Origin of the sequence: Franconibacter sp. IITDAS19 (assembly GCF_023079515.1) — a bacterium.
Taxonomy (GTDB): Bacteria; Pseudomonadota; Gammaproteobacteria; order Enterobacterales; family Enterobacteriaceae; genus Franconibacter; species Franconibacter pulveris.
Map to the genome: position 1 here is coordinate 1 of NZ_JALJCP010000010.1, position 112,012 is coordinate 112,012.

The window sequence follows — 112,012 nt, forward strand, 5'->3', positions numbered from 1 at the left end:
TTCATCAGCGGTCAGTTTGTCGGCAAGCGTTTTCGCCACTACGCCAGTAATACCAGCCTTGACCCCGATTTCCAGCAACTGCTCTGCAACCTTCGTCCGGCACGGCGCTGCAACCGCGCAACCTCTGGCAACCAGAGACAGCGAGTTATTCTCAACCGCATTTTTCCCTGCCTGCGCACCGGTTAACACACCGGCGCTGCTGTCTCCGGCAATGCCGCCAGCAAGCCCTGCCGCAAGCGTTGAGAAAGCGCTGATGGTCTGCTTCTCTTCTTCGGTCAGGTCCGCTGCGCTTTTGCCGGGAACATCTGCGCCAGCAAGATGTGAGCTGCCTGTTCCCCTGCCACCGCACCGGCAGCGCCTGCCAGAGCATTGCGTCCCTGAAGCTCCGCCACGACGGCTCCGGCGATGGCATGGGCAATCGCTTTACTGCCCTCGTCCAGGTTCAGCTTATGGCCGATAACATCCGCCAGGTACGGCGCTGCGCCACCTGCCAGCGCCGACTGAACGTCCCCGCCCGCCAGGCCCGCTGGTTCGGTGATGGCGCCATCCTACTGCAGACTGCGTCGTGCCTTCGGCGTGGCTGCTGCCGCGCAACTGGAGCGTCGCAACACATCACCCGCTGCGAGTACTACAGCCGGGCCGTGCATAACGCGATATTTTTACGCGTCGAGTGGATAATGCACGCGGGATTTACTGACGGGATGCCGGTTAAGATACGGGTGATGTCGGACTGCATCGTTATCACCACCCGGAACAGCCGCGAGCTGTACGGCTACGCCGAGGAGCTGAGCGTGACGTACGTCAACAGGCCAAAGATGCTCCAGTGGTTTAAGACCTTCCCCGGCGCGCTTAATGACACCGGTAATGTGCCGGTGATTAAGCGCGGGGATGGGCATTGCGGGTAAGATCTTTTACAGTTAAAGGAAGTCTGGATCTATCCGGCCTTCTGCTTTCAGGATTTCAATAAAACGCCTGTAAGTTTCTGGATCACCCTCAACCAGATCATCCAGTATTCCTTCTGCAATGAGAGGGTTAAAAAAGATACCATCTTCAAAAAAAATAAAATCACCTGACATTGTAGGATCTATAATTTCTACTTTATCCGCGTTAAATACAGACAACCCATACTCTTTGACTAGGCCATAAAAATAGGTTTTCCCCTTCATCCAGTAAATGGCGTAAACATCTATAAGTGTCCCATCATTTTCTTTTATTTTCATTTAATAACATCCTTAATAGAATCAATCACCTTAGCTGGATCAGCAACATTTCTTTGAGGTGTGGTAATTTTCATATCATAAGCCTTACCAGTATATGAGTTACATTGATAATGCACTGTTATTGTTGAACCATCAGATAGCTTTTGCTTCGCTTCCATTTTCTGGAATCCCGCAGAAGTTGGGAAACGAGGAGCTTTGTTCATTCCTTTTAGTGGTTCTCCAGCAGAAGCTGGATTTGCCCGAACTTGATTCCACACGATTTTTTCGTTCAGATCACGCGGGAATGGATTCTGTATCCCCTGGCTGTTGTTATATATTCCGCGTTCCTGATTAACTGCTGCTGTTCCTTTGTCAGACGCGATATGGGATTGTTTGCTGCCGGTTTCTCTACTGTTAGCCCAAAAATAAGTCCGGCGAGTATCGCCTTATTCAGGTTAGTTTTGTGCAGCTCTGTATTATTCGCCACCGGTTCCAGTTCAGAGATTGAGTAAGCAACCAGTTGCTGGCATTGCGTGTTACAGTCCGGCGACGCTTGCAGTACTTTCAGTTTTTCCAGTTCTGCTTTCTGCTCGTTAACAGGAATTGCAGTAGCAAGGGCTTGTTTCTGCTTCTCTGTATCCAACTTTTTCAGGTCAGACTGAAGCTGTTCTCTCTCGGCCTCAGTCTTCGCATTCGCATACTTTTCGGTGAAGGTCGTGATGTCCTTATCACTCAGATAGTTATTCTCAACCGCATTTTTCCCTGCCTGCGCGCCGCCAAGCGTCAGGCGCTCTGAGCCATACAGGCGGTCGGGCGACTACTGGCCGTAGGCGCTGGCGATAAAGGCGCAGCTACCGCAGTACAGATCTGGCCTGCAGCAAATAATAAAATTAAAAAACGAGAAAACATTCCCTGGATCCTGTCCATGATCAAATTAAATAATAACGCGCAGAAATTAAATGGCGTTAAATTTAAGGAAGAGAGTTTTCCGATAGAATATCAATTTTTTCTGTGACAGCAATATAGACAGGAAAGATATATCTTTCTGACAGGTGGGCGGTATTGATTTAATTTAAAGGCAATGCATTTACCGACTTAAATTAAATTGGCGTAATGAATGCCTGTAAATAACAGGAAGATTAATTTAAAAAGAAAGAAAAAATCATAAATTAAGCGGTAATTTTATTTCATCTCTACTGCGCAAGATCACATTCCAGGATGACCAGGTCATTTCTGCGCAAAATAATAAAGGAGGCAATCGCCTCCTTTATTTCATTGCCTGGCTTATGCCGCCACCGCCGGTCTTACCCCAAGCGTATGGCAGATGGCGTAGCTCATCTCCGCGCGGTTGAGCGTATAGAAGTGGAAGTCCTTCACCCCTTCGCGGCTTAAGATTTTCACCATGTCCATGGCGATATTGGCGCCCACCAGCTTGCGGGTTTCAGCGTCGTCATCAAGGCCTGCGAACATTTGCGACATCCAGGAAGGGATGCGCACATTGGTCATATCGGCAAACTTTTTCGCCTGTTTGAAGTTGGAGACAGGCAGAATGCCCGGGATTATCTCCACATCAATGCCCGTCGCCGCGCAGCGGTCGCGAAAGCGCAGGTAGCTTTCCACATCAAAGAAGAACTGGGTGATGGCGCGGTTAGCGCCCGCGTCGATTTTGCGCTTGAGGTTAAGCAGGTCCGCCTGCGCGCTTTTTGCTTCCGGGTGGACTTCCGGGTAAGCGGCGACGGAGATATCAAAATCCGCCACCTCTTTGAGCAGCGCCACCAGATCGCTTGCGTACATGTCCGGCTTGCCGCTGCCCGGCGGCAGGTCGCCGCGAAGCGCCACGATATGACGGATGCCGTTATCCCAGTAATCACGTGCAATGGCGCGCAGTTCGTCGCGGGTGGCGTCGATGCAGGTGAGGTGCGGCGCAGCCTCAAGCCCGGTGCGCTCTTTAATGCCCTTGATAATGCTGTGCGTGCGGTCGCGCTCGCCGGAGTTTGCGCCGTAGGTCACCGAAACGAATTTCGGCTTCAGGCTGCTTAAACGGTCGATGGAGGTCCACAGGGTTTGCTCCATTTCACTGGTGCGCGGCGGGAAAAATTCAAAAGAGACGTTAATCTGGCCCTGCACTTCGGCCAGGCTCTGATTCAGGGCTTCCCGCTGGTTGGCGTGAAAAAAGCTCATACCTTACCTCATCAATCGCTACATAATCGTTGTTGTGTTGTGAACTTCTATACGTTTAGACGTCCAGATGTAAAAATGACGGAAAAGCGAGGGGCCGTCAACAGAAAAATAGTTATCTTGCGTGACGAATATTCAGCCAACATGAAAAACGTTCATGTTAAGGCAAGGGGAGCAGAGGTGAGCTTAAGGCAGGTAACGTATGGCGGGTGGCGCCACCACGCTGACTCGCCCGGGGGTTATCGCCTGCGGCGTTTGCGCTTCGCCCCTCACCCCGACAGGGTGAGGGGAAAGGTCATGGCGATAAGCGTCGCCTGCCAGTAACTTGCTGCATAAAAAAAGGAGCCATTGGCTCCCTTTTCATTACCTGCCTTTATTAGAGCAGCTGCGCCAGCCGGTTGAGGTCTGACTGGATCGCGCCGGCGGTAACGTCGCGCCCGGCGCCCGGCCCGCGGATCACCAGCGGGTTATCGCGATACCAGCGGCTCTCAATCGCAAACACGTTATCGCACGGCAGCAGCGAGGCCAGCGGGTGCTCGGCTCGCACCGCCTCCACCCCCACGCGCGCTTTGCCGCTGGCGTCGAAACGCGCTACATAGCGCAGCACCAGGCCCATTTCGCGCGCCGCTTCCAGCCGCTGCACCATCTGCTCGTTCAGTTCATCGCCGTTTTCGAAGAAATGGTCCACCGAGCCCGCTTCGCAGCCCGCCGGCACCAGCGATTCCACGCGCACCTGTTCCGGCTCGATGTCATAGCCCGCTTCACGCGCCAGGATCACCAGCTTGCGCATCACGTCTTTACCGGAAAGGTCCACGCGCGGGTCCGGCTCCGTCAGCCCCTGCTGCCAGGCCTGGTCGACGAGATCGGTAAACGGCACCGTGCCGTCGAACTGCAGGAACAGCCAGGAAAGCGTGCCGGAGAAAATGCCGCTGATAGCCAGAATGTTATCGCCGCTGTCGCGCAGGTCGCGCACCGTGTGGTTAACCGGCAGCCCGGCGCCGACGGTGGCGTTGTAGAGCCAGTGACGGCCCGTCTTGGCGAACGCGTCGCGGATCTGGCGGAATTTGTTGCTGGTGCTTGCCCCGGCCAGCTTGTTGGCGCTGATGACATGGAAGCCGTGGCTGGCGAAATCAAGATACTGGTCCGCCAGCTCCTGGCTTGCGGTCACGTCGAGCACCACCAGGTCGTCGTAAGGGTGGGCGCGCATCCACAGGAACAGCGACTCTTCGTCATGCTCCACCGCTTCATCATTAAAGAAGGCGAGTGCGCGGCTGGCGTCCAGCCCATTGTAATTAAGCAGGCTGCGGCGGCTATCCACCACGCCCGCCAGCACAAACTCAAACCCGGTGCGGGCGGAGAAGGTCTCCTGCTCACGGGCGAACAGCTCCAGCCAGCGCGAACCAATGTTGCCCTTGCCGAACAGCATCAGGCCGATGCGTTTCTCGGCGCGGAACAGCGACTGGTGCAGCCCCTGGATCAGGTGTTCGGTCGGCCCGACGCGCAGCACCGCCACGAGGCTGATGCCGTCGTCCGACTGCCAGATAAACTCCACCGGCTGGTCTTTCAATTGCTGCCAGAAGCGGTGGCTGTGCAGCGGATTGCGGCATACGCCCGCGCCAACCAGCGCCACCAGCGCCAGCCCTTCGCGAAGACGCAGCTCGCCTGGCAGCCCCGCGTCTTCCAGGATCTGCAACGCGCTGCCCACCACCTCTGAGGTGTAGCAGAGCTGCAGCAGGCTGCGGTCCGGGTGGACGCCCACGGAAAGCGGGCGCACCTGCGCGCGCTTGAGCAGCGCATCCACCTCTTTATGCGCCAGTTTGAAATCCTGGTGCGAGGCCACTTCGAATTCAATCAGGCAGACATCGTCGTGGCTGGTGACGATGCGCGCGCCGGTGCCGGAAGCCAGTACACGCTCAATGCGCGTGGAACCCTGCTCCGGGTTGTAGCTGCAGCGCAGCTGAAGGTCGATATCGCTGCCGGATACCGGCTGTAAAGTCCGGGCATGCAGCACGGGCGCGGCCAGGCGCGCCAGCTCGCTCGCTTCGTCCAGGCGCAGCAGCGGCAGCAGGCAGGCGTCTTTCACTTTGCGCGGGTCGGCGCTGTAAACGCCCGCCACGTCGCTCCAGATGGTGACGCGAGAAACCCCGGCCAGCGCGCCGATTTGGGTGGCGGAGTAGTCGGAGCCGTTGCGGCCCAGCAGCACGGTTTCGCCCGCGTCGTTACGGCAGATAAAGCCGGTCACGACCACGCGTTTGCCAGGATGCTGAACCAGCAGTTGTTGCAACAGAGGGTAAGAGAGCCCTTCATTAACCTGCGGCTGCGCCGCGCGTTCAGCGCGCAGGAAATCGCGCGCATCCAGCCAGGCAGCTTCCAGCCCTTGCTGGTTTAGCACCGCCGCCATCAGCCGTGCGGACCAGACCTCGCCGTGCCCTACCACCTCAGCGTAAACCGCATCGGTAATGGTGCCGTCGAGCAGCCCCGCCAGGCGTTCAAGATCGTGGATGAATTCGCTAATCAGTCCATCAGCGACATCCGGCGGCAGCAGGCCGCTAATCAGTTCGCTCTGATAGCGACGCAGCGCCTGCTGCACCTGGTGGGCGGAGAGACGGTCGCTCTGGCTAAGCTTCAGCCAGCTTATCAACTGGTTGGTGGTGCTGCCCGCCGCCGACACCACCATCATGTCGCCAGGCAGGGAGTAGTCGGCCATGATGCCCGCCACCCGCAGGTAACACTTCACATCGGCGAGACTGCTGCCACCAAATTTATGCAGTTGACGACCCTTCGTCCCTGCAGGCGCTGTAACACTCATGCTTACCCCTTACTCGCCGCCCGGAAGCCATTTTCCAGGTCGGCAATCAAATCTTCGCTATCTTCAATACCTGTCGAGATGCGCAACAGCGTCTCGGAAATGCCGGCTGCGGCGCGCGCTTCCGGCGCCATGCCCGCGTGCGTCATGGTCGCCGCGTGGGAAATCAGGCTCTCGACGCCGCCAAGCGACTCCGCCAGCGTAAACAGCGATAACCCCCCCAGGAAACGGCGCAGTGTCTGTTCGTCGCCGTCCAGCTCAAAACTCAGCATCGCGCCGAACCCTTTTTGCTGGCGCGCGGCAATCTCATGCCCCGCGTTATCCGGCAGAGAGGGATGATACAACTTTTTCACCAGCGGCTGAGTCTTCAGGAAGTCGACAATCGCCTGGGCGTTACGCTGCGCCACCTCCATGCGCGGGCTTAACGTGCGCAGGCCGCGCAGCAGCAGGTAGCTGTCGAATGCGCTGCCGGTTACGCCGATATTATTGGCCCACCATGCCAGTTCGGTGACGATGTCCGGATCCTTTGCAATGACCACTCCCGCCACGACATCGGAGTGGCCGTTGAGGTATTTGGTGCAGGAATGGAGCACCAGATCCGCCCCCAGCGCCAGCGGGTTTTGCAGCGCCGGGCTCAGGAAGGTGTTATCCACCACGCTTATGGCTCCGGCTTCGCGAGAAAGTTCGCAGATTTTCGCAATATCCACCACGCGCAGGAGCGGGTTGCTCGGGCTTTCCACCAGCACCAGCTTCGGTTTTTCCGCCAGCGCCGCGTTTAACGCCGCCTCATCGCCCTGATCGACGAATTTAACGCGATAGCAGCCGCGTTTCGCCAGGCTGTCGAACAGACGGTAGCTGCCGCCGTAGCAGTCGTGCGGCGCCACCAGCAGATCGCCAGGCTTAAGGAAGACGGTAGTGACCAGATGTATGGCCGACATGCCGGTATTGGTCAACACCGCGCCCGCGCCCCCTTCCAGCTCCGCCAGCGCGCGCTGCACGACGTCACGCGTCGGGTTGCCGCGACGGGAGTAATCGTGAGCGCGGGGCTCGTTGAAGCCAGTGAAATTGTAGGTGCTGGAGAGATGAATAGGCGGGACAACGCAGCCGTACTGCTCGTCGTCGTTTAATCCGCTGCGAACTGCGATGGTGGCCTGTTTACGCGTCATGGTGAGTCGTTTCCTGGCTTATCGGATAAAAGTCAGGCCACAGAGTAAACACTGAGGCAATAGACGTCAATACATCTGGACATCTAAACTTCTTTGCGTATAGATTGAGCAAAAGCGTAATAACCGTTAAAATTGGGGTTTTAGAGCAGTGCAGCAGCGCGAGCGCCGTCATCACGGTATATTCTACGCTGTACACTAAAAGACGTTATGGTTAAGACCGTGAGATTCGTCAGGTTTTGACCCTGGACCAATGACTGAGAGGATTAAAGGTATCTCATGGCTGAATGGAGCGGCGAATATATCAGCCCCTACGCTGAGCACGGCAAGAAGAGTGAACAAGTTAAAAAAATTACGGTTTCCATTCCTCTGAAAGTGTTAAAAATCCTCACCGATGAACGCACGCGTCGTCAGGTGAACAACCTGCGTCACGCCACTAACAGTGAGCTGCTGTGCGAAGCGTTCCTGCACGCGTTTACCGGCCAGCCCCTGCCGAACGATGAAGACCTGCGTAAAGACCGCAGCGACGAGATCCCGGAAGAGGCGAAGGTTATTATGCGTGAGCTGGGCATCGACCCGGATACCTGGGAATACTGATTCGCAGAAACAAAAAAGGCGCCTTTCGGCGCCTTTTCTTTGGGTAGCTTATTTGCTGCCCGGGATGCTGAAGCGTTTGTTGAAACGCTCAACACGACCACCGGTATCAACAACACGCTGCTTACCAGTGAAGAACGGGTGGCATTTGCCGCACACGTCCAGGTTCAGGTCGTGACCCACGGTAGAGCGGGTTTTGATAACATTACCGCAAGAGCAAGTTGCAGTAATTTCTACATAATTCGGGTGAATACCTTTTTTCATGGGAAAACCTCGGTTAAGGCCGCGTCGCTCTTCCGGCCCTGACGCCAGACACCACGCGATGTTGATAGTAAGGTTTGATGGCGGAACTGCACATCAAAGGCGGCGAATCATACAGAAAATAACCACCCAATGCAAATCTGTCTGCAATCTTCCGCGCCGGCAACGCCGGACAGCCCAGCAGAGAGTGCGCCATTTTACGGACACACAGTGTACACTATGGCGTCGTATTTATCAGCCGGATGATTTTCATGCCTGTTGCTCATGTTGCCTTGCCCGTTCCTTTAGCCCGCACTTTTGACTACCTGCTGCCTGACGAGATGACGGCGGCCGCAGGCTGCCGCGTGCGCGTGCCTTTTGGCAAGCAGCAGCGCGTCGGCATTGTGGTCTCCGTGAGCGAGCAGAGCGAACTGCCGCGTGATGAGCTAAAAAGCGTGGTGGAAACGCTCGACGCAGAGACGCTCTTTCCGCCCGCGCTGTGGCGGATACTGCTGTGGGCGGCAGATTATTATCATCACCCGCTTGGCGACGTGCTGTTTCACGCCCTGCCGGTGCTGTTGCGCCAGGGTAAACCCGCAAGCCCGGCGCCTTTATGGTACTGGTTCGCCACCGACGAAGGACGCAGCATCGACCTGCAAAGCCTTAAGCGCGCGCCGAAGCAGCAGCAGGCGCTTGCCGCGCTGCGCCAGCGCAATATCTGGCGCCATGAAGTCAATGAGCTCGGCTTTACCGACGCCGCTTTCCAGGCGCTGCGGGAAAAGGCGCTAAGCGATTTGCGCAGCGAATCGCCTGCCGTTACCGACTGGCGCGCCGCGTTCCACGTTTCCGGCGATCGTCTGCGGCTTAATACCGAACAGGCGACTGCGGTAGGCGCCATTCACAGCGCGGCGGACAGCTTTTCCGCCTGGCTGCTGGCGGGCGTAACCGGCTCCGGCAAAACGGAGGTTTACCTCAGCGTGCTGGAGAATGTGCTTGCCCAGGGCCGCCAGGCGCTGGTGCTGGTGCCGGAAATCGGCCTGACGCCGCAGACCATCGCCCGCTTTCGCGAACGCTTTAACGCGCCGGTGGAAGTTTTACACTCCGGGCTTAACGACAGCGAGCGGCTGAGCGCCTGGCTTAAGGCGAAAAGCGGCGAAGCGGCCATCGTTATCGGCACCCGCTCCGCGCTCTTCACGCCGTTTAAAAATCTGGGCGTCATCGTTATCGACGAGGAGCACGACAGCTCCTACAAGCAGCAGGAAGGGTTCCGCTACCACGCCCGGGATCTCGCGGTTTACCGCGCCCATACCGAGCAGATCCCTATTATCCTTGGCTCCGCCACGCCTGCGCTGGAAACGCTGCACAACGTGCGCCAGCGTAAATACCGCATGCTGAAGCTGACCCGTCGCGCCGGCAACGCGCGCCCGGCTCTGCAGCACGTTCTGGACTTAAAAGGCCAGCCGCTGCAGGCGGGGCTTGCGCCCGCGCTTATCGCCAGCATGCGCCAGCATTTGCAGGCCAATAACCAGGTCATCCTGTTTCTTAACCGCCGCGGCTTCGCCCCTGCGCTGCTGTGCCATGACTGCGGCTGGATTGCCGAATGCCCGCGCTGCGACCATTACTACACGCTGCATCAGGCGACGCATCAGTTGCGCTGCCATCACTGCGACAGCCAGCGCCCGGTGCCGCGCCAGTGCCCGCAGTGCGGCTCCACGCATACCGTGCCGGTGGGGCTGGGCACAGAGCAGCTGGAGCAGACGCTCGCGCCGCTTTTCCCCGACGTGCCGATTTCCCGCATCGACCGCGACACCACCAGCCGCAAGGGGGCGCTGGAGCAATACCTGGCGGAAGTGCATCGCGGCGGCGCGCGTATTCTTATCGGCACCCAGATGCTGGCGAAGGGGCATCACTTTCCTGACGTCACGCTGGTGGCGCTGCTGGATGTCGACGGCGCGCTGTTTTCCGCCGATTTCCGCTCCGCCGAACGTTTCGCACAGCTTTATACCCAGGTGGCGGGCCGCGCTGGCCGCGCCGGCAAACAGGGCGAAGTGATCCTACAGACCCACCACCCGGAGCATCCTTTATTACAGACGCTCTTAAGCCAGGGGTATGACGCCTTCGCCGATCAGGCGCTGGCGGAGCGCGTCGGCGTATCACTGCCGCCGTTCAGCAGCCATGTGCTGATTCGCGCTGAAGATCATAACAACCAGGAAGCGCCGCAGTTCTTGCATCAGATGCATAACCTGCTGCGCTCCAGCCCGCTGGCGGACGACCATTTATGGATCCTCGGCCCGGTGCCCGCGCTGCAACCCAAACGCGGCGGCCGCTACCGCTGGCAACTGCTTTTACAGCATCCCTCCCGGCAACATTTACAGCGCTTGCTTGGCAACAGCCTGGCGCTCGTCAACACCCTGCCCGCCGCGCGTAAAGTGAAGTGGGTGCTGGATGTGGACCCGATCGAAAGTTAACCAACCCGGCGATTTCTGCGAAACATATCGAAAAAAATAAAATCTCCATCACATTACTGATGTAATTTTTGTAAGTCGGTGCTTTAAATAGCTGATATGAATGTGATGTAGGTCAGATACAGGATGTATCTGCGTCCGCCGTGGCGCAGGTGAGGAGAAGAAGTTGAAGCCCAAGAAGCAGGTTGCCGCCGCAACCATGAAAGATGTCGCCGCCAAAGCTCGCGTTTCGACGGCCACGGTATCGCGCGCCTTAATGAACCCGGAAAAGGTATCGCAGACCACCCGCCACCGCGTTGAACAGGCGGCTATCGACGTGGGCTACCTGCCCAACTCGCTCAGCCGCAGCCTCAAGCGCAACGAATCCCGCACTATCCTCGTTATCGTACCGGATATTTGCGACCCTTTTTTCAGCGAAATTATTCGCGGCATTGAAGTCACGGCGGCGGAGCAAGGCTATCTGGTATTGATTGGCGACTGCGCCCACCAGAACCAGCAGGAAAAAACATTCATCGACCTGATTATTACCAAGCAAATCGACGGCATGCTGCTGCTCGGCTCCCGCCTGCCTTTCGACGCCAGCAAAGAGGAGCAGCGCAACCTGCCGCCGATGGTGATGGCGAATGAATTCGCGCCGGAGCTGGAACTGCCGACGGTGCATATTGATAACCTCACCGCCGCTTTTAACGCGGTCAATTACCTGCATGAGTTGGGCCACGAGCGTATCGCCTGCATCGCCGGGCCGGAAGAGATGCCGCTGTGCCATTATCGCCTGCAGGGTTACATACAGGCGCTGCGCCGCTGCGGCATTACCGTCGACCCGCACTATATCGCCCGGGGCGATTTTACCTACGAGGCGGGCGCCAACGCGCTTTCTCAACTGCTCGACCTGCCTAAGCCTCCCACCGCCGTTTTTTGTCACAGCGACGTAATGGCCCTTGGGGCGCTCTCGCTCGCTAAACGCCGCGGCTATAAGGTGCCGGACGATATCTCGCTGATAGGCTTCGATAATATTTCGCTTTCCGCCTTCTGCGACCCGCCGCTGACCACCGTCGCGCAGCCGCGTTTTGATATCGGCCGCGAAGCGATGCTGCTGCTGCTCGATCAACTTCACGGGCAGACGGTCAACAGCGGTTCGCGCCTGCTCGATTGCGAGCTGGTGGTTCGCGGCTCAAGCAGCGCGCCGAAGCCGCGAAAATAAGCGGCTTTAAGACGCCCCCGACTGGTCAAAGGGCCGCCCCTTAAGTAACATGGCGGGCTGATAACGAACGAATACAGCGAAACGATAGTGGCACAAAGAGATTATGTACGCCGCGGACAGCCGGCTCCCGCGCGGCGCAAAAAGAGTCCTACCCGCAAAAAGCAACGTAACCTGCCTGCTGTTTCCCCGGCTATGGTCGCCATCGCGGCCGCTGTGGTGGTCGCTTTTATCGGCGCCCTGTACTTTATTACCCATCACAAGAAAGAAGAGGCGGAGACGCTGCCGGGCCATAAAGTGGCGGGCAACGGGCTGCCGCCGAAGCCGGAAGAGCGCTGGCGTTATATTAAAGAGCTGGAAAGCCGCCAGCCTGGCGTTGTGAAACCCACCGAGCCTACGGCAGGCGGGGAAATCATGAACCAGGAGCAACTGACCAACGAACAGCGCCAGCTGCTTGATCAGATGCAGGCGGATATGCGCCAGCAGCCGACGCAACTAAGCGAAGTGCCGTGGAATGAGCAGACGCCGGAGCAGCGCCAGCAAACGCTGCAGCGCCAGCGGCTTATTCAGCAGCAACAGCTGAACGCGGCGGCGCAGCAGCAGCGTAACCCGCAGCGTGTCGCCGAGCAGCAGCAGCCATACCAGCCGCAGCAGACTCGTCAGCCGCAGGCATATCAGCAGCAAACGCGTCAGGCGCAGAGCTATCAGCAACAGCCTGTGCGCACCGAGGCGTATCAGCAGCCGCAAGTGAAAACCGCGCAGCCGGTTCGCAGCAACGCGCAACAGCAGCCTTATCAGGATCTGCTGCAAACGCCGCCGCATAACACCGCGACGCGTACGCAGCCGAAAACCGAGCAGAGCGCGCCGGTCACCCGCGAGACGGAAACGGCGAAACAGCCTGCCGCGAAAAAAGACGAGCGCCGCTGGATGGTGCAGTGCGGCTCGTTTAAAGGCGCGGAACAGGCGGAAACCGTACGCGCGCAGCTGGCCTTCGAGGGCTTTGATTCACGCATTACCGCCAACAACGGCTGGAACCGCGTGGTTATCGGCCCGATGAAAGGCAAAGAGAACGCCGACGGCACCCTCACCCGCCTGAAGCTTGCGGGCCATTCAAACTGCATTCGTCTCGCCGCCGGGGGTTGAAAGCCCCGAAACGCCCCCCATCTATAATTGCATTCTGCCCCGTACACCGTGCGGGGCCCTTCTTTAGCCTATGCAATAAGGGGATTGCTCGTGACAACAATAGTAAGTGTGCGCCGCAACGGCCAGGTCGTGATTGGTGGTGACGGACAGGCCACCCTGGGCAATACCGTGATGAAAGGCAACGTGAAAAAAGTGCGTCGCCTGTATAACGACAAAGTTATCGCCGGTTTTGCAGGCGGCACCGCAGACGCCTTCACGCTGTTTGAACTGTTTGAACGCAAGCTGGAAATGCACCAGGGCCATCTGGTCAAAGCCGCCGTTGAGCTGGCGAAAGACTGGCGCACCGACCGTATGCTGCGCCGCCTCGAAGCGCTGCTGGCGGTGGCGGATGAAAACGCCTCGCTTATCATCACCGGCAACGGCGACGTGGTGCAGCCGGAAAACGACCTGATCGCCATCGGTTCCGGCGGGCCTTACGCGCAGGCCGCGGCGCGCGCGCTGCTGGAAAACACCGAGCTTGGCGCTCGTGAAATCGTAGAGAAGTCGCTGGGGATTGCGGGTGATATCTGCATCTACACCAACCACTTCCTCACCATCGAAGAATTACCTTCTAAAGCGTAAGGATCTCCCATGTCTGAAATGACTCCTCGCGAAATTGTCAGCGAACTCGACAAACACATTATCGGTCAGGACGCGGCGAAGCGTTCTGTCGCTATCGCGCTGCGTAACCGCTGGCGCCGTATGCAGCTTAACGAAGAGCTGCGCCATGAAGTGACGCCGAAAAATATTCTGATGATTGGCCCGACCGGCGTCGGTAAAACCGAAATCGCCCGTCGTCTGGCGAAGCTCGCCAACGCGCCGTTTATTAAAGTGGAAGCGACCAAGTTCACCGAAGTGGGCTACGTAGGTAAAGAAGTGGATTCTATCATCCGCGATCTAACCGATTCCGCTATTAAAATGGTGCGCATGCAGTCCATCGAGAAAAACCGCTATCGCGCTGAAGAGCTGGCCGAAGAGCGTATTCTTGACGTGCTGATCCCGCCGGCGAAGAACAACTGGGGCCAGCCGGAGCAGGCGCAGGAGCCTTCCGCCGCCCGTCAGGCGTTCCGCAAAAAACTGCGTGAAGGCGAGCTCGACGACAAAGAGATTGAAATCAATCTCGCCGCCGCGCCGATGGGCGTGGAGATTATGGCGCCTCCTGGTATGGAAGAGATGACCAGCCAGCTGCAGTCGATGTTCCAGAACCTGGGCGGCCAGAAGCAGAAACCGCGCAAGCTGAAAATCAAAGACGCCATGAAGCTGCTGGTGGAAGAAGAAGCGGCGAAGCTGGTTAACCCGGAAGAGCTGAAAGAGCAGGCTATCGAAGCGGTTGAGCAGCACGGCATCGTCTTTATCGACGAGATCGACAAAATCTGTAAGCGCGGCAACGTTTCCGGCCCGGATGTCTCCCGCGAAGGCGTGCAGCGCGACCTGCTGCCGCTGGTGGAAGGCTGCACCGTCTCCACCAAGCACGGCATGGTGAAAACCGACCACATCCTGTTTATCGCCTCCGGCGCGTTCCAGGTGGCAAGCCCGTCTGACCTTATTCCGGAACTGCAGGGCCGCTTGCCTATCCGCGTAGAGCTGCAGGCGCTGACCACCGAAGACTTTGAGCGCATCCTGACTGAGCCGAACGCATCGGTCACCATGCAGTACAAAGCGCTGATGGCGACCGAAGGGGTGAACATCGACTTTACTGACGATGGCATCCGCCGTATCGCCCAGGCCGCGTGGCAGGTGAACGAAACCACCGAAAACATCGGCGCGCGTCGTCTGCACACCGTGCTGGAGCGCCTGATGGAAGATATCTCTTACGACGCCAGCGACCTCGGCGGCCAGAGCATTACCATTGATGCGCAATACGTAAGCAAACATCTGGATGAGCTGGTGGCAGATGAAGATCTGAGCCGTTTTATCCTATAATCGCGCGCAACGCATTTTCATCACAGTTGATGGGGGCAATGCCCCCATTTTTTATTGTTGGCGCACTCATGACTGAAACCGTTTCTTTAAGCCGTACCCAGGCCTGGCTGGAAAGCCTGCGCCCGCGTACGCTGCCTCTCGCTTTCGCCTCGATTGTGGTCGGCACGGCGCTTGCCTACTGGCAAGGCATGTTCGATCCCCTCGTCGCTCTGCTGGCGCTGCTCACCGCCGGGCTTCTACAAATTCTCTCGAACCTCGCTAATGATTATGGCGACGCGGTAAAAGGCAGCGACAAGCCGGACCGCATCGGCCCGTTGCGCGGCATGCAAAAAGGGGTGATCACCGCGACGCAGATGAAGCGGGCGCTGGTCGTCACCGTTATCCTGATTTGCCTTTCCGGGCTTGCGCTGGTGCGCGTCGCCTGTCATACCATGACGGACTTTGTCGGCTTTCTGGCGCTTGGCGCGCTCTCTATCGTCGCCGCCATTACCTATACCGTCGGCAACCGCCCTTACGGCTATATGGGGCTTGGCGATCTCTCGGTGCTTATTTTCTTTGGCTGGCTGAGCGTTATCGGCAGCTGGTATTTACAGGCGCACACGCTGATCGGGGCGATTGTCCTGCCTGCCACCGCCAGCGGCCTGCTGGCTGCCGCCGTGTTGAACATTAATAACCTGCGCGATATCGACAGCGACCGCATGAACGGTAAAAACACGCTGGCGGTGCGTCTGGGGCCGGTGATGGCGCGCCGCTACCACGTTGCGCTGCTGATGGGCTCGCTGCTCTGCCTTGCGGTTTTTAACCTGCTGTGGCTGCAAAGCGCCTGGGGCTGGCTGTTTGTTCTCGCCGCCCCTTTGCTGGTTAAACAGGCGCGCTATGTCTTAAGCGAGCAAGAACCCGTCGCGATGCGCCCGATGCTTGAGCGCACGGTAAAAGGCGCGCTGCTGGTTAACCTGTTGTTTGCGCTGGGCGTTGTGCTCAGCCGCGTGCCTTTTTAGCTGACAAATATCAATTAACAATTGATGATTTTGCCAACAATGCGCGTTAAGCGATATACTGAAAACTCTTGCAGCAACTAAGCGTTAAGCCAATGAAATACGATACTTCTGAGCTTTGTGATATCTACCAGGAAGAGGTCAACGTCGTTGAGCCGCTTTTTACTAACTTTGGCGGCCGCTCTTCGTTTGGCGGACAAATCATCACGGTAAAATGTTTCGAGGACAACGGGTTGCTGTATGAGCTGCTCGAGGAGAACGGCCGCGGCCGCGTGCTGCTGGTCGACGGCGGCGGCTCGGTACGCCGTGCGCTGGTCGACGCCGACCTTGCGCGCCTCGCGGTGCAGAACGAGTGGGAAGGCCTGGTGGTCTATGGCGCGGTGCGTCAGGTGGACGACCTTGAAGAGCTCGACCTCGGCATTCAGGCCATCGCCGCCATTCCGGTGGGCGCGGCTGGGGAAGGCATCGGCGAAAGCGACGTGCGCGTTAATTTCGGCGGCGTCACCTTCTTCTCCGGCGACCATCTCTATGCCGACAATACGGGCATTATCCTCTCCGAAGATCCGCTGGATATCGAATAACAAAAACGGGCGCTTTAAGCGCCCGTTTTTGTTTGGTCAAAGCGTAAAATCACACTTCTTCCATTTTGCCCAGCAGCGCCTGCAGACGCTCCTGCCATACGTGTTGCTGTTCGCGCAGCTGATGGTTCTCACGCTCCAGCTCTTCGCGGCTGCCCTGCGCGTTTTGTACTTCCTGCGCCAGGCTGTTGTTCTTTTCTTTCAGCTCTTCGATTTCCATCTGCAAAAGCGTGATGGTATCAACCGCCTGCTGTACTTTTGCTTCCAGTTTCTCAAACACTTCAAATGACATCGTCATACCTCTCCTGAATTGCAAGGCGTTGATGGATGGCTATCCTCGTCCCGGTTGCCGGCGACGCCTTATGTTACGTGCGAAAACGCTAGTCCCGATTGTATGAAGCGTGACAGCCAGTGTCCAGCGGCATCCCGCGCTGTTTGCGGATTGCCACACTTTTCAGCCTATGCTGAATGCCCTTTGCAAGCATTGCAGGTAGTTATTAACATTTCCCTCACCCATTTCGCGCATTTATGGTGCCAGCGCAATTTATCCTTTTCTGAAATAGCGCGAAAACGCTCATTTTCTTGACGCATCACACACATTTCGATTTCGTTATTTCTCGTTTTTGCTCGTTAACGATAAATTAACACTGTGTCTACACGACATACCGGACAGTTTTACCGCCCGGCTAACAATAACATTCACTTTGCCTTCAGGACCCCGATTATGAGTCAAACATCAACCTTAAAAGGACAGTGCATCGCAGAGTTCCTCGGTACCGGGTTGTTGATTTTCTTCGGTGTAGGATGTGTGGCTGCGCTGAAAGTGGCAGGCGCCAGTTTCGGCCAGTGGGAAATCAGTATCATCTGGGGTTTGGGGGTGGCGATGGCCATCTATCTGACCGCAGGCGTGTCTGGTGCGCATCTGAATCCGGCGGTAACCATAGCGTTGTGGCTGTTCGCCTGCTTTGACGGGCGCAAAGTTGTACCTTTTATCTTTTCTCAGTTTGCCGGCGCTTTTTGCGCAGCGGCGTTAGTTTACGGGCTTTATTACAATCTTTTTTACGACTACGAACAGACACACCATATGGTCCGCGGCAGTGTGGAAAGCCTCGACCTGGCCGGTATTTTTTCTACTTACCCGAATCCGCATATTAATTTTATGCAGGCCTTCGCAGTAGAAATGATTATCACAGCTATCCTGATGGGCGTGATCCTGGCGTTAACCGACGACGGCAACGGCATTCCGCGTGGTCCGCTGGCGCCCTTGTTGATTGGTCTGCTGATTGCGGTCATCGGCGCCTCCATGGGGCCGCTCACCGGCTTCGCCATGAACCCGGCGCGCGACTTAGGACCGAAAGCCTTCGCCTGGCTTGCGGGCTGGGGTAATGTCGCCTTTACCGGCGGGCGTGAGATCCCCTACTTCCTGGTGCCCGCGCTGGGTCCGGTGGTCGGGGCGGCGCTTGGCGCATTCGGCTATCGCAAATTGATTGGCCGCCATTTACCGTGTGATGCTTGCGTGGATGACGCTGAAGAGCAGTCCACCGCCGCACAACAAAAAGCTTCGCTGTAACAGATTGACGGGACACCACTATGACTACAGAAAAAAAGTATATCGTCGCGCTCGACCAGGGTACGACCAGCTCACGCGCCGTAGTACTGGATCATAACGCGAATATCGTCAGCGTCTCGCAGCGCGAGTTTACGCAAATCTATCCGAAAGCGGGCTGGGTAGAGCATGACCCAATGGAAATCTGGGCTTCGCAAAGCTCCACGCTGGTGGAAGCGCTGGCGAAAGCGGATATCAGCTCCGATCAGATTGCCGCCATCGGCATTACCAACCAGCGCGAAACGGCGGTGGTGTGGGAACGTGAAACCGGCAAGCCGATTCATAACGCTATCGTCTGGCAGTGCCGCCGCACGTCGGAGATTTGCGAGCAGCTTAAGCGCGACGGCATGGAAGAGTACGTGCGTGAGGCTACCGGCCTGGTTATCGACCCTTATTTCTCCGGCACCAAAGTGAAATGGATTCTGGATCACGTGGAAGGCGCGCGCGAACGCGCCCATCGCGGCGAACTGCTGTTCGGCACCGTTGACACTTGGCTTATCTGGAAAATGACCCAGGGACGCGTGCACGTAACCGACTACACCAACGCTTCCCGCACCATGCTGTTCAACATTCACGATCTCGACTGGGATGACAAAATGCTGGACGCGCTGGATATCCCGCGTGCGATGCTGCCCCAGGTGCGTAAATCGTCTGAGGTCTACGGCCAGACCAACATCGGCGGTAAAGGCGGCACCCGTATTCCTATCGCCGGCATCGCGGGCGACCAGCAGGCGGCGCTGTTCGGCCAGCTCTGCGTGAAGGAAGGGATGGCGAAAAACACCTACGGCACCGGCTGCTTCATGCTGATGAACACCGGCGATAAAGCGGTGAAGTCGACCCATGGTCTGCTTACCACCATCGCCTGCGGCCCGCGCGGCGAAGTGAATTACGCGCTGGAAGGCGCCGTGTTTATGGCGGGCGCGTCCATTCAGTGGCTGCGCGACGAGATGAAGCTTATCAGCGACGCTTTCGATTCCGAATATTTCGCCACCAAAGTGAAGGATACCAACGGCGTTTACGTCGTTCCGGCCTTTACCGGCCTGGGCGCGCCGTACTGGGACCCGTATGCCCGCGGCGCCATTTTCGGCCTGACGCGCGGCGTGAACTCCAACCACATCATCCGCGCTACGCTTGAGTCTATCGCTTTCCAGACCCGCGACGTGCTGGAAGCGATGCAGGCGGATTCCGGCATGCGCCTGCATGCGCTGCGTGTGGACGGCGGCGCGGTAGCCAATAACTTCCTGATGCAGTTCCAGGCCGATATTCTCGGCACGCGCGTGGAACGTCCGGAAGTGCGCGAAGTCACCGCGCTTGGCGCTGCCTATCTCGCAGGCCTCGCAGTGGGTTACTGGCAGAACCTGGATGAGCTTCAGGAAAAAGCGGTCATCGAGCGCGAATTCCGTCCTGGCATCGAAACCGTAGAGCGCAACTACCGCTACGACGGCTGGAAAAAAGCGGTCAAACGCGCCATGGCGTGGGAAGAGCGCGAAGAGTAATCCCTCCCCTTTCTCCCGCCTGCGGGCGGGAGAGTTTCCCCCGTTTTACCGATCCTGCCGCCAGATAGTGTATCCTTTGCATCAGAACTCCCCTTTTTGATGGTCAGCAGTGAATGAAAGAGATCGAAAAAGCAGAAATTAAGCGTCTGAGCGACCGGCTCGACGCCATCCGCCACCAGCAGGCCGCCACGCCGCTGACGGAAGCCGCAGACAAATACATGGAGCTGGAAAAAGAGAAAGAGACGCTTGAGGCGGAAATCGCTCGTCTGCACGACGTACGCAACCAGAAGCTCAGCAAAGAGGCGCAGAAGCTGATGGCGATGCCGTTTAAGCGCGCCATTACCAAAAAAGAGCAGGCCGATATGGGCAAGCTGAAGAAAAGCGTGCGTGGGCTGGTGGTGGTGCATCCGATGACCGCGCTGGGCCGCGAGATGGGTTTAAAAGAGATGACGGGCTTTGCGAAAAGCGAGTTTTAATCGTCTTTATCGAGCGGGCCGCACCGGTCCGCTATCTTTTACCACAGGCGGTGAAAGTAAAGTATCAAGCGCATTCACCGGAAAAAAGAGTCTCTTACGTTCATCAGTGGTTTGTACCGGAATAAATCCAAGTTTCTGATAAAACGCCGCAGCTTGCTCATCTTTCGCCTCTACAAACAGGGCATAGACACCCACTGTACGGGCTACTTCATAAACTCGCCTGGCCGCATCAGCTACCAGCATAGAACCCAGCCCCTTTCCGGCAAACCGTTTATCTATCGCCAGTCTTCCTAATAAGATACAGGGCGCATTAGCGTAAGGGATTTGCCGCCGCATGTTGCCAAAAAAAGCTTTTTCAAAAGAAGCGCCGGATAAAGTGTAATAACCGGCAATAGCAGGTTCCGGTTCATTTGTAAGGAGCACCCATGCACGCAGCACATTACGCTGCTGCTGAAGGGCAAGGCGGTCGCGTAAAAAAACATCCAGTTCACGACAGCCGCAATCAAAAGAAGCCATTGCCCATCCCTGCTCAGGCGCGAAGGGAAAAACGCCTTTTTTCAGCTTCATTCCCAGATTTCATCTTCATCAAGCCGCTTAAAAGCACGCTGTAGTGGCTCGTTTGGTGCGGGTGGGTTATCCAGCGCAGCCATTACGGCAAGCCACCCTTGCTCGGTTAATTTGATGCGGCTGTGCTCTTCAAGAAGCAACTGCGCGCGCTTACAGGCGGAATCAACAATAAATTGAGACACGCTCACTTTCTCCAGGCTGGCGGCGGCTTCAATACTCGCTTTGTCGTCAGAGGAAAGACGGCATTCAAGACGCTCTTTTTTAGATTGCGAGGCCATGATAATCCTCCTTGCGGGCGATGCCTTTAACTGTACGGTAAAGTTCCGTACAGCGAGAATAACCCCGGATTGTTGCATTTTCAAACAGCCTCCCTTAAATGCAGATTCACGTTTTTCAGAATGCATGTTATCTGCGCTTTCCAGTAAGCAAACCACTTCGCTCCGCTTTTACGAGCAAGCTTCCAGATAATCGCGTTATACAGGCTAAGCCGGAGCGGCAAGCGCGTAATTGGTCCAACCAATCTCAACCAAAATTTCTCTGACTCTCACAGAACCCCAAAAATCAGTAACCATCGCGTTGCTTAAAACTAACATCTGATTAACCATTCATTGTCACTTACCCTACAAACCCACTTTGGTTGGACCACTTTTACAAAACGCCATGACAGATGAGCGCAGACTCACCGCGGCGCTGAGCGGTCCCCAGGAGACAGGCAATGGAACTCTGGCAACAGAATTACGACCCGGCAGGCAACCTCTGGCTCTCCAGCCTGATTGCCGCGCTGCCCATCCTCTTTTTCTTTTTCGCGCTGATTAAGCTCAAGCTGAAAGGCTACCTGGCGGCGACCATTACCGTCGCCATCGCGCTGCTGGTGGCGCTGTTCTTCTACCGCATGCCGGTCGACCGGGCTTTCGCCTCGGTGATTTATGGCTTCTTCTATGGTCTGTGGCCAATAGCCTGGATAATCATCGCGGCGGTCTTCGTCTATAAAATTTCCGTGAAGACCGGGCAGTTCGACATCATCCGGTCATCAATACTCTCAATCACGCCGGACCAGCGCTTACAAATGCTGATTGTCGGCTTCTCCTTCGGGGCGTTTCTGGAAGGGGCGGCGGGATTTGGCGCGCCGGTGGCGATTACCGCCGCCTTGCTGGTCGGGCTTGGCTTTAACCCGCTCTACGCGGCAGGCCTGTGCCTTATCGTTAACACCGCGCCCGTCGCCTTTGGCGCAATGGGCATTCCGATTCTGGTGGCAGGCCAGGTGACGGGCATCGACAGCTTCGCCATCGGCCAGATGGTGGGCCGTCAGCTGCCGTTCCTGACCATTATCGTGCTCTTCTGGATCATGGCGATCATGGACGGCTGGCGCGGCGTGAAAGAGACGTGGCCGGCGGTGCTGGTGGCGGGCGGTTCGTTCGCCATCGCCCAGTATTTAAGCTCGAACTTTATTGGCCCGGAGCTGCCGGACATCATCTCCTCGCTGGTGTCGCTGGTCTGTCTGACGCTGTTTTTGAAACGCTGGCAGCCGGTGCGCATCTTCCGCTTTGGCGATGTGGGCGCGTCAATGGTCGACCAGACGCTGGCGCGTAAAAATTACACGCCAGGTCAGGTGGTGCGCGCCTGGACGCCGTTCCTGTTCCTCACCGCCACGGTCACGCTCTGGAGCGTGCCGCCATTTAAGGCGCTGTTCGCGAAGAACGGCCCGCTGGCGGACTGGGTCTTTAACGTCGCCGTGCCGCATCTCGACAAGCTGGTGGCACGCATGCCGCCGGTGGTGGCGCAAGCCACGCCGTACCCGGCGGTCTACAAGTTCGACTGGTTCTCCGCCACCGGCACCGCCATTCTCGTCGCCGCGATAATCTCTATCATCTGGTTGCGGATGAAGCCGAAAGCGGCGGTGGAGACCTTCGCCCAGACGCTAAGAGAGCTGGCGCTGCCCATCTACTCCATCGGCATGGTGCTCGCCTTCGCCTTTATCTCTAACTACTCCGGGCTGTCGTCAACGCTTGCGCTGGCGCTCTCCCACACCGGCAGCGCGTTCCCGTTCTTCTCGCCGTTCCTCGGCTGGCTCGGCGTTTTCCTGACCGGCTCGGACACCTCGTCGAACGCGCTGTTCGCCGCCCTTCAGGCCACCGCCGCCCAGCAAATCGGCGTGTCGGATATTCTGATGGTGGCGGCCAACACCACCGGCGGCGTGACTGGCAAGATGATTTCGCCGCAGTCCATCGCCATCGCCTGCGCGGCGGTGGGGCTGGTGGGCAAAGAATCTGACCTGTTCCGTTTTACCGTGAAGCACAGCCTGATCTTCACCTGCATGGTGGGCCTTATCACCACGCTTCAGGCCTATGTCTTCACCTGGATGATCCCATGACGACCATGACAAAGCGCCTCGCCGACCACCTGGTGGAGCGCATCCGTATTTTTATCCGTGACCGGGGACTGGAGGCGGGCATGCGGTTGCCCGCCGAGCGCAAGTTCGCCGCCGAGCTTGGCGTATCGCGCAATTCCCTGCGCGAGGCGATACAAATCCTTATCCGTGAAGGGCTGCTCATCAGCCGTCGCGGCGGCGGCACCTTTTTGCGCTACCAGCTGGAACCCTGGTCGGAACAGCGCATCGTGCAGCCTATCCGCAGCCTGCTGGCGGACGACCCCGGCTACCGCTACGACATACTAGAGGCGCGTCACGCCATTGAGGCCAGCACCGCCTGGCACGCGGCCCTTCGCGCCACCCCCGCGGATAAAGAGAAGCTGCAAATTTGCTTTGACGCGACGCTGAAGTTTACCGAGCAGGATGACCCGGACCTCGCCGCCCAGGCGGATGTGCGTTTTCATCTGGCGATTGCCGAAGCGTCGCACAATATCGTGCTGCTACAGACCATGCGCGGTTTCTTCGACCTGCTGCAATCCTCCGTCATGGAGAGCCGTCAGCGGATGTACCTGCAACCGCCGATTTTCTCGCAGCTCACCGAACAGCACCGCGAAATGCTGGACGCGATTCTGGCAGGCGACGCCGAGCGGGCGCGCAAAGCGGTGATGCAACACCTCGGTTTTGTTCATTCCACCATTAAACAACTTGATGAAGACGTCGCCCGCCAGGCGCGCGTGACCCGCCTGCCCGACGACCTGCTCACACTTCCCAGGGAGAAAAAATCATGATTATTTCAGCGGCAAGTGACTACCGGGCCGCGGCGCAGCGCAAGCTGCCGCCTTTTCTGTTCCACTATATCGACGGCGGCGCTTACGCTGAATATACCCTGCGTCGTAATGTGGAAGACCTTTCGCAGGTGGCGCTGCGCCAGCGCGTGCTGAAGAACATGTCTGATTTAAGCCTTGAGACAACGCTTTTTAACGAGACGCTCTCTATGCCGGTGGCGCTCGCCCCCGTCGGGCTGTGCGGCATGTACGCCCGTCGCGGCGAAGTGCAGGCGGCGCGCGCGGCGGCGGCGAAGGGCATTCCCTTTACCCTTTCCACCGTTTCCGTCTGCCCGATTGAAGAGGTCGCGCCCGCCATTAATCGCCCGATGTGGTTCCAGCTCTATGTGCTGCGCGACCGGGGTTTTATGCGCAACGCCCTGGAGCGCGCCAAAGCGGCGGGTTGTTCGACGCTGGTCTTTACCGTGGATATGCCGACCCCTGGCGCACGTTATCGTGACGCCCACTCCGGCATGAGCGGCGCCAACGCCGCCCTGCGCCGTTACTGGCAGGCGGTGACGCACCCGCAATGGGCCTGGGATGTGGGGCTGCACGGCCGCCCGCACGATCTCGGCAATATCTCCACCTATCTTGGCAAACCGACCGGGCTTGAGGATTACATCGGCTGGCTTTCGAACAACTTCGACCCGTCTATCTCCTGGAAAGACCTGGAGTGGATCCGCGAATTCTGGGACGGCCCGATGGTGATTAAAGGCATCCTCGACCCGGAAGATGCCCGCGACGCGGTACGCTTCGGCGCCGACGGCATTGTGGTCTCCAACCACGGCGGCCGCCAGCTCGACGGCGTGCTCTCTTCCGCCCGCGCCCTGCCCGCCATCGCCGACGCGGTGAAAGGCGACATTGCTATTCTCGCCGACAGCGGCATTCGCAACGGGCTGGACGTGGTGCGCATGATTGCACTCGGCGCCGACAGCGTGCTGCTGGGCCGCGCCTACCTTTACGCCCTCGCCACGCACGGTGAGAGAGGGGTCGCTAATTTGCTGAATCTGATTGAAAAAGAGATGCGGGTAGCGATGACGCTGACCGGCGCGAAATCGGTTAAAGAGATCACGCGCGAGTCGCTGGTGCCGGCGCCGGAGTTCACCTCCGTGCTGGCGGAGTTGCCTGCGTCCAGCGCGCAGACGAAACGGCATAACGCGGCGTAAGCGCCTTTAACGGCGGGTGGCGCTGTGCTTACCCGCCCTGCGGAAACAGGCCTGCAAGGGTGAAGCATCCTCAGTGACTCTCACCTTCACCTCAAATCGGCTGAAATTGAGGTGATGATGGTTAGCCTCTGATAAAACGGCAAGCCTCATGATGTAACACCAGCCGCCCTGGCAGCAACTTACCCTCTGCCCCATAACCTGCGCGAAAAGCTTTCTATCTTGCCGCTAAGACGCCGCTTCTGCATGGTTTTCGCCCAGCTGGCAGAAAGCCCGGCGGCGCTCAGCAAGCGATGGTACTGCTCATCATCGAATGGGTTGTGCCAGGCGATGGCGGCGGCCTCTTTTACCGAAACGCCGCTTACGCGCGACACTAACGCCAGCGGCGCGTCGGCGGCGACCTTGCCTTCTGCAATGACCCGGTAAAGCCAGCCGCAGCGCGTTTTCTCCTGCATCAGACCGGAAAGGTCGCCGATACCAGAGTGAAAATTCACTTTGAAGCAGGGCGATCGCGGCTGGGTGACCTGAATCAGCGCGTCGCCCCACTGAAAGATATCGCCGATAAAGACATTCGCTTCCGTAAGCCCGACGGTGGAGAGGTTTTCGCCAAAAGCGGGAGCGACAAACCACGCCGCCTGCTCGGGAAACTCCCGCGCCCACTGCTCATAATGCTCGCGCGGATAGTGGCACAGCGCCCGGTCCGGCCCGCCGTGGATCTTTTTCTCTGCCTGCTGGTCGCCCACCAGCCCGCGGTCGGTCAGGGATAATTCGCCCTCCACCTGCACTTTGCCGATGGCGCTGGGCCGCGAGCCTTCATACTCACGCACCTTGCCGATAAAAACGGTTACGGGATACTCCATTCGCGCCTCCTTATGCGGATATAAAAAAAGCGAGCCATCAGGCTCGCTTCTTAGCGGTCATTTTGCAATCTTATTTCTGAGAAGCGAAACGCTCAGCCGCTTCGTCCCAGTTCACCACGTTCCAGAACTCTTTGATGTAGTCCGGACGACGGTTCTGGAATTTCAGGTAGTAAGCGTGCTCCCACACGTCCAGGCCCAGGATCGGGTAGCCGGAAGCGCCGGAGATAGCTTCGCCCATCAGCGGGGAATCCTGGTTAGCGGTGGAAACCACGGCCAGCTTATCGCCCTGCTTAACCAGCCACGCCCAGCCGGAGCCGAAACGGGTAGCCGCCGCTTTTTCGAACTCTTCTTTGAATTTCTCAACGGAGCCGAAGTCGCGCTCGATAGCCGCTTTCAGGTCGCCCTGCAGGGTGGTGCCTTTTTTCAGGCCTTTCCAGAACAGGCTGTGGTTAGCGTGGCCGCCTGCGTTGTTACGCAGAACGGTTTTCTTGTCAGCCGGCACCTGATCCAGTTTAGTGATCAGCTCTTCCACCGGCAGGTTAGCGAATTCCGGCAGGCTTTCCAGCGCCGCGTTGGCGTTGTTAACGTAAGTCTGGTGATGTTTGGTGTGATGGATTTCCATCGTCTGCTTGTCGAAATGCGGTTCCAGGGCGTCGTAAGCATACGGCAGGGAAGGCAGTGTATAGCTCATAATCATCTCCATTTATTGTCGGGCGGCAGAGGGGTGTTAACGCCGCGTAAGCAGTGGGTTCATTATAGTTAATTAAGTGATATTGAAAATGTTTATCAATGCCGCAGTTTTAATAAGGTTATAAATTTTCTTTCTAATGCCTGGAATTGGCGCAGCGCAGCGTAACCCACTTGCCTGTGCGAAGCGCCGTTTACCCGCCTGAAGCGGGGCTTGCAGCCCTTCTGGTGATGTGGCGCTTGCTTCTTAATTTTTCGGAAACTTTTAACTCCGGCCATTCTTCACACTCATTTACGTGAAACAAATTATGAAACAGGGCCTTACGACGCTTTATTAAGAGAAACGCCGAACTGCTGGCGCCATACGCGCGGCGTTACGCCCGTCTCACGCGTAAACACCACCGAGAAGTAATTGCTGTCTTCAAAGCCGCAGCGCGAGGCGATATCGCTAATCAGCATCTCGGTATGGCGCAGCAGATATTGCGCCTGGCAGATGCGCAGCTGACGCAGGTACTGGCTGATGGTCATACCGGTCTGCTGGCGGAAAAGCTGGCGCAGCGGCCGCTCTGGCGCCTGGTGACGCTCGCAAAAACGCGCCAGGTCAAAATCCGTTTCCAGGCTTTTACCGAGCGCGGCGATAAGCAGATCGAGCGTTTCGCCCTGCTCCGTCGCCGCGTCGTCGGCGGGCTGATAACGGTGGCGGCGCAGCGTGATGCAAAGCTGCAAAAAGAGGCTCTCCGCCAGACACTGCGACAGCGCATCGGGCTTCACGCTCTCATGCTCCAGCTGGTTGATGAGCTGGCGCGCCTGCGCCATCCCCTGACTTCCCAGCCGCCAGCGCGCTTCGCTGCCGCGCGGCGGTTGCAAAAGCTCCGCCCAGTCCACGTTGAGGCGCAGCCGCTCGGGGCAATAGATGATGTTATGCAGCACCAGGTCGTTCACCGCCTGATAGCTGTGGCGGTCTTCGGCGCGAATGTAAAAGAGATCGCCGCAGGTGATGCGCCAGGGCCGGTCGTTAAGCACGTGCAGGCCATTGCCGCGCCACACCAGCACCAGTTCGCAGAAGTCGTGGGAATGCTCGGCGAAGACATTTTGCGGATAGCGATCCGCCACCGCGACGGCCTGGACGGCGGTGGCGAAAAAGTCATCTTTTTTGAGGATTACCTGGTCGGCCACAACACGCCCCTGGAAGCTAAATAGTCAGAAAGTATCGACGTTTTTGGCGCGTAAGAGGGTGATTTGTCTCGCGTTACTGAAACGGGCAGTCGCGCCCGAGACGAATTTCGCGCGGCGACCAGCAGAACTCGCGCTTAAACAGCGTGGAGAAATGGTTGCTGTCGCCAAAGCCGCACTGGTAAGCAATATCGGTCACGCTCTCCTCGCTGTGGCGTAGCAGATGGCGCGCCTTAATCAGCCGCAGGCGGTTCAGGTAACGCTGCGGCGTCAGGCCGGTTTGCTGCTTCAGTTGCCGGTGCAGCGTTCTGAGGGAGAGGCTGAATTTATCGGCGAGCTGCTCCCAGCACACCTCCTCGGCGAAATGGTCTTCAAGCCAGGCGATCATCTGATTAAGCCGCTCGTCAGCTTTGCCGCTGTTTTCCGCCAGGCTGCTCTTACGCAGCAAAATCAGCAACTGCATAAAGAGGATCTCGCGGTTAGCGATGGCGGGGGTATCGGCGGCTTCGCCCAGCGCTTCTATCTGTTCGATAAGCCCGCGCACCTGCTGCAACACCTGCTGGCCCACCCGCCAGTGAGAGGCGTAGTTGCCGTCCTGCTCCTGCGGCAGCAGCCGCTCCAGCCCGGCGATAAACGAAAACGCGTCCGGCGCGCGGTAAAGCACGTTCGTCAGACAGAGGTTTTCGGTGTGCTCGAAAAGGTGCCGGTCGTGGTCGCGCACAAAGCAAACGGAACCGCCGCTCAGCGTATAGGGCTGGCCGTTGAAAATATGAGTACCGGTGCCGTGCTCAACAATCACGATTTCCCAGAAGTCGTGATGATGTTCTGGAAACGCCGCCTGCGGCAGCCGCGGTTCAATCGCTACCGTGGCATTGCCCGACGGGAAAAAATCAGCGCCGTATAAGACCGTCATGTTCGCCTCCTTCGCACCAGAAAGTAGCGTGATAGTAGTTAACCGCCCGGCGCCTCACCTTAAATTTCCGACAGGAAAACGCGCAAACTGCGCACGTTTTTTAAGAAACGACAGGAAAGATCCAGAAATGCGGCGAAGCTCACAGGGCCATGCTTCGCCCTCTAAACGCTGAACTGTGAAATCCCTCACGTTTACCTTTGTTCTGTTGCCAGCCGCAGTTTAGCGCTGTCAGTAACGTGAAGGTAACGGGCTGCGCGCCTTTTTAAACTGCGGGTAACGATTCAGACAAGGATACCCGCCATGACTCTTCGCCATAGCGTTGCCGTTGACCTGGGCGCCTCCAGCGGTCGCGTGATGCTGGCGCGTTACGACAGCGCGACCCGCGACCTGCAACTGCGCGAAATCCACCGCTTCGCCAACAGCCTTAAGCCTCTTGAAGGCTTTGCTACCTGGGACGTGGACGTGCTGGAGGGCGAGATACGTATTGGGTTGCAGAAAGCCTGCGATGAAGCAAACGCTATCGACAGTATCGGCATCGACACCTGGGGCGTGGATTTCGTCTTGCTGGATAAAGCGGGCAACCGCGTCGGGCTGCCGGTTTCCTATCGCGACAGCCGCACGGAAGGGGTGATGCTGCGGGCATGCGCAGAACTGGGCCGCGAAGCTATCTATCGTCGCACCGGCATTCAGTTTCTGCCGTTTAACACGCTCTATCAGCTACGCGCGCTCGCCGAACAGCAGCCGGAACTGCTGGCGCAGGCCGAGCACGCGCTGCTGATGCCCGACTACCTCTGCTACCGCCTTACCGGCGAGCTGAACTGGGAATACACCAACGCCACCACCACGCAACTGATCAACATTCACACCGGCGCCTGGGATGAAACGCTGCTGGCGTGGGCGGGCGTGCCGACGCGCTGGTTTGGCGCCCCCACCCGTCCGGGCAAGGTTATCGGCCACTGGGTTTGCCGCGAAGGCCGGTCTGTGCCGGTGGTGTGCGTCGCCACTCACGATACCGCCAGCGCGGTTATCGCCGCGCCTTTGCAGGATAGCGACGCCGCCTGGATCTCCTCCGGCACCTGGTCGCTGATGGGTTTTGAGAGCAGCACCCCGTACGCCAGCGAGCAGGCGCTGGCCGCCAACATCACCAACGAAGGCGGCGCGCAAGGGCGCTACCGCGTGCTGAAAAACATTATGGGGCTGTGGCTGCTGCAACGCGTAACCAAAGAACAGAACGTGAGCGACCTGCCGGGGCTTATCCAGCAGGCGCAGCAGCTTCCGGCCTGTCGGTTTGTGATTAACCCCAACGACGACCGCTTTATCAATCCGCAGAGCATGAGCGACGAAATTCAGGCCGCCTGCCGGGAAAGCGGCCAGCCCGTCCCGCAAAGCGCGGCGGAGCTGGCGCGCTGCATCTTCGACAGCCTGGCGCTGCTGTATGCGCAGGTCTTGCAGGAGCTGGCGCAGCTTCGCGGCAAGCCCTTTACCCGTCTGCATATCGTGGGCGGCGGCAGCCAGAACCGCTTCTTAAACCAGCTTTGCGCCGACGCCTGCGGCATCCCGGTCACCGCCGGGCCGGTGGAAGCCTCCACCCTTGGCAATATCGGCTGCCAGCTGATGGCGCTTGATGAGATAGCGGATGTGGACGATTTCCGCCGGCTCATCGCCGCCAGCCACCCGCAGGAGGCGTTTCTTCCCCGTACAGACAGCGAAATTGCCCGCTTCGTTGCGCAGTTTCAGCACAACCCAAAAACACGTAAGGAGCTTTGCGCATGACCACTCACATTCATCAGGCCTGGGAACTGGCGAAACAGCGCTTCGCCGCCGTCGGGGTTGACGCCGACGAGGCGCTGCGCCAGCTCGACCGCCTGCCGGTCTCCATGCACTGCTGGCAAGGCGATGACGTCGCCGGGTTTGAGAACCCGCAGGGCGGGCTGACCGGCGGCATTCAGGCCACCGGCAACTACCCGGGCAAAGCGCGCAACGCCGATGAACTGCGCGCCGACCTCGAACAGGCGATGCGCCTGATCCCAGGACCGAAGCGCCTTAATCTGCACGCTATTTATCGGGAAGCCGACGCCCCGGTGGCGCGCAACGAGATCAAGCCGCAGCACTTTGAAAACTGGGTCGCGTGGGCGAGAAAACAACAGCTGGGGCTCGACTTCAACCCCTCCTGCTTTTCGCACCCGCTGAGCGCCGACGGCTTTACCCTTTCGCACGCCAACCCGGAAATTCGTCAGTTCTGGATTGAGCACTGCCAGGCGAGCCGCCGCGTTTCCGCGTACTTCGGCGAGCAGCTCGGCACCCCGTCGGTGATGAATATCTGGATCCCGGACGGCATGAAGGATATGCCGGTGGACCGTCTGGCGCCGCGTCAACGCTTGCTGTCGGCGCTGGATGAGGTGATTAGCGAAAAGCTTAACCCGGCGCACCATATTGACGCCGTGGAGAGCAAGCTGTTCGGCATCGGCGCGGAAAGCTACACCGTCGGCTCCAACGAGTTCTGTCTGGGTTACGCCGCCAGTCGCCAGACCGCACTTTGCCTGGACGCCGGGCACTTCCACCCGACTGAAGTTATCTCCGACAAAATCTCCAGCGCGATGCTCTACGTGCCGCGCCTGCTTTTGCACGTCAGCCGCCCGGTGCGCTGGGACAGCGATCACGTCGTGCTGCTGGATGACGAAACCCAGGCCATCGCCAGCGAAATTATCCGCCACGACCTCTTCGACCGCGTGCACATCGGCCTGGATTTCTTCGACGCCTCCATCAACCGCATCGCCGCCTGGGTGATTGGCACCCGCAACATGAAAAAAGCGCTGCTGCGCGCGCTGCTGGAGCCTACCGCCCTGCTGCGCCAGCTGGAGCGGGAAGGCGATTACACCGGCCGCCTGGCGCTGCTGGAAGAGCAAAAATCGCTGCCGTGGCAGGCGGTCTGGGAGATGTACTGCCAGCAGCACGACGCCCCGGCCGACGCCGCCTGGCTTACCGCCGTCCGTCACTATGAACAACACGTCTTAAGCAAGCGCTAAGGAGCACTCATGCAACGCATTCTTTCTTCCTGGTTCGTACAGGGTATGGTGAAAGCCACCAGCGATATGTGGCTGAAGGGCTGGGACGAGCGTAACGGCGGCAACGTGAGCCTGCGCCTGGAGGCCGCCGACGTGGAGCCTTATCGCAACGAGTTTTACCCGCAGCCGCGCTGCGTGGAGCTGAGCGAACCCCGCCCGGAGCTGGCGGGCTGCTGGTTCCTGGTCACCGGCTCGGGGAAATTTTTCCGCAACGTGCAGCTCGACCCGGCGGACACGCTGGTGCTGCTGCAAATCACCGACGACGGCATGGCCTATCACCTCCACTGGGGGCTGACCAACGGCGGCCTGCCGACCTCAGAGCTTGCTTCGCACTTTCAGTCGCACGCGGTGCGCAAGGCGGTTTCCGGCGGCAAAGACCGGGTGATCATGCACTGCCACGCCACCAATCTTATCGCCCTGAGCTTCGTGCTGGAGCTTAATGAAGCACGCTTCACCCGCATGCTGTGGGAAGGCAGCACCGAGTGCCTGGTGGTCTTCCCCGACGGCGTCGGCATCGTGCCGTGGATGGTGCCGGGCACCGACGGCATCGGCACCGCCACCTCGGAACAGATGAAAACCCACACGCTGGTGCTGTGGCCGCACCACGGCATTTTCGGCACCGGCCCGACGCTGGATGACGCCTTCGGCCTTATCGACACCGCGGAAAAGTCGGCGGAAATCCTGGTCAAAGTCATCGCTATGGGGGGTATGAAACAGACCATTACCCGTGAAGAATTAATTGCGCTGGGGGAGCGTTTCGGCGTTACCCCGCACGCCGGCGCCATTGCCCTTTAAATAACAACATCGCCCGACGCTCAGGTCGCCACAGGGCGGCCTTAGACGATCGTGAACCTCTCTACCTGCAAACTGCGTCACTACGTGGAGTACAAGCAAATGAAAATAAAAGCGATTTTAGGTTGTACACTCACCGTTGCCACCCTGGCGTTGTCCGGTTCCGCCCTGGCCGAAGTGAAAATCGCCCTGGTGGCGAAATCACTCGGCAACGGGTTTTTCGAAGCAGCGAACGTAGGGGCTCAGGAAGCCGCTAAAGAGCTGGGAGATGTGAAAGTCATTTACACCGGCCCCACCACCACCACCGCCGAAGCGCAGATCGAAGTGCTTAACGGGCTGATCGCCCAGGGTGTGGACGCGATCGCCATCTCCGCCAACGATCCCGACGCTGTGGTGCCGGTGCTGAAAAAAGCGATGCAGCGCGGCATTAAGGTGGTCTCCTGGGATTCCGGCGTGGCGAAAGAGGGCCGCCAGATCCACCTCAACCCCTCCAACAACGCGCTGATTGGCGAAACCAACGTCAGGCTCGCCGCCGACGCGCTGAAAGCGCTGAACGTCGAAAAAGGCGATGTGGCGATTTTAAGCGCCACCCCCACCTCGACGAACCAGAACACCTGGATTGCCGAGATGAAAAAGGTGCTGCCGAACTACCCGTCGGTCAACCTGGTGACGGTGGCCTATGGCGACGACCTTTCTGATAAAAGCTACCGCGAAGCGGTGGGGTTGCTGAAGTCTTACCCCAACCTGAAAGTGATCGTCTCACCCTCCTCGGTGGGGATTGTGGCGGCGGCGCAGGCGGTGAAAGACCAGGGCAAAATCGGCCAGGTCTACGTGACGGGCCTGGGGCTGCCGTCTGAAATGGCGGGGGCGGTGAAATCGGGCGCGTCGAAAAGCTTCGCCATCTGGAACCCTATCGATCTGGGCTATGCGGCGACCTATCTGGCGGATGATCTGGTGAAAGGGTCGGCGACCAAAACCGAAGCGAGCATGGGCAAGCTCGGCAAAGTGAAGCTTGATGCCGAAGGCAACGGGGCGATGGCGGAGCCGTTCGTCTACGATGCCAGCAATATTGATAAGTTCTCGAAGATTTTCTGAGGCGGTACGGCCGAACAAGGCCACTGAACGGTGGGTGGCGCGTCGCTTACCCACCCTGCAACCTCCTGACCGTAGACGCGTTGGCGAAAAAACGCCGCGGCTATGGTCGCTCAGAAAAAGGAGCATCAGTATGACGGCATCCACCCCTCTGCTGTCGCTTAAGGGCATCACCAAGGTTTTCCCTGGGGTGCGTGCGCTTGAGAACGTACAGCTCGATCTCTGGCCCGGTCGCGTGACGGCGCTGATTGGCGAAAACGGCGCGGGCAAATCCACGCTGGTCAAGGTAATGACCGGCATTTACCAGCCGGACGCGGGCGAACTGCTCTACAAAGCGATTCCCATCAGCCTGCCCAACCCGGAAGCGGCGCACAAGGTCGGCATCACCGCCATCCATCAGGAAACGGTGCTGTTTGACGAGCTCACCGTGACAGAGAACATTTTCGTCGGCCACTATCTGTATCGCGGGCTATTTAAAAAGCTCGATTGGGCCGCCATGCACCAGCAGGCGTGCGAGATCCTGCGGCGCCTTGAGGTGAATATCGACCCGCGCGCGGTGCTGAAAACCTTAAGCATCGCCCAGCGGCATATGGTGGCGATTGCCCGCGCGCTCTCTTTCGACGCGCAGGTGGTGATTCTGGATGAGCCCACCGCCGCCCTCTCCCAGCATGAGATCCTGGAGTTTTATCAGATTGTCGAGCGCCTGAAGCAGGAAGGCAAAGCCATCCTGTTTATCTCGCACAAGTTCGATGAAATTTTCGAACTGGCGGACCACTACACCATTCTGCGCGACGGCGCGTTTGTCAGCGCAGGCGACATTGCCGGCATCACCGAAGAGAAAATGGTGGCGATGATGGTAGGGCGCGCCATCACGCAAACCTACCCGAAAGTGGCCTGCGAACCAGGCGAAACGGTGCTGGAGGTCAAAGACCTTTGCCATCCGACGGAGTTTGCCCATATCAGCTTTTCGCTGCGCAAAGGCGAAATCCTCGGCTTCTACGGGCTGGTGGGCGCCGGGCGCACCGAGCTTATGCAGGCGCTGTGCGGGGTGACGCGCCCTGCCAGCGGCGAAATCATCCTTAACGGCAAAACGGCGCAGTTCCGCCAGCCGGCGGACGCCATCGAAGCGGGCATTGTCTACGTGCCGGAAGAGCGCCAGAAACAGGGGGCGATTATCGAGCTGCCCATCAGCCAGAACATTAGCCTGCCGCAGCTTAAGCGGCTGAACCCCAACGGCATTCTGCATGACGACCGCGAGTGGCAGCTTGCCGAAGAGTACGCCCGCCGCTTGCAGGTTAAAGCCTTCAGCTGGCGCCAGCCGGTGGAGACGCTCTCCGGCGGCAACCAGCAAAAGGTGGTCATTGGCAAATGGCTCGCCACCCAGCCCACCGTCATCATTCTGGATGAGCCCACCAAAGGCATCGACATCGGCTCGAAAGCCGCGGTGCATCAGTTTATGTCGGAGCTGGTAAGCCAGGGGCTGGCGGTGATTATGGTCTCGTCCGAGCTGCCGGAAGTGATGGGCATGGCGGACCGCATCATCGTAATGCACGAAGGGCTGATGGCAGCGGAATACGGCGCGGGCAAAGCCACCGCCGAGAACATTGTCAGCGCCGCCAGCGGCGCGGGTCAGGAGGCGGCATGATGATGCAGAAATTACTCAGGCACCGCGAGGCGCTGCTCGGGCTGGTGATTGTGCTGATGCTGCTGGTCATCGGCAGCCGCGTGCCGTCGTTTTTGCGCCCGGCGAACCTGCTGGAGATGTTTAACGACACCGCCATTCTGATAATCCTCGCCCTCGGGCAGATGATGGTGCTGCTCACCAAAGGCATCGATCTCTCGATGGCCGCCAACCTGGCGCTCACCGGCATGATCGTCGCCCTGCTGAATTTCCACTATCCGGCTATCCCGGTCTGGGCTTTGCTGCTGCTCGCCACCGGGCTTGGCTTAATGATGGGGATAATCAACGGCCTGCTGGTCTGGAAGCTCGGCATTCCGGCGATTGTGGTGACGCTCGGCACCATGAGCATTTATCGCGGAATCATCTTTCTGCTCTCCGACGGCGGCTGGATCAACGCCCACCAGATGAGTCCGGATTTTCTCGGCCTGCCGCGCACCCCGGTGCTGGGGCTGCCGCTGCTGGGCTGGTGCGCTATCGCCGCGCTCATTCTGGTGAGCTATTTCCTGCGCTACAGCCGCACCGGACGGGCGCTTTACACCGCAGGCGGCAACGCCACGGCGGCCTACTACACCGGCATTAACGCCGGGAAAATGCAGTTCGTCAGCTTTTGCCTTTCCGGCGCGCTGGCGGGGTTCTGCGGCTATCTGTGGATCTCACGCTTCGCCGTCGCCTATGTGGATGTGGCAAACGGCTTTGAGTTGCAGGTGGTCGCCGCCTGCGTCATCGGCGGCATCAGCACCATGGGCGGCATCGGCCGGGTGATGGGCTGCCTGTTCGGCGCGTTATTCCTTGGCGTAATTAACAACGCGCTGCCGGTAATTGGCGTCTCGCCTTTCTGGCAGATGGCCATCTCAGGCCTGGTGATTGTTATCGCTGTCTTGCTCAACGAGCGCAGCAATAAACGCAAAGGACGGCTCATCCTGCGCGACGTCGCGCTTTCTCGTCAAAAAGAGGCGGTGAAACCATGAGTAAGATCCTTATCTCTGCGCCGACAGCGTCCCCTGCCGCCGCGCCGTCATTCTTTCGCCGCCTGCTGGGGTGGGAGGGTTTTCTGCTGGCGGTAACGCTGCTGGTTTTTATCGGTAACGCGCTGGCGTCGCCCTACTTTCTTAATATCTGGAACCTCTCCGACGCCACCTTCAACTTCACCGAAAAGGCGATCATCGTGCTGCCGATGGCGATGCTGATTATCGCGCGCGAAATCGACCTTTCCGTCGCTTCCACCATGGCGCTCAGCTCCACGGTGATGGGCTTTTGCGCCCAGGCGGGCATCGGCACGCCGCTGCTGGTCGGCGTGGGGCTTGCCGTGGGGTTGCTGTGCGGGCTGTTCAACGGCGTGCTGGTGACGCGCTTTAACCTCTCGTCGATTGTTATCACCATCGGCACCATGAGCCTGTATCGCGGCATTACCTACATTCTGCTGGGCGACCAGGCGCTAAACCACTACCCGGAGAGCTTCGCCTGGTTCGGCCAGGGGTATGTCTGGGGCGCGCTGTCGTTTGAATTTGCGCTCTTCCTGGTGCTGGCCGCCGTTTTCTGGTTTCTGCTGCATAAAACCAACTTTGGCCGCCGTACCTACGCCATCGGCAACAACCCGACCGGCGCCTGGTTTTCCGGCATTAACGTCAAGCGCCATAACCTGATCCTCTTCGCGCTGGTGGGGCTGATGGCCGGGCTTGCGGCGGTGCTGTTGACATCACGGCTCGGCAGCACGCGCCCGACCATCGCGCTCGGCTGGGAGCTTAGCGTGGTGACCATGGCGGTGCTGGGCGGCGTCAATATTCTTGGCGGCTCGGGCAGCATGGGAGGCGTAATTATCGCCGCCTTCCTGATGGGGCTTTTGACCTTTGGCCTGAGCCTGCTCAACGTGCCGGGCATTGTGATGTCGATTATCGTCGGCCTGATGCTGATTACGGTGATAACGCTGCCGATCATCACCCGCCGCCTGATGGCGCGAAGACGCATTTAACTCCTCACCCGGCCAGTGCGGCAGGCGTAAGGCGGGTCAGCGAAGCGCCACCCGCCTTTAACCCAAAGGAACAGGGTGAGGGGAAACGATTTCCCAAAATCAACGTTAAGGAGAAGTATCATGAGCTTTATGCTGGCGTTACCGAAAATCAGCCTGCATGGCGCAGGCGCTATTGGCGACATGGTGAAACTGGTGGCGGGCAAGTCGTGGGGCAAGGCGCTGATTGTCACCGACGGGCACCTGGTGAAACTGGGCCTGCTGGAGAGCCTTTTCGCCGCGCTGGATGCGCATCAACTCTCTTATGAACTGTTCGACGCGGTTTTCCCGAACCCCACTGAGGCGCTGGTGCAGCAGGGTTATGACGCTTACCGGAACGCCGAATGCGATTACCTGATAGCCTTTGGCGGCGGCAGCCCGATAGACACCGCCAAGGCGATTAAAATTCTGACCGCCAACCCCGGCCCTTCAACGAATTATTTCGGCGTCGGCAAAGTAACCCATGCCGGCGTGCCGCTGGTCGCCATCAACACCACGGCGGGCACCGCCGCCGAAATGACCAGCAACGCGGTGATCATCAACGCCGAACGCCAGGTAAAAGAGGTGATTATCGACCCGAACATTATTCCCGATATTGCCGTGGATGACGCAAGCGTCATGCTGGATATTCCCGCCGCGGTAACCGCCGCTACCGGCATGGACGCGCTGACCCATGCGGTGGAGGCATATGTTTCCGTGGGCGCGCACCCGTTGACCGACGCCAACGCGCTGGAAGCGATTCGCCTGATTAGCCAGTGGCTGCCGAAAGCGGTGGAAGAGGGGCATAACCTCGAAGCGCGTGAAATGATGGCTTACGGCCAGTATCTGGCGGGCATGGCCTTTAACAGCGCGGGCTTAGGGCTGGTGCACGCGCTGGCCCACCAGCCTGGCGCGACGCATAACCTGCCGCACGGTGTCTGCAACGCCATCCTGCTGCCTGTCATCGAAAACTTTAACCGCCCGAGCGCGGTGGCGCGCTTCGCCCGCGTGGCGCAGGCGATGGGCGTCAATATCCAGGGCATGAGCGACGAGCAGGCGAGCCAGCAGGCGATTACCGCTATTCGCGCCCTTTCCGCCCGCGTCGGCATCCCTTCCGGCTTCAGTAAGCTTGGCGTGACCAAAGCGGATATCGAAGGCTGGCTTGATAAGGCGCTGGCGGACCCGTGCGCGCCCTGTAACCCACGCCGCGCGACCCGCGAAGAGGTGCGCGAGCTTTATCTGGAGGCGCTATGATCCGCAAAGCGTTTGTCATGCAGGTCAACCCCGGCGCTCATGAAGAGTACCAGCGCCGCCACTCGCCCATCTGGCCGGAGCTGGAGGCGGTGCTTAAACAGCACGGCGCGCATCATTATGCGATTTACCTCGACGCTGAGCGCAACCTGCTGTTCGCCACCGTGGAAATCGAGAGCGAAGCGCGCTGGAACGCCGTGGCGGATACCGACGTCTGCCAGCGCTGGTGGCGGCACATGCGGGAGATTATGCCAGCCAACCCGGACAACAGCCCGGTCAGCCGGGAGCTCAAAGAGGTGTTTTATCTGGAGTGAGACGCAAAAAGCCCGCTGAAGCGGGCTTTTTATTGCGGATGCGGCTTTATGCCTCTAAGTGACTGAGCACATCCTGGGAATGATGCAAGACGCGAATAATAACGATAGCTTCCGGTTGCGGGGTAAAAAACAGAACATGGCTGGCGCAAACCTGAGAATAGATTCCAGAACCCAATTCCTTTCGTCTAACACCCATTTGATATCGGGCCAGATTCTCAAACATGGTCGACAGACGCTTTATATAGCTGTCGGCTTGCGCCACGCCAAAGCGCTCAAAACCGTATAACCATATGGCTGCCATGTCTTCATGCGCTTTTGGCGTTAATTTAATCCGCTTCTTCATTATTACGCCGAACCCTGGCTTTAAGATAATCAAGGAAAGCATCCTGCTTCCATTCCTGTGGTTCGCCGCTGTTTACGCCTTCAGCAAGCTGCTCGCGAAGTTGAGCAAGACGAGAACCAGCCTGCTTTTCACGCAATAAACGCAATGAATCCCGAATCACCTCACTTTGGGTACGATAATCTCCCGCGGCAATCAGCGATTCGACAAAATCACGCAACTCATCGCCTAAATCTACCGTCATGGTGCGCGCCATATATGTCACCCTTTGTAAGAACTATTCTTACAAAGAGTATCGCTTGCTAAATTTCCGTGCAACGTCGCGATGAGCAATAAGCCCGCTGATGCGGGCTTATTGCGCTTTACTAACGCCTCACGCCTTCACCGTCTCTTTTAACGCCACCCCTGGCCGGTGGTTTGAGAGGGTAAACGCGGAAACGACCGTGATCCCCAGCACGATGCTGCCGAGAATGAGATAGGTGTCCTGGAAACCTATCCGGTCATACATATTGCCGGCGAAGGCGGAGAGGAAAATCGCCGCCATTTGCTTGGCGAACTGGAAGCCAATCAGGTAGATGGTGGCCGACAGGCGGGTATCGAACACGCCGGTAATGTACTTAAACGCGCCTACCAGCAGGAACGGCACCTCAAGCGCGTGCAGCATCTTCAGCGCGATAACTTCATAAACGGTAGTGGCGAACGCCGAGCCGATGATGCGCGTCGCCATAATAGCGCCTGCGATCAGCAGCGTGTTTTTCGCGCCGATGCGGTTAATTATCCATGGCGAGCAGAACATGATAATGGCGTTGCACATCTCGCCTGCCGTCGTAGCGAAGCCGAACGCCTGAGTGCCTGCCTGCGGCGTCGGGAAGAACGATTTAAAGAAGGTGGCGAACTGCTGGTCGAAAACATCGTATACGCAGGCCACGCCTATCACATAAAGAATAAACATCCACAGCTTCGGCAGGCGAAACAGGCCCAGCGCCATCTTCGCCGTCACCTGCGGCTGGTTGGCGCCAAGCGCGTTCATCACCTGGGCGTTCGGGTTGGCGCGCGGACGGGCGATAAGCAGCAGCGCCATCAGGATGAGCGCCGCGCCGGAGCCCATCCAGAAGACCATTGCCGGGTTGACGTTAAACAGCATGCCCGCCGTCGAGGCGCACAGCCCCCAGCCAAGGCAGCCGAACATGCGCGCTTTGCCGTACTCAAACGCGCTGCTGCGACTCACGCGCTCGATATACGCCTCAATCGCCCCGGAACCGGAGGAGAAGCAAAAGCCGATGTACAGCCCGCCCGACAGCGCGCCGAGCCAGATATTTACCTTAAGAAGCGGCCCGAACACCCACAAAAAGAAAGGCGCGAACAGCACCAGCAAGGTGGTGATAATCCACAACAGATGTTTTTTCAGCCCCAGCTTGTCGGAAATCACGCCCAGCACCGGCTGAAAGGCGATAGCGAACAGCGACATGCAGGAGAAGACAATGCCGGTATCGGTTTTATTCAGGCCAATAACGTCCGAAAGCCAGATGGGCAGGAACGGAAAGCAGGTGGCCATAATGAAGAAATAGAAAAAGAAAAAGAGGCCGAAAATCCAGAAATTAGGGTTGTTTTTGTAGGTACAGGCGGTTGTCGTCATTATCGTTATCCTCGAAAGGCACACCATTACGGCGCCGCGCGGGCGGCGCCTCCACCATCACACGCGTTCAAAAGCAATCAGAATGGCGCTTTCCGGGTCGAGCACCGGCAGCTGCAACCCTGCCTGCGCCAGCCATTCCCCCGTCGCGCTCAGCGGCTCGTTCATCCAGCCTGGCAGCTTGCGCATGGTATGTCCTCCTTCGCCGGTAATGGCGATATTCGGGTGATCCACCAACCGCACCTGATAACGCGCGTCCGGCGCAAGCCCCGGCACGCGAAGCGCGCCCGGCAGGGTGTAATCCGGCATCGTCAACTGGCTGACCAAAAACAGCCCCTGTCGCTTGTCCTGACTGACCACGCCCTGCGCCTGGGTGGACGCCTCCGGCATCTCCACGCGCCACAGGTCGCCGGTATGGATAAGCTCGCGCCACTGTTTATAAAGCGCAGCGTAGCGTTGATAGCCCGCCTGCTCTTCGGCATCCGCTGTGACCGGGTCCAGCTCCAGCCCCATATGGCCGAACAGCGCGGTAAGGCCGCGAAATTCAATGCTGTGCTGGCGGAAGGTCGCATGGCAGCGGCGGTTGCCGATGTGCGCGCCCATCACCTCCGGCGGGAAGAAATAGCTCATGCCGCGCTGAATGGCGCTGCGCTCCAGCGCATCGTTGTTATCCGAGGCCCAGAAGCGGTGGCTGCGGGCCAGCACTTCGTAATCGATGCGTCCGCCTCCGGAGGCGCAGGACTCAAACTCAATATGCGGGAAGCGGTTGCGCAGCGTATCGAGCAGGCGGTAGAACTGGCGCGTCTGCGCATCCGCCGCCGCCCGGCCCTCGTGCCCCGGCTGCACCAGCTCGCGGTTCATATCCCATTTCACATAATCCACCGGGTGCTCGCCGAGCAGCCAGCTCATGCGCGCCAGCAGGTAGTCAAACGCGTCGGGGATGTTCAGGTTGAGCACCCACTGGTGGCGTCCGGTGGTTTTCGGGTAGCCCGGCAGCGCCAGCACCCAGTCCGGGTGCGCCCGGTAAAGGTCGGAATCGGGGTTTATCATCTCCGGCTCCACCCAGATGCCGAACTCCATACCCAGCGCTTTAACGTGGTTGATCACCGGCATCAGCCCGTTCGGGTATTTCTGCTCGTCGAGATACCAGTCGCCGAGCGCCGCGTGGTCGTCGTTGCGGCCTTTAAACCAGCCGTCGTCGATGATAAAGCGCTCTACGCCAAGCGACGCAGCCTGGGTCGCCATCTGCATGATGTATTCAGGCTGATGATCGAAGTAAATCCCCTCCCAGGTGTTGAGATGCACCGGGCGCGGCTTGTTGTCAGGAAAGCGAATAACTTCGTCGCGCAGAAAACGGTGGAACTGCTGGCTCATGCCGTTCAGCCCGTGCGTCGAGTGGCTGGCGTAAAGCCACGGCGTGTGCAGGGTTTCGCCCTCTTCCAGCGCGATTTCGCCCGGCAGATAAAGCGCTTCGGCCTGCAGGTAGCGGCGGCCGTCGGTTTTCACTTCGCACTTCAGCCGGTGGTTGCCGCTCCAGCCGAGATGCACGCCCCACACCTCGCCGTGCTGCTCGCCGAAGCTCTGCGTCCCGGCGATTAACGCCGGGAAATGCTCGTGAGAGGTGCGCCCACGGCGGTTTTCCAGCACGAAGCCGTCGTGGCTTAGCGTTACGCGGTGCGGCTGGAACTCGCGGATCCAGCGGCCATGAAAGGCCATCACCTCAAAGGCGCGCTCCGCTACCGGCAGCGTGACGGCGAACCGGTTAACCTGCCAGGCGCCGGCGCGCAGGTTAGTCAGGCCGTGACGCACTTTCAGCACGCCGCTTGTCGTCAACACCAGTTCGCTTTGCAGCCGCAGGCCTGCGCTGGCGTCTTCACTGAAAATTATCAGCGTCTCGCCCTGCTGGCGGACCTCCACAGTGGTGAACACCGGCGAGCCATCCAGCCCGTTGCGGTGCCCTTCAATGCCCGGCGAGCCGAAAAGCCCGTGGCCCAGCTCCGCCATCAGCGTGACGGGCGAATCAACATCAAGCCGCCCGTTAGCCACCGGACGCAGCAAACTGCCGCAATCCTGCGGCGAAAAGTGGGCAAGATGCGGCCCCCAATAGACAATTTCTGCAAACGGCTGCGTTTTAACAACAATATCGGTAACGGTGCTGGTCAGGCGGTGGAAGTTCGTTTCCATAAAGCATCTCCGGTTTCAGGTATGCTTTTACTGTTGATCCGAAACGTTTCGGATGCCAACCAAAACGTTTCGGTTATGTGATCGCGCCGGGATTTTACGGGTTAACGCAGTATGGGGTCATGCCGGAGCATGCAGGGTGGAGCCAGGAAGAAAATCGGGCTGCCAGAGCACCTGAAGCCGCTCTGGCGGTTCGCCGGCGATAAGACGCTGGACCATATCGGCTATCTGGCGGCCAACGCCTTCGCGGGTGGACTGGATAACCGCCGCCACGTCGGTTTCCACAATGCTGTCCGGCGGCAGACCGTCGTAAACCACCAGCGAAACCGCGTGTTCGCCATGCAGGCGGTTGCGCGTTTGCAGCGCCATCGCCGCGCCGTCGCCGAGCGAGTTGCAGTCAGTGATAATAGCCGTGGGCGGTGCAGGCAGCGCCAGCAGATCGAGCGTGGCTTTATAGCCCGCGCGACGGGTGGGCGGCAGCATTCGCAGCCCGCTTTCATCGAGCTGACGGCTTCGCAGGGCGTCGCGCCAGCCTTCACGGCGCTGGGTGATAAAAGCCTGGGTGTTATTTTCGCCAAGCATGGCGATGCGCCGGTGGCCGAGAGAAATCAACCGCTGCGTGGCCTGATAAGTGCCGGCATAGTTGTCGAAATCAAACCAGGCGTAAGGACGGGAAAGCCGACTGCGGCCCAGCGCTAAAAAGGGGAAGCGGGCTGACTGGAGCTCCTGCAAACGCGGGTCGTCATCCAGCGTGTGCGCCACGATAAGCGCGTCCACGCGGCGGCTTTGCACCAGCCGCATATAGCTGTGGCTGTCAGCGAGGTCGTCATCGGCGATAAGCAGCAAATCCACTTCGTGCTGCGCCAGCTCGCGGCTTATCTCTCCCACCATCTCCATGAAGACGCTGTTATTAAGCGGCGCCGGATGCACCGGAAAAACCAGCCCCACGGCGTCGATTTTGCCCATTTTCAGGCGCCGGGCGAAGGTGTTGGGCCGGTAGCCGCGCCGCTGCGCCTCTGCCTCCACGCGACCCCGGGTCTCTTTTGAAACATCGTCATAGCCGTTCAGCGCACGGCTGACGGTGGTTACAGAGAGTCCGAGTTCTTTGGCGATGGCTTTAAGCGACATACGATTGCGCGTCCGTGATGAAAACCCGGTTAGTTTCGCCTATCGCCTTTATGGAGTCCATAAAACAAAAAAAGCGCCCGCAGGCGCTCTTTCGACAGTTTTTGCTTATTTGCTCAGTTCAGCGGTCATGTGAACCTGGTTGCCGCTGAACGCTTCGGTGATGCGGTAAGACGCGCCGGCATCTTTGGCTTTGGCGGCGATTTGCGCTTCAGCGCCAGAGAGCGTGGTGTCGGTGGCGGTCACGGTCTGAGAAGCGAAAGCGCCGAAAGCAGAAGAGAGCGCAACAACAGCAACAAAAGTTTTGATAGTGTTCATGGTGTAAATCCTTCAGTGAGTTTGTTCAGGGAGAAGGCTGCTTGCCTTCGATGTGTGTAATAGTAGACCTGTACTCGCTGAACAAAAAGCGGAAGGATTTGCCGTAATAAATCAAAATTTTTGAATTAAGAAAATCAGTTCTGCTCCGCCACTAAAATCGCCTCGGTATCCGGCTCCAGCGCGCGGAAAATATGCGCCTGATCGGCCGGATAACAGATGTAATCCCCGGCGCTCAGTTCTTCCGGCGCATCCGTCAGCCCCACCAACGCCCGACCGCGCGTCACGATAATATGCTCAACGGAACCGGCGGGATGCGGATGCGAAAGCCGTTCGCCGCCCGGCTGGGTCAGCAGCAGATAGATATCGCGCCGCGCTCCCGGTGGGCAGGTGGCGAGCAGAATCGCTTTATATTCCGCCAGCTCCGCGGCAACCGCAGGCCCTTCGCCACGGCGGATCACCTGCGTTTTCGCACTCTGCGGCTCCATCAATCGCGCAAAGGGAATATCCAGCGCCACGCACAGCGCCCAGAGCGTTTCAAGGCTGGGGTTACCGTTGCCGCTTTCAAGCTGGGAAAGGGTCGATTTGGCGATGCCCGCGCGGCGGGCTACTTCCGCCAGCGAAAGCCCGGAGCGGGTTCGCTCGCGCACCAGGCTTTTGGCGATTACGCTTATCGGCTGCGTCATGTCATGCTCCAGCGTTCGTTAAAAAGAACAATCGTTCGCCTTGAAAAACGAACCTGAGATGTTCATTATAATGGTCATTCGTTCATTATGGCTGAAAAAAGTATGTTGATACATCGCTTCTCGTGCCTGAAAGGCGACATTATAAGGGCTATTTTGCTGGTCTGTCTGGCGGTCGGCGTTGTGGGCGTTTCCTACGGTACGCTGGCGATGGCGTACGGCTTTGCGCTATGGGTGCCGCTGCTGTTATCCCTCTCGGTGCTGGCGGGCGCGTCGGAATTCATTTTTATCGGCATCGTGGCGAGCGGCGGCAGTCCGCTGGCGGCCGCGGCGGCGGGTTTGCTGGTGAATGCGCGCCATTTGCCGTTCGGCATAACGGTACGCGACCTGGTGGGTCAGGGCGCGGCGCGGCTGCTGGGTTCACACATTATGAATGACGAAAGCGTGGTGTTCGGTTTATCGCAATCTACCCCGGAAACCCGCAAAGCCGCCTACTGGCTGTGCGGACTTGGCGTCGCGCTCTTCTGGCCGCTTGGGGTCATTATCGGCGTTGCTGTAGGCAAGCTGCTGCCCGCGCCGGAAACTATCGGCCTGGATGCGGTCTTCCCGGCGGTTCTGCTGGCGCTGGTGTTGCCTGCGCTGAAGAAAAAAACCACGCTTATCCGCGCCGGCAGCGGCGCGGCAATCTCGCTTGCCGCCGTGCCGTTTGCGCCAGTGGGGCTGCCGGTGCTGCTCTCTTTAGCCGGTCTACTGACGAGGAAGAAATAATGGCCAGCACAGGGTTCATTCTTACCGGGATAGCCGTGCTCTCTGTCGGCACTTATCTGATGCGCTTTGGCGGCGCCAGGCTTGGCAACAAGCTCGCGCTCTCTGAACGCGCTCAGGCGCTGCTCTCCGATGCCGCCACGACGTTGTTATTCGCCGTGGCGCTGGCGGCCACCTTTTACGAAGGGGAAACGTTCGCGGGCATGGCGCGGGTGCTGGGGGTGGCGTTTGCGCTGTTTCTGGCCTGGCGTAAAGCGCCGTTGATTGTGGTGATTATCGCGGCGGCAGTGGTCACTGCGCTGCTGCGTCTGGCAGGCATAAACTAAAAAAGCGCCCGCAGGCGCTCTTTCGACAGGTTTTTGCTTATTTGCTCAGTTCAGCGGTCATGTGAACCTGGTTGCCGCTGAACGCTTCGGTGATGCGGTAAGACGCGCCGGCATCCTTGGCTTTGGCGGCGATTTGCGCTTCAGCGCCAGAGAGCGTGGTGTCGGTTGCGGTCACGGTCTGAGAAGCGAAAGCGCCGAAAGCAGAAGAGAGCGCAACAACAGCAACAAAAGTTTTGATAGTGTTCATGGTATAAATCCTTCAGTGAGTTTGTTCAGGGAGAAGGCTGTTTGCCTTCGATGTGTGTAATAGTAGACCTGCAAACACTGAACAAAAAGCGGAAGGATTTGCCGAAATAAGTCAAAATTTTTGAATACTATATAAGCCGCTGCGGATGGGTATAGATGGTCGCCCTTCCCGGTTTGGCGAAGCCCACCAGCGTCAGATTGCAGCGCTCGGCTACCTCAACGGCAAGCGTTGTGGCGGCGGAAACGGCAAATAAGATCTCAACGCCGCACATGGCGGATTTCTGCACCATCTCATAGCTGGCCCGGCTGGAAACCATCGCCGCGCCTTCGCGCCACCCTTCCCGCGCCCGACGGCCCAGCAGCTTGTCCAGCGCCACGTGGCGGCCGATATCTTCATGCCCGCCCGGCACCGCGCCGTCAGCGTTTATCCAGGCCGCCGCGTGCGTGCAGCCGGTAAGCTGGCCTACGGGCTGAAAATCATTTAGCTGGCGCAGCGCGTTGTCGAGAAGGGAAAGCGGGAAAGTTTGCGTGAAAGGCAGCGGCGCGACCGGACGGCCTATCTCGTTAAGTTGCTCCACGCCGCAGACGCCGCAGCCCGTGCGGCCCGCCATCGCCCGGCGGCGTTCCTTCAGCCCCATAAAGCGGCGGCTGGAGAGCTCTATCTGCACTTCGATACCGTTACAGCCTTTCTCCACATCCATGCCGTAGATTTCCTGTGAAGATTCGATAATCCCTTCCGATAAAGAGAAACCTAAGGCGAAAAGCTCAAGGTCTTTTGGCGAGGCCATCATGACCACGTGCGAAATGCCGTTATAAACCAGCGCCACCGGCACTTCTTCAGCGAGCCAGTCGGGCTGCGCCTGCGTCAGATCGTCGCGCTTCCACAGCGAACGCTCTGCCGCTGCGGTGATCGCCGTCACGTTTCGTAACAGTTTCGGGTGATTCTTATTCACTTTTATTTAACCGCCTGGAACAGCCTTAGCAACATTATGGTATCCTGTCGCCTCCCTTCCCTCCCTGACCGGAGGGACGAGCACGATTGTGAACCTTTGCGGGGGCATCCGCAAAATAAAAAATCCACAAATACAATAGTGACAATGTCGAAACAAGGAGCGACCCATGCAGGTCAGCAGAAGGCAGTTCTTTAAGATCTGCGCTGGCGGTATGGCAGGCACCACGGCAGCTGCGCTGGGCTTTGCCCCAGGCGTCGCGCTGGCGGAGACGCGGCAGTATAAACTGCTGCGCACCCGCGAAACCCGTAATACCTGTACGTACTGTTCCGTCGGCTGTGGGCTGTTGATGTACAGCTTAGGCGACGGCGCGAAAAACGCGAAATCTTCCATTTTTCACATCGAAGGCGACCCGGACCATCCGGTAAACCGCGGGGCGCTTTGCCCGAAAGGCGCAGGCCTTGTGGATTTCATCCACTCCGAAAGCCGCCTGAAGTACCCGGAATACCGCGCCCCTGGCTCGGATAAATTCCAGCGCATCAGTTGGGAAGAGGCGTTCGATCGCATCGCTAAACTGATGAAAGAAGACCGCGACGCCAACTTCATCGCGAAGAACGCCGAAGGCACCACCGTCAACCGCTGGCTCTCCACCGGTATGCTGTGCGCCTCCGCCTCCAGTAACGAAACCGGCTATTTATCGCAGAAATTTACCCGCGCACTCGGCATGTTAGCCGTCGACAACCAGGCGCGTGTCTGACACGGACCAACGGTAGCAAGTCTTGCTCCAACATTTGGTCGCGGTGCGATGACCAACCACTGGGTCGACATTAAAAACGCCAACCTTGTCGTCGTGATGGGCGGGAATGCGGCAGAAGCGCATCCGGTCGGGTTCCGCTGGGCGATGGAAGCCAAAATCCACAACGGCGCGAAGCTGATTGTTATCGATCCGCGTTTTACGCGTACGGCATCGGTTGCGGATTTCTATACGCCGATCCGTTCCGGCACCGACATCGCTTTCCTGTCGGGCGTCCTGCTGTATCTGATGACCAACAACAAAGTTAACCGCGAATATGTCGAGGCCTACACCAACGCCAGCCTGATCGTGCGTGAAGATTTCGGCTTCGAAGACGGCCTGTTCACTGGCTATGACGCGGAAAACCGTAAGTACGACAAAACCACCTGGAACTACGAACTGGATGAGAACGGCTACGCGAAACGCGACGCCACCCTCACCCATCCGCGTTGCGTGTGGAACATGCTGAAAACCCACGTTTCCCGCTACACGCCGGAAACCGTGTCGGATATCTGCGGTACGCCGAAAGAAGATTTCCTGAAAGTCTGCGAGCTTATCGCCGAAACCAGCGCGCACGATAAAACCGCGTCGTTCCTCTACGCGCTCGGCTGGACGCAGCACTCCATCGGCGCCCAGAACATCCGCACCATGGCGATGGTCCAGCTGCTGCTCGGCAACATGGGCATGGCGGGCGGCGGCGTGAACGCGTTGCGCGGCCATTCCAACATCCAGGGTCTGACCGACCTCGGCCTGCTGACGCAGAGCCTGCCGGGTTATATGACGCTGCCAAGCGAGAAACAGGCCGATCTTCAGACCTATCTCGCCGGCAATACGCCGAAGCCGCTGCAGGAAGGCCAGGTTAACTACTGGAGCAACTACCCGAAATTCTTCGTGTCGATGATGAAAGCCTTCTTTGGCGACAAAGCGACAGCCGAGAACAACTGGGGCTTTGACTGGCTGCCGAAGTGGGACAAGGGCTACGACGTCCTGCAGTATTTCGAAATGATGAGCCAGGGCAAGGTGAACGGCTATATCTGCCAGGGCTTTAACCCGGTGGCGTCGTTCCCGAACAAAAACAAAGTGGTCGCTGCGCTCTCGAAGCTGAAGTTCCTGGTGACCATCGACCCGCTCAACACCGAAACGGCGACCTTCTGGCAAAACCACGGCGAGCAGAACGACGTGGATACCGCGAGCATTCAGACCGAAGTGTTCCGCCTGCCCTCCACCTGCTTCGCCGAAGAGAACGGTTCTATCGTTAACTCCGGCCGCTGGCTGCAGTGGCACTGGAAAGGTCAGGACGCGCCGGGCGAAGCGCTGAACGACGGCGAAATCCTGGCCGGCATCTTCCTGCGCCTGCGCAAGATGTACGCCGAACAGGGCGGCGCGACGCCGGAGCCGGTGCTGAACATGAGCTGGAACTACTCCACGCCGGAGAACCCGTCGCCGGAAGAAGTGGCGATGGAGAGCAACGGCAAGGCGCTCGAAGACATCATCGACCCGGTCACCGGCAACGTGCTGGCGAAAAAAGGCAATCAGCTCGCCTCCTTCGCGCATCTGCGCGATGACGGCACGACGTCGAGCGGCTGCTGGATCTTCGCCGGCAGCTGGACGCCAGACGGCAACCAGATGGCGCGCCGCGACAACGCCGACCCGTCAGGCCTTGGCAATACGCTGGGCTGGGCATGGGCGTGGCCGTTGAACCGCCGTATCCTCTATAACCGCGCCTCGGCGGACCCGCAGGGCAAACCGTGGGATCCGAAACGCCAGCTACTCAGCTACGCCAACGGTAAGTGGGTCGGAGCGGATATTCCGGATTACAACACGGCGCCTCCGGGCAGCAACGTCGGGCCGTTTATCATGCTGCAGGAGGGCGTGGGCCGCCTGTTCGCCATCGACAAAATGGCGGAAGGGCCGTTCCCGGAGCACTACGAGCCGTTTGAAACGCCTATCGGCACCAACCCGCTGCACCCGAACGTTATCTCCAACCCGGCGGCGCGCATTTTCAAAGACGATGCGGCAGCGCTGGGCAAGTCGGATAAGTTCCCGTACGTAGGTACGACTTACCGCCTGACGGAGCACTTCCACTACTGGACCAAGCATGCGCTGCTGAACGCCATCGCACAGCCGGAGCAGTTTGTGGAAATCGGCGAGAAGCTGGCCGGCAAGCTCGGCATCGCGCAGGGCGATACGGTGAAAGTCTCTTCCAACCGCGGCTACATCAAAGCCAAGGCGGTGGTGACCAAGCGCATTCGCACGCTGAACGTCCACGGTAAGGAAGTCGATACCATCGGTATTCCTATCCACTGGGGTTACGAAGGCGTGGCGAAGAAAGGCTTTATCGCCAACACGCTGACGCCGTTTGTGGGCGATGCGAACACTCAGACGCCGGAATTTAAGGCGTTCCTGGTGAACGTGGAAAAGGTGTAACGGAGACGACTCATGGCTTATCAATCACAAGACATTATCCGTCGTTCCGCGACTAACGGTTTCACCCCCGCGCCTCAGGCGCGGGATCACCAGCAGGAAGTGGCGAAGCTTATCGACGTAACCACCTGCATCGGCTGTAAAGCCTGTCAGGTGGCCTGTTCGGAGTGGAACGATCTGCGTGACGAGGTGGGGCATAACGTCGGGGTGTATGACAACCCGGCGGACCTGACCGCCAAGTCCTGGACCGTGATGCGCTTCTCGGAAGTAGAGCAGAACGACAAACTCGAATGGCTCATCCGCAAGGATGGCTGCATGCACTGCGCCGACCCGGGCTGCCTTAAGGCGTGCCCGTCGGAAGGCGCTATTATTCAGTATGCCAACGGCATCGTCGACTTCCAGTCCGAGCAGTGCATCGGCTGCGGCTATTGCATCGCAGGCTGCCCGTTCGACGTTCCGCGCCTGAACCCGGAAGACAACCGCGTCTACAAATGCACCCTGTGCGTAGACCGCGTCACCGTGGGCCAGGAGCCGGCGTGCGTGAAAACCTGTCCGACCGGCGCCATCCACTTTGGCTCCAAAGAGGACATGAAGAACCTCGCAGGCGAGCGCGTGGCGGAACTGAAGACCCGTGGTTACGACAACGCCGGTCTGTACGATCCGGCAGGCGTTGGCGGCACGCACGTGATGTATGTTCTGCATCACGCCGACAAGCCGAATCTCTATCACGGCCTGCCGGAGAACCCGCAGATAAGCGAAGCGGTGAAGTTCTGGAAAGGCATCTGGAAACCGCTTGCCGCCATCGGCTTTGCGGCGACCTTCGCCGCGAGCGTCTTCCACTACGTAGGCGTAGGTCCGAACCGCGCTGACGATGATGAAGACAACCTCCACGACAAGAAAGATGACGAGGTGCGCAAATGAGAAAACGTGACACCATCGTGCGCTATTCGGCGCCCGAGCGCATCAACCACTGGGTCACCGCCTTCTGCTTCGTGCTGGCGGCGGTGAGCGGGCTGGGGTTCTTTTTCCCCTCCTTCAACTGGTTGATGAACATCCTCGGTACGCCGCAGCTGGCGCGCATTCTGCATCCGTTCGTGGGTGTGGTGATGTTTGCTTCATTCATCATCATGTTCTTCCGCTACTGGCACCACAACCTAATCAATCGGGATGATATCTTTTGGGCGAAGAATATTCGTAAGATCGTCGTCAACGAGGAAGTGGGAGACACCGGGCGCTATAACTTCGGCCAGAAATGCGTTTTCTGGGCGGCGATTATTCTGCTCGTGCTGTTGCTGGCAAGCGGCGTCGTGATCTGGCGGCCTTACTTCGCGGCCGCGTTCCCGATCCCGGTTATCCGCATCGCGCTGTTGCTGCATTCATTTGCCGCCGTGGCGTTAATTGTGGTTATTATGGTGCATATTTACGCCGCTCTGTGGGTGAAAGGCACTATCACCGCGATGGTTGAAGGCTGGGTCACCACCACATGGGCGAAGAGACATCACCCGCGTTGGTACCGTGAAGTGCGCGGTAAACAGGAAAAATCGACTGAATGAGTATTCGCATCATCCCGCAAGACCAGCTGGAGAAGAGCGATAAACGCACGGCGGAAGTGATTCCGCCGTTATTGTTCCCCAGACTGAAAAATCTCTATAACCGCCGCGCTGAACGTCTGCGCGAGCTGGCAGAGAAAAACCCGCTGGGCGACTATCTGCGCTTCGCCGCCCTTATCGCTCACGCGCAGGAGGTGGTGCTGTATGACCACCCGCTGCAGATGGACTTAACGGCGCGGATTAAAGAGGCCGCTGAGAAGGGCAAGCCGCCGCTGGATATCCACGTGCTGCCGCGCGACGCGCACTGGCAGAAGCTGCTGCATTCGTTGATTGCCGAGCTGAAGCCGGAGATGAGCGGCCCGGCGCTGGCCGTTATCGAGAATCTCGAAAAAGCCTCCTCGCAGGAGCTGGAAGAGATGGCGACCGCGCTGTTCAACGAAGACTTTGCCACCGTCGGCAGCGACAAAGCCCCGTTTATCTGGGCGGCGCTTTCGCTTTACTGGTCGCAGATGGCGAGCCTCATTCCGGGCAAAGCGCGCGCCGAGTATGGCGAACAGCGCCAGTTCTGCCCGGTCTGCGGCAGCATGCCGGTCTCCAGCATGGTGCACATCGGCTCAAGCCAGGGGCTGCGCTACCTGCACTGCAACCTGTGCGAAACCGAGTGGCACGTGGTGCGCGTGAAGTGCAGCAACTGCGAGCAAACCCGCGATCTCAACTACTGGTCGCTTGAGAGCGAACAGGCGGCGGTAAAAGCGGAAAGCTGCGGCGACTGCGGCACCTACCTGAAAATTCTTTATCAGGAAAAGGACCCGAAAGTGGAGCCGGTAGCGGACGACCTCGCCTCGCTGGTGCTGGACGCGCGCATGGAGCAGGAGGGCTTCGCCCGCAGCTCCATCAACCCGTTCCTGTTCCCGGGCGAAGGGGAGTAAATTTCCCTGCGTTTTCCCGTCCCCTTACCGGGGGCGGGTTATTGCAGCGAATAGGGTATGGTTACGCCGTTAAGCCCATCGAAATCCTTCACATTGCGGGTCACTAACCGACGCGAATGCACCTGCGCTGTCGCCAGAATGATAGCGTCCGGCAACTTCATCCCATGCTGCTGACGGAGCAACACACTGCGCTCCGCTACTGCAGAGCAGATAGCCAGGATCTCAAACGTATCCAACACCTCGCGAGTCCGCGCTTCCTGATTATGTTTTTTCGCCCCCACCATGATTTCAATCCATGTCATTAGACTAATGGCGCGGTTAACGGGAAAACGAGACAGCGCTTCCTTTGCCTGCGTATGCCCGCTGAAAAGGTCGATTAAGATATTGGTGTCGAATACCGCCAGTCCTTCCATGGCTTACCACTCCTCACGCAGCTTGCGTTCATACTCCAGCCCGTCTTCCGCATTATCGCCCCACAAACCCAGCGCATTTTGCACAACGTCCTGATTCTGCCTGTCGAGATATTGCTCTACTGCTTCCCTCAGCAACGCTGCCCGCGGCAGCTTGCGACGTTCTTTCAGATGTTCAAGGCGACGAAGCGCATCGTCAGGCAAATCGAGAAGAATACGTCCCATAAAATCCTCAATCAGCATGCTCATATATCACCTTACTATATCATTTTTGATTATTTTTAAAGCGCCAACGGGCAAAAGAATAAGAAGCAATGACGCAAAAGTTAACCCATCGCCAGACCACAATTTCCTTTTTGCGAGATGTTTTCCAGAATCCACACCTGCCAGAAACAGGCAGTTCCCTCCTGCGCCCAGCCAGGCTATAACTCTGTATAGATATACAGTTTCAGGGAGAGCGAGATGGCGCTTGAAAAAGGCATTGCGGCGATGGTGGAGGGCTTCATTACCGCAGGAAGGCCGTCGGTGCGCAACCAGACCTTCGCCGAGCGGCGAGCGGGTTATATCGCCAGCGCCTCGCTTGCCGGCGAGACGGAGCAGCGGGTTGAGGTGAAAGAGGCGGAGCTGGAAGGTCTGCGGCTGCGGATCTTCTCTCCTTTGCATGCCGCAGGCGCGCTGCCGACGGTAATTTACTATCACGGCGGCTGTTTCGTCAGCGGCGGGTTTGAAACCCATGACAACCCGCTGCGCCAGCTCGCCTTCTACAGCGGTTGCCGGGTGATTGCCGTGCAGTACCGGCTGGCCCCGGAGCACCGGTACCCGGCGGCGCACGACGACGCGGAACGCGCCGCCATTCTTATCCGGCAGCATGCCGCTGCGCTGGGCGTGGACGTTTCAGCCATTACGCTTGCAGGCGACAGCGCGGGCGGACATATCGCGCTGGTGACCGCGCTGCGCCTGAAAGCGCACGGCATCTGGCAGCCGGCCCGGCTTTTGCTCATCTACCCGATGCTGGACGCCACGGCCTGGTTTGAAAGCTACACCCGCAACGGGCTTGATTACATCATTACCCGCGAAACGCTGCTTACCGGCTATGAGGCCTACCTGGAAAACACGCCGCGGCAGCACCCGGAAGCCAGCCCCCTCTGGCGGGACGATTTCGCCGGGTTGCCGCCCGTGCATATTGTTACCGCCGAGTTCGACCCTTTGTGCGATGAAGGCGAAGCGCTGTTCGACCGGCTGACGCAGCAGGGCGTTACCTGCACCTCGCAGCGCTGGCAGGGCGTTATTCACGGATTTTTTCAGCTGGGCGGCGTAAGCCAGAGCGCCCGCGATCTCCTGCGCGACCTGGCCTGGCGGGCGCGATTAACGTAGAGAAAGCCGAGTCCGTTATCACTCGTCGGTTTAGCGCAGGGGGAAGACCATCAGGCAGTGGCGCGTTGCTTACCCGCCCTGGGTCAGCAGGCCCGTATTTCCCGGACCAGTAAGCGCAGCGCAAACCACAGGCCCCGCGTTTTCGCTTCAGGCCACGCCGTTTAACCGTGCAGGATGCGTCAGCGCAGCGCCGCCCGGCAGAAGCGCGGCCCTTAAACGAAAACGCCGCCCGCAGGCGGCGCTGTTCTCACTTAAAGCGTCACAGTGAACGACTGCGAGCCGTGCTCCGGCATGAGCACCACGCCCCATTCGCTGCCTGACTGCGCCGCCCCCTGAGCCTCTTCCACCTGATGCACATTACGCAGGCAGAGCGTCCAGCCTGAAGCCTCGCCTTCCCCCCGTACCGTCAGGCGGTTGCCTTCGCGCTTCACGCGCAGCGTAAAGCTGACCGCGCCGTCTGCCGAGGGCACTTCGCATACCGCTTCACGTCCTGCCTCCAGATTAAAGAGCTGGAAAGCCGCGCCTTCGTGCCAGGCATAATCCGGCTTCTGGTCGTTGCTGCCCAGCGCCAGTAACGTGTTATCGCGCACGTAAACCGGCAGGCTGAGGAAATCATGTCGCTGCCTGTGCCAGCGGCTGCCGGTGAGTTCGTCGTTTTGCCACAGATGCGTCCAGCGCCCTTGCGGCAGATAAAACGACACGTCGCCCGCCTCGCTGAACACGGGCGCCACCAACAGCGAATCGCCAAGCATGTACTGACGGTCGAGATAATCGCACGCCGGGTCTTCCGGGTACTCCAGCATCATGGCGCGCATCACCGGCGTGCCGCATTCATGGGCGAGGACGGACTGACGATAGAGATAAGGCATCAGGCGGCACTTAAGCTGCGTAAAGTGACGCACCACATCGCAGGCTTCATCGTCGTAGGCCCATGGCACGCGGTAAGATTTACTGCCGTGCAGGCGGCTATGGCTGGAGAGCAAGCCAAACGCGCACCAGCGTTTGTAAACATGCGCCGGCGCGGTGTTTTCAAACCCGCCGATATCATGGCTCCAGAAGCCAAAGCCAGAGAGCCCGATAGAGAGCCCGCCGCGCAGGCTTTCCGCCATCGACTCATAGTTTGCGTAGCAGTCGCCGCCCCAGTGCACCGGGAACTGCTGCGCGCCCACGGAGGCCGACCGGGCAAACAGCACCGCTTCCGCTTCGCCTACCGTCTCTTTCAGCACGTTCCACACCAGTTCGTTGTAGAGAAAAGCGTAGTGGTTATGCATCTTCTGCGGGTCCGATCCGTCATACCACGCCACGTCGGTGGGGATGCGCTCGCCGAAGTCGGTTTTAAAGCAGTCGACGCCCATATCGACCAAACGCTTAAGATGGCCCGCGTACCAGTCGCACGCCGCCGGGTTGGTAAAATCAACTATTCCCTGCCCCGGTTGCCACTTATCCCACTGCCACACCGCGCCGTTCGGCCGCTTCAGCAGATATCCTTTCTCCATCCCTTCGCGGAACAGCGGTGACTTCTGGCCGATGTACGGGTTTATCCAGACGCAGATTTTTAGCCCTTTCGCCTTCAGGCGCCGGAGCATCCCTTCCGGGTCCGGGAAGGTCGCCGGGTCCCACTCAAAATCACACCATTGAAATGCCTTCATCCAGAAGCAGTCAAAATGGAACACGTGCAGCGGCAGGTTGCGCTCCGCCATGCCGTCGATAAAGCGGTTGACCGTCTCTTCGTCATAATTGGTGGTAAACGACGTGGTGAGCCACAGCCCGAACGACCATGCCGGAGGCAGCGCCGGGCGGCCGGTGAAGCGGGTATAGCGCTCCAGCACCGCCTTTGGCGTGGGGCCGTCAATCACGAAATACTCCAGATATTCTCCTTCCACGCTGAACTGCACTTTGGAGACTTTTTCAGAGCCGATTTCAAAAGAGACGCACTCCGGGTGATTCACCAGTACGCCGTAGCCGCGGTTGGTGAGGTAAAACGGGATATTTTTATAAGCCTGCTCGGTGCTGGTGCCGCCGTCGCGGTTCCAGGTCTCCACCGTCTGGCCGTTACGCACCAGCGCGGTAAAGCGCTCACCAAGACCGTAAACCGTTTCGCCCACGCCGAGATCCAGCCGCTCAAACATATAGTTGCGCGCGCTGTTGCTATCCTGCACATAGCCGTTGTTTTTCACCTGGCTGCCGGTAATACGTTCGCCATTACGCAGAAAATCGAGCGCCCAGCTTTCGCCTTTGGTGACGCGCACGCTCAGATTGCCGCTTTTCAACTCAGCGTAATCCGCGCTGTTTTGCATCTCAACGCGCACATCGGTCAGCACGTTGAGCGGGTAACGCGGGCCGTTATTCACCGCGCCCTGAAAGTGCTCAAGGCGCACGCCGATAACCCCTTCCTGCGGTGAGAAAAAGCGCAGCGTAAAGAGTGGCGTGTCGAGCTGCCAGGCGCGCTCGCGGGCGTCGCGCGGCGCGGCATAGACCACCATTTCGTTGCCGCGCTGCTCCACATCAAACACCTGGATTGGGTGGATAAGCGTTAAGCCCGGTTGAATAAGCCAGTTGCCATCACTGATTTTCATCTCTTACCCCTTCGACTCATTAAATGCTTTACTCACCGGCAGCGTTTCAAACTCCCGCTGATTGTTGTGCGCGCCCTTCGCCAGCTCCGCCAGGATGTTCTTCAGAAACGGTGTCTTCAGCGTGTAGTAACGTTTGGCGACGATGGCGCTCAGCACGTAGCAGATGCCCGGCGCAATGGTGAACAGCGCGACGATGATGCTAAGCGTGGCGCTGTTTTGCGTTTTCGCGGCAGCGTCATAACCGCCGCCCGCCAGCATCCAGCCAATCAGCGCGCCGCCCAGCGCCAGGCCCAGCTTCAGCACGAACAGCGTGCCGGCGAAGCTGATGCCGGTAAGGCGCTTGCCGTTACGCCATTCGCCGTAATCCACGGTGTCCGACATCATCACCCACTGGATGGGCGTAACGAGCTGGTGCAGCACGCCAATCACGAAGATAAAAGCGAACATGGCGACGGTGGCGCTCATCGGCACAAAGAACATGGCGACGCTCAATACCGCCAGGGCAGCGTTGGTCCACCAGAAGACGCTGACTTTGCACTTCCAGTCGGTCAGCGGTTTGGCGAGCGCGCTGCCTATCAGGTTGCCGACGCAGTAAAGCCCGAGAAACCAGGAGAAGAGCGCCGCGTCGCCCATTATCCAGGTGACGTAATACATCATCGCCCCGCCGCGCACGCAGACGGCGAGGATATTCAGGATGGTGAGCAGCCCCACCACGCGCCACTGGTCGTTTTGCAGAATATCGCGCAAGTCTTCACGCATGGTGGAGGTGCTGGGCGGCGCCTCGACGCGCTCTTTGGTGGTGAAAAAGCAGAACGCGAGCATCAGGCACGCGACAAAGGCCAGCACCGCGATGCCGCCCTGAAAGCCGAAGGCTTTGTCGTCGCCGCCAATCAGGTTGACCAGCGGCATCATCAGCACGGTGGAGAGCATGCCGCCCGCCGTCGCCAGCACGAAGCGCCAGGATTGCAGCGAGATGCGCTGCTGCGGGTCGCTGGTGATAACGCCGCCGAGCGCACAGTAAGGGATATTCACCACGGTATACATCACGGTGAGCAGCGTGTAAGTCACGGCGGCGTATACCATCTTGCCGGTCATGCTCAGTTCAGGGGAGCTATAGGCGAAGACGCAAACCACGCCGAAGGGCAGCGCGCCGAACAACACCCATGGGCGGAACTTGCCCCAGCGGCTGCGGGTGCGGTCGGCAATCAGGCCCATTGCCGGGTCGGAGACCGCATCCAGCGCGCGGGCCAACAGGAACATGGTGCCGACAAACCCGGCGGGAATGCCGAAGATGTCGGTATAGAAAAACATCATGTAAAGCATGACATTATCAAAGACGATATGGCTTGCGGCGTCCCCCATGCCGTAGCCGATTTTCTCTTTTACCGATAAGACTTGATCGCTCATTCAGGCCATCCTCATCACGTCAGTGCGGAATTTCGCTTAAGTGGTTTTAGTGCGGAAAAGCGATGCGGGAAATTGTGTTTTCTGGTTATTAACTTACGATTCTTCTTTTCTGTGATCGCGGTAACTCGTTGATGAAACGAGTGATAAATTTTTTGTGACGGGTAACGCGTGAAACCAGAGGTGACGCGGGGTAAGCGGCTGCAATGCGGGTGAGAAAAAAGAGCGAGGCGGGGTATTGGTAGAAGTCTGAAACGCGCCTATAATGCGCCCGCCTCCATGTAGCAATCGAGGCGCGGAAGATCGTCGTCTCCGGTGAGGCGGCTGGACTTCAAATCCAGTTGGGGCCGCCAGCGGTCCCGGGCAGGTTCGACTCCTGTGATCTTCCGCCAACGTTCCTCCGCCCTCATCCCAGACCATCTAAAAAAATCTTTATTTTCAATAGAGATATCAAATTACGTATCCGTAACAGTCCGACTCGTTTTCCCTGAATTTATGAAAAATAGGTATAGCGATGTGTATAGATTTTTTATACCTGTTTTGACTTAAACACATCCCGCTGACAGACCTACTAATCAAACGAGCGAAGCCTCAAAACGAGCCCTACACAATGAACAACGGGAAAGGCCTGTCATTACTCATTAACCTGACGATGTCCGGTAAGGGGCTGTCCGCCATGCTGAAAGAGTACGGGTTGAATTACGACAAACGGCGCACTAATCAGGGCATGCAGACAAACCTGACGCTGACAGAGGAAAACAACGGCGACTGGCTACCGAAATGCAATGAACCCGTAACGGGATAACCCAACCTGACCGGCAATCGCCGGTCTTTTTATTACTGGCACCCTGGCCATAGTGAACAGTAACCTATTCTCCTACTAACAGGAGGAAAACACATAACAAAAGCATCAATTGAGCATTTTCGAGATAAAAATTATTTTTAGCATAAAAGTGATCAACCCGCTCAGTGCTCAAAGCGGACGTTACAAACGTTACTTCCTGTTTTTAGATAGGGAGCATGTCCCCCAACCACTATTACGATAACATCATGTCGTAAATGAATTAATTAGCTGGCTTAAAATCGCTTAAACCAGCTGAACTATAAAATTTACTTAGCACACAGCAGTGATCAATTTATGAAGTCGTTTACTTTTCATCTGCACGAATCATTTTAATCTCTTCAACATGCCTTTTATTTAGGTTGATTTGGCACTGATAAATATAAGGCCAGTAATCGTAGGCATCTTCCCCGATTTGCGAACCAACGCCTAAACAGAGATTCTTACGATACTCCTTCCACGAATTTTGCGAGTTAAGGAAAAGGTTACTGAAGACGTCACCGATGGTCTGTTGAGGATCCTCACCTTTGTAAACGGGACCACTATTGTTCTCCTTAATTTGCCTGACTGTCTTGGCAATTAACTCGTCCATTTCTTTATTGCTTTTGTCACTAAGAACGTGTAAGCATTCAGAAGCTTTTCCTCGGTCAGCATTATTACGCCAACAATTATCAATTTCCGGGCCAGCTATAATGTCTAATTTCTCAGTACTGTAAGCTGACGGAATTAAGGTCATTAAAATAATGGTTATCAATGTTTTTTTCATTGTAAATACCTGATTCTTTGCCTTGCAGGTTCATAACGCATCAGGGCTGGATCTTCGCGAATGAAATTTATAAGCGCTGTTCTACCCGCTAATGCAGCTTCAACTAAGCTAGCTGGATATCTTGTGCCCTGATAAAAAATATCGACAAGAACATCTTTAATTTTCTGATCGAGCTTATCCCATGATGGTGCGTTCGGTTTTGTTGTTGCTGTTTTGACGTAAAAGTGTTTTGCGTAATTTTTTTCTCTAAATAAGAACGCTTAAATAATTCAATCTGTTGAGCATAGCTTATCTCCCCAAATAACTGCCATGTGGTTTCGACAAAAAGCTTTGCCTGCCTTCCGCTAAGGTATGCAGCATTTGACGCAATCACTGCGCGATATTCTTCTATACCAATACTTCGCAATGTTGAAAAAATCTCGCCGGCAGTCCGCATTTTCATGTCATAACCGCGCCCTAGTGTGACTCCAGATACATCACCAGGCCAATGCAGTATCCGGGAAAAAAAGCCCGTTCTTTTAGGCGCTCTCTTGGGAGCATAATCCGGAAAGACATAATCATTTCCTTCAGCATCAAAGGTAACCTGGCCTTCAGGCACACTTAGCTGTACCGCCCCGACAGTTTTACGCCAGGGCTGTAAAACAACATTATTTATCGCTTCCTGAAGCCAGATGTCTCCGGGATGGATCATACCGGTAGGCTTCATAGAGAGCATATTCTGAAACCAACGGATGCCGTCAATTGTATCTTTGTCACACTTGCCAGTAATCTTAACATCTCGCCCGGTTAGTTCTTGATAGCCGGACTCACTGAGCGTTTGCTGAAACCATAAAACCTCTTCAGGCTTGTTGTTGCCACACTCCCCCACAGTGGAGTCAATCCGCATAATATGTGGCCTGAATTTTTTTCGACTGCTCATGAACACTCCCTTATCCCTTAATGCGTCAAAAAATCTTTTTCTATTATGCAAGGTTAGAGACAAAATCGTCATCAGAAAAAATTGTAACAAAAAGCCATAACACCTTTACAACGTTCAAAATAAATGAATAAGAGATATCTTTTTTGCGGATTGCCTGCACCTCTGGAGTATTCACAACCTTGCATAGCCATCTGTGCTGAGTCGACACCATGTAACGAGAGCCCATCCATTAATACGCGATTACAGCGAGCTCTCTTGCGCGGTAAAAAGCGGCATGGAAGTTTCGATACCAGCGCTTACATTTATACTACTGTGCCGAACAACGTTATATGCATCAAACGGTAACAGGATCAAAACTGTCGAGTTGTCAGCCTGCAAAGTAGGTTGCGGACAAATGGAGTATTACAGAATTACATTATTGAATTACAACGAGTAGCAACTCTTGCTGCCTCTTTTATAATAAAAGATTCGATAATCCGTAATGAGTATTTAGGAGAAATTGATTCAAGCATTAGAGATTATCAATCACGTTTTGATGCAGAGATAAACCCGCAAAAAAAGATGGAGATCATTGAAGATCTTAAAGCAGAACTGAAACTCACGCAAAGAGAGTATCAGATGCTAAGAATGAAGGATCGAGTGTTCTATGTTGTTACAGATGTATTTGAAGAACATGGCGTTCTGAAATATGCAAAAGTTGCTGCTGGTGTAGTTGGTGGTGGAATTGAAGTCTGGGGTGGGTATTGACTGACCAAGCTCGGTAAATCACTCAACCTTAAAACAATGCGTGGCGTGGGTTTGATGCTAATAGCCCATGGCGCGAATAATGTCTACGAATCAGTTTCTCCACTAATATATGAACATAATAAAGCAGGTCCGATACGTGCAATCTACAGGGAAGCGGCAAAAATAGCTGGATTTGATGATGATGCGGGTGATTTGGCTTATAGTGGAGTAGAGTTTTCACTGACATTGTATGCAGTAATCAGAATGCCGGTACTTACCCAAAACCATAACAGACTAATAACTAAATATTAGGGTGATCAGCCGGGAACCGGGAAGTTATTCCGACATGCGAGTAACGATTTTATAACTAAATGGGCCAGTAGAAACGGTGCAATGAAACTATATTTCATAGGTAATACTGCATATAAGTTTAAAGCTGAGTTTATCGATGAAGACTATAAACTCGGCGATTAAAACCACATTTTTATAGCCAGTACCATGAGCTTGGTTTGACAAGCTATCGTGCGATCTGCTTCTCTGGCCGAAGAGCGCACGTCAAGTAAAGCAAAAAAAAGCATACAGGCAGGCATATAAAGGTAGGACCAGTCACTAAACATATAAGCAGCAAGGGTAGACAAGAGAATCGCAACGATGTAGTACCGTGTCATGATAATTGACTTTCTCGCCTCTTCTTTTATCAGCACTGGAAGTGTCAGTTCGGTGGTCAAGTTAGGATGATAAGTTGCTTTTAATTGTCTAAAATGGCGTTTAAAGCCTAAAAGCTCTCGTATACTAAACTCGGCATTTGCAACCTTTGCTTTGTAATCTGGCATCATCTTTTCCTGTAACTTATCGATACCTTGATACTTTACGATAAAAAAACCTCAAAAGGATCACAGACCTGCTTAAAGTGTTACAAACGTTGGCTATGCCTCAGCATGGCAGGAAAAGCAGGAGCAGTGCCCGAAGTTTAATGACCGAAACGTGCAGAAAGATGCAGGTAATATTAATAAGAAAGCGGTGGGGAAAATGCGCTGGCGTGGTTTTTTCATCTCCTGAATAACTGCTCTGCCCCCAAATCCCCCACCACATCCACATCGTTTACCACGCCGACATCTTCTAAGGTCAGTTCCAGCGCCTCTCGCTTCTCCCGCGCTGCGCGTACTATCGCTTTCGCTCCCACATCCCCGCCAAGACTCGCCAGCGCGTCAAAAAAGGTCCGCTGAAACCCTACCGGGTGGCCCTGCTTTTGCTGGTAGTGCGGCACAACCACCGGGTGCGCTTTCAGCGCCTGCGCCACGCGCAACAGCGAGGCGGGCTGAATAAAAGGAAGATCGCCTGGCAGGATTAACCACCCCGGCGAATCAGGCGTGGCGCGCACGCCCATAGCGATGGATTCGCCCATGCCGCGCGTGCCGCCTTCCGGCCTGACAAGATGCCACGGCAGGCCCGACGCTTTCACCGCGTCGAGCACATGTTGCAACACCGCTTTGCCGTGCAGCAACGCATCCAGTTTGTGGGTTGTGCCGCCGGAAGCGAGAAACCGTTCCCCCTTTCCGGCGGCCAGAATAATGATGGCCGGTTCACCCGCCGCAACCATTATCCTGCGTCCTCATTGCTTGCGTGAGTAAGGCGAGCCGCCGCCACATCCGCCAGAACGGAGAGCGCCAGCGAGTGCGCATCGCGCGCCTTCGGGAAGATGCCTATCGGCGCTTTTATTCGCGCTATTTCCTGCTCGCTCCAGCCAAGCCCGGCGAGCCGCTGCATGCGCACGTCGTGGGTCCGGCGGCTGCCCAGCGCGCCGATGTAAAACGGCCTGGCGGCCAGGGCTGCCTGCAATACTGGCAGCTCCCGGTTGAGATCGTGGTAGAGCAGGATAACCGCCGTGTCGGCATCCATCAGCGCGAAAGTGGTGCGCGGATCGAAGCCGTCACTGGTATGCACGTCATAACCCGCCGCCCGGGCGACATTAGCCGCCACCGCCGCCTCCACCGAGCGGCCATAGACGATAACCCGTGTGCAGGGGCGGTAGCTCACCGCAAAATCTGCGCCCCTCCAGCCCGTCTCCCGTTGCGAAAGCACGCTCTCCAGCGTCTGCGACTGAGGGTTATAGCGAAGCCCGGCAGGCTGGCGCTGCGCCATGGCGTTCAGCACCGCCAGCAGCGGTTGCACGGCGCGCAGTTTATGCATGCTGAGCGTAATGCCGCCGCCGCAGGGGAGCACGATATCGAAATAGGGCGAGCCTTCGCCATACTTCACCATGCGGTCTTCGCCGGACTGGATCACCTCCATCGCTTCGAAAGCGGCGGCGGCCTCCACGCAGCCGCCGGAAACAAAACCGCAGTAGAGGCCATCTTCGCGCACGGCCATGTGCGCCCCCAGCGGGCGCGACGAACCGCCGCGGATCTCAACCAGCGTCACCAGCGCCGCCGCCATGCCCGCGTTCAGCGCCTCCGCCGCAAAGCGCAAAATCTCTGCGCTGTCGTCGGTCAAAAAAGCGGGTTGCGGATTACGCGGCGCCGGGCTTGTTTGTTCGATAAGGGGGGATTGTTGCAGCACCTCTTCTCCATCCTTCAGTGAAGCGCGCCTTACGCGCGCTACGGTTTACCCTGAAGGCTGACGGCGCACGGCCGCCAGCCGCCGTTTTCCTTAAACCAGAGTCGGCAACCCGTTCAACAGCTTATCGACGGTGATGGGGTAATCCCGCACCCGCACGCCCGTGGCGTTGTAAATGGCGTTGGCGATAGCGGCGCTGACGCCGCACAGGCCCAGCTCGCCCACCCCTTTGGCTTTCATCGGAGAGGAGATCGGGTCGGTGTCTTCAATGAAGATAACCTCCTGCTCGGGGATATCGGCATGCACCGGCACTTCATAAGCCGCCATATCGTGGTTAACGAAGAACCCGAGCCGCGTATCCACCGCCAGCTCTTCCATCAATGCCCCGCCAAGCCCCATGGTCATGGCGCCAATCACCTGGCTGCGCGCAGTTTTCGGGTTGAGAATGCGGCCTGCGGCGCACACCGCCAGCATGCGGCGAACGCGTACCTCGCCTGTCGCCGCCTCCACCGCCACTTCAACGAAGTGCCCGGCGAAGGTGGACTGCTGGAACTGCTGATCAAGGTCGCCATACTCCATGGTGTCTTCCGCGGAGATCGTCCCGCCCGCCGCCGCCTCCGCCAGCGGCACGCTGCGGTCGGCTGCGCGAACCTGTCCGTCGGTAAACTCCACGGTACCGGCGTCCATGCCAAGCGTGTTCGCCACCGCTTCGCGCAGTTTTACGCAGGCGGCGTAAACGCCCGCCGTTGAGCTGTTGGCGCCCCACTGCCCGCCGGAACCGGAAGAGACCGGGAAATCAGAGTCGCCAAGGCGCACCACGACCTTCTCCAGCGGCACGCCCATCATCTCGGCGGCGGTCTGGGCAATGATGGTGTAGCTGCCGGTGCCGATGTCGGTCATGTCCGTCTCAACGGTCACCACGCCCTGTGAATCGAGAAGCACGCGCGCGCCGGACGGGGTGAGCAGGTTGTTGCGAAAGCCCGCCGCCATGCCATACCCCACCAGCCAGCGGCCGTCGCGCACCTGCGCGGGTTTAGGGTTGCGACGGTTCCAGCCGAAACGCTCCGCACCCGTACGTAAACACTCCACCAGTTGACGACGAGAAAAGAAGCGCTCCGGTTTCGCCGGGTCCACCTGGGTGTCGTTGCGAATACGAAACTCCACCGGGTCCATGCCCAGCCGTTCGGCCATCTCGTCGATGGCTATCTCCAGCACCATCATCCCTGGCGCTTCGCCGGGGGCGCGCATGGAGTTGCCTTCCGGCAGGCTAAGCTCGGCCAGACGCAGCCCGGTGTGACGGTTCGCCCCGGCGTAGAGCAGCTCGGTCTGGTTGGTCGCCGTCTCCGTCGGACCGCCCGGCAGGTTGCCGGACCAGCTTTCATGGGCAATGGCGGTAATGCGCCCGCTCTCTTCAGCGCCGATGCGCACGCGCTGAATCGTCGCCGGGCGATGGGTCGTGTTGTTAGGGATAAACGGCCTTGGCAGCATTACCTTAACGGGCCGTTTCGCCGCACGCGCGCCGAGCGCGGCCAGCAGGGCGTCGCTGCGCAAGAACAGCTTGCTGCCGAAACCGCCGCCGATATAGGGCGAGCGCACGCGAATGTTTTCTTCCGGGATGTTAAGCGTTTTCGCAAGGTCGCCCTTCCACCAGTTGATCATCTGGCTGGAAGTCCAGAGGGTGAGTTTGTCCCCTTCCCAGGCGGCCATTGAGGCGTGCGGCTCCATCGCCATATGGCTCTGGTCCGGCGTGGTGTAGGTGGCGTCGAGCTTTACCGCCGCCGTGTTAAACGCGCCGTCGAAATCCCCGACGACTTTATCCGGCGTATCGTCCGGCGGTTCCGTCACGCCAGGTTTTTGCCGGGCGAGATCGTACGCGCCCGGCTCGCGGCGGTAGCGCACGTCAATCAGCGCTGACGCCGCGCGCGCCTGCTCGAATGTCTCCGCCACCACCACGGCAATGGCCTGATGGTAATGCTCAATTTCAGGACCGCCCAAAAGCGTTGCAGCGTTCATCTCCCCTTTGCCGAGCGGCCCCGCGTTGTCGGCGGTGACCACCGCCAGCACGCCGGGCGCGTTTTTCGCCGCGCTAATATCCATTGAGGTGATACGGCCTTTGGCGATGGCGGACCCCACCACATGCCCGTAGGCGACGTTGGGCGCTTCTTTGTGCCATTCATAGGCGTAAGTCGCCGTGCCGGTGGTTTTCAGCGGGCCGTCGATACGGTCATGCGGGCGGCCCACCACTTTCATCTGGTCAATCGGGTTCTCTTGTGCCGGTTTATCAAATTTCATCCGCTTAGGCCCTCGCTTCCGTCAGCACCGAGGCGAGCGTGCGCTTCGCCAGTGTCAGCTTGAACTCGTTTTCCGGCGTCGGCTGCGCGTCGGCGAACAGCCGGTCATATACCGCCTGCGCACCGTGAACGAGCTGAGCGTCCGCCTCCTCCATTCGCCAGGGCTTATGGGCCACGCCGCCCAGCGCCACGCGGCCTGTGCCGTCGGGCTGCACTACGGCGGCGACTGAGACCAGCGCGAAGGCGTAAGAGGCGCGATCGCGCACTTTACGATAGATATGCGTGCCGCCGAGCGGCGGCGGCAGCGTGACGGCGGTAATAAACTCCCCCGGCGCCAGCGCCGTTTCCAGATGCGGCGTGTTGCCCGGCGCGCGGTAAAAGTCCGCTACCGGGATATGGCGCTCGCTGCCGTCCGGGTTCACGGTTTCCACTACGGCGTCGAGCAACCGCATGGCGACAGCCATATCGCTCGGATGGGTGGCGATGCAGGCTTCGCTTGCGCCCACCACCGCAAGCTGGCGGCTGTAGCCTCCCAGTGCGGCGCAGCCGCTGCCGGGCAGCCGCTTGTTGCAGGGCTGATTGGTATCATAAAAATAGGGGCAGCGGGTGCGCTGCAACAGGTTGCCGGCAGTGGTCGCGCGGTTTCGCAGCTGGCCCGAAGCGCCCGCCAGCAGCGCCCGTGAAAGCACGGCGTAGTCGCGGCGAACGCGTTCATCCGCCGCCAGATCGGTGTTGCGCACCAGCGCGCCTATCCGCAGGCCGCCTTCGGCGGTCGGCTCAATCTTATCCAGCGCCAGGCCGTTCACGTCTATCAGGTGGACGGGGGTTTCAATCTCAAGCTTCATCAGGTCCAGCAGGTTGGTGCCGCCCGCGATAAACTTTGCGCCCGGATGTTGCTTAGCGCTGGCCGCCGCGTCGGCAGGCGTGGCAGCGCGTTCGTATGTAAAAGCCTTCATGATTTCTCCCCTCCGGCAACCTCTTCAATCGCGGCAAGAATGTTGGAATAGGCGCCGCAGCGGCAGATATTGCCGCTCATACGTTCGCGTATTTCGTCCGCCGTCATCTGAGGAGGGGAAACCAGGTCGAGCGTGACATGGCTTGGGATGCCCGCTTCTATCTCTTTTAGCACCGCGACGGAAGAGCAAATCTGCCCCGGCGTGCAGTAGCCGCACTGGTAGCCGTCATGTTTCACAAACGCCGCCTGCATCGGGTGCAGGTTGTCCGGAGTGCCGAGTCCTTCGATGGTGGTGACTTCCGCATCCTGGTGCATCACGGCAAGCGTCAGGCAGGCGTTGATGCGCCGCCCGTCCACGATAACGGTGCAGGCGCCGCACTGGCCGTGGTCGCACCCTTTTTTGGTGCCGGTGAGTTGCAGGTTTTCGCGTAGCGCATCCAGCAGCGTAGTGCGCGTGTCCACCGCCAATTGCCGCACTTCACCGTTCACTTTCAGCCGCAGGGGCAGTATTTCCGGGGCGGGCGTTACCGGCGTTTCGCCTGCGAACGCGGCTGTCGCTTTCGCAGAAACTGCCGCCGTCGCCGCCGTCGCGGCGCCTGCTTTGATAAGCTCCCGCCGCGTCAGGCTAAAATCGCCCTCGCCGATCGCCTGCGCGTTGCTGTAAACGCCCGCATCCTGCGGATGTCCTTTGTTATCTTCATCGCCTTGGTTGCTCATGCCAGGCCTCCAGTATCTTTTAAAGTGAAAGGGATAAAAGGCACGCTCACCGCTGCTGTATCGCGCGGTTTTTTTTATAACGAACAGTTAATAATAGTCGGCGCTGGCGGCGGGAAGGTAATTAGTGCTATGAGGAAAAGGTATAAATGCGTAGAAACAGGCGTTTAAACCGCAACGGTTTAATGATGAAAAGAGAAAAAAAGAAGCTGAAGGGCGCCCGTTTGCGGCGCCCTGTTCATTCGTCAATTACCCACCGGAACCGCCCGGCTCTGACGCGGACGCGTGGCCCAGAGCGAGGCGCCGACAATCAGCAACCCGCCAATCCAGCACGCCGGGGTTAATTTCTCCCCTAACCAGAGCGCGGCGAACAACGCGCCGAACAGCGGCTCGGTGCCCATCAGCAATGAGGCATTGGTCGGCGTGGTGCGCTTCACCGCGTAATTCTGCGCGAAGAAGGCGAACAGCGTGCAGAACACCACCAGATAGAGTGTCGCGCCCCAGAAGCTGATATTTTGCGGCAGCGGCGGAATGCCGTGTTGCGTCGCCAGCAGCAGGATCAGCGACCCGGCTCCCACCACGCCCGTCTGCACCGCCGTCAGCGCCAGGGATGGCACGTTGCGATGCTGCATCAGTTTCTTCGTCAGGCACACCATTACCGCCCGCAGCAGCGCCGCGCCCAGGATAAGCACATCGCCCGTGTTCATCTCGATAGCGAGGTTCCCGGTCAGCAGCAGCGCTCCGCACAGCGATACCCCCGCCGCGATGAACGCGGTATTTTCCGGCCGTTTGCGAAAGACAAGCCATTCGACGAAAGGCGTCAACACCACGCAAAGGCTTATCAGAAACGCGGCGTTGCTGGCGGTGGTATGCGCCACACCGTACGTTTCACACAAAAAAATGGCCAGCAGCACCGCGCCCAGTACAAGCCCCGGCCCGGTCGCCTGCCGCCAGCAGTTTTTCAGCGTGGGCAGCAGGATAAAAAAGGTCAGCATAAAGCGAATGCACAAGAAGCCGACCACCGGGTAGAACAACACCGCCTGTTTGGCGATACCGTAGCTGGTTCCCCAGACCACGGCCACCGCCAGCAGCATCCAGTCGGCGTAGCGTAAGGTTGTATTTTGCACCTGACATTGAACGCTCATCGCTTATTCCCGCTCCCAGGCAATCACCAGCACATCGCGATATCCCTGCGAGCCTTTGCTGCACAGGATGGGGGTAACCTCATGCATGACGCGATGATCGTCGGCCACAATCACATCCAGCGGCTGGCTGAGCGTTTTGGTGCACAGCACGTTGCGGGCGTTGTCCGTCACGGTGGTAACGCCGCCCGACACGTTCACCCGGCGGATAAGCATCATGGCGATGTAATCCACGCCGTCGCGATGCAGCCCTTCCGGCGTCGGCTTGCCGGTCTCTTCGGCGTCCGTCAGGATGCGATAAGGGTGCAGACGAATGCGCCACCGGCAGGTTTCCCCCTCCGCCTGATTAAAGACGCGCCCCAGCCCGCGCAGGATAGAGATAAACAGCGGATGGTTGATAAATCCCTCTTCCAGCGGCGGATAAACGCGATCGACGCCGCCGTTTAAGGTGTTGATGTTTTTAGGCTGCGAGTAAGGCTCGTGCGCCAGCAGCTTGAGTTCGCCCTCCGGATCGCGCAGTTCAAACTGGCTGTAACGGCGGTAACGATAGGTGCCGTTATCCGCCATAAACTCATCACGCGCCAGCGAGTCCCAGTAGCGGGAAAACGAGGAGATATACTCTTCGCCCAGCTCCAGGTCGTCTTTCAGCTCTTCGCCTGCGATGAAAATCCAGCCGTCGTTTTTGATGGCCTGCGCCGCATGGTTAATCGAGCAGGTCGGCAGAGCGTAATATTGACTGATTGTTTCCATGGTTCACCTCAGGCAGTTAATGAGTAAGCAGGCGTCAAAGAGGGAGAGAGATCGGCGAGAGAACGGCTGCCGCGCACGCGGGCAATCTGTTTTTCCCAGCCGTCGCGATCGGTCAGGTAGAGCGGGTCGCGCGCTTTAATGGCGGCAAGATCTGCCACGCCGCTGCGCAGGTTGAAGAACACGGTGCCGCTCACCGCCTCGGCGCTGGTGCGGATAAACGCGGCGAGAGAGGCGGCCAGCATGCCGTACCAGCGGCCCTCTATCGCCTCGTTCACCCAGGTTTGCTCCAGCGCCAGCTTCTGGCGCAGCAGCGCGGCATCCAGCGTGGCGGTTTCAAGGTGGCGGAACGCCGCCATCAGCAGCATCGCCGCCGGAGCTTCGCGCACTTCCAGCACCTTCTCGCCGCCTTCCAGGTGCTCCAGCCCGCTAAAGCGGCCAATGCCGTGGCGGCCAACAACCGCGTTAAGGTGCTCGATAAGCGTCAGCAGCGGCAACGTTTGCCCGTTTACCGCCACCGGCGCGCCGCGCTCAAAGCAGACGGAGAGCAGTTCGTCCGGCTGAGCGCTGCGGCAGGAAGTCCACTTAAACAGCGCTTCCGGCATCATGAAATCTTCCGGGTTATCCAGCGCGCCGGATTCGTACTCGCGAACCCAGATATTGGCGTCGCCGCTGATGCCGCGCGCCTGAAAGCGCGGCAGCCCCGCCTGCGCCAGCGCCTGAATTTTCTCTTCGCGGCTGAAAGCCGAGTATTCGTAGGGGCTGCCGATAAAGCCGTTGAAGTTGAGCTGGCTCAGCGCGCCGTTAAGACGACGCAGGCTGTTTTGCGACTGGTTAGCAGTATGCAAAATGGCGTCGCAGCCGAGCGTTTGCGCCATCTCCACCGCCAGCCGGGCGATGAGCGGTCGGGAAAGCGATGAGCTGATGGGATAGATGCCCATGTACTGCGCGTTCGCACGGATAGCCGGGATAATGAACTCCCGCGCAAACTGCTCACGCGCATCGATAATTTTTAAGTCGACGTTAAAAAAGCCGGTGATGTGCCGCAGGTCGTCGGCGTCCACGCCATCGCCGAGATCGACGGTAAGCGCGGTGACTTTGCAACCAGTCTGCGATAGTTTGTAAAGCAGGTAGCTGCTGTCAACGCCACCGCTAAACAACGTCAGAATATGCTTTGACTGGCGGGCTACATAAGAGAGATCTTCAAGGCTACGTACTTGCTGATAACGCTTCATTATCGCTTTCCTTACAGGGTGAATGTCGGTTTTCTGTGACGTGCCACGGGGCGATTATGGGCTATCCCGCTTCGGTGAATAATCGGGGTAAACAAACAAGACTCTTGCGCTATGAGAACAAATCAATACATGGGGCTGCTGCCGTATATGGCGGTGTTTGTGAAAGTGGTGGAGACGGGCAGTTTTTCCGCTGCGGCGGAACAGCTCGGCACCACGGCATCGTCCATTAGCCGCCAGGTCGCCTGCCTCGAACAGGCGCTGTCGGTGAAGCTGCTGGAGCGAACCACGCGGCGGCTTAAGCTTTCTGCGGCCGGCACCGACGCTTACGCCCGCTGCTGCGAGATGGTGCAGTCGGCGAAACTGGTGCTGGAGCTGGCGGAGCGCATCAACGAAGCGCCGCAGGGAATGGTGAAAATCAGCGCGCCGCGCGCGTTCGGCATGCGGCTGATAGCGCCTCATATCGAGGAGTTCTTAAACCGCTACCCCGAAGTGGATGTGCAACTCAGGCTCACCGATCGTCCTGTAGACCTGATAGGCGATGACCTCGATTTGATGGTGCGCATTACCGATACCCCGCCTGAAGGGCTGGCGGCGCGCCCGCTTATCCGGGTCAGCCATATTATCTGCGCCACCGCCGCCTACCTTGAAAAGCGCGGTTATCCGCAACACCCGAACGACCTGGCGCTGCACAGTTGCCTCTATCTTGGAGAGATCCCCGGCGATAACTGCTGGAAGTTCCGCCATCTGCATACTCAGGAGCGGGTTAATGTGACGGTGCGCGGGCGCTATGTCACCAACCACAGCCGGGCGCGGCTCGAAGGGGTGCTCAGCAGTCTCGGCATTGGCTGCCTGCCGTGGTTTGTCGCCCGCGAAGCGCTTGAGGCGAAGCAGATTGTCGAGGTGCTGCCGCAGTGGGACTACACAACCTCTTACTACGGCATGTCCTGGATCCTTTATCACCCGAACCGTTTTCTGCCGCCGAAGTGCCGGGTGCTGATCGATTTTCTCGCCGAGAAAATTGCCGACAGTGACCTGAACCGCCGCGCCCGCGCCTACCCACCAGCGCAGGAAGGGGTGAAGCGGCTGAATGGATAGCGCCGTTAGCGTTGCTCTTTTCCCGGCGCGTTAATTTTCAGCGCTTTTCCCACCAGCGAAAAGGCGGCAGAGGGCTGTTTTCTGCGGGGATACTGCAGGTAATAGCCGGGAAAAGGCCTACACCACGTTGCCGGAGGGGTGCGCCCCGCCCTTTTCGCTGCCGTTCGGGCGTTTTAAAACTAATCTGAAGCGGCGGGCCAGACGCCGCACGCGCCCCCTCGCCAGCGCGCCTTAAATAGTTCAAAAGATCAGATGGTTAAACACCCTTTCCCGCCTCGCTTTTCATAACCTAAGCGAAACGGTTTAAGGCTTTTCAATAACCTGTGGTTTTGGCAAACCGATGCAGCGCCGCCGATTTATGAACTACGCTTAACATTCATTTTGACGAGTTCAGGCGCGCCTGGCTCGTTTATTCCTGTCGCGGCGCATTTGCGCTGCGTTGTTTCCACCAGCGGCTACGCTGTCAGAAAAGGAGATCGAACGATGTCGAACTATCCTACTCCCCCGTTTCCTGAACAACAGCAGAACTGGCCTGGCTCCACCAAAGATATGCAACCCCAGCCCGACCACGGTGAAACCAGTTATAAAGGCTCGGGCAAACTGACCGGTAAAGCGGCGATTATTACCGGCGGCGACTCCGGCATCGGCCGCGCGGTCGCTATCGCCTACGCCCGTGAAGGCGCAGATGTGCTTATCTCTTACCTTGATGAACATGAAGACGCCAAAGAGACGGCGCGTCTGGTTGAAGAGGCCGGGCGCAAAGCGGTGCTGGTGAGCGGCGATATCACCGAGCTGGCGCAGTGCCAGGCGGTGGTGGATAAAGCCGTGGAAGCCTTCGGTAAAATCGACATTGTGGTCAATAACGCCGCCTTCCAGCAGACGCGCAATTCTCTGGATGAGATAAGCGACGACGAGTTTGACCGCACCATTAAGACCAACCTCTACGGCACCTTCCGCATCTGCAAAGCCGCCGTACCGCATATGCCGAAAGGCGGGTCGCTTATTCATACCGCGTCGGTAAACGCCGATTCGCCGAAGCCGATGCTGGTGGCTTATTCCGCCACCAAAGCGGCTATCGTCAACCTCTCCGGCAGCCTCGCGGCGCTGCTGGCGGAAAAAGGCATCCGCTCTAACGCCGTTGCGCCGGGCCCTATCTGGACGCCGCTTATTCCGTCCACCATGCCCGCCGAGCAGGTGAAAAGCTTCGGCAGCCAGGTGCCGCTGGCGCGCGCCGGTCAGCCTGCCGAACTGGCGGCGCCGTACGTGATGCTGGCAAGCGACGAAGCGAGCTACATCTCCGGCGCCACTATCGCGGTGACCGGCGGTACCGCAGTTATCTGATGTTTTGCGCCATGGGGCTGTAGCCCTATGGCGCTTCCCCCTGCTCTTACCCCTTCCGTTTTATGCTCAGCACAAGAGCAGGCCCTGCTGTAAGGAGCTGAATGATGAAAGCTTACCCTTTACAGCTGACCCTGCCGATAGCCACGCACGTGTTCGGCGGTCAGCTTATCAAAACGCGCCTCGGCAAAGCCGGCCTGCCTGACGGGCGCGTTGCCGAAACCTGGGAAGTGAGCGATGTAGACGGCAAGATAGCGACGGTGAAAAACGGCGAGCTTGCCGGCATGAGCCTGCGCGAGCTGGCGCAGCGCTACCCGGAGGAGCTGGTCGGCCCCGGCTGGCGCGGCCCCCATTTCCCGCTGCTCACCAAGTTTATCGACGGTAGCGGCATGTTGCCGGTTCACCTGCATGCTAATGATGAAACCGCGCAGCGTCTGGAGCAGCAGCCCAACGGCAAAACCGAAGCCTGGCATATTTTATGGGCGGCGGAAGGCGCGACTTGCCTTGCCGGCGTCAAGCCCGGCGTCAGCCGCGCGCAGTTGCGAAGCGCCCTGCTGGCGGAAGAGTACGATGCGGTCATGCACCGCCTGCCGGTGAGAACGGGCGACACCTTTTATATTCCAGGCGGCATGTTGCACGCTTTCGGCCCGGATACGCTGATTTACGAGATAGAGCAGACCTCAGATATTCAGCAGCACGCGATGCCGTGGCGCATGGAGGACGGCAGCGAGATTTCTCGTGCGGAACAGGAAAAGAATATCGATGCGCTGCTGGATGAGCTGCGCCCTGAGGTGACGACTGCGCCGCAGCCGGGACTGGTGATTGAAGAGAGCCCGCATTTTTCACGGCGCGTCTGCTGCGCCGGGCCTTACTTCGCCCTTGAGCGCTGGCGCTTTTCCAGCGACAACGACTACACCTTCCGGGGCGCGCAAATCATCTCTAACCTTGGCGACCCGCTCACGCTTAAGGCGGCAGGCGAGTCGCTGACGCTGGGCCGGGCCGAAAGCTGCCTGCTTCCCGCCGCGCTTCGCAGAGTGACCTTTTGCGGCGCAGGCGAAATGCTGGTGGGCTACGTGCCGGATTTGGCGCGCGATATTATCGAACCGCTGCGGGCGCGGGGGTATAGCGAAAAAGAGACAGGCCGGCTGGGCGATGTGCAGGACACGCTGCGCTAAACCGCAGATTAAGCCGTGAATTAAGCGAGCCGCTCCACGCGTGTTTCTCCTTCACTCATGGCAAGCTGATAGCGCGCGCAGGCGGTATGCTGCTGCACCAGCCGCGCCAGTTCCGGCGAGTGGCTGGTGAGCCAGATTTGCGTCCAGCGGCTCGCCTCGGCTATCAGCTTCGCGAGCGCAGGCAGCATTTGCGGATGCAGGCTGTTTTCCGGTTCGTTCAGGGCGATAAAGGCGGGTGGGCGCGGGCTTAACAAGGCCACCGCCAGGCAGAGAAAACGCAGCGTACCGTCGGAAAACTCGGCAGGTTCGAGCGGGCGCGTTAGCCCTTCGCGCTGCATCAGCAGCTGGAAGCGCCCGCCGGGGTTATCGCAATAAAAACGGCTGCCCGGAAAAGCGGCGTTCAGAATCGCGTTCAGCAAATCCTCATCGCCAATCTCAACGATGGTTTGAAAGGCGGCCGCAAGGTTCGCGCCGTCGCTTGCCAGCACAGGCGCGCGAAAGCCGACCTGCGGCTCGCGCAGCGGCGAGTTTCCGGATACCGCGAACTCATGATAAAAGCGCCAGTTGCGCAGCATCTCCCGCACCTGGGACACCTCCGGGTAGAGATGCGGCTCGCCAAGCTGCCCGAACACCGATTCGTTCTCATAAATCGCGCCGCTGTGCGTTACTTTCTCATGATGGATATTGCTCAGAAAGACCGCCTGGTTCTGGCGCTTCATGAGCAGTGCTGAAGGACGGCGGCGCTGATTGCTGAGCCAGATTTTCTCTTCTTTGATGACCGGGTCGAGCTGAAACAGCGTCGGGTAGGGCAGCTTTTCCACAAACCCCACCTGCAACTCATAGTCGTAATCGTCCGTCTCTACGGCAAGGATCATCCGCCGTACGTCCTGCTGCCGGCTTCTGCCTGCCCACAGCGCGTTAAGGATGCCGCCTTCCCGCGATAACGCCTGGGAAAAAGCGCCCTGCGCTGCGCTGTGCATCAGCTGTATCGCTTTATAGATATTGGATTTGCCGCTGCCGTTGGGGCCAAAAACAATATTGAGCTGCTCAAGCTCCAGCGCAACACGGCGAAGCGAACGGTAGTTTTCGATATAAAGGCTTTTAATCATAACGTGGCGGCTGGGTGAGTGACGTTAACAGCTTAGCGGAAAAAGTGCGGAAAGACGCAGGGCGCCACGCCGGGCGCCCTCGGGTTTAGCTTTGCGGATTGATAAGCCAGGTGCCGGACTGCCCGATGGTGAGCCTCTGGCTGCGGATCTGGTCATGATTTTTCAACGTAAAGGCGTACTGGCCAGGCGGAAGCTGAAGCGCCGCGAAGCCGTTCGCCGCCGGCACCACCGCCTGCGGTTTGCCATTCAGCAACAGCTGTTCGCCTTCGCGAATGCGCACATACACCAGCGCCTGCTGTTCGCCGGTAGCGGCGGGCGGCTGCGCCGTCGCGGGCTGTTCTTGCGGACGGTCTGCGTCAGCCGTTTCCGGCTGAGCGTTCTGCGGCGCGCTACTGCTAAACAACAGCCCGCCGATGATAATCCCGGCGACCACGCCTGCGACCACCATTCCCGCCGTCTGGTAACGCCTCCAGCCCGTCACGGCCACCTTATGCTCTTCCAGTGGAATGAGCATAGTGCCCGGCTTATCGGCATTCAGCAGGTCGTCGTGCCCGCCGACGGGGAGATCCACCAGCGCGGCAAACTCATCCACCGACTGCGGACGCCCCTCTTTTTTCAGCGCCAGCGCCCGGTCTATCGCCTGCAACAGCGAAAGCGAATAGCCTTCCGGCTTGCGCTCCGCCAGCGGCTGGTAGTTGTCCTGAAGGGAGCGCACCACGCTCACCGGCGGCGGCGAGCCGACAATCAGCGTATGCAGCACCGCCCCCAGCGCGTAGATATCCGTCCACGGGCCAAGCGCGTTTTCATCATCGTTATACTGCTCGACCGGCGCGTAGCCCGGACGCAGCAGCGTTTCGGTTTCATCGGTGACGTTGCCGATGCTGCGGCGGGCGGCGCCTGGGTCCAGCAGCACCGGCAGACCGTTTTCCTGCAACAGAATATTGTCCGGCGAAATATCCAGATGTTGATAACCCGCTTTGTGCAGCGCCCGCAGCGCGCCAAACAGCATCGGCAGCAGGCGGCGGATAGCCGCTTCATCCAGTTTCTGCGGGTGCTGCTCGCGCAGGCGACCCAGCGTAACGCCTTCATAGAACAAAGAGACGATATAAGCGGTGTCGTTCTGCACCCAGAAACGCAGCACCTGCGCCAGCCCCGGATGATTAAAACGCGCCAGCAGGCGCGCCTCGTCGATAAAGCTGGTTAACCCGGCGCTGAAGGCTTTGCCAAAACGCTCGCCGCGAAGCCCGATGCTGAGGTCCGCTTTGCGCATGGCGAACGAGGCGGGCATAAACTCTTTTATGGCGACGGCGCGCTCAAGCTGGTGATCCCAGGCGCGATAAACGATGCCGAATCCGCCGCTGCCCAGCACCTCCTGAATCTCAAACTCATTAAACCGGTAACCGATCGGTAAGGCTTCAGATACTTTTTTGTTCGCGTTGTCCGTCATGTTGCAAGGTTCTCTTTAAGCAAGCCTGGCATCCGCCAGGCCCGGGTCACGCTCCGTGACAAAACGGCAGCGCGAAGCGTGATAATCGGCATTATTTAACGACCCGGTAAGCGCCTGCCGCCGGGTCGCGCAGCAGCGGCGAGAGCGAATCCACCAGCAGGATCTTCAGGCTCGCGCCGGGCTCCAGATAGCCGGACCAGACTTTGCGGATAGCCTCCAGCCGGGCGCGCAACCGCGCATCGTCGCTCGCCTGCGCGCGCGACATCTCTACCGCCACCGTGCCGTCCGCCAGCCAGCCGTTGAGCTCCGCAGAGTAAGGCAAAATCATCCAGCTTTGGTTGGCGCGCCCGTCGCTGACCACCATCCTTTCATTATTCACGGTGGTAATCAGCAGGCTGTCGGCGTCAGCCTGGGTATTCAGCCCGCTGACGGGGAAGCCATGCACGAAGGTCATGGTCATTTTCTTCTGCGTGTTGTGGCTCACCTGCACCACTTCGCTGCTGCCGTTCAGCCAGCCGCCTTTTTCGCATTTGCCGTCCGCCTTGGCCGGAATAAAGATAGCCGGCACGCTGGCGTTATCCTGCCAGAAGGTGCGCAGGTGGCAGCCATCCTGCAGCGTGAACTCCAGCCATGGCGTTCTGTCCGCCAGCGGCGAGAGATCTTCAGGACGGCCCGTCGGCGCCGCTTCGCCAGCCGTATCGGCTGCGGCGGCGGGCAGCACCACCGGCGTCCAGTCCGCCGTTTTACTGGCCGTACCCTGCGCCAGCAGGTCCCCTTCCGGCGAGGTAAACTGCCAGCGCACCACCGCGAGCTCCGCGCACTGGTTTTCCAGCAGCGCCCCAAGGCGCGGCATGAAGGTTTTCAGCAGCACGGGGCGCTTATCGCCATTCGCCACAATGCGCAGCGGCAGCTCCTTCGCGCACCAGCTTTGCGGCGTGTTGTCCGCCAGATCGTCTATCCAGACATCCAGCTTCTGCGAAGGAGATTGCACTATGCGGTAATTTTCCGCCTGCGCTGCTGCTGACAACGCCAGCAAGGCCAGACCGGGCAACCAAAATTTCATAAAAATCCTTGTAAGTCTGTAGCCATTACGAATGCTGAGCCGCCACGCGGCGCTCAGAGCGTTTCCGCTTCGCTCTGCGAATCTTTGTACTGGTTAACTTCCCGCTCGTAGGCCTGCAAAAAAGCCTCGCGGACCAGGGCATTCACTTCATTGCTGCCGCCCGCCGCGCTGCTGTGCTGGGCGACAAAGGCATCCCACAGCGCCGCCTTGCGGCTTACCGGCAACGCCAGGCGAAAGAGCGAGCCTTCGCGCATCGCCTCTTCCTCCAGCGCCTGCGGGTCGAAAGAAGCGAGCATCGCTTCGCTGGTGGCGTGCAGCCCGGAAATCATGCCAATCTGGTGCGCCTGAAGATCCACCAGCGCGTCATGTACGGCTTTGGTGGGCGGCATGAAACCCGGCATGGCGGTGGCAAACGCCTGCATTAATACCGATTTGCCGGATGGCAGCAACTTGAAAGGGTTATTGGCGTCATCCAGCATCATTGTCATGTCGGCTTTCACGTCGCGCTTAAGCATAGATCGCGAGGCGAGCAGCGCCACCGTTCCCTGCGCGAACATGCTGAGCATTTCCCCCAGCTGGCGCATTTTTTCGCTATCGAAACGGGGGACCGTATGAATGTCGTGAAGCCCTAATCCTTCCAGCAGCGCCGTCAGCAGTTCGCCTTCCAGCACCTCGCCCTGCGCGTTCTCCGTCGTTTTAGCGGTTTCACGCGGCTGCGGCTGAATGCGCAGGCGGGCTTTGATAGCGGGCGACTCGCTATTTTCCTGCGACGCGCGCGCGGACTCGCTTGCCTCAGGCGCCGCGGCCGCCACCTGCGGCAACTGCCGGGAGATATTGTCCGCAACCGCGTAATTTTTGATAAGGCTTTGCAATATCTCCGCAGGTACGGAGGTAGGCGCATTCTCAACGGCTACAGGCGCGGCGGGCTTTATCGGCGGCTCACCGCCCGCGCCCAGGCTTGCCAGTCGGCTTACCGGCTGGGTGTGCAAAATAAAATCGGCAATCTCAATGCTGTATTCCGCAATCGTCAGCCTGTCGCCATCCTGGAGCTCTGCCTGCTCGCCTTTTTCCAGCGGCTTGTTGTTGATAGCCATCGCCGCCGCGCCAAGGTTAGTGATGCGGCACTCGCCGTCCGGCGCGACATGAACCAGCGCCTGCAGGCGGGAAATCAGGCGGTCGTTATCCGGCAGCGCCAGATGGTTATCAGGCCCGCGGCCAATCGTGCCGCCCGGGGCGTTAAACTCGCAGCTGCCCTGCGGCGGCTTGTGGCCCGGTTTCACGGAAACGAGAGTGAATCGCATAACATTTTCCTGCCTGGTAATGTGCTGAGCAGAAACCCCTGCGGGTACTGAATCCTGCAAAAAGGTCCAATTGCGGCAGACGTCAGGCGCCTGCCTTCAGAATGGCAACGAAAAACGCCAGCATAGCCTGGCGTTGCGTTGTCTTATTGTTCTTCCCCTGCGACGGCGGAATTAGTCAATAATCCAGGTGCCGCTCGCGGCGTTCTTACAGGCTTTGCTGGCGCCATCCACCGCGACACAGGTTTTGCTGCTGGCGCGACGCGGACGCGGTCTGTCGCGGCGAACCGTCGCGTCATACTGCTCGCTTTTTACCACCGCGCGCGCAGGCACATAGCCAATCAGCTCTTCTTTGCCTTCATCGGCCAGCGCCATCCAGGCATGCTCCACCTGGCCCAGCACCTTATAGGTTTTGCCGTTATCCAGCTGGCGGATGACGTTGCCGCCGAAATCGGGTCGGCTCATTAACGAGGCCGGGTAAAGCGCCCGGTAATCCTGATTAACGGGTGTAAATTCCTGAGGCGGGGTTACCGCATACCGGTGAGTCAGGGTAACGCCATTCACCTGGCTGGTCACAATCGTGTCATCCGTCATGGGAGGACGCGCAGGCGCCATACAGCCGGAGAGGCCCAACGCAATGACCAGGACTACTACGCTTCGCATCATCATCAGCTTCTTCCATTGCAAACAGAATATCGTGCACAAGTAATATGCGCGGCAGGGCTTCGTTTTTTGTTAATTAACGCGCCCTGATAAAAACGGCTTAACGCGCCGCTGCGGGGTGCCGCGCACGCAATCGTTAACTCCCGCCCAGACTTTATCAAATAAGCCGCACAAGAGGCTGCTATTTTTAAGTGAGCGCTTAAGGAATTCAATACTCCCGGGCTCTCATTGTTGCATTCAGCCTGTACCGCTTCGCTTATCTAAAAAATGACATAAGCCATTCATTAAAAAGCACTAATTACTTTAAAACAGTAATTCGCCGCCGCGTATTGAACGGCTATGTGCCGATTAAGGCGAATCTAATCTCTTTTTTTGGAACATAAAACCAAATAAAGAAAACGAGATTAAGTAAAAACGCAAAGCTTTAAAGCCCCGGTATTTCCCTCTGTAGAGAAAGCGTTTGCGCCTGACGCCCACACAATATGTAGCCCAGGTAAAACAAAGCGTAAAGCGGGCTACATTAAGTGGTTGCATTAATTTTTTCGAATGAAAGAAAAAACCCGAAAAGGCAGAAAAAAAGTCTCTTTTCGCTAAGCTCAAAGAAGAGGCGAGCAGAAACAAAAAACCCCGCCGCTGGGGCAGGGTTTTTTCAGCTGTTTACGGGTGGTAGCCGTAAAGCACACTGTGTTACGTCAACTTTTTAACTATACGACGAATTGACCGCTATCGCAATTCTGCGCGCGGCGTGACAGTGGCTTTTCAACAGTATGATCCAGGTTTCTTTTTCTTGTCCAGAAAATACTGTTAATTTATACAGTGCTTATCTATACTGATTTTGCTGTCACAGCGTGCGAGACGGGGCCGCAACTTACGGGCGCGAAACAAGTCCTGGCTGAAACGGGTGGTGCCGTCAGTGCCTTAACCCCGTGAGAGCACACTGTGTTACGCCAACAAAGCAACTGGCAACAGGCAGCGGAGAGGTACGTCAGTTGCGTGCTCCTTGACCAGAGGAGACGCGTATGAGCGCTGTGGATTGGGTTATCCTCATCCTCAAACTCATGGTTGCGCTGCTGCAACTGCTTGATGCTGTCCTGAAGTACCTTCGGTAAACACCTTCGGTAACTCAGGTTCAAGCCGCACCTAAGGGGGGCGGGCAACCGCCCCCCTTTAACACGGCTTCGCTACTCACAAAGCGGAAACAGGAGGGAAGGATGTCATCCATTATCGCCATCAGGCCAGTCACCCCTTACAGCGCTGATTTCGAGCGCCTGCGCGAGGAGAGCCAGGCGCTGGGTTTCAATATGCTTAATCGTCTTTCCACCCACTGGCAGGACGGCAGCAATCTCTTTTCCGCGCCGGGCGAAACGCTGCTCGGTGCTTTCCTCGGCGACGCGCTGGTCGGCGTCTGTGGGCTAAACCGCGACCCTTACGATGAAACGCCTCGCGCCGGACGCGTGCGCCATCTTTATGTCAGCCATCCGGTGCGCGGCGTGGGCGTCGGTCATGTGCTGCTCTCGTCGGTAACGCAACATGCGCGCGAGTTTTTTGACTACCTCAACATTCGCGCGCCGCAAACGGCATTCCGGTTTTACCAGCGCGCCGGTTTTACGCCGGTTGAAGCGCACCCGCAAATCACGCACCGCCTGGTGTTCTCCACGCTGTCCGCCGCATGATAAGGTAGCCTTTTTTCATAAGGAGCTGCCGGTGCGTTTTATTGTGGTGCGTCATGCGCAGTCGGAGTGGAACGAGCGCGGCCTCCTGCAGGGCCAGCGGGAGAGCGGCGTCAGCGCCCGCGGCCTGGCGCAGAATGAAGCCCTCCTCGACGCGCTCGAGGGTTACCGTATAGACGCGGTGCTGTCCTCGCCCGCCACGCGCGCCCTTTCTACCGCGCACGCCGTTGCCCAGCATCACGCGGCGCCGTTGCGTATTGACTCCCGTCTGCATGAACAACATCTTGGCGAGTTTCAGGGCATGATGATTCAGGATGTCCTGCGGCTGCATCCGCAAAGCGGCGGCGCGCTGCTGGCAGGTGATATCGACGCCGTTCCGGCGCACGGTGAGAGCGCCCGCCAGGCGGGCGAGCGGCTTTATCACGCCCTGCTGGACTACGCGCAGGCGCTGCCTGGCGAAACCGCCTGCGCCGTTACCCATGGCAATACCCTTGCCGCGCTGCTCTGGCGGCTGCATGGCGCAAAACTTGCCGACCCCTTTTCCCGTTACAGCCCGGCGAACGGCAGCTTTTCGCTGATCGAGGTTCACAATGGCGAGCTGAGCGTCTTAAGCTGGGGCCACGCCACACATCTGCTGGCGGCCGGTTGTCTGTAAGACTGGCAATAAATCTTTCCAAAAGCCGTTTATAAAAGCTGCCTGCGCCCGGGCAGCATGACCGCCTTACTGACTGGCTAATCGCCTTTTTTACGGTATATTCCTCTCGCATTTTATTATTAACCAGACGCATCCTCTAAAAAAACCCAATGCGATTTGAATAATAACCATGAGAAAAATAGCCAATAGTCACCTGCTTCTAATGCTGATCCTGCTGACGGCCGTCGGTCAGATGGCGCAAACCATTTATATTCCCGCTATTGCGGATATCGCTCGCGATATGCACGTACGCGAAGGCGCGGTACAAAGCGTGATGGCGGCTTATCTGCTGACCTATGGCGCTTCGCAACTGGTTTATGGGCCGATTTCGGACCGCATCGGCCGCCGTCCGGTTATCTTCGCCGGTATGCTGATTTTTATGCTGGCGACGGTTATCGCCCTGCTGAGCCGCAACCTGACGGTATTGATTATCGCCGGCAGCTTGCAGGGCATGGGGACGGGGGTGGCGGGCGTCATGGCCCGCACGCTGCCGCGCGATCTTTACGCCGGGCCAGCGCTGCGCCACGCCAATAGCCTGTTAAATATGGGTATTCTGGTTAGCCCGCTGCTGGCGCCGCTGCTCGGCGGCGTGCTGGATACCCTCTGGGGCTGGCGCGCCTGCTTCGCTTTTCTGCTCGCGCTGTGTGTTGTCGTCTCCTTCAGCATGTTCCGCTGGCTACCGGAAACGCGCCCGGCGCAGGCGCCGCGTGCCCGGCTGCTCGCCAGCTATAAAACGCTGTTCGGCAGCGGCGCGTTTAACTGCTATCTGCTGATGTTGATTGGCGGACTGGCGGGCGTGGCGGTGTTTGAAGCCTGCGCGGGCGTGTTAATGGGCGCAGGGCTTGGATTTAACAGCCTGACGGTAAGCGTGCTGTTTATTCTGCCGATCCCGGCGGCTTTTTTCGGCGCCTGGTTTGCCGGTCGGCAGCACAAACGTTTTTCCACGTTGATGTGGCAGGCGGTCACAAGCTGCCTGCTGGCGGGCATAGCCATGTGGCTGCCGGGCTGGTTCGGCGTGATGACGGTCTGGACGCTGCTTATCCCCGCCGCGCTTTTCTTTTTCGGCGCGGGCATGCTTTTCCCGCTCGCCACCAGCGGCGCGATGGAGCCGTTTCCGTTTCTTGCAGGCACCGCTGGGGCGCTGGTGGGCGGCCTGCAAAACTGCGGCTCCGGGCTACTCGCCTGGTCATCCGCGCTGTTGCCGCAGGGCGGCCAGTCGAGCCTCGGCATGCTGATGACGGCGATGGGCTTGCTTATCCTGCTGTGCTGGCTGCCGCTGGCGCACCGCGAACGGCTGCATGGCCAGCCGGTTTAACGACGCTTTTCCCCGCCGCGCATTCCGGCGTTAACATCACCTGCAACAGCGGCTCCATGGCGGGCCGCCATGCACCCTCTTCCCCATCGTAAAAAAGGTTATCGGCGTTAAGGGCGTACGGAATTTTCGCCTTTTGCAGCTCGCAGGCCATGAAGTTCGCGAACGCCAGCGTGGAAGCGGACGGCGCGGCTTTTGTCGACTGTCCGGCGGACCAGCCGCCGACCCAACTGGCGCGCCCCGTTTTTTGCTGCCAGCGCAGCGCGGCATTGATGCGCTCGCGAATCGCCGCTTTTTCCGCCGCGGTGCCGGAGGTCCAGGGATATTTGCCGTTCACCTTCTGCGGCCCCCAGGCAAAGATATGCCATTCCCCCAGCACGTAGCCGCGGCTCTCGACAGGCAGCTTCAGGTTCGCCAGATCTTCCGGCGCGGCGTGCAGCCGCGGGGCGACAAAGACCATACGCTGCGGATCAACCGCGTGGATAGCCTTAATGGTTTTATCGTAAAGCCGGTTCAGCGCCTGCGGGTTATGGTTCAACCGCTCTGCCGGTTCGTAGATGAGATCAAACCCCAGCAGCGGATGCTCGCGGCCAAAATAGCGCGCCGTTTCGCTCCACCAGGCGACCACTTTCGCCTCGTTTTCACGATCCGGGTCGGACTTGAACGTCTCCGCCTGATAAGCGATAACCGGTACCACGCCATACTGCTCGCAGGCTTCGACAATTTTGCGCAGATGAATGAGCTTTTGCTCGTTGATCTCCCCTGCCACGCGAATGCGTATATGGCCAAGCCCTTTATCATGAAAATCGCGCACCGCCAGCGGGTCAAACTCGCGGATGCCGCGTTCGGTGCGCGCCCAGTCGACATCCATGCCGACGCCAAGCTGGGCGGCATAGCGCTGCGCCGTAAGCGGCGTGGCGGCGGGCGCATCGCTCGCCCAGACCGGCAGACAAAAGCAGAAGGCGGCAAGAGTAAGGAGCGGCTTCAACGTATCTTCCTTGCGAACAGGCGGAAAAAGCATTTTTAACATGATTTCTGTACGGCGGCTTAGCGCGATTGCAACAAAAGTTCACGCCCCGCTTATCAGCATAACAAGCTGGCCGAGATGTACCACCGCGAAGAGCAGGGCCAGCATACACACCGCCAGCGCTATCAACAGCTTAGCGTGCGCGGCGGCGGGGGTTAAAAAATCGCTGCGGGCGGTATCCATCACGTTGCGCTGACGGGCGTAACCGTAAAGCACGCCTGCCACAATGAAACCCGCGGCGATAGCCGCCCAGAACAGCATGCCCGCCTGCTGCCAGCTGTGGCGCAGCGCCAGCATCAGCAGCGCGCCGTAGCCAAGAAAGGTGCGAAACCAGGCAAGCGACGTGCGTTCCGGCTGCAGGCCCGGGTCGGCGATACGCCGCGCGCGGCGGCTATCGGCCATATATCACCATGACTATTACCGCGAGGGCGACCAGCAGCATCAGCAGGCTTATCCCCGCAAGTGCGCGGGTGTAGGGCAGATCGGCTTTCAGGCGCATCGCTTTTTCAACGTTCAGCCAGCGCAGATAGCCATAAAGGGCAAGCCCGCCCGCAAACAGACAGAGCAGCAAGGCGACGCCCTCGCGCACCAGCGGCGAAGCGAGATCCGGCGCGAACTGATCAAGCCCCACGCCTGCGGCGAGAAACCCCAGCGCGGTGCGAATCCATGCAAGAAAAGTGCGTTCATTGGCCAGCGAAAAGCGGTAGTCCGGCGCTTCGCCGGTGCGGGAAAGTTTCATTGCGTCTCCTGTGCCGGGCTTTATCCCAAAAGTAAGCTATTTAAGCATAAGCGGGGAAAAGCTGCTCGCGCAGGACGCGCCGTGAGGAAAGGGGGAAAAGCGTATAAAAAAGGCCCCGCAGCGGGGCCTTTTGATGATGCCATTACGGCAGTGATTAGCTGTTCTGGCTTTCGCTGTGGCTCAGCGCCGGGCGCTCGCCTTCGATGACGCGGTCGTCACTCAGCGCGCGCGGCTGGCCGATGGCGATGCGCTGCGGCGCCAGGGCTTCTGGCAGGTTACGCACCAGATCGATGTGCAACAGGCCGTTGACGAAGCTTGCACCGGACACTTCCATATGTTCAGCCAGGGTAAAACTCAGGCTGAAGGGTTGCAGCACCAGACCCTGATGCAGCCATTTCGGCTCGGTTTCCGGCTTCACCGGGTTGCCTTTGACGCTCAGGCGAGTGCCTTCCAGTTCCACGTCCAGATCTTCCTGACGGAAACCTGCTAACGCAAGGGTAATGCGGTAGTGGTTGTCGTCGCTTTTTTCGATGTTATAGGGCGGGAAGGTCTGGCTTTCACCGGCGTTCAGCATCGCGTTGGCCAGCTTGTCAAAGCCAATCCACTGACGGAAAAAGGGGGATAAATCATAGTTACGCATAACGTTTCTCCTTCTTTGAAGCGAGTTTTTACGGCCAGCGTATGCGGGCTGGCTGTGCTCCCGTTCGGCGAGCACGACTACAGTTAACGTGGGCCGCGAAAGCGTGCCCAGGGAAATTAGTTACCGATTTCGATACGGCGCGGTTTTTTCGCTTCCGGAATAACGCGCTCAAGGTCGATATAGAGCAGACCGTTCACCAGGTTCGCGCCACGTACGAAGATGTTTTCGGCGAGCTGGAATTTACGCTCGAAGTTGCGCTCGGCGATACCCTGATACAGGTAGGTCCGTTCTTTCTGCTCCGGCGCATGGGAGCCTTTCACTACCAACAGGTTATCCTGCGCGGTGATCTCCAGTTCGCTCTCGGCGAAACCGGCCACAGCGATGGCGATACGGTAGTGGTTTTCATCCACCAGCTCCACGTTGTACGGAGGGTAGCCGCCGTTGCTCTGGCTCTGGTTGTTCTCAAGCAGGTTGAACAGACGGTCAAAACCGATGGCGGAACGATAAAGCGGGGATAAGTCAAAATTACGCATAACAACGAGCTCCTGAAATCAGCGAGATAAAAAGTAACGTCTTCCCGAAGGACAGACTGGCGTGACGCCAACACCCATGCGGCATGTTGCTCTTCGGTCACACCTGTAAAATGGGTTCGCCCATCCACTTTTCAAGAGGAATCGAGCCGGTTTTTTTGCGGTTTACATTTCTTTGCTTAGACTGGGTAGAGGAACTTTTTATCAAACTGCGACAGCCTCCACACAGCAGAGAAAGAGCGCTATTCATTCTGAACCGGGGACGTTATACCTCGGAGCCATACGGCAGAGCTGTCTATTCACCAATAAGAATGAACATGAAAAAGAGACTCAGGGTAGGGCTGTTCACCGTCGGAGCGATAGCGCTCAGCGGCTGTTCAAGCATGATGTCACATACTGGCGGCGGCGAGCAGGGCTATTACCCCGGTACTCGCAACAGCTACAAAATGCTGGTGGACGGCAACACCAGTTGGGGACTAAAACCGCTGGTGGCGCTTGATATGCCCTTTACGGTGGTGGCGGATACGCTGCTGGTGCCGTGGGACGCCTTTCGCACTGACAAATCGGTCAAAGCGCGGGTGGAAGAGAGCGAGAAAAAAAACTACGCCATCAACGCCGCCATTCCGCCCGCTATCTGAGTTAACGCCCGGTTGCGGTCATCCAGAGCTGGCGGAAACCTGCCGTCTCCTGCATCCAGGCAATCTTTTCGCCATCCGGCGAGAACACCACCGCGTCGGCGGAAATTTCGCTCTCCTGAACAGGCGTTAACGGGGTGATGTTCCCTGTCTGCGCGTCGCACAATACGATGCGGTTCTGCTGCACAAAACCCAGTGCCTCGCCGGAAGGATGCCAGTTAAAAGCCGACTGCACGCCCTGTTCGCCATGGGTAAGCTGTCGCGGCTCGCCGCCGTTGGGCGAGAGAAGCCACAGCTGCACCACGCCATTATCATCTTTCATTAAAAAAGCGAGCTCGCTGCCCTGCGGATTGCTGCGCACCCAGTGGCGCGGCGTGGTGGCAAGCCCCGGGTGGCGGCGCGCATGGGTAAACGACAGGCGGCGCTGCATGACGCCCGCAGGCGGGGCGGGCATGGCGCTGTCGTCGCCCGGGAATGCCTGCTTCCACACCGCCTCGTCTTCAGGGAGATCAACGATAAACAGCTCCGGCACTTTTTCGCCGCTTGCCGAGAGCGTGTCGCCAATAAACGCCAGCGCCCGGCGCTGCAGGCTGCCATCCGCTTTCAGATAGCCGTGATGTCCCACCCAGCCCTCTTCATAGGCGCGGTTAATCTCGTCGCTGTCGGGGCGAGGCGCGGGCGTGGTGCGGCTTACCAGCGCGCACCAGCGGCTGCCGGCGTACTCGCGCGGATGCTGGAAACCCGGCGTGACAGGCCCAAACGGCAGCGCCACGCCGACGTTGCGTAAATCAAGCTTCGGGTCGCGTTCATGCAGCACGTGATCGTTATAGGTAAAGCTCAGCCACGCGCCGTCCGGGCTAAACACATGCACATGGCTGCCGCCGCGCAGCGCGCCCGGCGTAAAAGGCGGCGTGATGTCCATGGCGTCCAGGTTCGTCGCCTGGCCGTTTTCCACCACCACGCCGCGGCGATGATGGAAATCGTAGCGCCAGGCATCGTCAGGGTTTTCCGGGCCGTGAATAAAAACATACTGCGCTTTTTGTGGGTTAACCGTCACCACGCCCACATGCGCGCCCTGCGTAGCGCGGTAAATGACCGCGACCTCACCTGTTTCCACATTCACCTGTTCAATGGTTTCACCGGTAAACGAGGCGCCGGAAGGGCGCACATCAAAGGCGAGCCAGCGGCTGTCCGGCGTCCAGGTATTGATATTGGTAAGCTGATGATGACGCGAGGCGAAAGTAAGCTGTTTCATAGATAAAAAACCCTGAAGCGAGAATCGCCTCAGGGTAAAAGATTTACGCAGAAAAACCTATCAGGGAACGGGCGTCACCAGCGGCGCGCCCGCAAACCAGGCGTGCACGTTCTCCAGCACCAGCCGGGACATCTCGCGACGCGTTTCCCAGGTGGCGCTCGCCATGTGCGGGGTAATCACCACGTTGTCGCGCTGTTGCAGCGCGGCGGGAACGTTGGGCTCGTTCGCGAAAACATCCAGCCCCGCGCCGGCGATAAGGTTGTTTTCCAGCGCGTGGACCAGCGCCGCCTCATCCACCACGCTACCGCGAGAGATGTTAACCAGCATGCCCTGCGGCCCCAGCGCCGCCAGCACGGACTGGTTGATAAGCCCACGCGTTTGCGCGCCGCCCGGGGCGCACACCATCAGAAAATCACTCTGCGTCGCCAGCTCATGCAGGTCGGCGACATAACGGTACGGCAGTGAGCGGTGATGATTGCGGTCGGTATAGCTGATTTCCATATCAAACGCCTGGGCGCGGCGCGCGATGGCCTGGCCGATGCGGCCCATGCCGAAAATACCCAGCCGCGCACCGGAGACTTTGCGCGTCCATTGAAAACCGCCCTGCCGCCAGCCACCCTGCTCGATGAACTTTTGCGCCGCGACGATTTTGCGCGACGTCGCCAGCATCAGCCCCATCGCCAGGTCCGCCACATCGTCAGTCAGCACGCCCGGCGTGTGGGTGACCTGCACGCCATGATCCCGCGCCGCCGCCACGTCCACGCCATCGTAGCCGACGCCAAACACCGCGATAAGCTTCAGCGCGGGCAGCGAGGCGATGAATTCACGCGTCACCACCGCTTCGCCATTGGTGATAACCACCGTGATTTCATCCGCAATGGCGGCGAGATCGGCGGCGGTCATCTGCGCCAGTTCGCGCAGATCGTAGTGCTCGCTCAGCTCCGCGGTCAGCGCATCGGGCAGGTAAGCTTGCTTAAGTACTTTCTGTTTCATGTTCCTTCCTTAAGAGAGACGGGAGGCGGGCTGCTCCGCAGCGCGAGAACGCGTCGGGCGCGACACCAGAATGCCGATAACGCCGCCGATAATGAGCGCCACCGCCACAATCAGCAGCCCGTAGTGGTAGCTGTTGGTCATGTCTTTGATTTTGCCAAGCAGGGGCGGCAGCCCCAGGCCGACAAAGTTCGCCACAGTATTGATAAAAGCGATGGACGCCGCCGCCGCCACGCCCGCCAGCTTCTCGGTGGTGACCGCCCAGAAAATAGGCGTAAGCGCGAAGTTGAAGCCCACCGTCAGCACCAGCAGCCCATACGCCACCAGCAGGTTGCTGGAGTAAATGGCAATGGCGAGCGAAAGGCCGGAGATAATCAACGGCAAACCAAGGTGCCAGGAGCGTTCGTTGGTGGTGTCCGAATGGCGGCCGTTGAGATACATAAACAGGCAGGCGGCGATAAACGGCACCGCAGAGAGCAGGCTTATTACGATGTTGCTCTGCTCGCTTGCCATGCTCTTGATGATTAGCGGCAGGAAAAGCGTAATGCCGATGGAGCCGAACGCCTGCAGGAACCAGACCAGGCTCAACAGCAGCACGGTTTTGTTTTTTAGCGCGCTAAGCCAGCTATGGTTACTGCCAACCTCCACACTCGCGTTATCCCGCGCGAGCTGCGCCTTCAGCCAGCCTTTCTGCTCAGTAGAGAGCCATGGCGCATGGTCCGGCGTTTGCGGCAGGCGCCACAGCACCAGAACGCCGAGCACGATGGCCGGCACGCCCTCAATAGCGAACAGCCAGCGCCAGCCGGCGATATCGGCGATGCCGTGCATGTTCAGAATGGTGCCGGAAATCGGCAGGCCGATAATCGACGCCATCACCGAGCCCATATAGAAGAAGGACATGGCCCGCGCGCGGTTGCTTTTCGGAAACCAGCAGGAGATGTAATAGATGATGCCCGGCGTAAAGCCCGCTTCCGCCATGCCGAGCAAAAAGCGCATCACGTAAAGCTGGGTCGGGGTTTGCACCAGCGACATCCCGGCGCTGACGATGCCCCAGGTTATCATGATGCGCGCAATCCAGACCCGCGCGCCGACTTTGGTCATGATGACGTTGCTGGGAATTTCGAAAATAATGTAGGAGATATAGAACATTCCCACGCCGAGGCCATACATGCTGGCGCTCAGCCCGAGGTCGGCGTTCATTTGCAGCGCCGCGATGGAGATATTGGTTTTATCAAGGTTGGCAACGAAGTAGCAGATGATAATGAAAGGAATTATCTTCGCGTTAAGCTGCCGTAAGGTCGTAGTGTACAGATCGGTATTCATAGCAGAACCCTCTCAGTTGGCCGCTCGTGGCGGCCGGTTAGTTATAATGTTGAACGGTTACCGCCCGGCGCGATGCTGACAACCGGACGGTAACGCTTGTAATGCACTCCCTCGCCTGTTTTCACCTTCTCTCTTAACGGGCCTTAGCCTACGCGCTTCACCTCCCCCACCAGCAGGATGTAAGAGAGCGCGCCGATGAGCGCCACCACGGAGATGTAAACCAGCGCCGGACCGAAACCGTAATCCTGCGCCAGATAGCCAATCACCAGAGGCACGGTGATGCCGCCAAGGCCGCCGACAAAGTTGAACACCCCGCCGGTCAGGCCAATCAGGCGCATCGGCGCAAGCGAGGAGACCAGCGACCAGGTGATAGAGGCGAAGCCGTTGCCGAAGAACGCCACCGCCATCAGCGTCATGATCCACACCGGGTCATTGGTGTAGTTGGCGCCCATGATGCAAGTGGAGATGAGAAGGCCGCAGATGATGGGCGTTTTACGCGCCGCGCCCAGCGAGAAGCCTTTTTTCACCAGCTTGTCCGCGAGCCAGCCGGAGAGCAGCACGCCAAAGAAGGCGGCGAGGAACGGCACGGTGGTCATAAAACCAGCCTTCAGCGCCGTGATACCTTTCTCCTGGGTGAGATAGTTCGGGAACCAGGTCAGGAAGAACCAGAGCGTGGAGGTCACCGCAAACTGGCCGAGGTAAACGCCAATCAGCTTGCGGTGAAAGACCTGTTTCCAGTCGGCGCGGCTCAGCGGCTGGCGCTCGGTTTTGGTGGCTGGCGCGTCGCCATCCACCAGACCGCCGCCGTCGCGAATGTAATCCAGCTCCGCCTTGCTGAGGCTTTTAGTCAGGCGCGGCGGCTGGTAGACCTTAAACCAGATGAGCGACCAGATAATGCCGACGCCGCCGGTAATGATGAAGACCCAGTGCCAGCTCAGCGCTTCCTGGATCCAGATAAGCATTGGCGTAAGGAAGGCCAGGCCGACGAACTGCCCGGAGGTGTAAAAGCCCACCGCCGACGCGCGCTCCTGCTCCGGAAACCAGCTTGTTACCATACGATTGTTCGTCGGAAACGCGGGCGCTTCAAACACGCCGGTAATGGCGCGCAGGCCAATCAGCGACATCAGGCCAGTGGCGAAGCCCTGGAACAGCGTGGCGACCGACCAGCCGAAAATGGCGATGAAATAGGTCAGGCGCGAACCCACGCGGTCAAGGAACCAGCCGCCCGGGATCTGGCAGAGCGTATAAAGCCAGGCAAAGGCGGAAAAGACGTAACCCATTTCCGCTTTCGTAATGCCGAACTCTTCCTGAATATGTGCTGAAGCCACCGCCAGGTTGGCGCGGTCGACATAACAAATCACGACCGTAATAAAGATCATGACCAGCGTAAGGTAGCGCCGACGTCCGGTTTTTACGGCGGTTACAGGAATATCCATAATACTCGGTCTCCGGATTTTGGCATGGCGAGACCCCTCACCATGCCCTGTAGATTACAGAGGGTGATGTAATAAATTTTTTATTTAATAAACGCTAAATCATTTGTGCCGGGGGAAAGCGGCACGTTTATAAATCCTCAGGAACTTACAAAAGTAAGTGACCAGGGCGAATTAACGCAGCCAACGCCGTTGCAGCGCGAAGTATGACGCGCATTACCATTCAGCGACCGAACCATCATCATGCCGCCATAACGGGTTGCGCCAGTCCACCGTGTTTCGGCTGCGCTCAATAACCTGTTCTTCGTCGATTTCCACGCCGAGGCCTGGCTTCATTAATGGATAGAAATAACCACCGTCCATTTTGAAATCGTCTTTATTTTTCACAAAGTCGAGCAACTCGGCGCCCTGGTTATAGTGGATGCCCATGCTCTGCTCCTGGAATACGGCGTTGCGCGAGACAAAGTCCACGTGCAGACAGGCAGCGAGCGCAATCGGTCCCAGCGGGCAGTGCGGCGCAAGGCCCACGTCATAAGCTTCCGCCATCGCAGCGATTTTAAAGCACTCGGTAATACCGCCCGCGTGAGAGAGATCCGGTTGCAGAATGGCAAGGCCGCCCGCGTCCAGCACGCGTTTAAATTCAAAGCGCGAGAACATACGTTCGCCCGCGGCAATTGGAATGGACGTTTGCTCAGCAAGCTTCGGATAATATTCCGCCTGTTCCGCCAGCACCGGCTCTTCAATAAATAACGGGCGGTAAGGTTCCAGCTCTTTAATTAATATTTTCGCCATCGGCGCGCTGACGCGACCGTGGAAATCAAGACCAAATTCAATATCCATGCCGAACGCTTCGCGAATTTGCGCCACGGTATTTACGGCGGCATCCACTTTGCGCGCATTATCAATGACGCCTAACTCTTCGCAGCCGTTTAATTTAAAGGTGTCGAAACCGATTTTACGCAGCGTTTCGATACCCGCTATCGCTTCCGCGGGGCGGTCGCCGCCAACCCAGCTGTAGGCTTTAATTTTATCGCGCACCAGGCCGCCCATTAATTGCCATACCGGGGCGTTAAGCACTTTGCCTTTAATATCCCACAGCGCCTGATCGATACCGGCGATGGCGCTCATCAGAATAGGGCCGCCGCGATAAAAACCGCCGCGGTACATAACCTGCCACAGATCGTTAATCCGCGCCGGGTCCTGGCCAATCAGGTATTCGCCCAGCTCATGCACCGCCGCTTCCACGGTGCGGGCGCGGCCTTCAATGACCGGCTCGCCCCAGCCCACAACGCCTTCGTCAGTTTCAATCTTCAGAAACATCCAGCGGGGCGGTAAACGGTATGTCGTTAGTTTGGTGATTTTCATTGCACTGCCTCTCGATACGCCTTAACAAATGCTTTTGCCTGCTCCGCGGTGCGCTCAACGGATTGCCCCGCGCGGTATAAATCGCTGCCAAGCCCCGCGCCGACACAGCCCGCTTTCAGCCACACCGCCAGGTTTTCCGGCGTGACGCCGCCCACGGCGAAGACCGGGATGTCCGGCGGCAGCACCGCTTTTAACGCCTTGATGTAATCCGGGCCGAATGCCGAGGAGGGGAAAATTTTCAGCGACTGGGCGCCAGCGTCGATGGCGTTAAACGCCTCTGTCGCCGTGGCGCAGCCGGGGCAAACCGTCATGCCGTAGCCTACCGCGCGGCGGATAACTTCCGGCTGAATGTTTGGCGTGACGAGAAGCTGGCAGCCCATTTCCGCCAGTTCGTCCACCTGCTCAGGCTTGAGTACGGTGCCTGCGCCAATCAACGCCTTATCGCCAAAGGCGTTGACCATGGCGGGAATGCTGGTGCGCCAGTCCGGCGAGTTAAGCGGGATTTCCACCGCCTCGAACCCGGCGTCGATAACCGCCGCGACGTGCTCATGCGCCTCTTCGGGCTTGATGCCGCGTAAGATAGCGATGAGCGGAAGCCTATTCTGCCACTGCATGAGCGATACTCCTTATGCCTGCCTGAAATGCGGCGTCGCCCTCAAGCGTCTGCGCCTGGAAGCCCAGGGCGTTCAACGCCTGCTGGTAGCGCCCGGCGAGCGCCGGACTGGCGACGATAGTTAATGGCTGCTGACGGTCTGGCTGCCAGAGACGAGTCATGCTCGCCGCTTCATTGCCAATCAGCAGCCCGGAAAGAAATTCACTGACGTGCTCGCGCGCAAGGCTGCCCAGCACATGGCCTGCGCGCACTTCGAACAGACGGGCCAGCGGCGCGTCGGTTTCCAGCCCCTGCACCAGCCCCGCCTGAAAAGCGTCCGCATTAAGCTGCTGCTCCGGCAGGCCGGCGCCGATAAGCGATTGCTTCAGCAACAGGTGATGCAGCTCGCCGGTCATCACGGTGCGAAAATCATGAACCTGCTCGTTATCCGCCTGCACCCATTTGCAGTGGGTGCCGGGCATGATGTAGAGCGGCGCCGGTTGAAGCGCGCGGGCGCCGAGCAGTTGCGTCTCTTCACCGCGCATAACGTTGCGGTTATCTTCGCGCTGCACGCACAGGCCGGGAATGATAAAAACGTGTTCCGCAGCCGTGGTGAGCTGCGCGCCAAACTCCGCGAAGCGGGCCGGGCAAGGCAGATAAGGGGCGATTTTCCAGCCCGCGTTGCTGCCCACCATGCCCGCCATCAGTACGGGGGTGCTTTCGTCACGCCACCCTTCGGTGATTTCCGCCAGCACCGCTTCGGGCGTTCTGCCATTAAGACGGGTAACGCCCGCTTCCGATTTTCTGCTCTCCAGACACGCCCCGCCCTGATAAAGCCAGGCGCGAAGGTTGGTAGATCCCCAGTCGATAGCGATGTAGCGAGATGTCATGTGATTTCCTTGAGTCGTCGGGTAGAGCTGGCGATCATGGTGAGCGCCGCCTGCTCCGCCGCATCGCCGTCCTGATGCCGAATCGCATCGTATAGCGCCTTATGTTCCTGCAGGGTTTTCGGCATGTTCGCTTCATCCCCCATCCACGTCCGTTCAAACACCGCGCGTTGCAGGGAGCTAATGGCCACGCTCAGCTGCTGCAAAAGCGGGTTATGCACCGAGGCCAGCACCGCTTCGTGATAGCGAATATCCGCTTCGTTAAAAGCGTCGCGATTCTGGTTATTGGCGATCATATCGTTAAGCGCGAGCTCGATTTGCGCCAGGTCGCTTGACGTGGCGCGCTCCGCCGCCCAGCGGGCGATAGCGGGCTCCACCAGATTTCGCACCTCGCTCATCGCCGCGATAAGCCGCGGGTCGTCGTCATGCTCCAGCACCCATTGCAGCACCTCGGTATCAAGGAAATTCCACTGGTTGCGGGGCGCGACAAACGCGCCGCGATAGCGCTTCATCTCAATCAGTCGTTTCGCCATCAGCGAACGGAATACTTCACGGATAATGTTGCGCGAAGTCTCAAACTCTTCGCACAGATCCGCTTCCGCCGGTAACGCCGACCCGGGAACATACTTCCCGCTGACAATCTGGCGACCCAGCGTAACGATAATGCGGTCGGTTTTAGTGAGGGTCATGGTGATTCCTTAAACAAAGGGTAATGCCCCTTACTTTACCGTGGTTGCCGCTTTTCGCCTCTTTTTTGCAGTACAAACGTGAAGCGGCTTTCATTGTTGATGTGGTGAATGTAGTACAATCATTAACTGTTGTACTACAATCTAGATCACAAAAAAGACAATCCAGTATCTGAAAAGATAAATAAGCCTCATTCGATAGATGGGGCTTATTTATTTGTGGTTCAGGAAGCAGGAGCGCAAGGTAACTACATGATTCGTTAAGGGAAATTCAGCAAAACGCCCGTGTTTTTACGGTAGTAGCGACAGAAAGGGTGGCGGTAGAATGGCGCTGGCGCTTGAGGCTTTTTGCCTCATAAAGTCGGTAAGTGTTGTGAGGCAGAAAGAAGAAAGCCCCGAAGGTCATTTTATTAACCAACGAGGCTCACTCCTATGTCAGACAACATCAGGATAGCCTCTTACCCGCCGCAAGGCAAGGAGAAGAAGGCCATGAAAATGCCGCGAAATGCTTTGATCTGGTGCGTATTAATCGTCTGTTTAACGCTATTAATATTCACTTCGTTAATACGAAAATCGCTTTGCGAAATTCGCTATAAAGACGGGTTCAGGGAGGTTGCGGCGAGCATGGCTTGCGGATCCGGTAAGTAGACTTTCAAGGCGGGGCAACCCGCCTTTTCAAAAGATGGGTCAGGCATACCGCGAGCGCTTCTTAAAAGGGCTGTCAGCTTACGCTGACGGCCCTTTTTATTTCAGGCGCATTAACGCAGGACGAATTTATCGATAGCGTACGCCACGCCATCTTCCAGATTGGTTTTCGTGACAAAATTCGCCACCTCTTTCACCGACCCGATAGCGTTTTCCATCGCCACACCCACACCTGCGTATTCCAGCATCGCGATGTCATTCTCCTGGTCGCCAATCGCCATAACCTCTTCCGGCTTGATATTCAGCGCCTCGGCGAGTGATTTCACGCCCGTGCCTTTAGTCACCCGTTTATCCAGAATTTCCAGGAAGTACGGCGCGCTTTTCAGCACCGTGTATTTCTCCTTCACTTCCTGCGGGATGCGGGTGATGGCTTTATCAAGGATTTCCGGCTCGTCTATCATCATCACTTTCAGGAAAGTCATGTTGGGGTCCATTTTCTCCGCTTCGCAGAAGACCAGCGGAATGGTCGCCACGAATGACTCATGCACCGTATAACGGCTGATGTCGCGGTTAGCGGTATAAAGCGTGGTGCGATCGAGCGCATGGAAGTGCGAACCGACTTTGCGGGAGAGTTGCTCCAGATAGCGATAATCGTCATAACTCAACGGCGTTTGCGCCACGGCGCTGCCATCCGCCGCCTTCTGCACCAGCGCGCCGTTATAAGTGATGCAGTAGTCGCCGGGCTGGTTCATGTGCAGTTCGCGCAGGTAATTTTCCACCCCGGCATAAGGACGCCCGGTGGTGAGAACCACATTAACGCCGCGCTCGCGGGCGGCGGCAATCGCCTCCTTAACCGCAGGGGAAATGGTGTGATCCGGCAGCAGCAGCGTGCCGTCCATATCGATAGCAATAAGTTTTATGGACATAGCATTCTTTAAAGTAATGGGTTTCGTTTCCATCCTGGCACGATTTCGCGCAAAAAACAGCAGTCACAGGGCGGCAGAGGAATAGCGAAAGGTGGACCGCTCCCGTTTCAGCGCAGCGCTCTGGCTGAAACGGAGCCGTGTACAGAGCGGAGGCTAGCCGAACAGCTTTCCTTTCAGCAGCGTCATACCCGTTTTCAGCAAGTCGTTATTGGCCTCTGGGTGCAGATCTCCGTGTGGAGAGAGCGCATCGATAAGTTTTGGCAAATGCTGAGCAACCATGGCGGAAGCCGCATGCATATCAATGCCTAACTTAGCGCCAAGTTCCGTCAACGCGGGGCTGCCAAGCGCGGCGATAACCTGGTCGGCGCTCAGCAGCCTGTTGGCTTCTGACGTGCTTAGCCATGAGGCGACGATATCGCCAAAGCCGCCCTGGCGGAACTTATCCAGCAGCGCCTGGACGCCGCCCTGCTGATTTACCCAGCTTAAAATAGCCTGATATTTACCCGCATCGCCGTTTAACAGCATGCCGGCGACCTGATCAAAAAGTCCCATGAAATTCTCCTTTTATGGTTAAAAATTTCCCTTAAGGCCAGCGGCCAGATAAAAAAAAGCCGCGCTGGCGTGCGCGGCTTACGGTTTTTTGCCTTTAGATATCGATGTTCGCCGCTTTCAGGGCGTTCTCTTCGATAAAGGCGCGGCGCGGTTCTACGGCGTCGCCCATCAGCGTGGTGAAAAGCTGGTCGGCGGCGATAGCGTCTTTCACCGTTACGCGCAGCATGCGGCGGCTTTCCGGGTCCATGGTGGTTTCCCACAGTTGATCCGGGTTCATCTCGCCCAGCCCTTTATAACGCTGAATCGCCAGGCCGCGACGGGACTCTTTCACCAGCCAGTCCAGCGCCTGCTCGAAGCTCGCCACCGGCTGACGGCGTTCGCCGCGCTCGATAAACGCGTCGTCTTCAATCAGACCGCGCAGCTTCTCGCCAAGCGTGCAGAGACGACGGTATTCCGCGCCGATGACAAACTCATGGTCGAGAACGTAATCGGTATCCACGCCGTGAGTACGCACGCGCACCACCGGCTCGAAAATCGCCTGCTCGCCGTTTTCACGGACATCATATTTCCACACGCTGCCGTGCTGCTCTTTTTCATTCAGCTCGGTGATAAGCGCGGAAACCCAGCGGGTGACTTTCGCTTCGTCAGCAAGGTCGCCTTCGGTCAGCGTCGGCTGATAAACCAGCTCTTTAAGCAGCGCGCGCGGGTAACGGCGCTCCATGCGGTTAATCATCTTCTGGGCGCTGTTATATTCCGCCACCAGTTTTTCCAGCGGCTCGCCGGCAAGCGCCGGGGCGCTGGCGTTAGTGTGCAGCGTGGCGCCGTCAAGCGCGATGGAAATCTGATACTGATCCATCGCCTCATCGTCCTTAATGTACTGCTCCTGCTTGCCTTTCTTCACTTTGTAAAGCGGCGGCTGGGCGATGTAGACGTGACCGCGTTCGATGATTTCCGGCATCTGACGATAGAAGAAGGTCAACAGCAGCGTACGAATGTGCGAGCCGTCGACGTCCGCATCGGTCATGATGATGATGCTGTGATAGCGCAGTTTATCCGGGTTGTACTCATCGCGACCAATGCCGCAGCCAAGCGCGGTAATCAGCGTCGCCACTTCCTGAGAAGAGAGCATTTTGTCAAAGCGCGCTTTCTCAACGTTCAGGATTTTGCCTTTGAGCGGCAGAATCGCCTGGTTTTTACGGTTACGGCCCTGTTTGGCGGAACCGCCTGCGGAGTCACCCTCCACCAGGTAGAGTTCGGAAAGGGCCGGGTCGCGCTCCTGACAGTCCGCCAGTTTGCCCGGCAGGCCTGCGAGATCCAGCGCCCCTTTACGGCGCGTCATTTCACGCGCTTTACGGGCCGCTTCACGGGCGCGCGCCGCATCGATAATTTTACCGACGACGATTTTGGCGTCGTTCGGGTTTTCCAGCAGGTACTCCGCCAGCAACTCGTTCATCTGCTGCTCAACCGCGGATTTCACTTCGGAAGAGACCAGCTTGTCTTTGGTCTGCGAAGAGAATTTCGGGTCCGGCACTTTCACGGAAACGACGGCAATCAGACCTTCACGGGCGTCATCGCCGGTGGCGCTGACTTTCGCTTTCTTGCTGTAGCCCTCTTTATCCATGTAGGCGTTCAGCGTACGGGTCATCGCTGCGCGAAAGCCCGCAAGGTGCGTACCGCCGTCGCGCTGCGGAATGTTGTTGGTGAAGCAGTAAATGTTTTCCTGGAAACCATCGTTCCACTGCAGCGCCACTTCCACGCCGATGCCGTCTTTCTCGGTGGAGAAATAGAAGATATTCGGGTGGATAGGCGTTTTGTTCTTGTTGAGATATTCAACAAACGCCTTGATGCCGCCTTCGTAATGGAAGTGATCCTGCTTGCCGTCGCGCTTGTCGATAAGGCGAATAGAGACGCCAGAGTTCAGGAACGACAGCTCGCGCAGACGCTTGGCCAGAATTTCGTACTCAAACTCGGTCACGTTGGTGAAGGTTTCAAGGCTCGGCCAGAAACGCACCTGCGTACCGGTCTGTTCGGTTTCGCCAGTGACCGCCAGCGGCGCCTGCGGCACGCCATGCACGTAAGTCTGCTGATGCACTTTGCCTTCGCGGCGGATAACCAGCTCCAGCTTCTGCGACAGGGCGTTAACAACCGAAACCCCCACGCCGTGCAGACCGCCGGAGACTTTATAGGAGTTATCGTCGAACTTACCGCCCGCGTGCAGCACGGTCATGATAACTTCCGCCGCCGAAACGCCTTCTTCCGGGTGAATACCGGTCGGGATGCCGCGACCATCGTCCGATACCGACACGGAGTTGTCGGCATGGATAGTCACGACAATATCTTTACAGTGACCCGCGAGCGCTTCGTCGATAGCGTTATCCACAACCTCGAATACCATGTGGTGCAGACCGGTGCCGTCATCCGTGTCGCCGATATACATGCCCGGGCGCTTACGCACCGCATCCAGCCCTTTCAGGACTTTGATACTGGAGGAGTCATAAGAATTCGACATCAACGTTTCTCGCTCATTTAAACTTCGGTTAATCCGTTATTTTACCCTGATCGACAGCGAACATCTTCGAATTTTTGTCCGCCATGTCCATTACGTGTTCAGCGCTTATCGCGCTGACAAACACCTGGGATTGCGTAGCCTTTAAACGGCTCGCTAATAGACCGCGACGGACATCATCGAGTTCAGAGGCAAAATCATCTATCAGATAAAGGCAGCGTCGCCCGCTTTCACGGGTAAGAAACTCCCCTTGCGCCAGACGCAGCGCGCACATCAGCAGCTTTAACTGTCCGCGCGACAGCGTATCTTCCACCGGCGCACCGTCGGCGCGGATGCGAAAGTCGGCTTTATGCGGGCCGTGCGCGGTATAGGTCAGCAGCCGATCGCGCTCAAAGCTGCGCTCCAGCACGTCGGCGTAATCGCTCTCTTTCTCCCAGCCGCGCTGGAAGGAGAAGCTTAAGGTGAATTCAGGTAAAAATTGCGCGCAGGTATCGGCCATGTCATTGGCGAGCGCCTCGCTGTAGTCGGCCCGCCACTGGCTTATCTGCTGCGCCAGCGGCACCAGTTCACGATCCCACGGACGAAGCTGCTCGTAGCGGGTGACCTGGCGCAGCGCGGCGTTGCGCTGTTTAAGCAGGCGTTTTAAGTTGCTCCAGGCGACAAAAAATCCCGGCTCGTTGTGAAAGCATCCCCAGTCAAGGAACGCTCTTCTGTATTTGGGGCCGCCGCCGAGCAAAGTAAACCCCTCAGGGGTAATTAATTGCATCGGCATCAGAAGCGCCAGCTCCGCCACTTTGTGGCCGTCGGAACCGTCAATGCGCACCTTGCTTTCGCCCTGCCTGTCTTTGGTCAAACCAACGGAGATTTCCCGCTCTTCTCCCTGCAGGCGGCCGTGCAGCACAAACGCCTCCTGCTCATGGCGGATAACCCGGCCAATTTGCAGGCTGCGAAACGCCCGGCCGTGGCCCAGCGTATAGATAGCTTCCAGCACGCTGGTTTTGCCGCTGCCGTTGGCGCCAACCAGAAAGTTAAAACCGGGAGAGAGAGCGAGATCCGCGCTTTCGATGTTACGAAAGTCGCGGATCAGCAGGCGAGAAAGCGACATCAGAGTCTCATTGGCATAACGACATAGGCCGCCGACGAGCTGGCGCTGTCTTCAATCTGCACGCTGGAAACGGAGTCGGTCAGCAGAATGCGCACGTTCTCGCATTTGAGCGCGTTCAGCACATCGAGCACGTAGCTGACGTTGAAGCCGATTTCCATCTCCGCTCCGCCGTAGGTGACGTCCAGAATCTCTTCCGCCTCTTCCTGTTCAGGGTTATTGGCGGTAATGCGAATCTGGTTTTCACTCACGTAAAGACGCACGCCGCGGAATTTCTCGTTGGAGAGAATGGCCGCGCGGGCGAAAGCCTGCTTGAGCAGATCGCAGCCCGCCTCCAGCGTTTTGTCCGGGTTTTTCGGCAGCACGCGGCGATAATCCGGGAAACGGCCATCCACCAGCTTGGAGGTGAAGATGAAATCGTTCACGTGGGCGCGGATGTTGTTGCTGCCAATCTGGATACGCAGCGGGCTGTCGCCGCCGTCCAGCATGCGCATCAGCTCCAGCACCCCTTTACGCGGCACGATCACCGAATGGTTCGGCAGCGGCTGGCCAATCGGCATAGAGCAGACCGCCAGACGGTGGCCGTCGGTCGCTACCGTGCGCAGCTCTTCGCCTTCGGTTTCAAACAGCATGCCGTTTAAGTAGTAGCGCACGTCCTGATGAGCCATGGAGAACTGCGTGGCTTCAATCAGCCGTTTCATGGTCGCCTGGGGAAGCGTAAATTCGACTTCGCTCTGCCAGTCGTCCAGGTTCGGGAAATCCGCCGCCGGCAGCGTGGAAAGCGAGAAGCGGCTGCGTCCGGAGCGCACCAGCATACGGTCGCCCTCCAGCTGCACAGCAATTTCCGCCCCTTCCGGCAAGCCGCGGCAGATATCAAAGAATTTACGCGCCGGCACCGTGGTGGCGCCGGGCTCGTGGGGTTGCGCCAACGCTACGCGCGCCACCATTTCCATTTCCAGATCGGTGCCGGTTAACGACAGGGCGCCATCCGCTACCTGCAACAGCAGGTTGCCGAGAATAGGCAACGTCGGGCGGCCGCCGAGCGGGCCGCTGACCTGCTGGAGCGGCTTTAATAAATGTTCACGTTCAACGGTAAATTTCATAGCGTCACGAAGAGAGTGTTCTGATTAAATTGGAAAAATCTTCTTTGATATCGTGGCTTTCCTCACGCAGCTGCTCGATTTTACGGCAGGCGTGCAGCACGGTGGTATGGTCGCGGCCACCGAATGCGTCGCCAATCTCAGGCAGGCTGTGGTTGGTTAGCTCTTTGGCGAGCGCCATCGCCATCTGGCGCGGACGCGCAACCGAGCGGGAACGCCGCTTGGAAAGCAGGTCTGCGACCTTGATCTTATAGTACTCCGCCACCGTCTTCTGAATATTGTCGATGGTGACCAGTTTTTCCTGTAACGCCAGCAGATCGCGCAGGGCTTCGCGCACAAAATCGATAGTGATCGCGCGCCCCGTAAAGTTGGCGTTGGCAATAACGCGATTCAGCGCCCCTTCAAGCTCTCGTACATTGGAGCGCAGGCGCTTGGCGATAAAAAACGCCACTTCGCCCGGCAGGCGAATGTCGTTCTCATCGGCTTTCTTCATCAGGATCGCCACGCGGGTTTCCAGCTCCGGCGGCTCGATAGCCACCGTCAGGCCCCAGCCGAAGCGAGACTTCAGGCGGTCTTCCACGCCGTTAATCTCTTTCGGGTAGCGATCCGACGTCAGGATTATCTGCTGATTGCCTTCCAGCAAGGCGTTAAAGGTATGAAAGAACTCTTCCTGCGAACGCTCTTTATTGGCGAAGAACTGGATGTCATCGATAAGCAGCGCGTCTACCGAGCGGTAGTAGCGCTTGAACTCTTCAATGGCGTTGTTCTGCAGCGCCTTTACCATATCCTGCACAAAGCGTTCGGAGTGCATGTACACCACTTTGGCATTGGGCTTGCGCGCCATAATGCCGTTACCTACCGCGTGCAGCAGGTGGGTTTTACCGAGGCCCGTGCCGCCATAAAGGAAAAGCGGGTTATAAGCGCCGCCAGGATTGTCCGCCACCTGGCGGGCCGCCGCGCGCGCCAGCTGGTTCGACTTACCTTCCACAAAGTTATCAAACGTGTGTTTTACGTTGACGTTCGAGCGGTAGGAGGGCTCCGCCGGCGCGGGCACATTGTCCCAGCTTGGGCGTACGGGCGGGGCGACTGGCGCCGCGACAGGCGCAGGCTTCACCGCATGGTTTACCGGCGCGGCCGCCTGGGCCGTGACGGGCTTGCTGCCGACTTCAAAACGCAGGAGCGGCGCGTCAGTGCCGCAAAAATCATTTAACAGTCCGTTGATATTATTGAGGTATTTGTCCCTTACCCAATCGAGCACAAACCGATTTGGCGCATACAAAGCCAGCGTGTTATCGCTCAGTTCCGCCTGTAGGGGGCGTATCCACATACTGAATTCTGTGGCTGGTAACTCATCCTGCAATCGGGCAAGACACTGCTGCCAAAGCGAAAGTGACACGGCGGACTCCACTCGAACAAAGTCGATAAAAGACGAAGACTGAAACATTCATGATTGTTGACACATGCGGGTCAAACCCCGAAACGGGAGGCATGCGAACCGCTATTTGCGGTTTTTAACCCGAGGCTGTCGATCCGGGGATCGCGATCGGGACCGCGGATCATAGCCTAAAGCGAGCCAGAGATCTTCTGTTTCTCACAGATTCTTCATGATTTATCCACAGGGACGCAACGGGCCGATTAAGTGTAAACGATCCTGTTGCCCCTGCGGCGCGATTTAGACGGCATATCGGAAAATTAAATGACGATCGCCAGAAAAAGCCTCGTCTGATCGCATTAAGATCCCGCCGGATCCTTGCGCTTTGCCCCTGAGGCCGTATAATTTGCCACCCGCTGCGGTTCCCGCAGCTTGAGGGCTTAATTTCTGCGCGTTTACTGCTCAAAAAACGGGCGCGACGGCGCGGGAAATAAGGAAAGTGAATTGACTCCGGAGTGTACAATTATTACAATCCGGCCTCTTTAATCATCCTTGACTTCGCCGCCAGACGTTCGGCTGTCCGTTCGCCCTTATGCAAAGTCAGTGAATTTATTCAAGTTTAGGTAGAAATCGCCATGAAACGCACTTTTCAACCGTCTGTACTGAAGCGCAACCGTTCTCACGGCTTCCGTGCTCGTATGGCTACTAAAAATGGTCGTCAGGTTCTGGCACGTCGTCGTGCTAAAGGCCGTGCTCGTCTGACCGTTTCCAAGTAATAAAAGCTAACCCACTAGTGGTTAAGCTCGCATTTCCCAGGGAGTTACGTTTGTTAACTCCCACTCATTTCACTTTCGTCTTCCAGCAACCACAACGGGCTGGCACGCCGCAAATCACCATTCTCGGCCGCCTTAATTCGCTGGGGCATCCCCGTATCGGTCTTACCGTCGCCAAAAAGAACGTCAAGCGCGCCCATGAACGCAACCGGATTAAACGTCTGACGCGTGAAAGCTTCCGTTTACGTCAGCATGAACTGCCGCCCATGGATTTTGTGGTGGTGGCGAAAAGGGGTGTCGCCGATCTCGATAACCGGGCGCTTTCGGAAGCGTTGGAAAAGTTATGGCGTCGCCATTGTCGCCTGGCTCGCGGCTCCTGATAGCCCTCATTCGGGTCTATCAACGATTTATTAGCCCCTTGCTTGGGCCACATTGTCGTTTTCAACCCACCTGTTCGCAGTATGGAATTGAGGCCTTACGCAGGTTTGGGGTGATAAAAGGCAGTTGGTTGACAGTGAAACGCGTATTAAAATGCCACCCTTTGAACCCGGGTGGAGACGACCCCGTCCCGCCAGGACCTTTTGATACCAGAGAACACTAACGATGGATTCGCAACGCAATCTTCTTGTCATCGCTTTGTTGTTCGTGTCTTTCATGATCTGGCAAGCCTGGGAGCAGGATAAAAATCCTCAGCCTCAGACGCAGCAGACCACGCAGACTACGACCACCGCAGCGGGTAGCGCCGCAAGCCAGGGCGTACCGGCCAGTGGCCAGGGGAAACTCATTACCGTTAAGACAGACGTCCTTTCTCTTACCATCAACACCCGTGGTGGCGATGTAGAGCAGGCGCTGCTGTTGACCTACCCGAAAGAGCTCGGCTCTAACGAACCTTTCCAGCTGCTGGAAACCACCCCGGAGTTTATCTACCAGGCGCAGAGCGGCCTGACTGGCCGTGACGGCCCGGATAACCCGGCAAACGGCGCGCGTCCGCTGTATAACGTTACACAGGATGCTTTCACCCTGGCGGACGGTCAGAACGAACTGGCTATCCCGATGACGTACACCGACGCGGCGGGCAACACCTTCACCAAAACGTTCGTCCTCAAGCGCGGCGACTATGCGGTGAATGTAGGTTACAGCGTGCAGAACGCCAGCCAGAAGCCGCTGGAAGTCTCCGCTTTCGGTCAGTTGAAGCAATCCATCAACCTGCCCGCTCACCGCGATACCGGCAGCAACAACTTTGCGTTGCACACTTTCCGCGGCGCGGCTTACTCCACGCCTGACGAGAAGTATGAGAAGTACAAGTTCGACACCATCGCTGATAACGAGAACCTGAGCATCAGCTCCAAAGGCGGCTGGGTGGCGATGCTGCAACAGTATTTCGCTACCGCGTGGGTTCCGCGTAACGATGTAGACAACAACTTCTACACCTCCAACCTTGGCAACGGCGTTGCGGCTATCGGCTACAAATCGCAGCCGGTACTGGTGCAGCCGGGCCAGACGGGCCAGTTGACCAGCACCTTGTGGGTCGGCCCGGAGATTCAGGACAAGATGGCCGCCGTTGCGCCGCACCTTGACCTGACGGTGGATTACGGCTGGCTGTGGTTTATCTCTCAGCCGCTGTTCAAGCTGCTGAAGTGGATCCACAGCTTCCTCGGCAACTGGGGCTTCTCCATCATCGTTATCACCTTTATCGTTCGTGGCATCATGTACCCGCTGACCAAAGCGCAGTACACCTCCATGGCGAAAATGCGCATGCTGCAGCCGAAGATTCAGGCGATGCGCGAGCGTCTGGGTGACGACAAACAGCGTATGAGCCAGGAGATGATGGCGCTCTATAAAGCAGAGAAAGTAAACCCGCTGGGTGGTTGCTTCCCGCTGCTGATTCAGATGCCTATCTTCCTTGCGCTGTACTACATGCTGATGGGCTCCGTAGAGCTGCGCCACGCGCCGTTCGCGCTCTGGATCCATGACCTGTCCGCGCAGGACCCGTATTACATCCTGCCGATCCTGATGGGCGTGACGATGTTCTTCATTCAGAAGATGTCGCCGACCACCGTGACCGACCCGATGCAGCAGAAGATCATGACCTTTATGCCGGTCATCTTCACGGTCTTCTTCCTGTGGTTCCCGTCCGGTCTGGTGCTGTACTATATCGTCAGCAACCTGGTGACCATCCTTCAGCAGCAGCTGATCTACCGCGGTCTGGAAAAACGCGGTCTGCACAGCCGCGAGAAGAAGAAGTCCTGACAGCGCACGCGCTAATGTGGAAGGCGGTCATCTGACCGCCTTTTTTATTTTCACCGGACGGGTAAGCGAAACCTGCCCGCCAGTAAGAACCAACAACAGAGAACGACCATGAGCCATAGCGATACCATCGTCGCCCAGGCCACCCCACCCGGACGCGGCGGCGTGGGCATTCTGCGCATTTCCGGTAAGCTTGCCCGGGACGTCGCGCAGGCCGTGCTGGGCAAGCTGCCTAAGCCGCGTTACGCCGACTATCTGCCGTTTAAAGATAGCGATAACACCCCGCTCGACCAGGGCATCGCGCTGTGGTTCCCGGGGCCGAACTCCTTTACCGGCGAAGATGTGCTGGAGCTGCAGGGCCACGGCGGCCCGGTGATTCTGGATTTGCTGCTTAAGCGCATCCTGACGCTTCCCGGCGTGCGTATCGCCCGCCCCGGCGAGTTCTCCGAGCGCGCGTTTCTTAACGATAAGCTCGACCTCGCTCAGGCGGAGGCGATTGCCGACCTGATTGACGCCAGCTCTGAGCAGGCGGCGCGCTCGGCGCTTAACTCGCTTCAGGGCGCCTTCTCCGCCCGCGTTAACCATCTGGTGGAAGCGCTTACTCACCTGCGCATCTTTGTGGAAGCGGCCATCGACTTCCCGGATGAAGAGATAGATTTCCTCTCGGACGGCAAAATCGAAGCGCAGCTCAACACGGTGATTGCCGATCTCGACGCGGTGCGCGCCGAAGCGCGCCAGGGCAGTCTGCTGCGTGAAGGGATGAAAGTGGTTATCGCCGGGCGCCCTAACGCCGGCAAATCAAGCCTGCTGAACGCGCTGGCGGGCCGTGAAGCGGCCATCGTCACCGATATCGCCGGCACCACCCGCGACGTGCTGCGCGAGCACATCCACATCGACGGCATGCCGCTGCACATCATCGATACCGCAGGCCTGCGCGAAGCGAGCGACGAAGTAGAGCGCATCGGCATCGAGCGCGCCTGGAAAGAGATTGAACAGGCGGACCGCGTGCTGTTTATGGTGGATGGCACTACCACCGACGCCGTGGACCCGGCGCAAATCTGGCCGGATTTTATGGCGCGTCTGCCGCAGACCCTGCCGATTACCGTCGTACGCAATAAAGCGGACGTTACCGGCGAAGCGCCAGGCCTGACAGAAGTAAACGGTCACTCACTTATTCGTCTGTCGGCCCGTTCCGGCGATGGCGTGGAGGTGCTGCGCGATCATCTGAAAAGCAGCATGGGCTTCGATACCAACATGGAAGGCGGCTTTCTGGCGCGTCGTCGCCATCTGCAGGCGCTGGAAGAGGCAGCCGCCCATCTGCAACAGGGCAAAGCGCAGCTGCTGGGCGCCTGGGCGGGCGAGCTGCTGGCGGAAGAGTTAAGGCTGGCGCAGCAAAGCTTAAGCGAGATAACCGGCGAGTTTACCTCTGACGACCTGCTGGGAAGAATTTTCTCCAGTTTCTGTATCGGCAAGTAACGGCCTCAATAAAAAACCCGCTTCGGCGGGTTTTTTTATGTCTGCTGATTGAACGCTTAGCGCTTGCTGAAAGCCAGCTTCGCGGCGAAAGCCATAAACAGCAGTCCGGTTGAGCGATCCATCCACTTCACCACGGTCGGTTTGCTGAGCGCGCCGGAAACCGAGCGCGTGGCGAGGATAAGCGTTAACGACCAGAGTGTACCGATAAGCACGTGGATAGCCACCAGCAGAAAGGTCCACTCCATCGGCGCATGGCCTGCCGGAATAAACTGCGGCAGAAACGAGACATAAAAGACGCCCATCTTCGGGTTAAGCACGTTGCCGAGCAGGCCGCGCAGAAACCAGTTCGTGCTCTTCGAACCGTTAGCCGCAGAAGCAGTAAAAGACTCACGCGGGCGGAATAGCAACTGCACGCCCAACCACAGCAGGTAAGCCGCGCCGCACCATTTCAGGAGGTTATAGGCCACTTCGGAAACGGCAATCAGCGCGCCCAGGCCAAACGCCACCAGCGCCCCCCAGACAAAACACCCGGCGTCGATGCCCAGCGCGGCGTGAAACGCTTTTTTGCCCCCTTCGACGGAGGCGGTGCGCAGAATAAGCGCCGTGTCGAGACCAGGCGTTAGCGTCAAAAGGGTAGCGGCCAGGCAGTAGGCAAGCAGGGCGTCAGTTACGGACATGTTTCTCTCCTGAAAGAAGCGAAAAATGCCAAATGCCGCCGTGATGATCAATCCCTTTCGCCCTGCCCCGCCTGATTTTGGGGTAGCCTGGACGAACGACATAAAATACGTTTCGTTAATAGCGCGCAATAAGGGCTATCCTTTCCGCCATCGTTAATTTCAGGGAAAGCATTATGCCGCACGCCGCTTTAACCACGCTTTATGAAGAGACCAGCGCGCGCACGCTCGCGCTCTGGCGCAACGCGCCGGGCATCGGTGAAACCATGCAGAGCGACTATTACGACAAGACTCGATTTGCGCCCGCTACCGGCATCCAGCCCCCGCTTTCGGCTGCGTTGCGGGTATTGCTTGAAGAGGTTAACACCCTTGCCGAAGGCGACCCGCTGGCGGATGCGATGCCGCTTAATGGCCTGCACTTTACCTTTCTGGCCGTTACCCTTCCGCTTTACCAACGCCAGCAGCGGCCGGAAAAGCTTGCCGAGCTGCTTGAGATTTGGGAGGCGTACCGCGCCAGGCCCACCTGCATTAGCGAACTTCAGCTGGTGGCGCTGCCGGGGCAGTTATTGCTGGCGGGCATTCCGGACAGCGACAGCGCGGCGGCGCGCAAAGCGCTGGCGCAGCGCCTGTTACGTTCCGGCTGGCGAGATGAAATCACCGCACGCTACCACAACACGCCGCTGCCGCCGCCCTTCTGGCACAGCACCCTGCTGCGCTACCGGGCGCAGCGGCTGCCGGAGCCGTGGCGTGAGTTTTTCCTGACGCGCCGGCAGCAGCGCTATGGCGCCGTGAGCGCGCCGCGTCAGCTGGTCATGACGAACTACAACTGGACGCAGGTGGACACGCTGGATTAACCACAGGCGACATAGCCTGTACGGTAATAGTCATAGCCCGGCTGTGGTACGGCGGGCGGCGCAGCAAGAAAATCTGCGCGCAACCATGACCAGCGGCTGACGTCCCACGCGGCGAGCATCGCTTGTGGTAAGGCGAACTCGCTGAAAGGCGCAACGGGTTCGCTTCGCAAGGCAATGACCTTTGCGGCCTTCACCTCTGCGACATCAGGCAGGCGACGAGCCAGCCAGCTGTCGATATGCGGCCAGCCAAACTGGCGGGTCAGCGCGGCAAAGCCCGGGCTTTCCAGAAAGCGCGCCATAGAATCCGCGTCGCGCCAGCAGTAAAGCGGCGCGTAACGGTTCTCACGGCTCGCCAGCGCCGCGTCATCCCGCCGTGACCAGAGGTACGTTTTAAAGATAAGACCGGGAAAGCCGTCAAGCTTCGCGCCATTGTCGGCGATGCGCTGCGCAATCTTCGCCATGTCATAATCGGCGGGCAACGTGAAACGGTATTGCATGACTATCATAATGCCTCCGGGACAAACATCTTGCCGCCGCCAAAGCTCCACTCTTCTGCGGTATTGAACTGAATCACGATCATCACATCATCAGGATGAATGCCCAGCGCCTCGTGCAGACGCGACGCCAGCGCGCGATACAGGTTTTGCTTCTGTTCGCGGCTGCGCGGTTTCCCGGCGGTAATCAGAAAGAGGATAAAGTTGTCGCTGCGCGCGCCGGTCAGGTAATGACGGTCATAAATCAGCCGCCCGGCAGGCAGCGTTTCAATGACCTGAAAGCAGTCATCAGGCGGTACGGCGAACTCCGCCACCAGCGTGTCGTGCAGCAGCGTCGAGAGGGTGCGCAGCGCCTGCTCGCTGCGCCCTTCCTGTAAAACGATACGGGTCAGCGGCATCAGCGCGGCTCCTCTTCAAGGCAGCCGAGCGCGGAAACCGCCGCCGGCCAGCCGGCATAAAAGGCCAGATGGGTAAACGCTTCGACGATTTGCTCACGCGTTAGCCCATTACGGGCGGCGAACGCCAGATGCCAGGGAAGCTGCTGCGTACGGCCAAGGGCGGCAAGCGCGGCGAGCG

112 protein-coding genes, 1 tRNA gene and 7 pseudogenes (1 of these 120 cut by a window edge) are annotated in these 112,012 nt (G+C 58.3%); 51 read left to right on the top strand and 69 right to left on the bottom strand.

What is annotated here, in order from left to right; all coding sequences use genetic code 11:
* On the top strand, positions 1-186 hold a 186-nt coding region (locus tag MT962_RS22320), incomplete at its 5' end, for a hypothetical protein (RefSeq protein WP_348773193.1).
* 9 nt (positions 187-195) lie between these two features.
* Here the strand turns inward: MT962_RS22320 and MT962_RS22325 are convergent.
* Positions 196-279, bottom strand: a pseudogene (locus MT962_RS22325) (VENN motif pre-toxin domain-containing protein); the annotation flags it as partial.
* 170 nt (positions 280-449) lie between these two features.
* Between MT962_RS22325 and MT962_RS19635 the strand changes: the two are divergent.
* Positions 450-905 (top strand): SymE family type I addiction module toxin, encoded by a 456-nt coding sequence (locus MT962_RS19635; protein ID WP_247366277.1) that lies wholly within the window; start codon positions 450-452, stop codon positions 903-905.
* Between the two features lie 12 nt (positions 906-917).
* Here the strand turns inward: MT962_RS19635 and MT962_RS19640 are convergent, their stop codons facing one another.
* The 7 genes and pseudogenes from MT962_RS19640 to metB form a co-directional block, all read right to left on the bottom strand.
* Positions 918-1,220, bottom strand: coding sequence for a hypothetical protein (locus tag MT962_RS19640; RefSeq protein WP_024560421.1), 303 nt, complete (start codon positions 1,218-1,220; stop codon positions 918-920).
* Positions 1,217-1,477: a hypothetical protein gene (locus MT962_RS19645; protein ID WP_247366278.1), complete on the bottom strand. Its 261-nt coding sequence runs from the start codon at positions 1,475-1,477 to the stop codon at positions 1,217-1,219. Before MT962_RS19645 ends, MT962_RS19640 begins: the two co-directional genes overlap by 4 nt.
* 11 nt (positions 1,478-1,488) lie before the next feature.
* Complete coding sequence (locus MT962_RS19650; RefSeq protein WP_247366279.1) at positions 1,489-1,842, bottom strand: hypothetical protein; 354 nt, start codon at positions 1,840-1,842, stop codon at positions 1,489-1,491.
* A gap of 84 nt (positions 1,843-1,926) precedes the next feature.
* A pseudogene (locus MT962_RS22270) lies at positions 1,927-2,004 on the bottom strand (VENN motif pre-toxin domain-containing protein); the annotation flags it as partial.
* A 479-nt stretch (positions 2,005-2,483) separates the two neighbouring features.
* The gene (gene metF, locus MT962_RS19655) at positions 2,484-3,380 is read right to left on the bottom strand and encodes a methylenetetrahydrofolate reductase (RefSeq protein ID WP_024556731.1); all 897 of its coding nucleotides are present in this window, start codon (positions 3,378-3,380) and stop codon (positions 2,484-2,486) included.
* Between the two features lie 373 nt (positions 3,381-3,753).
* The gene (locus MT962_RS19660; protein ID WP_247366280.1) at positions 3,754-6,186 is read right to left on the bottom strand and encodes a bifunctional aspartate kinase/homoserine dehydrogenase II; all 2,433 of its coding nucleotides are present in this window, start codon (positions 6,184-6,186) and stop codon (positions 3,754-3,756) included.
* 2 nt (positions 6,187-6,188) lie between these two features.
* Positions 6,189-7,349, bottom strand: a complete 1,161-nt coding sequence (metB, locus tag MT962_RS19665) for a cystathionine gamma-synthase (protein WP_247366281.1) — start codon at positions 7,347-7,349, stop codon at positions 6,189-6,191.
* Positions 7,350-7,625: 276 nt separating this feature from the next.
* Here metB and metJ point away from each other — a divergent pair, with 276 nt between their 5' ends.
* Complete coding sequence (gene metJ, locus MT962_RS19670; RefSeq protein ID WP_024556735.1) at positions 7,626-7,943, top strand: met regulon transcriptional regulator MetJ; 318 nt, start codon at positions 7,626-7,628, stop codon at positions 7,941-7,943.
* A 48-nt stretch (positions 7,944-7,991) separates the two neighbouring features.
* Here metJ and rpmE read toward each other — a convergent pair whose 3' ends face one another.
* Entirely contained in the window at positions 7,992-8,204 is a 213-nt protein-coding gene (gene rpmE / locus MT962_RS19675) for a 50S ribosomal protein L31 (RefSeq protein WP_024553817.1), read from the bottom strand.
* A gap of 248 nt (positions 8,205-8,452) precedes the next feature.
* On the opposite strand from rpmE, the gene priA reads away from it, so the two are divergent.
* The 7 genes from priA (at position 8,453) to rraA (ending at position 16,524) form a co-directional block, all read left to right on the top strand.
* Positions 8,453-10,648 (top strand): primosomal protein N', encoded by a 2,196-nt coding sequence (gene priA, locus MT962_RS19680; RefSeq protein ID WP_247366282.1) that lies wholly within the window; start codon positions 8,453-8,455, stop codon positions 10,646-10,648.
* A 163-nt stretch (positions 10,649-10,811) separates the two neighbouring features.
* Positions 10,812-11,846: a DNA-binding transcriptional regulator CytR gene (cytR, locus tag MT962_RS19685; protein WP_048887627.1), complete on the top strand. Its 1,035-nt coding sequence runs from the start codon at positions 10,812-10,814 to the stop codon at positions 11,844-11,846.
* Positions 11,847-11,933: 87 nt separating this feature from the next.
* On the top strand, positions 11,934-12,986 hold the full coding sequence (gene ftsN, locus MT962_RS19690) for a cell division protein FtsN (RefSeq protein ID WP_048887626.1): 1,053 nt from the start codon (positions 11,934-11,936) through the stop codon (positions 12,984-12,986).
* Between the two features lie 90 nt (positions 12,987-13,076).
* Entirely contained in the window at positions 13,077-13,607 is a 531-nt protein-coding gene (gene hslV / locus MT962_RS19695) for an ATP-dependent protease subunit HslV (RefSeq protein ID WP_024553821.1), read from the top strand.
* Between the two features lie 9 nt (positions 13,608-13,616).
* Entirely contained in the window at positions 13,617-14,948 is a 1,332-nt protein-coding gene (hslU, locus tag MT962_RS19700) for an HslU--HslV peptidase ATPase subunit (protein WP_024556739.1), read from the top strand.
* A gap of 68 nt (positions 14,949-15,016) precedes the next feature.
* Entirely contained in the window at positions 15,017-15,946 is a 930-nt protein-coding gene (gene menA / locus MT962_RS19705) for a 1,4-dihydroxy-2-naphthoate polyprenyltransferase (RefSeq protein ID WP_024560426.1), read from the top strand.
* Positions 15,947-16,038: 92 nt separating this feature from the next.
* Positions 16,039-16,524, top strand: a complete 486-nt coding sequence (rraA, locus tag MT962_RS19710; protein ID WP_024556741.1) for a ribonuclease E activity regulator RraA — start codon at positions 16,039-16,041, stop codon at positions 16,522-16,524.
* A 49-nt stretch (positions 16,525-16,573) separates the two neighbouring features.
* Here rraA and zapB read toward each other — a convergent pair whose 3' ends face one another.
* Positions 16,574-16,819 carry a septal ring assembly protein ZapB gene (gene zapB, locus MT962_RS19715; RefSeq protein WP_110877497.1) on the bottom strand — a complete coding sequence of 82 codons (246 nt, stop codon included), beginning with the start codon at positions 16,817-16,819 and terminating at the stop codon, positions 16,574-16,576.
* Positions 16,820-17,245: 426 nt separating this feature from the next.
* Between zapB and MT962_RS19720 the strand changes: the two genes are divergently transcribed.
* The 3 genes from MT962_RS19720 (at position 17,246) to MT962_RS19730 (ending at position 20,099) form a co-directional block, all read left to right on the top strand.
* A complete protein-coding gene (locus tag MT962_RS19720; protein WP_024556742.1) occupies positions 17,246-18,091 on the top strand; it encodes an MIP/aquaporin family protein in 846 nt (281 codons plus the stop codon).
* Between the two features lie 20 nt (positions 18,092-18,111).
* Positions 18,112-19,623: a glycerol kinase GlpK gene (glpK, locus tag MT962_RS19725; protein ID WP_024556743.1), complete on the top strand. Its 1,512-nt coding sequence runs from the start codon at positions 18,112-18,114 to the stop codon at positions 19,621-19,623.
* Positions 19,624-19,736: 113 nt separating this feature from the next.
* A complete protein-coding gene (locus MT962_RS19730; protein WP_024556744.1) occupies positions 19,737-20,099 on the top strand; it encodes a YibL family ribosome-associated protein in 363 nt (120 codons plus the stop codon).
* A 6-nt stretch (positions 20,100-20,105) separates the two neighbouring features.
* On the opposite strand, the gene MT962_RS19735 is transcribed toward MT962_RS19730, so the two are convergent.
* Both MT962_RS19735 and MT962_RS19740 read right to left on the bottom strand, forming a co-directional pair.
* Positions 20,106-20,666, bottom strand: coding sequence for a GNAT family N-acetyltransferase (locus MT962_RS19735; protein ID WP_247366283.1), 561 nt, complete (start codon positions 20,664-20,666; stop codon positions 20,106-20,108).
* Entirely contained in the window at positions 20,663-20,944 is a 282-nt protein-coding gene (locus MT962_RS19740; protein WP_029590134.1) for a DUF1778 domain-containing protein, read from the bottom strand. The genes MT962_RS19735 and MT962_RS19740 overlap by 4 nt, the downstream gene beginning before the upstream one ends.
* A 437-nt stretch (positions 20,945-21,381) precedes the next feature.
* Between MT962_RS19740 and lldP the strand changes: the two genes are divergently transcribed.
* Genes lldP through lldD form a run of 3 tightly spaced genes read left to right on the top strand, consistent with a single transcriptional unit; the run spans position 21,382 to position 25,024 of the window.
* On the top strand, positions 21,382-23,037 hold the full coding sequence (gene lldP / locus MT962_RS19745; protein WP_024556747.1) for an L-lactate permease: 1,656 nt from the start codon (positions 21,382-21,384) through the stop codon (positions 23,035-23,037).
* Positions 23,034-23,822, top strand: a complete 789-nt coding sequence (gene lldR / locus MT962_RS19750) for a transcriptional regulator LldR (protein WP_024556748.1) — start codon at positions 23,034-23,036, stop codon at positions 23,820-23,822. Before lldP ends, lldR begins: the two co-directional genes overlap by 4 nt.
* Positions 23,819-25,024: an FMN-dependent L-lactate dehydrogenase LldD gene (lldD, locus tag MT962_RS19755; protein ID WP_247366284.1), complete on the top strand. Its 1,206-nt coding sequence runs from the start codon at positions 23,819-23,821 to the stop codon at positions 25,022-25,024. The genes lldR and lldD overlap by 4 nt, the downstream gene beginning before the upstream one ends.
* Positions 25,025-25,203: 179 nt before the next feature.
* On the opposite strand, the gene yiiM is transcribed toward lldD, so the two are convergent.
* From yiiM to rhaS (MT962_RS19775), 4 genes are all read right to left on the bottom strand, one after another.
* Positions 25,204-25,881, bottom strand: coding sequence for a 6-hydroxyaminopurine reductase (gene yiiM / locus MT962_RS19760; protein ID WP_188724360.1), 678 nt, complete (start codon positions 25,879-25,881; stop codon positions 25,204-25,206).
* A gap of 70 nt (positions 25,882-25,951) precedes the next feature.
* Positions 25,952-26,572, bottom strand: a complete 621-nt coding sequence (gene sodA, locus MT962_RS19765) for a superoxide dismutase [Mn] (RefSeq protein ID WP_024556751.1) — start codon at positions 26,570-26,572, stop codon at positions 25,952-25,954.
* Positions 26,573-26,889: 317 nt separating this feature from the next.
* Positions 26,890-27,744: an HTH-type transcriptional activator RhaR gene (rhaR, locus tag MT962_RS19770; RefSeq protein ID WP_024556752.1), complete on the bottom strand. Its 855-nt coding sequence runs from the start codon at positions 27,742-27,744 to the stop codon at positions 26,890-26,892.
* A 73-nt stretch (positions 27,745-27,817) separates the two neighbouring features.
* Positions 27,818-28,654, bottom strand: coding sequence for an HTH-type transcriptional activator RhaS (gene rhaS / locus MT962_RS19775; protein WP_024561834.1), 837 nt, complete (start codon positions 28,652-28,654; stop codon positions 27,818-27,820).
* A gap of 300 nt (positions 28,655-28,954) precedes the next feature.
* Between rhaS (MT962_RS19775) and rhaB the strand changes: the two genes are divergently transcribed.
* The 9 genes from rhaB (at position 28,955) to rhaM (ending at position 38,833) form a co-directional block, all read left to right on the top strand.
* Positions 28,955-30,427 (top strand): rhamnulokinase, encoded by a 1,473-nt coding sequence (gene rhaB, locus MT962_RS19780; RefSeq protein WP_247366285.1) that lies wholly within the window; start codon positions 28,955-28,957, stop codon positions 30,425-30,427.
* Positions 30,424-31,680, top strand: coding sequence for an L-rhamnose isomerase (locus MT962_RS19785; RefSeq protein WP_024561836.1), 1,257 nt, complete (start codon positions 30,424-30,426; stop codon positions 31,678-31,680). The genes rhaB and MT962_RS19785 overlap by 4 nt, the downstream gene beginning before the upstream one ends.
* 9 nt (positions 31,681-31,689) lie before the next feature.
* Entirely contained in the window at positions 31,690-32,514 is an 825-nt protein-coding gene (gene rhaD / locus MT962_RS19790) for a rhamnulose-1-phosphate aldolase (protein WP_048887619.1), read from the top strand.
* 99 nt (positions 32,515-32,613) lie between these two features.
* Positions 32,614-33,606 carry a rhamnose ABC transporter substrate-binding protein gene (rhaS, locus tag MT962_RS19795; RefSeq protein WP_024556757.1) on the top strand — a complete coding sequence of 331 codons (993 nt, stop codon included), beginning with the start codon at positions 32,614-32,616 and terminating at the stop codon, positions 33,604-33,606.
* Between the two features lie 130 nt (positions 33,607-33,736).
* Entirely contained in the window at positions 33,737-35,248 is a 1,512-nt protein-coding gene (locus tag MT962_RS19800) for a sugar ABC transporter ATP-binding protein (RefSeq protein ID WP_247366286.1), read from the top strand.
* Positions 35,248-36,252: an ABC transporter permease gene (locus MT962_RS19805; protein WP_029590122.1), complete on the top strand. Its 1,005-nt coding sequence runs from the start codon at positions 35,248-35,250 to the stop codon at positions 36,250-36,252. The genes MT962_RS19800 and MT962_RS19805 overlap by 1 nt, the downstream gene beginning before the upstream one ends.
* Positions 36,249-37,253 carry an ABC transporter permease gene (locus tag MT962_RS19810; protein WP_247366287.1) on the top strand — a complete coding sequence of 335 codons (1,005 nt, stop codon included), beginning with the start codon at positions 36,249-36,251 and terminating at the stop codon, positions 37,251-37,253. Before MT962_RS19805 ends, MT962_RS19810 begins: the two co-directional genes overlap by 4 nt.
* A 120-nt stretch (positions 37,254-37,373) precedes the next feature.
* Entirely contained in the window at positions 37,374-38,522 is a 1,149-nt protein-coding gene (gene fucO, locus MT962_RS19815) for a lactaldehyde reductase (RefSeq protein WP_247366288.1), read from the top strand.
* On the top strand, positions 38,519-38,833 hold the full coding sequence (rhaM, locus tag MT962_RS19820) for an L-rhamnose mutarotase (RefSeq protein WP_024556762.1): 315 nt from the start codon (positions 38,519-38,521) through the stop codon (positions 38,831-38,833). Before fucO ends, rhaM begins: the two co-directional genes overlap by 4 nt.
* A 46-nt stretch (positions 38,834-38,879) precedes the next feature.
* Here rhaM and MT962_RS19825 read toward each other — a convergent pair whose 3' ends face one another.
* The 7 genes from MT962_RS19825 to MT962_RS19855 all read right to left on the bottom strand — a co-directional run bounded on the left by MT962_RS19825 (position 38,880) and on the right by MT962_RS19855 (position 45,113).
* On the bottom strand, positions 38,880-39,176 hold the full coding sequence (locus MT962_RS19825; RefSeq protein ID WP_024556763.1) for a type II toxin-antitoxin system RelE/ParE family toxin: 297 nt from the start codon (positions 39,174-39,176) through the stop codon (positions 38,880-38,882).
* A complete protein-coding gene (locus tag MT962_RS19830; RefSeq protein ID WP_024556764.1) occupies positions 39,160-39,429 on the bottom strand; it encodes a type II toxin-antitoxin system ParD family antitoxin in 270 nt (89 codons plus the stop codon). The genes MT962_RS19825 and MT962_RS19830 overlap by 17 nt, the downstream gene beginning before the upstream one ends.
* 117 nt (positions 39,430-39,546) lie before the next feature.
* Positions 39,547-40,809 carry an MFS transporter gene (locus tag MT962_RS19835; protein WP_247366289.1) on the bottom strand — a complete coding sequence of 421 codons (1,263 nt, stop codon included), beginning with the start codon at positions 40,807-40,809 and terminating at the stop codon, positions 39,547-39,549.
* Positions 40,810-40,866: 57 nt separating this feature from the next.
* A complete protein-coding gene (locus MT962_RS19840) occupies positions 40,867-42,990 on the bottom strand; it encodes an alpha-galactosidase (protein WP_247366290.1) in 2,124 nt (707 codons plus the stop codon).
* Positions 42,991-43,107: 117 nt separating this feature from the next.
* Positions 43,108-44,115: a substrate-binding domain-containing protein gene (locus MT962_RS19845; RefSeq protein WP_247366291.1), complete on the bottom strand. Its 1,008-nt coding sequence runs from the start codon at positions 44,113-44,115 to the stop codon at positions 43,108-43,110.
* Between the two features lie 105 nt (positions 44,116-44,220).
* Positions 44,221-44,430: a YdgH/BhsA/McbA-like domain containing protein gene (locus tag MT962_RS19850; RefSeq protein ID WP_024556772.1), complete on the bottom strand. Its 210-nt coding sequence runs from the start codon at positions 44,428-44,430 to the stop codon at positions 44,221-44,223.
* Positions 44,431-44,564: 134 nt separating this feature from the next.
* Positions 44,565-45,113 carry an XRE family transcriptional regulator gene (locus MT962_RS19855; protein ID WP_247366292.1) on the bottom strand — a complete coding sequence of 183 codons (549 nt, stop codon included), beginning with the start codon at positions 45,111-45,113 and terminating at the stop codon, positions 44,565-44,567.
* 105 nt (positions 45,114-45,218) lie between these two features.
* Between MT962_RS19855 and MT962_RS19860 the strand changes: the two genes are divergently transcribed.
* Together MT962_RS19860 and MT962_RS19865 are read left to right on the top strand one after the other, a co-directional pair.
* Positions 45,219-45,878, top strand: a complete 660-nt coding sequence (locus MT962_RS19860; RefSeq protein WP_247366321.1) for an AzlC family ABC transporter permease — start codon at positions 45,219-45,221, stop codon at positions 45,876-45,878.
* Positions 45,878-46,201: an AzlD domain-containing protein gene (locus MT962_RS19865; protein ID WP_024560316.1), complete on the top strand. Its 324-nt coding sequence runs from the start codon at positions 45,878-45,880 to the stop codon at positions 46,199-46,201. The genes MT962_RS19860 and MT962_RS19865 overlap by 1 nt, the downstream gene beginning before the upstream one ends.
* 37 nt (positions 46,202-46,238) lie before the next feature.
* Here the strand turns inward: MT962_RS19865 and MT962_RS19870 are convergent, their stop codons facing one another.
* Both MT962_RS19870 and fdhD read right to left on the bottom strand, forming a co-directional pair.
* Positions 46,239-46,448 (bottom strand): YdgH/BhsA/McbA-like domain containing protein, encoded by a 210-nt coding sequence (locus MT962_RS19870; RefSeq protein ID WP_024556772.1) that lies wholly within the window; start codon positions 46,446-46,448, stop codon positions 46,239-46,241.
* A gap of 127 nt (positions 46,449-46,575) precedes the next feature.
* Positions 46,576-47,400, bottom strand: coding sequence for a formate dehydrogenase accessory sulfurtransferase FdhD (gene fdhD / locus MT962_RS19875; protein WP_247366293.1), 825 nt, complete (start codon positions 47,398-47,400; stop codon positions 46,576-46,578).
* Positions 47,401-47,566: 166 nt separating this feature from the next.
* Between fdhD and fdnG the strand changes: the two genes are divergently transcribed.
* From fdnG to fdhE, 4 genes are read left to right on the top strand one after another with little or no spacing between them, the layout of a single operon-like run.
* The gene (gene fdnG, locus MT962_RS19880; RefSeq protein WP_247366294.1) at positions 47,567-50,617 is read left to right on the top strand and encodes a formate dehydrogenase-N subunit alpha; all 3,051 of its coding nucleotides are present in this window, start codon (positions 47,567-47,569) and stop codon (positions 50,615-50,617) included.
* Positions 50,618-50,629: 12 nt separating this feature from the next.
* Positions 50,630-51,535: a formate dehydrogenase subunit beta gene (fdxH, locus tag MT962_RS19885; protein ID WP_024556776.1), complete on the top strand. Its 906-nt coding sequence runs from the start codon at positions 50,630-50,632 to the stop codon at positions 51,533-51,535.
* Complete coding sequence (fdoI, locus tag MT962_RS19890; RefSeq protein WP_024552140.1) at positions 51,532-52,167, top strand: formate dehydrogenase cytochrome b556 subunit; 636 nt, start codon at positions 51,532-51,534, stop codon at positions 52,165-52,167. The genes fdxH and fdoI overlap by 4 nt, the downstream gene beginning before the upstream one ends.
* Positions 52,164-53,093, top strand: a complete 930-nt coding sequence (gene fdhE, locus MT962_RS19895; protein WP_024556777.1) for a formate dehydrogenase accessory protein FdhE — start codon at positions 52,164-52,166, stop codon at positions 53,091-53,093. The genes fdoI and fdhE overlap by 4 nt, the downstream gene beginning before the upstream one ends.
* 38 nt (positions 53,094-53,131) lie before the next feature.
* On the opposite strand, the gene MT962_RS19900 is transcribed toward fdhE, so the two are convergent.
* Entirely contained in the window at positions 53,132-53,506 is a 375-nt protein-coding gene (locus MT962_RS19900; RefSeq protein WP_024556778.1) for a type II toxin-antitoxin system VapC family toxin, read from the bottom strand.
* 3 nt (positions 53,507-53,509) lie between these two features.
* Positions 53,510-53,752 (bottom strand): CopG family transcriptional regulator, encoded by a 243-nt coding sequence (locus tag MT962_RS19905; RefSeq protein ID WP_029696883.1) that lies wholly within the window; start codon positions 53,750-53,752, stop codon positions 53,510-53,512.
* A 213-nt stretch (positions 53,753-53,965) separates the two neighbouring features.
* Between MT962_RS19905 and MT962_RS19910 the strand changes: the two genes are divergently transcribed.
* Entirely contained in the window at positions 53,966-54,877 is a 912-nt protein-coding gene (locus MT962_RS19910) for an alpha/beta hydrolase (RefSeq protein ID WP_247366295.1), read from the top strand.
* 251 nt (positions 54,878-55,128) lie between these two features.
* Here the strand turns inward: MT962_RS19910 and yicI are convergent, their stop codons facing one another.
* Both yicI and MT962_RS19920 read right to left on the bottom strand, forming a co-directional pair.
* Positions 55,129-57,453 carry an alpha-xylosidase gene (gene yicI, locus MT962_RS19915; protein ID WP_024560312.1) on the bottom strand — a complete coding sequence of 775 codons (2,325 nt, stop codon included), beginning with the start codon at positions 57,451-57,453 and terminating at the stop codon, positions 55,129-55,131.
* A 3-nt stretch (positions 57,454-57,456) separates the two neighbouring features.
* Positions 57,457-58,860 (bottom strand): glycoside-pentoside-hexuronide family transporter, encoded by a 1,404-nt coding sequence (locus MT962_RS19920; RefSeq protein WP_247366296.1) that lies wholly within the window; start codon positions 58,858-58,860, stop codon positions 57,457-57,459.
* Between the two features lie 294 nt (positions 58,861-59,154).
* Here MT962_RS19920 and MT962_RS19925 point away from each other — a divergent pair.
* Positions 59,155-59,249 (top strand) — tRNA-Sec (locus MT962_RS19925).
* 248 nt (positions 59,250-59,497) lie between these two features.
* A pseudogene (locus MT962_RS19930) lies at positions 59,498-59,662 on the top strand (hypothetical protein); the annotation flags it as partial.
* 343 nt (positions 59,663-60,005) lie between these two features.
* Here the strand turns inward: MT962_RS19930 and MT962_RS19935 are convergent.
* Positions 60,006-60,464, bottom strand: coding sequence for a lysozyme inhibitor LprI family protein (locus MT962_RS19935; RefSeq protein WP_024556782.1), 459 nt, complete (start codon positions 60,462-60,464; stop codon positions 60,006-60,008).
* 103 nt (positions 60,465-60,567) lie between these two features.
* Positions 60,568-61,383, bottom strand: a complete 816-nt coding sequence (locus tag MT962_RS19940) for a peptidoglycan-binding protein (RefSeq protein ID WP_051373964.1) — start codon at positions 61,381-61,383, stop codon at positions 60,568-60,570.
* 561 nt (positions 61,384-61,944) lie between these two features.
* On the opposite strand from MT962_RS19940, the pseudogene MT962_RS19945 reads away from it, so the two are divergent.
* Positions 61,945-62,421, top strand: a pseudogene (locus tag MT962_RS19945) (DUF4225 domain-containing protein).
* 158 nt (positions 62,422-62,579) lie between these two features.
* Here the strand turns inward: MT962_RS19945 and MT962_RS19950 are convergent.
* The 9 genes from MT962_RS19950 to MT962_RS19990 all read right to left on the bottom strand — a co-directional run bounded on the left by MT962_RS19950 (position 62,580) and on the right by MT962_RS19990 (position 71,749).
* Positions 62,580-62,945, bottom strand: a complete 366-nt coding sequence (locus tag MT962_RS19950; RefSeq protein ID WP_152526306.1) for a hypothetical protein — start codon at positions 62,943-62,945, stop codon at positions 62,580-62,582.
* 212 nt (positions 62,946-63,157) lie between these two features.
* Entirely contained in the window at positions 63,158-63,709 is a 552-nt protein-coding gene (locus MT962_RS19955; protein ID WP_247366297.1) for an NTP transferase domain-containing protein, read from the bottom strand.
* Positions 63,709-64,668: an XdhC family protein gene (locus MT962_RS19960; RefSeq protein WP_325940223.1), complete on the bottom strand. Its 960-nt coding sequence runs from the start codon at positions 64,666-64,668 to the stop codon at positions 63,709-63,711. The genes MT962_RS19955 and MT962_RS19960 overlap by 1 nt, the downstream gene beginning before the upstream one ends.
* A gap of 90 nt (positions 64,669-64,758) precedes the next feature.
* Entirely contained in the window at positions 64,759-66,957 is a 2,199-nt protein-coding gene (gene paoC / locus MT962_RS19965; RefSeq protein WP_247366298.1) for an aldehyde oxidoreductase molybdenum-binding subunit PaoC, read from the bottom strand.
* Between the two features lie 4 nt (positions 66,958-66,961).
* Positions 66,962-67,912, bottom strand: coding sequence for a xanthine dehydrogenase family protein subunit M (locus tag MT962_RS19970; protein WP_247366299.1), 951 nt, complete (start codon positions 67,910-67,912; stop codon positions 66,962-66,964).
* Positions 67,909-68,628 (bottom strand): aldehyde dehydrogenase iron-sulfur subunit PaoA, encoded by a 720-nt coding sequence (gene paoA / locus MT962_RS19975; RefSeq protein WP_024556790.1) that lies wholly within the window; start codon positions 68,626-68,628, stop codon positions 67,909-67,911. The genes MT962_RS19970 and paoA overlap by 4 nt, the downstream gene beginning before the upstream one ends.
* A gap of 242 nt (positions 68,629-68,870) precedes the next feature.
* Entirely contained in the window at positions 68,871-69,770 is a 900-nt protein-coding gene (locus MT962_RS19980; RefSeq protein WP_048887597.1) for an EamA family transporter, read from the bottom strand.
* A 3-nt stretch (positions 69,771-69,773) separates the two neighbouring features.
* On the bottom strand, positions 69,774-70,517 hold the full coding sequence (locus MT962_RS19985; protein WP_024556792.1) for a 2OG-Fe dioxygenase family protein: 744 nt from the start codon (positions 70,515-70,517) through the stop codon (positions 69,774-69,776).
* 8 nt (positions 70,518-70,525) lie between these two features.
* Positions 70,526-71,749, bottom strand: coding sequence for an argininosuccinate synthase-related protein (locus MT962_RS19990; RefSeq protein ID WP_024556793.1), 1,224 nt, complete (start codon positions 71,747-71,749; stop codon positions 70,526-70,528).
* A gap of 111 nt (positions 71,750-71,860) precedes the next feature.
* On the opposite strand from MT962_RS19990, the gene MT962_RS19995 reads away from it, so the two are divergent.
* The gene (locus MT962_RS19995; RefSeq protein WP_024556794.1) at positions 71,861-72,844 is read left to right on the top strand and encodes a LysR family transcriptional regulator; all 984 of its coding nucleotides are present in this window, start codon (positions 71,861-71,863) and stop codon (positions 72,842-72,844) included.
* 5 nt (positions 72,845-72,849) lie between these two features.
* Here the strand turns inward: MT962_RS19995 and MT962_RS20000 are convergent.
* A pseudogene (locus MT962_RS20000) lies at positions 72,850-72,969 on the bottom strand (LysR family transcriptional regulator); the annotation flags it as partial.
* A 358-nt stretch (positions 72,970-73,327) separates the two neighbouring features.
* Between MT962_RS20000 and MT962_RS20005 the strand changes: the two are divergent.
* Positions 73,328-74,185, top strand: coding sequence for a glucose 1-dehydrogenase (locus tag MT962_RS20005; RefSeq protein WP_024556795.1), 858 nt, complete (start codon positions 73,328-73,330; stop codon positions 74,183-74,185).
* Positions 74,186-74,286: 101 nt separating this feature from the next.
* The gene (locus MT962_RS20010; protein ID WP_247366300.1) at positions 74,287-75,357 is read left to right on the top strand and encodes a class I mannose-6-phosphate isomerase; all 1,071 of its coding nucleotides are present in this window, start codon (positions 74,287-74,289) and stop codon (positions 75,355-75,357) included.
* Positions 75,358-75,377: 20 nt separating this feature from the next.
* Here the strand turns inward: MT962_RS20010 and MT962_RS20015 are convergent, their stop codons facing one another.
* From MT962_RS20015 to MT962_RS20035, 5 genes are all read right to left on the bottom strand, one after another.
* Entirely contained in the window at positions 75,378-76,466 is a 1,089-nt protein-coding gene (locus MT962_RS20015; protein WP_048887595.1) for an AAA family ATPase, read from the bottom strand.
* Between the two features lie 85 nt (positions 76,467-76,551).
* Positions 76,552-77,913 carry a serine/threonine-protein kinase gene (locus MT962_RS20020; protein ID WP_188724378.1) on the bottom strand — a complete coding sequence of 454 codons (1,362 nt, stop codon included), beginning with the start codon at positions 77,911-77,913 and terminating at the stop codon, positions 76,552-76,554.
* Between the two features lie 91 nt (positions 77,914-78,004).
* On the bottom strand, positions 78,005-78,976 hold the full coding sequence (locus MT962_RS20025; RefSeq protein ID WP_024556799.1) for a hypothetical protein: 972 nt from the start codon (positions 78,974-78,976) through the stop codon (positions 78,005-78,007).
* A 53-nt stretch (positions 78,977-79,029) separates the two neighbouring features.
* Entirely contained in the window at positions 79,030-80,277 is a 1,248-nt protein-coding gene (gene tagH / locus MT962_RS20030) for a type VI secretion system-associated FHA domain protein TagH (protein ID WP_024556800.1), read from the bottom strand.
* A 171-nt stretch (positions 80,278-80,448) separates the two neighbouring features.
* Entirely contained in the window at positions 80,449-80,943 is a 495-nt protein-coding gene (locus MT962_RS20035; protein WP_048887593.1) for a hypothetical protein, read from the bottom strand.
* Positions 80,944-81,956: 1,013 nt separating this feature from the next.
* Between MT962_RS20035 and tisB the strand changes: the two genes are divergently transcribed.
* The 4 genes from tisB to emrD all read left to right on the top strand — a co-directional run bounded on the left by tisB (position 81,957) and on the right by emrD (position 84,616).
* The gene (gene tisB, locus MT962_RS20040) at positions 81,957-82,046 is read left to right on the top strand and encodes a type I toxin-antitoxin system toxin TisB (RefSeq protein ID WP_034881899.1); all 90 of its coding nucleotides are present in this window, start codon (positions 81,957-81,959) and stop codon (positions 82,044-82,046) included.
* A gap of 102 nt (positions 82,047-82,148) precedes the next feature.
* Positions 82,149-82,610, top strand: coding sequence for a GNAT family N-acetyltransferase (locus tag MT962_RS20045; RefSeq protein WP_247366301.1), 462 nt, complete (start codon positions 82,149-82,151; stop codon positions 82,608-82,610).
* Positions 82,611-82,641: 31 nt separating this feature from the next.
* Positions 82,642-83,262 carry a histidine phosphatase family protein gene (locus MT962_RS20050; protein ID WP_024556803.1) on the top strand — a complete coding sequence of 207 codons (621 nt, stop codon included), beginning with the start codon at positions 82,642-82,644 and terminating at the stop codon, positions 83,260-83,262.
* A 169-nt stretch (positions 83,263-83,431) separates the two neighbouring features.
* Entirely contained in the window at positions 83,432-84,616 is a 1,185-nt protein-coding gene (gene emrD / locus MT962_RS20055; RefSeq protein ID WP_247366302.1) for a multidrug efflux MFS transporter EmrD, read from the top strand.
* Here the strand turns inward: emrD and MT962_RS20060 are convergent.
* From MT962_RS20060 to ibpA, 5 genes are all read right to left on the bottom strand, one after another.
* Positions 84,555-85,562, bottom strand: coding sequence for a cellulase family glycosylhydrolase (locus tag MT962_RS20060; protein WP_247366323.1), 1,008 nt, complete (start codon positions 85,560-85,562; stop codon positions 84,555-84,557). The two genes, emrD and MT962_RS20060, sit on opposite strands and share 62 nt — an antisense overlap.
* Positions 85,563-85,682: 120 nt before the next feature.
* Positions 85,683-86,042: a DUF202 domain-containing protein gene (locus MT962_RS20065; RefSeq protein WP_024556806.1), complete on the bottom strand. Its 360-nt coding sequence runs from the start codon at positions 86,040-86,042 to the stop codon at positions 85,683-85,685.
* Positions 86,032-86,379, bottom strand: a complete 348-nt coding sequence (locus MT962_RS20070) for a DUF202 domain-containing protein (protein ID WP_024556807.1) — start codon at positions 86,377-86,379, stop codon at positions 86,032-86,034. The genes MT962_RS20065 and MT962_RS20070 overlap by 11 nt, the downstream gene beginning before the upstream one ends.
* Before the next feature lie 154 nt (positions 86,380-86,533).
* On the bottom strand, positions 86,534-87,019 hold the full coding sequence (gene ibpB, locus MT962_RS20075) for a small heat shock chaperone IbpB (protein WP_024556808.1): 486 nt from the start codon (positions 87,017-87,019) through the stop codon (positions 86,534-86,536).
* A 116-nt stretch (positions 87,020-87,135) separates the two neighbouring features.
* Positions 87,136-87,552, bottom strand: a complete 417-nt coding sequence (gene ibpA, locus MT962_RS20080) for a small heat shock chaperone IbpA (protein ID WP_024556809.1) — start codon at positions 87,550-87,552, stop codon at positions 87,136-87,138.
* A gap of 308 nt (positions 87,553-87,860) precedes the next feature.
* On the opposite strand from ibpA, the gene MT962_RS20085 reads away from it, so the two are divergent.
* A complete protein-coding gene (locus tag MT962_RS20085) occupies positions 87,861-88,187 on the top strand; it encodes a YceK/YidQ family lipoprotein (protein ID WP_024556810.1) in 327 nt (108 codons plus the stop codon).
* A 1-nt stretch (position 88,188) separates the two neighbouring features.
* Here the strand turns inward: MT962_RS20085 and MT962_RS20090 are convergent, their stop codons facing one another.
* From MT962_RS20090 to dgoR, 8 genes and pseudogenes are all read right to left on the bottom strand, one after another.
* Positions 88,189-89,439: a DUF3748 domain-containing protein gene (locus tag MT962_RS20090; RefSeq protein ID WP_247366303.1), complete on the bottom strand. Its 1,251-nt coding sequence runs from the start codon at positions 89,437-89,439 to the stop codon at positions 88,189-88,191.
* A gap of 60 nt (positions 89,440-89,499) precedes the next feature.
* Entirely contained in the window at positions 89,500-90,432 is a 933-nt protein-coding gene (locus MT962_RS20095) for a 2-hydroxyacid dehydrogenase (protein ID WP_247366304.1), read from the bottom strand.
* 9 nt (positions 90,433-90,441) lie between these two features.
* The gene (locus tag MT962_RS20100; RefSeq protein WP_024556813.1) at positions 90,442-91,752 is read right to left on the bottom strand and encodes an MFS transporter; all 1,311 of its coding nucleotides are present in this window, start codon (positions 91,750-91,752) and stop codon (positions 90,442-90,444) included.
* Between the two features lie 143 nt (positions 91,753-91,895).
* A pseudogene (locus MT962_RS20105) lies at positions 91,896-93,232 on the bottom strand (MFS transporter).
* Between the two features lie 169 nt (positions 93,233-93,401).
* Positions 93,402-94,550, bottom strand: a complete 1,149-nt coding sequence (gene dgoD, locus MT962_RS20110) for a galactonate dehydratase (protein ID WP_024556815.1) — start codon at positions 94,548-94,550, stop codon at positions 93,402-93,404.
* Entirely contained in the window at positions 94,547-95,164 is a 618-nt protein-coding gene (locus tag MT962_RS20115; RefSeq protein ID WP_024560864.1) for a 2-dehydro-3-deoxy-6-phosphogalactonate aldolase, read from the bottom strand. Before MT962_RS20115 ends, dgoD begins: the two co-directional genes overlap by 4 nt.
* Positions 95,148-96,032, bottom strand: coding sequence for a 2-dehydro-3-deoxygalactonokinase (locus MT962_RS20120; protein ID WP_247366305.1), 885 nt, complete (start codon positions 96,030-96,032; stop codon positions 95,148-95,150). Before MT962_RS20120 ends, MT962_RS20115 begins: the two co-directional genes overlap by 17 nt.
* Positions 96,029-96,718 (bottom strand): D-galactonate utilization transcriptional regulator DgoR, encoded by a 690-nt coding sequence (gene dgoR, locus MT962_RS20125; protein ID WP_024556818.1) that lies wholly within the window; start codon positions 96,716-96,718, stop codon positions 96,029-96,031. Before dgoR ends, MT962_RS20120 begins: the two co-directional genes overlap by 4 nt.
* A gap of 401 nt (positions 96,719-97,119) precedes the next feature.
* On the opposite strand from dgoR, the pseudogene MT962_RS22330 reads away from it, so the two are divergent.
* Positions 97,120-97,245, top strand: a pseudogene (locus MT962_RS22330) (DUF5431 family protein); the annotation flags it as partial.
* A complete protein-coding gene (locus MT962_RS22335; RefSeq protein ID WP_024556819.1) occupies positions 97,205-97,363 on the top strand; it encodes a type I toxin-antitoxin system Hok family toxin in 159 nt (52 codons plus the stop codon). The pseudogene MT962_RS22330 and the gene MT962_RS22335, both read left to right, overlap by 41 nt.
* A gap of 110 nt (positions 97,364-97,473) precedes the next feature.
* Here the strand turns inward: MT962_RS22335 and yidA are convergent, their stop codons facing one another.
* From yidA to dnaA, 6 genes are all read right to left on the bottom strand, one after another.
* Entirely contained in the window at positions 97,474-98,286 is an 813-nt protein-coding gene (gene yidA / locus MT962_RS20140; RefSeq protein ID WP_247366306.1) for a sugar-phosphatase, read from the bottom strand.
* Positions 98,287-98,439: 153 nt separating this feature from the next.
* A complete protein-coding gene (locus MT962_RS20145; protein WP_247366307.1) occupies positions 98,440-98,838 on the bottom strand; it encodes a YidB family protein in 399 nt (132 codons plus the stop codon).
* A gap of 94 nt (positions 98,839-98,932) precedes the next feature.
* Positions 98,933-101,347, bottom strand: a complete 2,415-nt coding sequence (gene gyrB / locus MT962_RS20150; protein WP_024556822.1) for a DNA topoisomerase (ATP-hydrolyzing) subunit B — start codon at positions 101,345-101,347, stop codon at positions 98,933-98,935.
* A 28-nt stretch (positions 101,348-101,375) separates the two neighbouring features.
* A complete protein-coding gene (recF, locus tag MT962_RS20155; protein ID WP_024556823.1) occupies positions 101,376-102,449 on the bottom strand; it encodes a DNA replication/repair protein RecF in 1,074 nt (357 codons plus the stop codon).
* Positions 102,449-103,549, bottom strand: coding sequence for a DNA polymerase III subunit beta (gene dnaN / locus MT962_RS20160; RefSeq protein WP_024556824.1), 1,101 nt, complete (start codon positions 103,547-103,549; stop codon positions 102,449-102,451). The genes recF and dnaN overlap by 1 nt, the downstream gene beginning before the upstream one ends.
* 4 nt (positions 103,550-103,553) lie before the next feature.
* Complete coding sequence (dnaA, locus tag MT962_RS20165) at positions 103,554-104,942, bottom strand: chromosomal replication initiator protein DnaA (protein ID WP_024556825.1); 1,389 nt, start codon at positions 104,940-104,942, stop codon at positions 103,554-103,556.
* Between the two features lie 611 nt (positions 104,943-105,553).
* On the opposite strand from dnaA, the gene rpmH reads away from it, so the two are divergent.
* From rpmH to mnmE, 5 genes are all read left to right on the top strand, one after another.
* Positions 105,554-105,694, top strand: coding sequence for a 50S ribosomal protein L34 (gene rpmH, locus MT962_RS20170; protein ID WP_000831330.1), 141 nt, complete (start codon positions 105,554-105,556; stop codon positions 105,692-105,694).
* A gap of 17 nt (positions 105,695-105,711) precedes the next feature.
* Positions 105,712-106,071, top strand: a complete 360-nt coding sequence (gene rnpA, locus MT962_RS20175) for a ribonuclease P protein component (protein WP_034881900.1) — start codon at positions 105,712-105,714, stop codon at positions 106,069-106,071.
* The gene (gene yidD / locus MT962_RS20180) at positions 106,035-106,292 is read left to right on the top strand and encodes a membrane protein insertion efficiency factor YidD (RefSeq protein WP_071788459.1); all 258 of its coding nucleotides are present in this window, start codon (positions 106,035-106,037) and stop codon (positions 106,290-106,292) included. Before rnpA ends, yidD begins: the two co-directional genes overlap by 37 nt.
* A 2-nt stretch (positions 106,293-106,294) precedes the next feature.
* Entirely contained in the window at positions 106,295-107,941 is a 1,647-nt protein-coding gene (yidC, locus tag MT962_RS20185) for a membrane protein insertase YidC (protein ID WP_024560836.1), read from the top strand.
* 108 nt (positions 107,942-108,049) lie between these two features.
* Complete coding sequence (gene mnmE, locus MT962_RS20190; protein WP_024560835.1) at positions 108,050-109,414, top strand: tRNA uridine-5-carboxymethylaminomethyl(34) synthesis GTPase MnmE; 1,365 nt, start codon at positions 108,050-108,052, stop codon at positions 109,412-109,414.
* A 56-nt stretch (positions 109,415-109,470) separates the two neighbouring features.
* Here mnmE and MT962_RS20195 read toward each other — a convergent pair whose 3' ends face one another.
* Positions 109,471-110,091 carry a LysE family translocator gene (locus MT962_RS20195; protein WP_188724387.1) on the bottom strand — a complete coding sequence of 207 codons (621 nt, stop codon included), beginning with the start codon at positions 110,089-110,091 and terminating at the stop codon, positions 109,471-109,473.
* A 173-nt stretch (positions 110,092-110,264) separates the two neighbouring features.
* Here MT962_RS20195 and MT962_RS20200 point away from each other — a divergent pair, with 173 nt between their 5' ends.
* Positions 110,265-110,942, top strand: coding sequence for a hypothetical protein (locus MT962_RS20200; protein WP_247366308.1), 678 nt, complete (start codon positions 110,265-110,267; stop codon positions 110,940-110,942).
* On the opposite strand, the gene MT962_RS20205 is transcribed toward MT962_RS20200, so the two are convergent.
* The 3 genes in view from MT962_RS20205 to MT962_RS20215 are tightly spaced (each overlapping or abutting the next) and all read right to left on the bottom strand, a layout consistent with a single transcriptional unit that may run on beyond the window.
* Entirely contained in the window at positions 110,939-111,448 is a 510-nt protein-coding gene (locus MT962_RS20205) for a DUF4865 family protein (RefSeq protein ID WP_048887586.1), read from the bottom strand. The two genes, MT962_RS20200 and MT962_RS20205, sit on opposite strands and share 4 nt — an antisense overlap.
* Positions 111,445-111,834, bottom strand: a complete 390-nt coding sequence (locus tag MT962_RS20210) for a tautomerase family protein (protein WP_247366309.1) — start codon at positions 111,832-111,834, stop codon at positions 111,445-111,447. The genes MT962_RS20205 and MT962_RS20210 overlap by 4 nt, the downstream gene beginning before the upstream one ends.
* On the bottom strand, positions 111,834-112,012 hold the 3' portion of the coding sequence (locus MT962_RS20215; protein WP_024556832.1) for a carboxymuconolactone decarboxylase family protein. The gene runs 130 nt beyond the window's last position; only the last 179 of its 309 coding nucleotides appear in the window; its start codon lies beyond the right edge, outside the window; it ends in the stop codon at positions 111,834-111,836. Before MT962_RS20215 ends, MT962_RS20210 begins: the two co-directional genes overlap by 1 nt.

Coding starts and splice junctions, on each gene's coding strand:
- MT962_RS19635 (WP_247366277.1), top strand. CDS start 450: ATGGCCGATAACATCCGCCAGGTACGGCGCTGCGCCACCTGCCAGCGC.
- MT962_RS19640 (WP_024560421.1), bottom strand. CDS start 1,220: ATGAAAATAAAAGAAAATGATGGGACACTTATAGATGTTTACGCCATT.
- metF (WP_024556731.1), bottom strand. CDS start 3,380: ATGAGCTTTTTTCACGCCAACCAGCGGGAAGCCCTGAATCAGAGCCTG.
- MT962_RS19660 (WP_247366280.1), bottom strand. CDS start 6,186: ATGAGTGTTACAGCGCCTGCAGGGACGAAGGGTCGTCAACTGCATAAA.
- metB (WP_247366281.1), bottom strand. CDS start 7,349: ATGACGCGTAAACAGGCCACCATCGCAGTTCGCAGCGGATTAAACGAC.
- metJ (WP_024556735.1), top strand. CDS start 7,626: ATGGCTGAATGGAGCGGCGAATATATCAGCCCCTACGCTGAGCACGGC.
- rpmE (WP_024553817.1), bottom strand. CDS start 8,204: ATGAAAAAAGGTATTCACCCGAATTATGTAGAAATTACTGCAACTTGC.
- priA (WP_247366282.1), top strand. CDS start 8,453: ATGCCTGTTGCTCATGTTGCCTTGCCCGTTCCTTTAGCCCGCACTTTT.
- hslU (WP_024556739.1), top strand. CDS start 13,617: ATGTCTGAAATGACTCCTCGCGAAATTGTCAGCGAACTCGACAAACAC.
- menA (WP_024560426.1), top strand. CDS start 15,017: ATGACTGAAACCGTTTCTTTAAGCCGTACCCAGGCCTGGCTGGAAAGC.
- rraA (WP_024556741.1), top strand. CDS start 16,039: ATGAAATACGATACTTCTGAGCTTTGTGATATCTACCAGGAAGAGGTC.
- zapB (WP_110877497.1), bottom strand. CDS start 16,819: ATGACGATGTCATTTGAAGTGTTTGAGAAACTGGAAGCAAAAGTACAG.
- MT962_RS19720 (WP_024556742.1), top strand. CDS start 17,246: ATGAGTCAAACATCAACCTTAAAAGGACAGTGCATCGCAGAGTTCCTC.
- glpK (WP_024556743.1), top strand. CDS start 18,112: ATGACTACAGAAAAAAAGTATATCGTCGCGCTCGACCAGGGTACGACC.
- MT962_RS19730 (WP_024556744.1), top strand. CDS start 19,737: ATGAAAGAGATCGAAAAAGCAGAAATTAAGCGTCTGAGCGACCGGCTC.
- MT962_RS19735 (WP_247366283.1), bottom strand. CDS start 20,666: ATGAAGCTGAAAAAAGGCGTTTTTCCCTTCGCGCCTGAGCAGGGATGG.
- MT962_RS19740 (WP_029590134.1), bottom strand. CDS start 20,944: ATGGCCTCGCAATCTAAAAAAGAGCGTCTTGAATGCCGTCTTTCCTCT.
- lldP (WP_024556747.1), top strand. CDS start 21,382: ATGGAACTCTGGCAACAGAATTACGACCCGGCAGGCAACCTCTGGCTC.
- lldR (WP_024556748.1), top strand. CDS start 23,034: ATGACGACCATGACAAAGCGCCTCGCCGACCACCTGGTGGAGCGCATC.
- lldD (WP_247366284.1), top strand. CDS start 23,819: ATGATTATTTCAGCGGCAAGTGACTACCGGGCCGCGGCGCAGCGCAAG.
- yiiM (WP_188724360.1), bottom strand. CDS start 25,881: ATGGAGTATCCCGTAACCGTTTTTATCGGCAAGGTGCGTGAGTATGAA.
- sodA (WP_024556751.1), bottom strand. CDS start 26,572: ATGAGCTATACACTGCCTTCCCTGCCGTATGCTTACGACGCCCTGGAA.
- rhaS (WP_024561834.1), bottom strand. CDS start 28,654: ATGACGGTCTTATACGGCGCTGATTTTTTCCCGTCGGGCAATGCCACG.
- rhaB (WP_247366285.1), top strand. CDS start 28,955: ATGACTCTTCGCCATAGCGTTGCCGTTGACCTGGGCGCCTCCAGCGGT.
- MT962_RS19785 (WP_024561836.1), top strand. CDS start 30,424: ATGACCACTCACATTCATCAGGCCTGGGAACTGGCGAAACAGCGCTTC.
- rhaD (WP_048887619.1), top strand. CDS start 31,690: ATGCAACGCATTCTTTCTTCCTGGTTCGTACAGGGTATGGTGAAAGCC.
- rhaS (WP_024556757.1), top strand. CDS start 32,614: ATGAAAATAAAAGCGATTTTAGGTTGTACACTCACCGTTGCCACCCTG.
- MT962_RS19800 (WP_247366286.1), top strand. CDS start 33,737: ATGACGGCATCCACCCCTCTGCTGTCGCTTAAGGGCATCACCAAGGTT.
- MT962_RS19805 (WP_029590122.1), top strand. CDS start 35,248: ATGATGCAGAAATTACTCAGGCACCGCGAGGCGCTGCTCGGGCTGGTG.
- MT962_RS19810 (WP_247366287.1), top strand. CDS start 36,249: ATGAGTAAGATCCTTATCTCTGCGCCGACAGCGTCCCCTGCCGCCGCG.
- fucO (WP_247366288.1), top strand. CDS start 37,374: ATGAGCTTTATGCTGGCGTTACCGAAAATCAGCCTGCATGGCGCAGGC.
- rhaM (WP_024556762.1), top strand. CDS start 38,519: ATGATCCGCAAAGCGTTTGTCATGCAGGTCAACCCCGGCGCTCATGAA.
- MT962_RS19825 (WP_024556763.1), bottom strand. CDS start 39,176: ATGAAGAAGCGGATTAAATTAACGCCAAAAGCGCATGAAGACATGGCA.
- MT962_RS19830 (WP_024556764.1), bottom strand. CDS start 39,429: ATGGCGCGCACCATGACGGTAGATTTAGGCGATGAGTTGCGTGATTTT.
- MT962_RS19835 (WP_247366289.1), bottom strand. CDS start 40,809: ATGACGACAACCGCCTGTACCTACAAAAACAACCCTAATTTCTGGATT.
- MT962_RS19840 (WP_247366290.1), bottom strand. CDS start 42,990: ATGGAAACGAACTTCCACCGCCTGACCAGCACCGTTACCGATATTGTT.
- MT962_RS19845 (WP_247366291.1), bottom strand. CDS start 44,115: ATGTCGCTTAAAGCCATCGCCAAAGAACTCGGACTCTCTGTAACCACC.
- MT962_RS19850 (WP_024556772.1), bottom strand. CDS start 44,430: ATGAACACTATCAAAACTTTTGTTGCTGTTGTTGCGCTCTCTTCTGCT.
- MT962_RS19855 (WP_247366292.1), bottom strand. CDS start 45,113: ATGACGCAGCCGATAAGCGTAATCGCCAAAAGCCTGGTGCGCGAGCGA.
- MT962_RS19865 (WP_024560316.1), top strand. CDS start 45,878: ATGGCCAGCACAGGGTTCATTCTTACCGGGATAGCCGTGCTCTCTGTC.
- MT962_RS19870 (WP_024556772.1), bottom strand. CDS start 46,448: ATGAACACTATCAAAACTTTTGTTGCTGTTGTTGCGCTCTCTTCTGCT.
- fdxH (WP_024556776.1), top strand. CDS start 50,630: ATGGCTTATCAATCACAAGACATTATCCGTCGTTCCGCGACTAACGGT.
- fdoI (WP_024552140.1), top strand. CDS start 51,532: ATGAGAAAACGTGACACCATCGTGCGCTATTCGGCGCCCGAGCGCATC.
- fdhE (WP_024556777.1), top strand. CDS start 52,164: ATGAGTATTCGCATCATCCCGCAAGACCAGCTGGAGAAGAGCGATAAA.
- MT962_RS19900 (WP_024556778.1), bottom strand. CDS start 53,506: ATGGAAGGACTGGCGGTATTCGACACCAATATCTTAATCGACCTTTTC.
- MT962_RS19905 (WP_029696883.1), bottom strand. CDS start 53,752: ATGAGCATGCTGATTGAGGATTTTATGGGACGTATTCTTCTCGATTTG.
- MT962_RS19910 (WP_247366295.1), top strand. CDS start 53,966: ATGGCGCTTGAAAAAGGCATTGCGGCGATGGTGGAGGGCTTCATTACC.
- yicI (WP_024560312.1), bottom strand. CDS start 57,453: ATGAAAATCAGTGATGGCAACTGGCTTATTCAACCGGGCTTAACGCTT.
- MT962_RS19920 (WP_247366296.1), bottom strand. CDS start 58,860: ATGAGCGATCAAGTCTTATCGGTAAAAGAGAAAATCGGCTACGGCATG.
- MT962_RS19935 (WP_024556782.1), bottom strand. CDS start 60,464: ATGAAAAAAACATTGATAACCATTATTTTAATGACCTTAATTCCGTCA.
- MT962_RS19940 (WP_051373964.1), bottom strand. CDS start 61,383: ATGAGCAGTCGAAAAAAATTCAGGCCACATATTATGCGGATTGACTCC.
- MT962_RS19950 (WP_152526306.1), bottom strand. CDS start 62,945: ATGATGCCAGATTACAAAGCAAAGGTTGCAAATGCCGAGTTTAGTATA.
- MT962_RS19955 (WP_247366297.1), bottom strand. CDS start 63,709: ATGGTTGCGGCGGGTGAACCGGCCATCATTATTCTGGCCGCCGGAAAG.
- paoC (WP_247366298.1), bottom strand. CDS start 66,957: ATGAAATTTGATAAACCGGCACAAGAGAACCCGATTGACCAGATGAAA.
- MT962_RS19970 (WP_247366299.1), bottom strand. CDS start 67,912: ATGAAGGCTTTTACATACGAACGCGCTGCCACGCCTGCCGACGCGGCG.
- paoA (WP_024556790.1), bottom strand. CDS start 68,628: ATGAGCAACCAAGGCGATGAAGATAACAAAGGACATCCGCAGGATGCG.
- MT962_RS19980 (WP_048887597.1), bottom strand. CDS start 69,770: ATGAGCGTTCAATGTCAGGTGCAAAATACAACCTTACGCTACGCCGAC.
- MT962_RS19985 (WP_024556792.1), bottom strand. CDS start 70,517: ATGGAAACAATCAGTCAATATTACGCTCTGCCGACCTGCTCGATTAAC.
- MT962_RS19990 (WP_024556793.1), bottom strand. CDS start 71,749: ATGAAGCGTTATCAGCAAGTACGTAGCCTTGAAGATCTCTCTTATGTA.
- MT962_RS19995 (WP_024556794.1), top strand. CDS start 71,861: ATGAGAACAAATCAATACATGGGGCTGCTGCCGTATATGGCGGTGTTT.
- MT962_RS20005 (WP_024556795.1), top strand. CDS start 73,328: ATGTCGAACTATCCTACTCCCCCGTTTCCTGAACAACAGCAGAACTGG.
- MT962_RS20010 (WP_247366300.1), top strand. CDS start 74,287: ATGATGAAAGCTTACCCTTTACAGCTGACCCTGCCGATAGCCACGCAC.
- MT962_RS20015 (WP_048887595.1), bottom strand. CDS start 76,466: ATGATTAAAAGCCTTTATATCGAAAACTACCGTTCGCTTCGCCGTGTT.
- MT962_RS20020 (WP_188724378.1), bottom strand. CDS start 77,913: ATGACGGACAACGCGAACAAAAAAGTATCTGAAGCCTTACCGATCGGT.
- MT962_RS20025 (WP_024556799.1), bottom strand. CDS start 78,976: ATGAAATTTTGGTTGCCCGGTCTGGCCTTGCTGGCGTTGTCAGCAGCA.
- tagH (WP_024556800.1), bottom strand. CDS start 80,277: ATGCGATTCACTCTCGTTTCCGTGAAACCGGGCCACAAGCCGCCGCAG.
- MT962_RS20035 (WP_048887593.1), bottom strand. CDS start 80,943: ATGATGATGCGAAGCGTAGTAGTCCTGGTCATTGCGTTGGGCCTCTCC.
- tisB (WP_034881899.1), top strand. CDS start 81,957: ATGAGCGCTGTGGATTGGGTTATCCTCATCCTCAAACTCATGGTTGCG.
- MT962_RS20045 (WP_247366301.1), top strand. CDS start 82,149: ATGTCATCCATTATCGCCATCAGGCCAGTCACCCCTTACAGCGCTGAT.
- emrD (WP_247366302.1), top strand. CDS start 83,432: ATGAGAAAAATAGCCAATAGTCACCTGCTTCTAATGCTGATCCTGCTG.
- MT962_RS20065 (WP_024556806.1), bottom strand. CDS start 86,042: ATGGCCGATAGCCGCCGCGCGCGGCGTATCGCCGACCCGGGCCTGCAG.
- MT962_RS20070 (WP_024556807.1), bottom strand. CDS start 86,379: ATGAAACTTTCCCGCACCGGCGAAGCGCCGGACTACCGCTTTTCGCTG.
- ibpB (WP_024556808.1), bottom strand. CDS start 87,019: ATGCGTAACTATGATTTATCCCCCTTTTTCCGTCAGTGGATTGGCTTT.
- ibpA (WP_024556809.1), bottom strand. CDS start 87,552: ATGCGTAATTTTGACTTATCCCCGCTTTATCGTTCCGCCATCGGTTTT.
- MT962_RS20085 (WP_024556810.1), top strand. CDS start 87,861: ATGAACATGAAAAAGAGACTCAGGGTAGGGCTGTTCACCGTCGGAGCG.
- MT962_RS20090 (WP_247366303.1), bottom strand. CDS start 89,439: ATGAAACAGCTTACTTTCGCCTCGCGTCATCATCAGCTTACCAATATC.
- MT962_RS20095 (WP_247366304.1), bottom strand. CDS start 90,432: ATGAAACAGAAAGTACTTAAGCAAGCTTACCTGCCCGATGCGCTGACC.
- MT962_RS20100 (WP_024556813.1), bottom strand. CDS start 91,752: ATGAATACCGATCTGTACACTACGACCTTACGGCAGCTTAACGCGAAG.
- dgoD (WP_024556815.1), bottom strand. CDS start 94,550: ATGAAAATCACCAAACTAACGACATACCGTTTACCGCCCCGCTGGATG.
- MT962_RS20115 (WP_024560864.1), bottom strand. CDS start 95,164: ATGCAGTGGCAGAATAGGCTTCCGCTCATCGCTATCTTACGCGGCATC.
- MT962_RS20120 (WP_247366305.1), bottom strand. CDS start 96,032: ATGACATCTCGCTACATCGCTATCGACTGGGGATCTACCAACCTTCGC.
- dgoR (WP_024556818.1), bottom strand. CDS start 96,718: ATGACCCTCACTAAAACCGACCGCATTATCGTTACGCTGGGTCGCCAG.
- MT962_RS22335 (WP_024556819.1), top strand. CDS start 97,205: ATGAAAATGCCGCGAAATGCTTTGATCTGGTGCGTATTAATCGTCTGT.
- yidA (WP_247366306.1), bottom strand. CDS start 98,286: ATGTCCATAAAACTTATTGCTATCGATATGGACGGCACGCTGCTGCTG.
- MT962_RS20145 (WP_247366307.1), bottom strand. CDS start 98,838: ATGGGACTTTTTGATCAGGTCGCCGGCATGCTGTTAAACGGCGATGCG.
- gyrB (WP_024556822.1), bottom strand. CDS start 101,347: ATGTCGAATTCTTATGACTCCTCCAGTATCAAAGTCCTGAAAGGGCTG.
- recF (WP_024556823.1), bottom strand. CDS start 102,449: ATGTCGCTTTCTCGCCTGCTGATCCGCGACTTTCGTAACATCGAAAGC.
- dnaN (WP_024556824.1), bottom strand. CDS start 103,549: ATGAAATTTACCGTTGAACGTGAACATTTATTAAAGCCGCTCCAGCAG.
- rpmH (WP_000831330.1), top strand. CDS start 105,554: ATGAAACGCACTTTTCAACCGTCTGTACTGAAGCGCAACCGTTCTCAC.
- yidD (WP_071788459.1), top strand. CDS start 106,035: ATGGCGTCGCCATTGTCGCCTGGCTCGCGGCTCCTGATAGCCCTCATT.
- yidC (WP_024560836.1), top strand. CDS start 106,295: ATGGATTCGCAACGCAATCTTCTTGTCATCGCTTTGTTGTTCGTGTCT.
- mnmE (WP_024560835.1), top strand. CDS start 108,050: ATGAGCCATAGCGATACCATCGTCGCCCAGGCCACCCCACCCGGACGC.
- MT962_RS20195 (WP_188724387.1), bottom strand. CDS start 110,091: ATGTCCGTAACTGACGCCCTGCTTGCCTACTGCCTGGCCGCTACCCTT.
- MT962_RS20200 (WP_247366308.1), top strand. CDS start 110,265: ATGCCGCACGCCGCTTTAACCACGCTTTATGAAGAGACCAGCGCGCGC.
- MT962_RS20205 (WP_048887586.1), bottom strand. CDS start 111,448: ATGATAGTCATGCAATACCGTTTCACGTTGCCCGCCGATTATGACATG.
- MT962_RS20210 (WP_247366309.1), bottom strand. CDS start 111,834: ATGCCGCTGACCCGTATCGTTTTACAGGAAGGGCGCAGCGAGCAGGCG.